Below are 115343 nucleotides of genomic sequence, written 5' to 3' on the forward strand. Positions count from 1 at the left end.
AGTCTGGGTCTCACTTTACCCTTATTCGTTAGTTATTATCCATACAAAAATTCAACGGAAATGATAGGTTAAGGGATGATAGTTTGTTTAGATAGTTGAGTACGCCAACCTCGATGAATGAATTAGGGTTATCTCTTGCTCGACGGTTAAAAACACTTTACAGATATGGCTGACACGCCGCATACTCTGGGTAATTTCAAGTTATCCATAATCGTCTTATGATCCAGTCTGCTCTGTTTGCATTGTTTATCGCTCTGGTCAGTTTTCCAAACTGGCTTGATTTAAATGCTATTCAAGAGAAACCACTAGCAGCCCCTACCTTGATTCATCAACATGTGGCTAGCGAACAAGCGCATCCAGAACAATATTCACTCGCCATAGTCGTACGCAGTGAACCCAATCGCACAACACCCATTCGCTTAATCTCTGATGATAATGACGATATCGCGCTAAAGAAAGACACTCCCTTTTATCTTGCCCTTGCGCTGAGTGTCGCGGCGATCATATTGTGGTTTTACTTTAGTCAATCCACGCTGTTTTTTATCCGCAAAGCGCTGCAATTTTCTAATCTCTATTCACGTTTTGCCCACGCTTAACTTTTTTCAATCAAACCACTCGTTATTATTTTTTGATTGAGGAAAGATATTGTGAATACGCTATTGTCTATTTTTTCTGCCTTATGGCATCAAGATCTGATTGCATTACAGCACATCGATCTTTCGTTATTGTATCTCTGCATCGGGTTACTGATTTTTGTTGAGAGTGCTTTCCTGCCTGCTGCGCCTCTACCGTGTGATAGCATCGTTATCTTGTGTGGTAGCCTTGCTGCTGTAGGCATTTTGAATTTATACGCCGTGATTGGCGTGCTGATCATCGCAGGATGGTTAGGAGGAGCAATGGCATTTTACCAAGGTCATCAATTAAAAGAATGGCGTATGGTGGCTTCTTGGTTAGAGAAAGTTCCTGCTAAACAATGGGATACAACGGATCGTTTAATTCATAAATACGGCCTGCTGGCAATGTTTATGGCGCGTTTTTTACCCGTGGTGCGCTCTTTATTGCCGATGGTCATGGGACTGAGAAATGCGATATCTCCAACGCGTTTTTTACTGGTCACCCCCTTAAGTGCCATTGCATGGGTTCTTTTTTTGGTCTTTTCAGGCTATGGCGTGTCATTACTGCCTGATAACTTATCGAAAATTGCCAATCATATTTTGATTCTCGCCCCGTTGATGACGTTATTGATTGGTGTCGTAAGCCTACTTATTGGTTGGTCTGTACGCCGACGCGCTCAGCAAAAAATATCGCCGATTCATCGCGAATCAAATTAATAAGCTTTCATTCTCTATTAGCAAAAAAGGCCATGTAAACACCGTTACTTGGCCTTTTTATTTTTTTCGTAACGTAAATGACAGAGACTAAATTTCCCGATAAACGCCCATCTCTATTAATCGATCTGAGGGAATATTTAATCGCTCAGAGGTTCGTAATGCGTGCTTACTTAATAGAATAAATAGCCTAGCTTTAAAGTCATGCCATAAACCGATTTTTTGCGCTTGAATATGCTCAGCGGAGAGGAAAAAAATCGTTTCATTCGGATGGAGAAATAGCCCTTTTAAACCACAAGAGTGCATTACTTGGTCGATCTCTAGGGTTTCTTGATATCCAGTATGAATGATCACTTGCCAAAAGGTATCCGACAGTTGGGTTATCTCCGCTCGACGGCAGGGATGAACATAAGGCTGAGAGTCATTTTGAAAGGTCATCAACACATTACGCTCATGCAATACCTTATTGTATTTTAAGTTGTGGATCAGTGACCGAGGCACATGATCACTCGAACGAGAAAAATACACCGCAGTACGTTGAGTACGTTGAAAGGTTTCCCCTTCAAGTGACGAGATCATTGCGGGTAACGATAAATCACTCCCCGATTGTTCCAATAAACGCCGCTTCTGTTGCTGCCAAATGTACATAATAAGGAATACACCACCACCAAGCACGATTGGCAGCCAACCACCATGACTAAATTTCGTCGATGTTGATATCAGTAAGCCGAGATCCAAGGTAATAAAGACAGCGCCCATGGTCATCACATAACGTAATCGCCACTGCCAGTAGTAACGAGCGACAATTAGTATTAATAATGAAGAGATGGTCATGATCGCGGTCACGGCAATACCATAAGCAGCCGCTAAATTTGTTGAGGATTTAAAGCTCGCCATCACCATCATTACGGATGTGAATAATAGTAAATTCGCGGCAGGCACATAAATTTGTCCTTGAGAATGCGCTGAAGTATGGGTGATTTTTAATGGTGGGAGATAACCATAGTTCATCGCTTGGCGAGTTAATGAGAAGATGCCGGAAATCACCGCTTGAGAAGCAATAATCGCCGCTAACGTCGCTAAAATGATCAATGGCCAGAGTAACGCATGGGGTACTAAGCCATAAAAGGTTTGTCTTTCTAGGCCTTGTGTTTGAAGTAAATACGCCCCCTGCCCAAAGTAGTTCAACAGTAAACTAGGTAAAACGATAGTAAACCAAGCCCATCGAATGGGCTTAATGCCAATATGGCCCATATCAGCGTATAGCGCTTCGACACCCGTGACTGACAGTACAACAACACCCAAGATAATAAGAGTACCGATACCGTGAGTAGCTATAAAATGCCAAGCATAATAAGGATTCACTGCGGCTAAAACCTGTGGCTGCTTGACGATAGCCATCAACCCTAAAATACCCAACGTGATAAACCAGAGCAGCATAATTGGCGCAAAGAAACGGCCTATCCGCTCAGTTCCTAAAACTTGAATAGCAAATAATACGCAAATGATCACCAATGCAGCGGGTAAAACATAAGGGGCTAAACTGGCCTTAGCTACAGCGATCCCTTCAACCGCAGAAAGCACCGACATTGCTGGTGTAATTACCGCTTCACCGAAGAAGAATCCTGCCGCTAATAAGCCTAATAGTAGAACAACCGGTTTCATTGCATGTGGGCAATGCGCTTTAGCAATGCTTGCTAAGGTTAAGATACCGCCTTCACCATTTTGATCGGCTTGGGTAATGAACAATAAATATTTTACCGACACGATAATAATAAAAGCCCAAAAGACTAAGGAGAGTATGCCAAAAACATTTGTTGAATTAATAGCAAGGGGATGGTGACTAAAAAACACTTCTTTCAATGCATATAAAGGGCTAGTTCCAATATCACCATAAACAATACCGACAGCCAATAGAGCAAGCGAAGACGTACTTTTTTGTGATGGTTTCATTTTCCTATTGCGCTTTGAGCGCATCCTATCTGAATAGAGATCCTCCATACTAATCAGATGGATTTAAAGAAAATGTATAAAACACGATAAGAGATATATAGAAAATATAAAATTTCAGCGCCAAAGAGCATTCTGTTGCAATCAATACTCAATAAGTCAGATATCTCATGATTACTCAAGCTTCCTAAGCCAGCATAGTATCAATCGCTGAATGTAATATGAACATAGAGATAGCTCAACACTATCTCCAAAAAATGGTTAAGGCGCAGGAACTCGCACCCAACCCTGCATTAAAATTCGTGCACTGCGACTCATCACCGCTTTAGTGATTTGCCAAACGGGCTGTGTCTGTCCTTCGATAATCATTCCTTCTATCGTCGCGCCGACCGTTAAGGTACCAGAAGGATGACCAAAAGTGACTTGACTTCGTTGACCACCTCCCGCGGCTTGGTTGACGAGCGTGCCAGGAACGCAAGCCGCCGCGGCAATCGCAACGGCAGCGGTTCCCATCATCGCATGGTGTAATTTCCCCATTGATAGAGCGCGCACCAGGAGATCAACTTCAGCACTCTTAATCTGCTTTCCACTAGCGGTGAGATAGGCTTTCGATGGCGCTACAAAAGCAATTTTAGGCGTATGTTGACGCGCTTTAGCTTGTTCTAAATGCTCAATCAAACCCATTTTTAACGCGCCATAAGCACGGATCATTTCTAACTTAGCGAGCATTTCAAGATCGGCGTTGACCACCTCTTGCCCTTCATCGCCTTGATAACCCAGTCGGTGAGCATCAAGAAAAATGGTCGGAATCCCTGCATTAATCAACGTCACTTCAATATCACCAAGACCGGGGATAGATAAGCAGTCACGTAGATTCCCAGTCGGAAATATTGCGCCTTGCCCCTCAGCTGGATCAACAAACTCAACCTGAATTTCAGCCGCAGGAAAAGCAACACCATCGAGCTGAAAATCACCGATTTCTTGAACTTGACCGTTGACGATTGGTACGTGAATGATCAGCGTTTTTTGAATGTTGGTTTGCCATACTTTTACCGCCACCACACCCTGTTCAGGGATACGAGCAGGGGCAATCAACCCAGCCTCTATCGCAAAAGGACCGACCGCAGCGGAAAGGTTACCGCAATTACCACTCCAATCAATCTGTGGTTGATCGATGGTAACTTGACCAAATAAATAATCAACATCGTGATCCGCTTGCTGACTTTTTGAAATCAATGCCACTTTACTGGTACTGGAACTTCCGCCCCCCATACCATCGATCTGCTTGCCATAGGCATCAGGGCTACCGATAACCCTCAACAATAATCTATCGCGATACTCGCCGGATGATTGTGCATCAATAGGAAGATCGGAGAGCTTAAAAAACACGCCGTTACTGGTGCCACCTCTTAAATAGGTAGCGGGAATTTTTATTTGCCGCGCTGAACCAACGGTACTATCCGAGGCAATAGAGATCTTAGAATTAATATCACTCATCGGGGCTACTCTTTCACTAAAAATTGCTGAGCAAAACGGGGCAATACGCCGCCTGCTTGATAGACATCAACTTCATCTTCCGTTTCAAGGCGACAAATCACCGGAATCGAAAAAGAAGACTCATCTCGGCGAGTGATGGTCAACGTAAGTGTGGCATTTGGCTGGATCACTCCGCGGACATCAAATAACTCGCTGCCGTCTAAATCAAGGGTTAAACGGTTCATCCCTGTCATAAATTGCAGCGGCAATACCCCCATACCGACTAAATTGGTGCGATGGATGCGCTCAAAGCCTTCGGCAACGATCGCCTCAACGCCAGCTAAACGTACTCCTTTCGCCGCCCAATCACGAGATGAACCTTGGCCATAATCGGCACCAGCAATAATGATTAACGGTTGTTGACGTTCTAGATAGGTTTCTATCGCTTCCCATAGTCGAGTAACTCGCCCTTCAGGTTCAATCCGCGCTAATGATCCTTGTACCACTTGACCGTTCTCTCTGACCATTTCATTCAATAGTTTGGGGTTAGCAAGCGTGGCGCGTTGCGCTGTTAAATGATCGCCACGATGAGTCGCATAAGAGTTAAAGTCCGCTTCGGGAACACCCATACTGGCTAAGTACTCTCCAGCGGCACTGCTCGCTAAAATCGCATTCGAGGGAGAAAGGTGATCAGTCGTGACATTGTCACCTAAAATCGCTAACGGACGCATGCCAGTTAAACTCGGCTTGCCAGCCAGCGCACCTTGCCAATAAGGAGGGCGTCGGATGTAAGTACTGTGAGGACGCCAATCATAAAGCGGTGACGCTTGCTGAGTCGGATCCTGTAGCTGAAACATTTGAATATACACTTGCTGAAATTGCTGCGGCTTAACGCAGCTCTCGACCACGGCATCAATCTCTTCATCACTCGGCCAGATATCCGCTAAGTAAATAGGTCTCCCCTGACTGTCCACACCAAGTGCATCTCGCTCAATATCAAAACGAATACTGCCAGCAATCGCGTAAGCGACAACCAGCGGTGGTGACGCTAAAAAAGCGTGTTTGGCATGAGGATGAATTCGTCCATCAAAGTTACGATTACCAGATAATACTGCGGTGGTATAGAGATCACGGGCAAGAATTTCTCGCTCAATGGCCGGATCCAACGCACCACTCATTCCATTACAGGTTGTACAAGCGTAGCCAACAATCCCAAAGCCTAGCGTTTCAAGCTCGGTTAATAAGTTGGCTTCTTCCAAATACAGTTTGGCCACTTTAGAGCCGGGCGCAAACGAGCTTTTCACCCAAGGCTGACGTATCAAGCCACGCTGATTGGCTTTTTTAGCAAGTAATCCCGCCGCGACCAAATTGCGCGGATTACTGGTGTTGGTACATGAGGTGATCGCTGCGATGATCACCGCCCCATCAGGTAAGCCGAATTGAGTACTCTCTTGTCTTAGCGTATGGGCGATACCGCGTTCAACCAATTGTGAGGTAGGTAAACAGCGATGGGGTTGAGAAGGCCCAGCCATGGTGCGTTCGACTTGAGAGAGATCAAAGGTTAAGACTCTTTCATACTGCACCTCGAGTAACGCATCAGCCCATAAGCCAGTCTGTTTCGCGTATTGCTCAACTAACGCGATTTGATCTGGCTCGCGGCCCGTGAGCTGAAGATAACGTAGAGTTTGCTGATCAATATAGAACAAACCCGCGCTAGCACCATATTCTGGTGTCATGTTGGCGATGGTGGCGCGATCGCCAATCGTCAGTTGATGAGCGCCTTCACCAAAAAATTCTAAATAGGCTGAGACCACTCGCTGCGTACGCAAAAATTCGGTTAATGCTAATACAATATCGGTCGCGGTAATTCCAGCTTGGCGCTGGCCGATAAGCTTTACCCCGACAATATCCGGTAAACGCATCATCGATGGTCGGCCGAGCATGACGGTTTCCGCTTCTAAGCCGCCAACACCAATCGCAATAACCCCAAGAGCATTAATATGAGGGGTATGGCTATCGGTCCCCACACAAGTATCAGGGAAGGCCACTCCTTGCTTCAACTGGATGACTGGCGACATTTTTTCTAAATTGATTTGATGCATAATGCCATTACCAGCGGGGATCACGCTGACATTTTTAAACGCGTGTTTGCACCATTCAATGAAATGAAAACGATCTTCATTGCGCCGGTCTTCAATCGCACGATTTTTTGCTAAAGCATCGGCGTCAAAACCAGCGTGCTCGACCGCTAACGAATGATCAACAATCAATTGCGTTTCGACGATGGGGTTGACTTGCGCTGGATCGCCGCCTTGCTCCGCAATCGCATCACGTAGTCCCGCTAAATCAACCAAAGCGGTTTGACCTAAAATATCATGGCACACTACACGTGCGGGATACCAAGGAAAATCCTGATCTCGTTTACGCTCAATCAGTTGTGTTAATGCTGACATAAGCTGTTCACTAGGACAACAGCGCACCAGATTTTCAGCCAGTATCCGCGAGGTATAAGGTAGGCTCTGATACGCATCAGGTTTGATGGCGTTAATCGCTGCGCGAGCGTCAAAGTAATCAATCTCGGTTCCGGGTAAGGTTTGTCTAAAACGACTCTTCATGCTCTTCTCTTGATCCTCAATAATCCACCACGTTGAGTGACAGCGTCACGATTAGCCACGCTGATCTATCGGAACCCAATCTTGAGGATCGGGCCCAATATAGTCCGCGCTTGGACGAATAATTCGATTATTAGCCCGCTGCTCAAACACATGTGCAGCCCACCCAGTTAAACGGCTCAGCACAAAAATCGGGGTAAAGAGTTTGGTCGGAATACCCATAAAGTGATAGGCCGAAGCGTGGAAAAAATCGGCATTACAAAATAAGTTTTTTTCGCGCTGCATTACGGCTTCAACTCGTTCAGAAACCGCATAAAGATGGCTATCGCCTACCTGCTCGGATAAGCGCTTAGACCACTGTTTGATCAAGGCGTTACGTGGATCGCATTCACGGTAAATCGCATGCCCAAAGCCCATGATGGTCTGCTTCTCTGCCAGCATACGCAGCAGATGTTGCTCGGCTTCCTCTGCCGTCGTCCACGGCTCTATCATCGCCATTGCTGCTTCATTAGCTCCACCGTGTAATGGCCCTCGTAATGAACCAATCGCGGCAGTAATACAAGAATGCAGATCAGACAAGGTCGATGCGCACACGCGAGCGGTAAAAGTTGACGCATTAAACTCATGCTCAGCGTATAGAATTAATGAACAATGCATAACTTGTTTAAACAGTACACTCGGTGCACGATCACTAAGCATTGCCAAAAAATAGCCACCGATAGAGTCTTCACCATGTTGCTGGGTATCAACCCTGACTCCGTGATGACTAAAACGATACCAATAAGCAATAATGGCAGGAAATAGAGCTAACATTCGCTCGGCACTGGCTAACTGCTGAGCAAACTCTTGCTCAGGTTCGATATTGCCCAGCATCGAACAGCCAGTGCGTAAGACATCCATCGGATGAGCCGTTGCGGGGATCCGCTCTAAGACCTCGGTAAGCGCGGGAGGCAAGCTTCGGAGATCCATCAAACGCGCTTTAAAGCTGTCTAACTCACGCTGAGTCGGTAAGTGCCCAATCAATAATAAGTGCGCCACTTCTTCAAATTGGGCATGGTTGGCTAAATCGGTAATGTCATAACCGCGGTAGGTCAAACCAGTACCGGTTTTACCCACCGTACACAGCGCCGTACTGCCAGCACTTTGACCACGTAATCCTGAGGATGAGGGACAAGACATAATGATGAACTCCTTTTCGCATTAAGTTTTGTTGATTCAAAGTTGGAGGTTAAAGCGGCAATCCTCTTGTCGCGATAAACCACCGCGCTGTACTTATCATTCCAGCATAGAAAAGTTTAAGATTTGCCTTTCGAAAATAGCGTATCCAGCGTTTGCTCATAGGCGTGATAATCGAGATAGTGGTAAAGATCCTGACGAGTTTGCATCGCGTCTAATAACGCCTGTTGATGCTCGTTGTTCAATAGGTGGCGGTAAACCGTTTCTGCAGCGTAGTTCATGGCCCGAAACGCACTGAGAGGATACAAGGCCATGGCAACACTAGCCTGTGCCAATTGCGCTTTGCTATACAGTGGGGTTTGGCCGAACTCAGTCATATTAGCAAGAATCGGTACGTTTTTTCCGGTTGCCGATTGTAATGCCAAAGCGAGCTGTTGATATTGTTCCAATTCCGTCATCGCTTCGGGAAACAACATATCGGCCCCCGCCTCAACATAAGCAATCGCTCTTTCAATGGCTTTGTCCATGCCTTCGTTGGCCAGTGCATCAGTACGCGCCATGATCACAAAATCACTATCATGACGAGCATCGACCGCAGCTTTGAGTCGGTCAACCATCTCTTGTTGGCTAACAATGGCTTTATTTGGACGATGGCCGCAACGTTTTTGAGCCACTTGATCTTCCAAATGAACCGCCGCCGCCCCTGCTTTTTCCATTAGCTTTATCGTCCGAGCAATCGAAAACGCGCCGCCAAATCCGGTATCAATATCCACTAACAAGGGTAAATCACAAGCATTCGTGATCCTTTCGACATCAATCAGTACGTCATTTAATGCCGTAATGCCAAGATCCGGCAATCCATAGGATGCATTCGCGACGCCTGCACCGGATAGATAAATAGCCTGATGGCCGATCTGTTTAGCCATCATCGCACAATAAGCATTAATCGTACCGACAATGGGTAAAGGTTGCTGCTGGTGAAGGGCAAGCTTAAATTTAGCTCCCGGACTGATGCTCATAAACACTCCTTAGTATGATTATCGAGCTTAATTTGCTGTTCAATTAAGCGCCGGCTATAAGCAATATGTCTACGCATCAACATCTCCGCCAACTCTTCATCACGGTGACGTATCGCCTGCAGAATAAATTTATGCTCTTCAAGGGCGGCAATCGGTCGAGAATGAGAACGAGGCGATTGATATCGATACATACGCAGCAAATGGTAAAGCTCATCGCACAGCAAACGAATCAATTGTGGGTTACGACTGGCTAGAATGATTCGATAGTGAAAGTCAAAATCACCATATTGATGAAAATAGCCCGCCCCATCGACTTGTTCAATATGACGAGAATGCGTGATGAGTAATTGCTCTAAGCTAGACAATTCGTCTTCGGTAATATGACGCGCCGCTAAACGAGCCGCCATTCCTTCCAACGCTTCTCTTACGCCGTACAAATCCACCAGCTTTTCTTGACAAAGCTTAATGACTCTAGCCCCAACATGAGGAATACGCTCAATCAACCCTAAGCCTTCAATCCGCATCAGCGCTTCACGTAAAGGCCCTCGACTGACCTGAAAATGTTTAGCTAACTCAGGCTCAGAAATTTTACTTCCCGGAGCAATGTCGCCAGAGACAATCGCCTCTATCAAAAACTCGGTTAAACTTTCCGATTTAGTATGTTCTTTTTCGTTATCTGTGTGTTTATTCACTTGGCTCTTCTACCTCGCATCAGTCATTACGCTGAGCTCATCAAGCTGATGAGTGGTTAATACGAACAACCTCGACTTGCTGATACCGCTTACCATAAACAACCAATTGTCGACAATCAAGCAAAGCGGCGACAATTTAGACTAAGGTCGCACAAAAAACCATCGCAACAACAATCAAAAAACCTGATAGAAACCCCGTTAATTATAGAAAAAATTAAATGTTAGTGATTGTGGCGTTGTATTATCGAATCATCTCAACAAATATTGTCGACAATCAATAAGTCCACTCAAAGATAAACCCACGATTTCTTAGATAAAAAACAGGCAAAATACAGAAAATAATTGGCATATGCTAATTACTGACGCACAATATCCACTTCTCACTCTTCTCTCACTACAATAGGAATATTGATATGATCTATGCCATACCCAGCCAAGGTCAAAAACTCAGTAGCCATTTTTCCAAAGCATCCGAATTTTTATTGATTCACTCTGTGACCGAGCAGCAAAGGGTTGTTGTCACTGGACCTCATGACCCAGCTCAACGCTGCGCTCAAAAAGCGGCGCTGCTTGAGCTGTTACGGCAACATAAAGTCGAGGCTGTAATCGTAAAAAATATCGGTCAGGCGATGCTATCGACACTATTTAAGCTAGGTATCAAAGTCTTCGCCTATCCAGCTCGCCGCTCATTGGCTCAGCTTACCCTTACTGAACTTCAGGAAATCACCGATCTGGCTTACGCTCGTCCTTCGATTCATAAACACCAGAAACCCTGCCAAACAAAGCAAGGTTGTCATTCTTCGCAAGCAAGGACTAAACTCAACCCAACAACGTTAAAAAAGTTACAGCGTATTTTTACGATTCACCGCTAACCCATACGAAACACAAAAGGAGTCATAAACATGGTGTACTTGATCGCTTTTGGCGTTTTTCTATTGATGGTGCTCTTAATGAGCATTGGCGTAATGGCTCGGCGAAAACCGATTCAGGGTAGTTGTGGCGGTCTGGCAAAGGTTGAGATTGATAAAGTCTGTAACTGTAAGACACCGTGTCAAGATCACACTAAATCGACTCAAACCGACGAGCTGAAATAGCAAAAATAGTAGAAATAGCGAACTCAGCGTGAGCTAATCATCACGCTGAGTTGAGGTTAAATTTAGCGAACGCGAGTTAGCACCACGTTTTGATCCAACTCTTGATGCCATTGCGTGTAATCCAACCCTTTGTCAAAAATAAATTCTGTCACTAGTTGTCTAACACAGGCGATCAACGCTTCTGCACTCCATGGTTTATCAAAATAACGGTTGATGCCTGCGGTGTTTATCGCATTAATCGTATCAGAGTGGGTCGCTTGTCCCGTGAGTAAGACCTTTTTCGTACCGATAAAACGAGGATCTTGTGTGATCTCGCTGAGTAGTTCAATACCCGTTTTTCCTGGCATCACATGATCGGAAATAATCAGAGCAATAAACTCACCTTCAGCGTCTAATTCGTCCATCAGTTGCAATACTTCATCTGCTGATTCACAATCTTCTATCTGTAACCAACTCGCTAACGGTTGCAAGTCTTGCAACACCGCACTGAGCACTTCCCTTTGGTCATCGACACAAATAATATTAAGCTTCTCCATATCCATCCTCGACTGGTAGTTTTATCCTGAAAATCGTTTTCTCATGATTGCTTTTGACAACCGTAGTTCCGCCATAACTGGTCACAATGCGCTTAACAATCGCCAACCCTAACCCAAGACCAAACGATAATCCCTCTTTTTTGGTGGTAAAACTGGGCTGAAATATTCTCCGCCGTGTGGCTTCATCGATTTCTGGCCCATTGTTAGCAATAGTGATCAAAATGCGTTGTTTATCATATCGAGTATGGATATCTATTTCTGGATGCTCTGTTTGGAGCATAGCATCACAAGCATTTTTAATGATATTCACCCATACTTGTACCCATTCGGTCTGCGATCCCTTTAAGATTGGTAAGACTCCGGGACGCATCCGCACCGAGACTCGACGTAAATCACTTTGCAATAATGCTAACGCCCGATTTAGCGTGTCATTCAGATCCAACTGCTCATCAAAATGGATCTCGCTACGCCCCAATTGTTTGACCGATTTCACGATCCCAACCACATGTTTCGAGGCAACACGTAAATCGTGTAAATCACGCCCCATTTGCCAATAGCGAATCGCTAAATGTGGATTGGCCAGCCAATGAGCGGACAGTGTCTCCTCCGGTACTGCCCGAGCTAATTCACGAGCGAGATTTTTCGGCAATTGATAGCGCTGCGCAAAGTGTGCGCCACGTTCGCGCGCTTCACTCGACGACACTTTTTGCCCATACAACAAACCAAAATCAAAAAACTGACTGGCTTCGGGATGCACTTCATGCAACAGCTCAATAAATAAGCTTTCTAACCGTTCTGTTTTACTGCTTACTACGCCAATTGCGTTATTTAATTCATGAGAAATACCAGCGGCTAACTGACCTAAGGTCGTCATCTGTTCCGCCATATGTAACCGCTCAAGCGCTTTTTCTTTGGCGACCGCTTCTTGCATCGCGCGTCGTTGACGACGCGAAAGCTCGGCAACAATCACTGGCATAAACTGGGTACTCAGCGGACCAAACTGCTGTGGCTCAATCACTGGCGTATGTCGGTCAATCCAACCGAGCTCAACATCGGTTTGCGCAATCACCGTGGAAGACGCTATCCAATGACCAGAAAAAAAACTGTGTACACCGATAAAAGCACCCGCTGAGGCCGAAAAAATCGGAATGGCTTTTCCCTCTTTTTCTCTAAATTGACCGAGTAGCTCACCCGATTTTACGTAATAGAGGCGATCGTTATAGCCATTTTGCTTAAGAATTATCGAGCCACTGGGTAAACAGATGCAGCGCTGAGCATGAGTAAAATAACGCTCAACTAATACCTGCATCTGCGGATCCATGTTTTCCAGCATCATTAATTAACCAATGTGTCCAATAAAGTGTAAAAACCAAATCATCACAAAACTCATCAACACACCAACAATACCTAGGATAACGCCAACTCGTGCCATTTGATGACTTTGTACATGACCGGTCGCATGAGCGAGAGCATTAGGCGGAGTACTGATCGGCAGTGACATCCCTAGCGAAGCTGCAAAAGTAACGACGAGAATTAGAGTTAACTCACCGCCCAATGGCGTCAGTGAGACCATAGAAGTACCCAATGCCGCCATAATTGGCATCAATAAGTTTGCTGTCGCGGTGTGCGACATAAAATTCGCCATCAATAAACATAAGAACGCCGCACCAAATAACACGACATAAGGCGAGTAATGATCAAAAGGAATGCTATTAACGACTAATTCCGCTAATCCTGTTTTATCAAGCGCTAAACCCAGTGCGATACCACCAGAGACTAACCACAACACATCCCAGGAGATTTTTTTCAAATCTTCTTTATTGATGATCCCTGTCACCGAGAACACCGCAACCGGAATTAACGCCACGGTATAAGAGTCCATGCCATGCGTCGATCCCATTAACCATAATAAAATGGTCAGTGCGAAGGTGACATAAACCACCATCGCTTTCGGTGTTTTAAGAAATTTACCTTTAATACTTAATTCAATGGTTTTTTGTTCTGCTCGATACATAAATCCAATCAGCACCCAAGCCAGCGCCATTAATACGATCACAAAAGGCACACCAAATGCCATCCATTCACCAAAGGTAATAAGGTTATCGCCAACTAAGTATTTAAGAGCAATGGCATTGGGTGGCGTGCCTATCGGTGTACCGATACCGCCAATATTAGCCGCCACAGGAATAGACAGCGCAAAAGCAATTCGGCCCGGATCCTTCGGGCCAAAAACGGCGATAACCGGCGTTAAAATCGAGAGCATCATGGCTGTGGTTGCGGTATTGGACATAAACATTGAGAAAATACCAGTGATCAACATCAAACCTAACATGACAAATTTAGGATTTTGACCGAAAGGCTTGAGTAATACCCTTGCCAAGTTGACGTCCAAACGGTACTTAGTCGCCGCCATCGCTAAGAAAAACCCGCCGAGAAACAACATAATGATCGGACTAGCAAAAGTCGCCATGATGTCACTATGTTTTAATAGCCCACCAAATTCCGCAAGATGCTGGTTACTTTTAAATAACCACAAGCCTTTATCCGATAACATCAGTAGTTCTAAAACGATGATCACCACTGAAGTGGCATAAATCGGGATCGGTTCAAATACCCATAATAAGGCCGCTAACAGGAAAATAGCAATCACTCGCTGCTGGATAATGGTCAGCCCCTCAAAAGGAAAAGCAGAGAGGGGTAAAAGGAGGATCAATAAGGGAATCGCTAACGGGATAATGTACTTAATATAGGGGCGTATCATAGTTACTCTTCCTGAGACAATGTGCATAAAAACCACGAATAATGGCCAGATCGCTTATCCACGACCCGTTGATAACTATTGTTAGTTAATAACTCTTGTAAGTTAATAACTATTACAAATAGTTACAGTTCGAAGCCAGCATGAATTATGCCTATACCTGAAAGAAATACTTAGGGGTAGATCAACGAATATCTATTAGTTTCAATCACTAGCGCGGAAAATCAGTAAAACCTCGCCTTGATCTCATCTTCTAGGGAAAATTTTTTTAATCACCGCCTCTCCTTTTGGTGATTTATTGACTATTTTTATAACTAGCAACACAGGTAATAAAAATAGTGATAAAATACACAATTAATTGAACCAAAGTCACAAATTATGGATATCTAACAAATCATCGTTGGATAATAAGTGCACAAGGGAGTTGTGTTTGGTGCCAATCCAATCCACCCAATGTAAGGTAGCTTATTCATGTTTTTAAAAAATATGTCGATTAGCAAAAAATTAGCCAGCGGATTTGGGCTCATTGCTCTTATCAACATTTTATTTGCTTGGTTTTTACATACGGAACACCGTGAGATTAAAAATCAACTCATTAACTTTACCGAAGACACCTTCCCCGCTTTTGAAGCGGTCGATAATATTGGTGATAAACTATCCTATTGGCGTCGCACTCAATTTGCTTCATTACTTTCTAGCGATCGCAGCGATATCACCAATCGACTCAATCAAAGTCGTCAACTGCAACAGGAAATCGATGCAGAATTAAAAAAATACGGGCAAGATATTTGGCCAGGTGAAGAAGAACGCATCTTCAATCAACTGATGCGTCATTGGCAAAGCTATAATCAGACCATGGTTGAATTCAATCAGGCATTAGCTGCCAACGAGCAGATTAAAGCTTTGGAAATTTTAAACCGTTCTAATCAAGACTTTCGTCAAATTGAAACCGATATAGAAAAGCTATCTAAAATTCTTAGCCAAGCGATGGATGGCAATAAAGACTACATCCTTAAAGCCGTCAATCGGATTGATGTGAGTTCGAGTATCATCAACATCGCGATCTTAGTTATTATGGCGCTGGTCACCTACTTTATAACGCAGATCATTTGCGGGCCATTAAAGTTAGTGGTCGCACAATCGAATGCCATTGCTAAAGGTGATTTATCACAAAAACTCAATCGACAAGCGATTGGCAATGACGAGCTCGGTGAGTTGGCCGATGCCTCGATGATTATGCAAGACAATCTTCGCCAATTAATAGAAGAGACCATTTCAGCAGTGACCCAACTGAGTAGCGCAGTAGAAGAGATGTCACAAATTTCCTTTCAAGCAGCTCAAGGCATGCAAGAGCAGCAAGATCAAATCACACAAGTCGCGACGGCGATGAATCAGATGAAGGCTGCCGTTGCCGATGTTGCCAACAATACCGAAAGCTCGGCGCATGAAATTGATTCAACCAATAAACAAGTGCAAGAAGGCGCACGCGATAATAAATTGATGGTTAATGCGATTGGTCAGGTCGCAGAAATCATTACTCAAACGGGTCAAACGGTTTCTGAGCTTGAACAACAATCTAATCAAATCAATATGATTGTCGATGTTATTCGTGGTATTGCCGATCAAACCAACTTACTTGCACTCAATGCTGCCATTGAAGCGGCTCGCGCTGGCGAATCTGGTCGAGGCTTTGCTGTGGTGGCCGATGAGGTTAGAACCCTTGCCGGACGCACACAAGATTCAACGGGTGAAATTACCTCTATTATTGAAAAACTGCAAAACATGGCGAAACAGGCTAAGGAAGGTACCGATCGCTCGTGTGCAAGTATTGATAACTGTGTTGAACAAGGTAACCATTCACAACAACTCATGCACTCTATCGAGCAATCCATTGCTCAAGTGGCCGATATGGGGGCGCAAATTGCCAGCGCTTGTAGCCAACAAGATTCCGTTGCCGATGAATTAACGCGTAATATTGAAAATATTCACCATGCTTCTCAAGAGGTGGCTCAAGGTGCTAATCAAACCGCACAAGCGTGTACCGAATTGGCGCAACTGTCCGTATCATTACAAAACTCGATGATGCGTTTCAAACTTCAATAAAATACGCTATTCTAACAATCGTTTAGAATACTCTATAAAACGTCTACTCTCTAAACAGATGGTAGGCGTTTATGTTATTGGGCTGTCATTTTATACTCACGGATTTCCCTACCGTTGGTTTTTCAAACGCCCATCACAGATTAAACGTCTATTCTAATACCTTATCAAAACAACCTGAGATTCTCGCTATACTGATGTTCATATGAAGTTAAGCGAAATTCGATTTTTAAATTTCATGCCCCGATTTGGAGACATTATGCATTTTAAAGCTACGCTACTTTCTATCGCTTTGGCGAGCGCCCTACCTTCCTTTCTCAGCCATTCTGCTCCATTAGCGCTTGATGCCACCGTCCCTTCCGCAGAGCAAATCGCTCAATCCAATGCTTGGCTTGAAATCAATTTAGGTCAATTTAAAACCAACATTGAACGGTTTAAATCACACATTAACCCAAGCAGTAAAATTTGTGCAGTGATGAAGGCTGATGCTTATGGCAATGGCATCCGTGGTTTAATGCCAACGATCATCGAACAAGGTATTCCTTGTGTCGCCATCACCAGTAATGCTGAAGCACGTGCAGTACGCGAAAGTGGCTTTCAAGGTCAACTGATGCGTGTTCGATCTGCAACCATTAACGAAATTGCCGCTGTCGCCGAGCTGAATATTGAAGAGTTGATCGGCACCAAACAACAAGCGATGGATCTTGCTCAATTAGGTCAACGTTTAGGTTCACCTATCAAAGCGCATTTAGCGTTAAATGATGGTGGTATGGGCCGTAATGGCGTTGATATGAGCCATGAAAAAGGGAAACAGGAAGCACTCAGTATTACTCAGCAAAAAGGCTTACAAATTGTTGGGATCATGACACATTTCCCCAATTATAATCCCGATGATATTCGTGCAAAATTAGCGACCTTTAACCAACATGCCAATTGGCTGGTTGAGCAAGGCCCATTGAAACGCGAAGAGGTTCAATTTCACGTTGCTAACTCATATACGGCGCTTAATGTACCCGAAGCTCAATTAGACATGGTTCGCCCTGGTGGCGTGCTGTATGGTGATTTACCAACCAATCCAGAATACCTTCCTATTGTCTCATTCAAAACTCGCATCGCATCACTGCATCACCTACCAAAAGGCAAGACAGTAGGATATGACAGTACTCATATCACGGACAGCGACACCGTATTGGCCAATTTACCGGTTGGTTATTCCGATGGCTATCCGCGAAAAATGGGCAATAAAGCGCAAGTACTGATCAATGGTCAGTGGGCAAACGTGGTTGGCGTTACCTCAATGAACACCACTATGGTTGATGTATCAACAATTAAAGGCGTTCAATCTGGACAAGAAGTTGTACTGTTCGGTGCTCAAGGCAAAAAACAAATCAGTGTCGATGATATTGAAACGCATAGCGATCTCATCTTCCCTGAGCTTTACACCATATGGGGCACGGCTAATCCGCGTTTTTACGTTAAGTAGTAGAGTTAAACCTACTCGTCTACTTGTCAGGCTATTGAGTCTTTGAGGGGATGATCCTCTTCTAAATTCACTCCGCCATCAGTCCCCTTATCTCTATCGATAAGGGGACGATTACGCTCAGCGACTATGATAGAACTTGCCTACGAATATTGTTTAGACGTTTGTAGCAAAAGAAAATTCATATCCTGTTACCATTGCCATTTGTTTTATTTCAGGCAGAATAATCCATCTTTAGGTTGACCTTGATCGCCTCACGCTATTTCAGTGAATTCCAGTAATTACGGCTTATCTGTCGAAAATATCGCTGGAAACCTTTTAGATTGCCCACTTCAAGTAAAAGAGTATATGACCCAGAAATCACCCATTCTTTTTGCGGTAGGTTGCCTACTGATCGCCATGATGGCTATACAATCAGGCTCCTCAATTGCTAAACAACTGTTTCCCCTCGTCGGTCCCGGTGGAACGGTTGCCCTGCGCGTGAGTATCTCAGCTTGCATTTTATTGATCATTTTCCGCCCGTGGCGATTATCGTTAAGCCTTACACAGTGGCGATCGATGATCATCTACGGTACAAGTTTAGGCGGAATGCAGATCTTATTTTACTTTGCCATCGAACGTATTCCATTAGGGATTGGTGTGGCTTTAGAATTTACCGGCCCACTACTTCTCGCACTATTTTCTTCAAAACGTAAGCTTGATTTGCTTTGGGTTGCTTTAGCAATATCGGGGATGGCGTTATTACTGCCCGATATGCGAGGAGTCGATGCCCTTGATCCAATTGGTGTTGCGCTAGCATTGGCTGCTGGCGGCTGCTGGGCTGGATATATTTGGTTTGGGCAGCGAGCAGGTACGGTTGGTTCTGGTGGAATGACCGTGGCCATCGGTATGACCGTAGCGGCGCTGTTTATTTTTCCGATTGGCGCTTATAGCGCATCATCCACGATCTTTACTTGGTCAATATTGCCAATGGCAATCACCGTAGCGATTCTCTCCAGTGCATTGCCTTATAGTTTGGAAATGATGGCGTTAAGCCGCTTATCTACCCAACATTTTAGTGTATTAATGAGTCTAGAACCCGCCGTCGCGGCCATGGCAGGATTGATGATTTTAGATGAAAGGCTAGCGTTATCACAGTGGTTCGCTATCGCTTTGATCATCAGCGCGTCAATGGGTAGTACTTTAAGTGCGCAGCGCAGAAAGATAGTGACGCAGTAACTTTTTAAGAGAGGGACAGAGTGATTGTATTGCTTTTGCTAGTACAACCACTCTTTTTATCGTCAGAAAGAACTCAACTTGAAGCTACAAACGCTGACCAATTTTCACAGAGCCATTCGTTTGAAACCATAATGCTTGTGCGCGACGGCGACCAATTAAGATTGGACCATCATCATAGAATAAAAAGTTCTTCCAATGGCTTTTAAACACCGACCATTTGGTTTCAATGACATTGTATTTCTCATAGCAAAAATAAACCGTCACATCATCTTGCCAATCAATGTGTTCCAGTATCGCTACTGGTAAAGCAGGATCATCACTTTCCCATGCTTCCATCCATGAGATGTCTTGCTGCCAACTGGCGGCTTTTTTGGGCCAGTCTTGCGAACTAAAACGTTCAGCATCTGGACTTTGTGCACTGATGTTTTCTTTCCAAAACTGAGCTGAGCGTGAGGGGCTCATCGGTTTTATCTGTGCTTGATCACCCTCGGGGACGGGCATTGATTGATGCGTGAAAATCCATTTTCTTGAATACTGTTCCAAAGGCAAATACGACATGAGATGTCCTTAGACGTTAAACCAGCATGGTACTGGCGATAAATAAAGTGAGAATAGCGACATAAACGGCGGATAACATATGATCCTATCCGCTGATTGAAACATTGGCTTGCCAATTTGGATTGATCAACGAAACCAATACATGATCTTGCCATTGGCCATTAATCAATAAGTAATCTTTGGCTAATCCTTCTCGACTAAAGCCAACTCGCTCTAGAACGGCTGCACTTCGATGATTGCTTGGCATATAAGCGGCCATAATACGATGTATATTCTGTTGCTTAAACAAATATTCACAGGCCATATGAAGTGCCCGAGTCATGATATAACGCCCTTGTGCCGACTCGGCTAACGAGTAGCCAACATGACAAGCATAAAAAGGAAAACGCGTGACGTTACTGAACGAAATGGTGCCAACAATCTGTTGGCTATTAACATCAATGATTAAGCAATAATATCCGAGAGCTAAACGATGCAACTCTTCCAGTTTAATTAATCTCTGCTGCCAACCAGTAACCTCAAAAAAAGCCGCTTCGCGTTGAGGCTCCCACGGTTTTAAATAATCATGATTAGTCACAAAATAATCAGCCAGTCCTTCAGCATCCTCTAATTGAGCAGTGCGTACAGTAATCTCACCATCACTGATCAACATTATCGTTCTTGTTTTAGTCATTAACGCTTCCTGATCCCATAATCACGTAGCTTATTGGCTATTGAGGTATGTGATACATTCAAACGCTTAGCAAGTTTTCGACTGGATGGAAACGACTGGTAGAGTTTATCTAGAATTTGTGATTCATAGTCTTTCATAATGTCGTCAAGCGAGCCATCGAGGTTAACCGTAGACAACCCTAAACCACCGCTATCGACCGCTGGCAAATGGAAATAATCGGCCTGTAATTGATCACCATCCATTTCGGTTAAGGCGCGTAGCACCATATTATCTAACTGACGAATATTACCCGGCCACGGGTATTGCATTAACTGGTCGACTAAAGCTTCTGCGTACTCCGGCTTCGCCATGCCTAATTTATGGGAGTGCTTGGTAACAAAAAGATCCAAAAGCGGCTGGATATCACTTGGTCGTTCACGCAGTGCTGGAATACGCAAGGTTAATACATTCAGTCGATAGAAGAGATCTTCTCGGAACGAACCTGAATCGGCTAATTCGGCCAAATTATGGCGCGTAGAAGCAATCACTCGAACATCGATATGTATTTCATGCTCTTCACCGACTCGGCGAAAGGTACCGTCTTGTAAAAAACGCAATAATTTGATCTGTAGATGCGGGCTCATTTCGCCAATTTCATCTAAAAAGACCGTGCCACCGTTCGCTTGTTCAAAAATCCCTTTATGCCCTTGTTGATGATTAAAAGATCCCGGAGCATGTCCAAAAAGCTCCGTTTCTGCTACATCATCTGGCATAGAGGCGCAACTTAACACTAAAAAGGAAGCAGTAGAGCGGTGAGAGCGATGATGACAAGCTCGGGCAAGCATCTCTTTTCCGGTGCCTGTTTCACCTTCAATTAATAACGGCTGATCGAGCATAGCTAATTTTTTAGCATGATTAATCAAAGCTTTATGACGATTGGAAACACCGACAAAATGCTCAAAGCCTAATGCATTATGGATAGATAATCGGTCGTGTCCCTGTACCGTCGTAACCTTGGAACGCAAAATCATCATCGAGCTAGCCAAACTGGCTTCATGGGGCGAGTTGCCAATATAAACAGGCATGACTTCCATAGTATAATCTAGGCCGTCAATCACAACATCTTCACGAATCGGCGCTTTACTGCCATCAACCCAACGAGAAAAATTAAACAATGGCAACAATTGAGATATTTGGCTACCAATCACTTCTTGACTAGGTTTATTCAATAGCGCGAGAGCACTTTGGTTCGCCATATCAACAAAGCCTTTTAGATCAATCGCTAATACAGCATCAGGGAGGTTATTGAGCAAGGAAATCAATTCAGTATTATGACGCTCCATCGGCATAAACTGAATTTTACGAACATCTTTGACGCCAGAAATACGGCGAATTTCCGCCATTAACTCACTAAAAGTATCAAAATCAATATCTGGGCAATTGAGATAAATAATGCCTATCACATCAATCTCGATACCTCGTAAATCGATTTTTTTTGAAGCGAGGATTTCAAGAAGCTCTCGGGTTAAGCCGAGTCTATCTTCACAAATGACTTCTAGACGCACTGAATGTTATCCTAAGCAGAAAGTGTCACGAAAAGTTGACAGTAGTTTCTATCAAGCCTTGCACAGCGTCAAGTCATTCTCGTTAAATACTTCGAGTTGCTCCTACAAACTCCGACTATATTCTTCCTACTTGAAGCGACAGTGGTGTTGACGACGTTAATCGGATTATTGACTGACCAAAGCAGTAATTTTTGCCACGATTTGTTTACGTATTGCACTCAACTTAACCACTCGATTCTTTTGCCACGGTAATGGCCTAAGTAGCGCAATGGCTTTTAGGCCTAAACGAGCGGTTAACAAACCAACACCAAGCCCTTGCCCTGCCCGAGCAGACAGTTTCTTAGTCAGATCCATCGATAACAAATCCATACTGGCATCAATCGCCAACTCACTCGCTCCTGCCACGGCCATATTAACCAATACGGCTTTAAACAGCTGTAAACGAGACCAGTAACCAAGCTCAATGCCATAGACATCCGCTAAACGATCAATCATCGTAAAATTACGCCAAGCGATCAATAACATATCCACCAAGGCTAAAGGACTGATCGCCACCAATACGGCAGCTTCAGTGGCGTAGCGTGAGACGATTTGAGTGGCCTGTGTATCTTGTTCATTGACCACCATCGCATCGTACAATTCAATAATTTCAGCATCGCTGTGACTATTATCAATACTCTTCAACCAGCGTTGATAAGTGCTGCTATGCAAATTAGTGTGACTTTTATTGGCTAGCATCGTACAAAAAGCTTGTCCTTGCCCTAGCCCATCTTGCTGAATCAATTGTTCAGCTTGCTCTTGGATGGAAAAATGCTGACGTAAACGGCGCAATGTCCACAACTCTTGCACTAAGCGCCCAATACCCAAACTCGCTAAAAGCGTCAACAAAATAACCCAAGCCAGATCAAGCCAGTTAGCCGCTTGGAACGCGGTATAAATGCTCTCTATTGCTTGCCAACCGAGTAAGGTAGAAAAAACCACCAATAAACTGACGATCAACCATTTTTTCTTCCGCTTTGGGCGAATGACTTTTTCAAGCTGAGCCTCTAATTTAGTTTCTGGCTCCGTACTCGCTTCAGTAATAAACTTCTGCGGATCACTGAATGTCTTTGACTCGGTTAAAGTTTGTTCCGTTTCAGTTTGCTTAAGTGGTTGATGGAATATTTGCTGATCTTTTAACTCTGTCATGTCAATTTATCCCCAATCAAGATATCTAACGCTTTATCCATCCGAATGTGCTGACAAGGTTGATCGTCGAGACTCGGCATAGGACGAAAAGCAATAAACTTAAACTGATGCTGCTGCCAATAGTCAGGATGAGGCAGCTTTTTAGGGACATCTCCGGGGTATAGAGTGATCGGTTGTCCTTGTATATCCACCCCTTGAATAGCCGCAATTTTTTGATGATGATTCTCAACATAACCCGATTGAGTCGCTCGAATCGACGCAAGGCTGATGCAACGCATTTCAATATTTTCGTAAGCGGCATGTTGCCAAGCCGGATGAATCATCTGCTGCAGCAATGACACCATATTCGGATGCTGATCGGGCGTTACATGATCAGCTTTGGTTGCCGCAAAAAGTACTTTATCAATCTTAGGCGCCAATAAGCGACGGAGTAACCCAGTTCGGCCATAACGAAAGCTGTGCATAATCTGTTCTAGTGCACAACGCATATCCAAAAATGCTTCATGACCAGCATTTAACGGCGATAGGCAATCAACCAATACAATCTGTCGATCAAAGGTGGCAAAATGTTGTTTATAAAACACTTTAACTACCTTATTTTGATACTCTTGATAACGAGCGAGTAGCAGGCTCAACATTGAATTTTTCGTAGGTTTCTTCTCAGGATCAACCACACGACAAGGGAAAAACTGCAATACCGGCGCTCCGACGAGTTCTCCCGGTAATACAAAACGTCCTGGTTGAACCCAATGTAACCCTTGCTCTTTACATTGATGAAGGTAATCGGTATAGAGCGCGGCAACATCGGCTAATCGTGCTTCATTGGCTTCCTGATCGAGATTAAGCTTATCCAATGCATTTAACCAAGGTTTCGCTAATTCTGCCCGTTGACCATGTAGCGCATTAAATTGCTGAGTAGACCAAGTATAAAAATCCATACTCAGTAATGGCAAATCCAACAACCATTCACCAGGGTAATCAATAATATCCAGATACAGTGTTGCTGTACTACCCAGTAGTTTTTTACTGCGTTTGTGTGGTCGATATTTAATCGCTAAACGAATTTCACTGACATCACGGGTGGGTACTGGCCAGTCAGGCGGATCAGCATGGAGTTGCTCCATGGCTTGGTCATAACTGAAACGAGGCACCATAAGATTACTTTGTGGGATACGCTTGGCACCAATAATCCGTTTATCTCGCGCCGCTGCCAACAAAGGTAACTGATCATGCGTGGCCGTATGCAGCAGTTGATTCACTAACGAACTAATGAACGCGGTTTTACCTGCTCGCGATAAACCGGTGACAGCTAGACGAACATGGGCGTCTAAACCTCGGTGCAGAAGTGCACTCACCTCTTGACTGATTCGCTGCATAGCTCGTGGGTATCCTCAGTAAATGTTGCCATTTTAGGTCAAGATAATTAATCGTCTTCAATCAGTTTGTAAATAACAAATAAGCTTATTTGTAGCAAAACAAACAGAACACAACTAGTAATAACATATTTACTGTAAAAAATAGAAAGACCATGAAAAATCAGGTCATAACTTAATAACGCGGCTAATACGATAGCAACGACGATTTGTAGCAATCGAATAAAACGTGGCATGGTTTCTCCTCTGAAATTCTATTAACAATGCTGGTTATCGGTTCTTTCTCATCCTGAACTACTTGGTTAAATCGCACTAATAGTCTGTTTGTCAATGGCGATTGTTCCTCGATAGTCACAATAAGATATGTATAGACCAGATAAAGAAAAGGTGTAGCGTTATGCTACACCTAATAGTCACTTAAGCTCAATTTGCTTACACATTTATTTAGCTCTGCTGAGTGGCTTCAGCGATTTTGACGCGCCATGTATCCGGACCAATCTGATGGGCGTTGGCTCCGGTCGAATCAACGGCGACCGTCACTGGCATATCTTCCACTTCAAACTCATAGATAGCTTCCATACCGAGATCTTCAAAAGCGACAACGCGCGCTTTCTTAATCGCTTTAGCAACAAGATACGCCGCACCGCCTACCGCCATTAAATAAACCGCTTTATTCTTCTTAATGGATTCAACGGTCGCAGAGCCGCGTTCGGCTTTACCTATCATGCCCATCACACCCACCTCTTCAAGCATCATATCGGTAAATTTATCCATGCGAGTTGACGTTGTCGGTCCCGCTGGCCCTACGACTTCATCGCCCACCGCATCAACAGGGCCAACGTAGTAGATAAACTTATCCCTTAAATCAACGCCCTCAGGAAGTTTCTCTCCGTTTTGAAGCATGGTTTGTAGGCGTTTATGCGCCGCATCACGTCCAGTTAAAATTTTACCCGACAGCAATACGGTTTCACCGGTTTTCCATTGCTGAGTCTCTTCACGGGTCACCGTATCTAAATTCACTCGGCGTGTATTCGCGCCCGCTTGCCAAGTAATTTGTGGCCAATCTTCAAGCTTAGGTGGTGTTAGCTCTGCAGGACCGCTACCATCTAATGTAAAATGCACATGACGAGTTGCCGCGCAGTTAGGAATCAAGCACACTGGCTTAGAAGCCGCGTGGGTTGGTGCCGATTTAATTTTCACATCCACCACGGTGGTTAAACCGCCTAGACCCTGCGCGCCAATACCAAGTTTATTGACTCGATTAAAGATATCCAAACGTAGCTCTTCTTCAGCATTTTGTGGGCCACGAGCAATCAGCTCTTGAATATCAATGTGCTCCATTAAAGACTCTTTAGCCAGTACTGCAGCTTTTTCTGCCGTACCACCAATACCAATGCCGAGCATGCCCGGAGGGCACCAACCAGCTCCCATGGTCGGTAGCGTTTTCTCCACCCACTCTGCAATATCATCAGAAGGGTTAAGCATCGCCATTTTGGTTTTATTTTCACTACCGCCGCCTTTGGCAGCAATTTGTATTTCTACTTTATCGCCCGGCACCATATTAATGTGTACCACCGCTGGAGTATTGTCCTTAGTGTTAATCCGCTTACCGGCGGGATCCATCAGTACAGAAGCTCGTAAAGGGTTATCTGGGTTGGTGTAAGCTTGACGAACGCCCTCATCAACCATCTGCTGTACAGTCATATCGGTTGAGTCCCATTGGACTGCCATACCGATGTTAACAAAGCAAGTCACGATGCCTGTATCTTGACAAATGGGACGATGCCCCTCTGCTGACATACGTGAGTTAATTAAGATTTGCGCAATCGCATCTTTAGCGGCTTGGCTCTCTTCACGATGGTAGGCTTGTTCTAGCGCTTGGACAAAATCAAGGGGATGATAGTAAGAGATGTATTGTAATGCGTCAGCGACACTGCTGATCACATCTTGTTGGCGAATTACCGTCATTGCATGCCTCATTATAGTTATATGTTCATAATCTGAAACCGAAAGCACAAGGTAAAGTCAGTAAAGCCTAAGGGCAACAAACGACTGAATTAAGCGCTTACGTCAAGAAACAGCTTTCTTTCAGGCTTTTATGATACTCTTGCTTTCCTTTATGTGCTACGCAGTGAAGTGACCCATTGTCACAAATTACACAAATGAATGTTAAAGAAAAAAAATTTATTCAAGTGCAGCCCATCGCTTATCAAAAAGATCTCGCTCAGCAGCTTTTTAGTCGTGTAGAGCAACTTCCTTGGGCAATGATGCTTCGTTCCGCCTCGACTCAGCATATCGATAGCCGCTTTGATATTGTGGTCGCTAATCCGATAGCTACCCTAGTGACGATTGGTAATGATACCACAATCCAACAACCCAGTGGTGTGACATTGTCACAAAAAGATCCTTTTGCATTACTGGCTGAACTACAAGCGCACCATTTACCAGCAGCGGTTTATCAAAGTGAGTTGCCTTTTGTTGGCGGTGCGCTGGGCTATTTCGGCTATGATTTAGGCCGTCGAATAGAGTCATTAGCTGAGCAAGCGCAGCACGATATTGCCATGCCGGATATGGCGATTGGGCTTTATGAGTGGGCATTGATCGTCGATCATCAACAACAAACTGCTTGCTGGGCTGGCATCAATATTGAGCAAGCTCAGGCTTGGTTTGCCTCGTTCGAACCTCTCTCTCAGCCACCATTTCAGCTCACCAGTGCTTGGTCATCGAACATGACCGCCCAACAATATCATCAAAAATTTAACCAAATCGAAGCGTACTTACTCTCCGGCGATTGCTATCAAATTAATCTAGCGCAACGTTTTAGCGCGGATTATCAAGGCAGTGAATGGCTTGCCTATCAGCGGTTAGAACAAAGCAATCTCGCTCCCTTCTCTGCTTTTATTCGCTTGGAACAAGGCGCGATTCTCAGTGTCTCTCCTGAACGTTTTTTACAAGTGAATCAACGAGTCATTGAAACCAAACCAATTAAAGGTACTCGACCACGTCATCAAGATCCCCGACACGATAAAGCACAAGCTAATGAACTCGCGCAAGCCGCCAAAGATCAAGCTGAGAATTTAATGATTGTCGATCTGCTGCGTAATGATATTGGCCGAGTCGCTAAACCTGGCAGTGTTCACGTACCTAAGCTCTTTGAAATCGAGAGTTTTCCTGCAGTACACCATTTGGTCAGCACCATTCGTGCCCAGCTTGATGAGCAATATCAAGTCACTGACTTACTGCGCGCAAGCTTTCCCGGAGGATCGATTACTGGCGCACCGAAAGTCAGGGCGATGCAGATCATTGAAGAATTGGAACCACATCGGCGCAGTGCTTATTGCGGTTCAATTGGTTATATCAGTCGTCATGGTAAAATGGACACCAGTATAACCATCCGGACCTTGGTTACCCATCAGCAGAAGATTTACGCTTGGGCTGGTGGCGGTATCGTCGCCGATAGCCAATGGCAAGCTGAATATCAAGAAACGTTAGATAAACTCAGCCGGATCCTGCCAATTCTTGAACAATAGGCTAAATTTATAAAATAAATACTCAAATAGCTTGGCGCTGCAGTTAATCTGCTGGTCGATGATCGCCGTTCAACACAGATAAAGCAGCCCACTTTGCGTAGCTTCGAGTAGCAAAGCTAATCAACATGACGTAAGTTAATCGATCTGAGCGCATGACTCCGTCGCGCGCTTTTTATCGCAGGAGAACGAGGCATGATCAGTAAACAACAACTGATGCAAGATTTTTTACTCAAAACCCCCGTTGGTTACCATGCCCAGTCACTCAACCGCGCAGCTCATTTGCAGTCAGCCTCATTAAGAAAGGCCTCCGTGTTAGTCGGCTTTGTCGAACGACCACAAGGCCTCAGTGTTGTTTTAACCAAACGCGCCGCCCATCTTAAGCACCATCCAGGACAAATTAGCTTCCCAGGCGGAAAATATGAAGCCAGTGATGGTACTCTTTATCAAACGGCCAAAAGAGAAGCGCACGAAGAGATCGGATTAGAAGCTAAATACATTAAGATCCTCGGCCAGTTACCAGAACTGGTGACGATCAGTCAGTTTGCGGTAACTCCAGTGATTGCATTCATTGATCCCCGTTATGAAATGTCCATTGATACTAACGAAGTCGAAGAAGTCTTCGAGGTTCCAGCCGCTTATCTTTTCGATCAAAAACATTTACTCAGTAATACCTTTTTAATAAAAAACTCCCTGCATAAAGTCTTCGCCTTACCATATAAACATCATTTTATATGGGGTATGACTGCACAAATCATCCAAGCACTGCAAAAACACATTAATAGTGATAGATAACCTTTGAAATGATTAATTTACGTACACATTTTGTCATCTATCCATTATTTCAACCACCAAAGCAATCGTTTGCTTTACGTTGTTATCATAAAATGACACCTTCAAATAACCTTAACCAACCCAACCATTAACAATTTCCACATGTGGCACAGTTTTTTCGTGATCAATCAGGGGTTTTTGACATATCATTCAATAGGCGCAGACAATTCATGATTTAGATCTATTTTTTATTGTAAAAAAACCTGCAAAATTGCGCCCGACTTATTTCCTGTTCCCAAAATGAGTAAATTAAACATGAATACAACCACAACGGTTACATCAGCGACACAATCCACTGGCAAGTGGACCTATAAAGATTTTGTATGGTCGCTTTCCCTTTTCGGTACCGCCGTCGGTGCTGGCGTTCTTTTTCTACCCATCAAAGCCGGTGCGGGTGGTTTTTGGCCGCTGGTCATTCTTGCACTGATTGCAGCACCAATGACTTGGTTTGCTCATAAAGGACTGGCTCGTTTCGTTCTTTCTGCGAGTAAAACTGACTCTGACATCACCGATACCGTCGAAGAACACTTTGGTAAAACTGGCGCCAACCTTATCACTTTTGCTTACTTTTTCGCCATCTACCCTATCGTTCTTATCTACGGAGTCGGGATTACGAATACCGTCGACTCTTTCCTTGTGCACCAATTTGGTATGGAATCCATTCCTCGCTGGTTACTCTCTGGCGCGCTAATTTCATTAATGACTGCTGGTGTTGTTTTTGGTAAAGAATTAATGCTTAAAGCGACCTCAGCGATGGTTTATCCTCTGGTATTTATTCTATTGGCTTTGTCTGTGTTCCTTATCCCGGATTGGAACACTTCAATGATCGAAACCTCTCCAGATTGGTCAACCGTTCCAGTGATTGTCTGGTTAGCCATTCCTATCATCGTGTTCTCTTTTAACCACAGTCCAATCATCAGCCAATTTACCAAATCACAACGTCAAGAGCACGGTGAGCATGCGGTCGTGAAAACCGATATGATCACTGCTGGTGCAGCAATGATGTTAATGGGATTTGTGATGTTTTTCGTCTTCTCTGTGGTACTGTCTTTAACACCAGAACAGTTAACTATGGCGCAAGAGCAAAACATCAGTGTGCTTTCATACATAGCCAATGTGCATGAATCACCACTGATTTCTTATCTTGGTCCTATCGTGGCACTTGCAGCAATCACTTCAAGCTACTTTGGTCACTTCTTAGGTGCTCATGAAGGTTTAGTCGGTTTAGTTAAATCACGCAGTCAAATGTCTGTGGGTAAAATCGATAAAATCTCGCTCCTGTTTATCGTCCTTACTACTTGGATTGTCGCTATTGTTAACCCTAGTATCTTGGGTATGATTGAAACTATGGGTGCACCAATGATTGCTGCTATCCTATTCATTTTACCTGTTTTTGCGATGCAAAAAGTACCAGCAATGGCGAAGTATAAAACAACACTACCAGTACAAATATTCACAGTTATTTGTGGTTTTGCCGCGATTAGTTCTGTAATCTACGGCGCTCTTTAATCTCTGCATCAGCGTATGAGTGAAAAGATACCTGAAGCTTGAAGAATAGCGTGATCAACCACGCGGTAACATCAAGCTAGTCAGGTAAAATATAACAATAAAAAGCCTCCCTTAATCAAGGGGGGCTTACTTTTGAGGCAATCAATATGATTAGTGTATTTGATATCTATAAAATTGGTGTCGGACCGTCAAGCTCACACACGGTTGGCCCAATGAAAGCGGGTAAACAATTTATTGATGATTTACGAGCAATGGGAAAATTGCGCGACATCACTAAAATTACCGTGGATGTTTATGGATCATTATCACTGACAGGGAAAGGTCACCACACAGATATCGCCATCATTATGGGCTTAGCGGGTAATACTCCAGAAAAAGTCGATATCGATGCGATTCCAAGTTTTATTACTCGCGTTACTGAAACGGAGCGCCTTCCTGTTGGCATGCACTGCCATACCGTTGATTTTCCTCGTGAAGGTGGCATGAACTTCCATAAAAGCAATTTGTCATTGCATGAAAATGGTATGCAAATTCACGCTTGGATTGATGACAGTCCTGTCTACTCAAAGACCTACTACTCTATTGGTGGCGGCTTTATTGTCGATGAAGAAAACTTTGGTAAAGAGATTGAATCTCCAGTCCAAGTTCCCTATCCATTCACGAGTGCCGAACAACTTCTTGCTCAGTGCCAAGAGCACGGCCTTTCTATTAGTACTCTAGTGATGGCCAATGAAAAAACTCTTCATTCAGACGAAGAAGTTCGTACTTATTTCGCTAATATCTGGCGCACCATGCGTGAATGTATGGAACGTGGTCTGAATACTGAAGGCATTTTACCGGGGCCTTTGCGTGTTCCCCGCCGTGCCGCTGCACTTCGCCAACAACTGCTAACTTCTGAAAAAACGACTAATGATCCGATGGCCGTTGTCGATTGGGTTAATATGTATGCTTTTGCGGTTAACGAAGAAAACGCAGCAGGCGGTCGCGTGGTAACCGCACCCACCAATGGTGCTTGTGGCATTATTCCTGCGGTCTTAGCCTACTATGACAAATTTATCCAAACCGTAACCGAGAAAGACTACATTCGTTACTTTGCTACCTCAGGTGCGATTGGTGGTTTGTACAAGCGTAATGCTTCTATCTCAGGAGCTGAAGTCGGTTGCCAAGGCGAAGTCGGGGTAGCATGCTCAATGGCCGCTGCGGGTTTAGCAGAGCTACTCGGGGGCAGTCCTGAGCAAGTGTGTATGGCTGCAGAGATTGCTATGGAGCATAATCTAGGTCTTACCTGCGACCCAGTTGCAGGACAAGTGCAAGTACCTTGTATCGAACGTAACGGGATTGCCGCCGTGAAAGCAATTAACTCCACTCGTATGGCGATGCGTCGTTCATCGGCTCCCCGTGTCTCTTTAGACAAAGTGATCGAAACAATGCTTGAAACAGGTAAAGATATGAATGCTAAATATCGCGAAACCTCCCAAGGTGGATTAGCGGTTAAAGTGATCTGTTAATCTTCCTCAACGATTGATCTTCCCAAGCCTGATACTTCATCAGGCTTTTTATTTTCCCTTTCTCCACCTTTACTTAGCTTTACTTAGCTTTACCTAACCGCCGCTTGTTTTATCTCCAGATAACGTTATAAATGGTGATAATCATTCTCTTTTATATGCTGGTTCATTTTTACCATGTCATTCTCTATTACTAAAAAAACGACGCTTACGTTTTTGATCGTCATTCTTATTCTTATCGCAGTGGGTTATATCTTGTATCCCCAAAAAAATGCGACAACCTACGTTACCGACACCGTTCAGCGCGGCAACATCGAAGAAACCGTCCTTGCTACCGGCATGCTACAAGCCTCAAAACTGGTGGCGGTTGGTGCGCAAGTATCAGGTCAAATTGAGACACTAGCGGTCAATTTAGGGGACACTATTCGACAAGGTGATTTAGTGGCTCAAATCGATAATTTGGCCCAACAGAATAAACTCAAAGAAGCCCAAGCATCATTGAACAGTTTAAATGCCCAATACCAAGCCAAACAGGCATTGATTCGTCAAGCTCAAGCTGAGTTTAACCGACAAAAAGCCATGCTGGCAGAAAACGCTAGCTCACAAGCGGATTACGAAGCTGCTCAGGCATCACTGGCTGTGCATATTGCAGAACTGAAACAACTAGCAGCACAGCAAGAACAAGCAAAAATTAGTGTTGATAGCGCCAACCTCGATCTCAATTACACCACCATCCGAGCGCCGATGGATGGGACGGTGGTTTACAGTGCCGTTGAAGAAGGTCAAACCGTTAATGCCAATCAAACCACCCCGACAATTATTGAACTAGCAGTACTCGATACCATGACTGTAAAAGCTCAAATATCCGAAGCCGACATCATTAAAGTCACTCCGGGACTGCCCATCTATTTCACTATTCTAGGTCAACCGAATAAACGTTACTCCAGTACATTGCGTGCTATTGAACCCGGCCCAACATTAATGACTGGTAATGACAGTAATCTTTCAATCAGTAATGATGAGGCCATTTACTATCATGGTTTGTTTGATGTGGATAACCCAGATGGACTATTGCGCATCGGTATGACAGCTCAAGTCACCATTGTTTTACACCGCTCAGAAAATGCACTATTGATCCCCGCTCAAGTGCTGATCAAACAACCAGGACCAAAACCTCGCTATCAAGTTCCTGTATTAGAAAATGATCAAGCTGTATTTCGTGATGTCAAAATCGGCCTCAATAATAAAGTCAATGTAGAAATTCTTGAGGGACTTAATGAAGGCGACACACTGATTTTAGGCATGCCAAATACACTCAATAACAACACGAGCCGTCGTATGAGTCCACCAGGGATGCGTTTCTAATGTCAGAGGTTTTATTAAACATAGTCAATGTTTCTCGCCACTTTACTTCTGGCGATGAAACGCTCACTGTCTTAAAAGAGATCGATCTAACTATCGAACGAGGTGAAATGGTTGCCATAGTTGGCGCTTCTGGTTCAGGTAAATCGACTTTAATGAATATCTTAGGTTGCTTAGATACCCCAAGTTGTGGTGAATATTGGGTGAATGGACAAAACACCTCACAACTGAATTCTGATCAACTGGCTGAGCTACGCCGTGAATATTTCGGGTTTATCTTTCAACGCTACCACCTATTAGGGGATTTAGACGCCTTAGGAAATGTCGAAATCCCAGCTATTTATGCTGGTTACGATAAACAGACTCGCCATGAACGAGCACGCAAACTGCTTGAACGATTAGGACTAGCCGAACGACTGGATCATAAGCCCAACCAACTAAGCGGCGGTCAGCAACAACGTGTTTCTGTGGCTCGAGCCCTCGTTAATGGCGGCGATGTCATTCTTGCCGATGAGCCGACGGGCGCACTGGACAGTAAAAGTGGTTCAGAAATGATGCAACTGCTGCAAGAGCTTCATAGCCTTGGGCACACCATCATTATCGTCACCCACGATATGCATGTAGCTCAGTATGCAGACCGCATTATAGAGATCAAAGATGGTGAAATTCTCAGTGATCGTATCAACCACTCGACCAGTGACACGGCACTTCAGCCACATGCCCTTGCCCATCATACTCCGCTACTCAAAACCTCAACTGTCGGTCGTAACAAAAGGTGGCTCGACAATTGTTGGGAAGCGTTAAAAATGGCACTGTTAGCGATGTCAAACCATCGATTAAGAACCTTCTTGACTATGCTCGGCATCATCATTGGGATTGCTTCAGTGGTTTCCGTGGTGGCTCTCGGTAATGGCTCACAAAAGTCGATTTTAGAAAGTATTGCCGCCATGGGCACCAATACGATTGATATTATGCCCGGATCTGGCTTTGGCGATCGGCGTTCAGGGCGAATTCGAACGTTAACCGCAGAAGATGCCCAAGCGCTGCAATCACTGCCGTTTATTGATAGCGTCACCCCTACCGTCAATAGTTCCGCGACCATCAAATTTAGTAATCAATCGGTCACCGCTTCCATACAAGGAGTTGGGCCTGATTTTTTCCGAGTCCGTGGCTATGAACTCGCCAAAGGGCAATATTGGGATCAAACCAGTGTGGATAACTTGGCCCAAGAAGCTGTCATCGATCACAATACATTAACAGCTCTTTTTGCTGATGAGAATCCCATCGGTAAAGTCATTTTTGCAGGTAAGCTCCCCATCCGAATTATTGGCGTGACTGCGGCGAAAGAGAGTGCATTTGGCAATAACGACGCTCTCAATATATGGGTTCCTTACAGTACGATTAATGCACGAATGATGCGTCAAAGCCATCTTAATCGAATCACTGTACGTCTTGATGACAACATTCCTAGTGATGCGGCAGAGCAAGCGATTGTCTCTTTATTAACCATGCGTCATGGTACTAAAGATTTCTTTACGATTAATACCGACACCATTCAACAAAATATTCAAAAAACAACCGCAACCATGACCTTACTCATCTCCGCCATCGCCGTTATTTCATTAATTGTCGGGGGGATTGGCGTAATGAATATTATGCTGGTTTCGGTCACCGAACGTACCCGAGAAATCGGCGTACGTATGGCTGTTGGTGCAAGGCAGAACGATATTTTGCGTCAGTTTCTTATCGAAGCGGTACTTGTTTGTTTGTGTGGTGGGATCATCGGAATTGCCCTCGCCTTTTTAATCGGCGTCGGTTTTTCCTCATTCGGTAGTAGTTTTACCTTGATCTATTCTACCGCCTCAATCGTCTCTGCCTTTTTATGCTCAACATTAATCGGTGTTCTATTTGGCTATCTTCCTGCGAAAAATGCCGCTCAGCTAAATCCGATTGATGCGCTTGCCCGGGAGTAAACATGTTACCTGCAACTCAATATTCCAGCTTAGCTTTATCCATGTTGCTACTGCTTGGTTGTTCCGCTCACTATGATCTTGTAGAGCCTTCTGTTTTTATTGCGAATGACTGGCATTCGCCTCAACAAGAAACCAATACGGTGTGGGAAAGCCAGTGGTGGAAAAACTTTCAAGATCCTAATCTTGATTTGTTAGTTGAGCGCGTCCTGTCCACCAACCACGACCTTGCATTAGCGACACTCACTTTAAAACAAGCTCGTTTGAATGCCAATCTAGACAGAGATCAAAGAGTTCCCGATCTCGCCGCTGGGATATCCGGCAGCCGTTCAAAAGATCTCAACCATGGCGACATGTCTAACAACTATCAGGCTAAAATTAGCGTCAGTTATGAAGTGGATTTATGGGGCAAGCTTTCAGCGACGATTGATGAAAGTCAATGGAAAGCCCTCGCGACGCAACAAGAGCGAGAAGCAACCGCACAAAGTTTAGTGGCAACTACCGCCCAACTCTATTGGCAAATAGGCTATTTAAAACAACGAATTCGTTTAAGTCAGCAAGATATTGATAACGCCATCCAAAACTTTAATCTTGCTCAAAGTCAATATACTCATGGCGCAACCTCACGCTTGACCGTATTAGAAACCAAACGGTCACTGGCTGGATTGGAAGCTGCACACCGCGATTACCAGCAACAATATCGACAAGCCAGTAATGCCTTAGCTATTTTGTTTGAGCAAGATCCAGATCAAGCCGCTATTGAAATTGATCAACAACCCGCTCAAGCCTTGCCTGCTATATCTGCAGGCATACCCGCAGAAGTTTTGGCACGTAGACCCGATGTCAAACAAGCCTTGTATCAACTTCAAGCTTTTCTGGCTGCCAAGGAAAGCACTCGCCGCAGTTATTTCCCTGCGCTCACTCTGACTGGAGCATTAGGTGGATCATCGACGGAACTAAAAAAACTATTGAGCGATCCTATCGGCACTTTAGGCGCTGACTTAACTTTGCCATTTTTAAATTGGAATGAAATGCAGCTAAAGCGAGATATCGCACAAGTGCAGTATGAATCGGCCATCATCAACTACCGTAAAACCTTGTATGCCGCTTTTCAGGATGTCGATAATGCCTTATCCGCCCGAGAAAATTATCAGTACCAAGCTGAAAAATTAGTTCAGCAATGGCAAAGCGCCGCTGAAGCAATGCGTATCTATCAAAGCCAATATCAGCATGGGGCTATAGAAATTAAGACGCTACTAGATGCCCAAGAAAACGAGCGTAATGCACGGGCCGCTTTACTGGAAAACGACTATCATCAACGAGTAACCCTAAGCACCCTTTATCGAAGCCTAGGGGGACAGATGATCCTTACAGACGAAGAGAGTTAGACCCTTTAGCCAAGCTAACAGCATAGCTTGGCTAAAAATCACCCAGTATAGACACACCCGGCGGTGCAGGTCTCTTTAATTTCAACCTTGCTGAGTAACGGTAAGCTTGGTTTAAGTTGTTGCCAAATCCATTTTGCTAACACTTCGCTGGTTGGGTTTTCTAATCCTTCAATATCATTTAAATAATAATGATCCAAACGATCATAAATCGGTTGAAACGCCGCCTTGATCTCTGCAAAATCAATCAGCCAACCAGTATGAGCATCGACTTCTCCAGCGACATAAAGACGAACTAAAAAAGAGTGCCCATGTAAACGACCACATTTATGTCCTTCAGGCACATGAGGTAAATGGTGGGCAGCTTCAAACATGAACTCTTTATAAATTTCGGTTTTCATCGTACAACTCAGGCTTAAAAAAAGAGCCGTCATACTACGGAATCTTGTCAACTGAAACAAGCCAAATCAAGTAACCTCGGCAACCGAAAACCCGCAACTCATCTTTCTAAACCACTTGCTCGTATGATGAATAAGCCTCGCTTTTACGATCAGAAGAGCGCATTTATTCCATCAATTTAGCCTTTCGAATAAGAAATCAACAATCAGAGCATATTAAAGGTTGATGCGGACAAATTGACAGGTAATATGTGCCATTGAATTTGTAGAATTTTAGCCAACCTAATGTTTCGCTTTTTTCCTTCAACTTGTTTGAATACGGTAACCGTATCTGTCTAAAAAACGCTAACGACTCACACGTTATCGTAACTTCAAGTCGTTCTAGGAAGCAGTCAGCACTTTGGGTTGAGTTTTTACCTCAATGGAGACGATATTAACCATGACTTACGCGCCTGTAAAAGACGTATTAAGCGGCAAGCTTGCAGTAAACAGTGAAGTTACTGTTCGTGGCTGGATCCGTACACGTCGCGATTCCAAAGCTGGAATCTCTTTCCTTGCCTTATATGACGGCTCTTGTTTCGACCCGATTCAGGCCGTGGTCCCGAATTCACTCAATAATTATCAAGATGAAGTTTTGAAACTCACCACCGGATGTTCTGTAGAAATTACAGGCACCGTTGTTGAATCCCCAGCCAGCGGTCAAGATTTCGAACTCGCTGCCACTGGCCTTAAAGTTGTCGGTTGGGTTGAAGATGCAGAAACCTATCCAATGGCCAAAACACGTCATTCTATTGAGTATTTACGTGAAGTCGCTCACCTTCGTCCACGTACTAACGTGATTGGTGCAGTCGCTCGTGTTCGTAACTGCTTGTCTCAAGCGATCCACCGTTTTTATCATGAACAAGGTTATTTCTGGGTTTCTGCCCCACTGATCACGGCATCCGATGCTGAAGGTGCTGGTGAAATGTTCCGTGTATCAACCTTAGATTTAACCAACCTACCGCATAAAGACAACGGCGATATTGACTTTAACGAAGACTTCTTCGGCAAAGAGACCTTTCTCACCGTTTCGGGTCAGTTAAACGCTGAAGCTTACGCTTGTGCACTGAGCAAGGTTTATACTTTTGGCCCGACCTTCCGTGCAGAAAACTCTAATACTAGTCGCCATTTAGCTGAGTTTTGGATGGTTGAACCTGAGGTTGCCTTTGCCGATTTAAACGATGTAGCTAAGTTAGCTGAAGACATGCTCAAGTACGTGTTTAATGCCGTACTGACTGAACGTCGTGACGACCTTGAATTCTTTGCTTCTCGCATCGATAAAGACGCGATTACTCGTTTAGAACAGTTCGTTCAATCAGATTTTGCACAAGTTGACTATACCGATGCGATTCAAATTCTACTTGATTCTGGTCGCAAGTTTGAATTTGATGTGGAATGGGGTATCGATCTGTCTTCAGAGCATGAGCGTTATCTTGCTGAAGAGCACTTCAAAGCACCAGTGATCGTTAAAAACTATCCAAAAGACATCAAAGCGTTTTATATGCGTCTTAACGAAGACGGTAAAACCGTTGCCGCTATGGACGTATTAGCACCAGGAATTGGTGAAATCATCGGCGGTTCACAGCGTGAAGAACGTTTAGATGTATTGGATGCGCGCATGATTGAAATGGGCATCGATCCGGAGCACATGAGCTGGTACCGTGATTTACGCCGCTATGGCACCGTTCCTCATGCAGGATTTGGTCTAGGCTTTGAGCGTTTGGTCTCTTATGTGACAGGCATGGGTAATGTCCGTGATGTGATCCCATTCCCACGTACCCCACGTAGCGCCAACTTCTAAATTTACTTTTCATAAAAAACCTTCGCTTCGCGGAGGTTTTTTTTAATTTTCCGTTGCGTGATGGTTGTCACTTTTCAATCAGAAAGGTATAAATACTGACAATCAATCTTCTCTTTGCAAACGACTTGGCGTTATCGGTACGCGAATAGCATCAATGCAAGGCCAAGTACGAAGCGTATCACCTTAACTTTACATGGATGGACATTATGTTTGAAAAAGTTGTCGCAGCACCTGCTGACCCTATTCTTGGTTTAACTGAGGAGTTTAAAAATGATCCTCGTACAGACAAAATCAATTTAGGCGTAGGTATTTATAAAAACGAAGCCGGTGAAACGCCAGTCTTGGCGACCGTCAAAAAAGCCGAAGCTGCGCTGCTTGAATCGGAGAAAACCAAATCTTATTTAACCATTGAAGGCACTGCTGAATATGGCCTAGCGGTACAGAAATTATTGTTTGGTGAGCAAGCCGACATCATGAATGCTCAACGTGCTAAAACCGCTCAAGCGCCTGGTGGTACAGGTGCGCTTCGCGTGGCGGGTGAGTTTATTAAACGTCAACTCGGTGATGTCAAAGTCTGGATCAGTAACCCAACATGGGCTAACCATCATGGTGTATTTGGTGCCGCGGGACTTGAAACAACAGAGTACACTTATTACAACGCCGAGAAAAAAGATAAAGATTTCCCAGCGATGCTCGCCGATCTTGAGCAAGCATCCACAGGTGATGTGGTTTTGCTGCACGGCTGCTGCCATAATCCGACGGGAATTGATCCAACGTTAGAAGAGTGGGAAATCTTAGCTAAATTGGTGGCAGAAAAAGGCTTACTCCCTCTGTTTGATTTTGCTTACCAAGGCTTTGCTAAAGGGGTCGAAGAAGATGCCGCTGGGTTACGGATTTTTGCTCAATACAATCCAGAAATTTTAGTCGCTTCTTCATTTTCAAAAAATTTCGGCTTGTATAACGAGCGCGTCGGTGCGTTTACCTTAGTCGCCGCCTCAGCCGAGGTAGCCAATACGGCGTTCTCACAAGTCAAAGCGATTATTCGCTCTATTTATTCGAATCCACCCGCTCATGGTGCTGCTGTCGTCACATACATACTGCAAAACCCTGCCCTACGCGCAGAATGGGAAGCAGAAGTTGCCGAGATGCGTGAACGAATTCAAGAGATGCGCGAACTGTTCGTTACTCGTTTACAAGAAATTGGCGTTAATGCAGATTTTAGCTTTATCGAACGACAAAATGGCATGTTCTCTTTCTCCGGCTTAAATAAGCAACAGGTGCAACGATTGAAAGAAGAGTTTGGTATTTATATTGTCGGATCTGGCCGGATAAGCGTTGCAGGCATGACGAAAAATAACATGTCTCCTCTATGTGAAGGGATTAAAGTCGTTTTATAAATGGCTTATCTACCGACAGGTTGAGCAAACACAGCGATGAATACAAAGCCAAGCAGAAACAACCTCTGCTTGGCTTTTTTAATTGATATCGACATATAAAGTTAATAATGAATTCGCATCGTTATGCCAACTTCATTGATATTTTGCAATTCACCATCTCGATAAGTAACAAGCCCTCCTAACGACAAGCGCTTACTCAACCGATAATCGGTTCTAAATGTAAACACGTATTCATCTTGCCAGTGGTTATAATTTGCTTCGGCAAATAAACTTGCCTCCCAGTTGGGGCGTATCAGATAACGTAGCCCAATATCCGCACCAAAAACAGAGCGAGTTTCATTATCGACGGTATAATCACTGCTGATCCTTAACATCCCCACTCGGGCATGACTAACCAGATCAAGCTTGTCGATTATTGGCCAATGATAGCCAACCCCAAATCGTAAACGGTACTGTTCGATCGTCTCGTCATTAGGATGATAAAAGCGAGCACTATAATCAGAGATCAACAATACGCGTCGCTCGGCCAGTTGATGGCTCACTCCTATCGATAGTGCTGTCGTATTATCACTTCTTCCAGCAGCGTATAAACCACTCATGGTCCCTGACGTCAGCTCTGCGCTAAAAAAATCATACTTCAACCGCTGATCTATGTGAGAATTTTCAGCGTGTGCTAGCGGAAAAACAGCCATCGCTATCATCAATATACTGGTTTTATTCATCGCTCTACCTATCTTCTTTATCTGCTCTTAGAATAACGGATAATCGCGAAGAAAAGAGTAGGCGCTACCTCAAATCTGCGCTGAACCACAAAATCGTGTAGACTAAGTGATTAATTAAATGAAATAGGTGCAGATATTGCCGACCTCAAGAGATGAGTATCTCACTCATTTCAAACATATTGTGATACCCAGATAATCCCGATTAAGGATGATTTGGGCCAAAGGAGTCCCTTGATGGAAGCAGAATTAATCGATATTAAAAACTTTCTTGCTCAATACCCACCTTTTAATGAGCTTCCTGAGTCAGTGCTTGATGAAGCCGTTCACCAAATAGAAATTGCTTATTACCGCCAAAATACGCCGATCATTCATGCTGGCGATCATATTCAAGATTTATATATTGTTCGTAGTGGTGTAGTAGAAATTTATCGTCGCAAAGGGGAATTATATAATCGATTATCAGAAGGCGGCTTATTTGGGCAAATGGGGCTGTTGACTAATAATAAAGTGCTTTTTCCGGTTACCGCCATTGAAGACACGCTGATTTATTGTATGCCCGAAGCCATGTTTCAAAAGTTATACGATGAATACGATACTTTTGCTGATTATGTTGAAGTACAAGATAATGCGCGTCTACGACAGACGGTATCCAATACTCAAGATCAAAATGATTTAACCACCTCTAAAGTCAAACATTTACTCACTCGCGAAGCCCCTTTCGTCTACAACGATGCCAGTATCCAACAAGCCGCTATAAAAATGTCGGAAGAGAACGTCTCTTCACTGCTGATCATCGACCCTAACATCCTGCAAGATGATGAAAATGATAGCAGCCCTGTCGTCGGTATTCTTACAGATCGCGATCTTTGTCGAAGGGTGATTGCCACCGGATTGGATTACCAACATGCAGTGACTGAAATCATGACCAGCGAAGTGATTTCGTTGGATCATAACGCTTATGTCTATGAAGCGATGCTGTTTATGCTGCGTTACAACGTCCATCACCTACCCGTGCTAAAGGAAAACAATCCGATTGGTATTGTCGGCATGACCGATATTGTTCGTCATGAATCGCATAACTCACTGTTATTAGTCAGTACAATTTTTCATCAAAATAGTATTGAAGATTTGGCGAATTTAGCCAAACAAGTTAAACCCGCTTTTGTCCGTCTCGTTAATGAAGACGCTAACTCGCATATGGTCGGTACCGCCATGTCAACGATTGGTCGTAGTTTCAAGCAACGATTATTAGAGCTGGCTGAAGAGAAGTTTGGTCCTCCTCCCGTCCCCTACTGCTTTTTAGCACTGGGTTCTATGGGACGAGATGAACAGCTGATTGTCACCGATCAAGATAACGCTCTACTGCTTGATGATAGTTATGATGAAGGATTGCACGGTCAATATTTTGCAGACTTAGCTCAGTTTGTTTGTGATGGGCTCGATCAGTGCGGTTACACCTATTGTACAGGCGAGATTATGGCAACCAACCCAATGTGGCGTATGACTCGTCAACAATGGGAAACCTGTTTTGCCGATTGGATTGATAATCCTAATCCGAAAGCTTTGCTGAATGCCTCTATCTTCTTTGACTTAGATGGAGTTTATGGCCGATTGAAATGGGCAGAGCAATTGAATGGATTTATTGTCCGCCGCGCTAGACGGAATAACCGCTTTTTAGCTTGTTTGGCTCGTAATGCTTTAAACCGAACCCCACCACTTGGTTTTTTCAAAAACTTCGTCATGGAAAAAGATGGTCGCCACAATAATTCGATCAATCTAAAACGTCGTGGTACCGCACCACTGGCAGATTTAATTCGCGTTCATGCTCTGGCAGTCGGCTCTCGGGCAAAAAACTCGTTCGAACGACTCGATGATATTATCGATGCGGGCATCTTACCCAAAGGACGAGGGCAAGATCTACGCGATGCGTTAGAGTTTATTTCAATGGTACGCATTCGCCATCAAGCTCTGGATGTGGAAAATAATAATGAACCCGATAACAACATTGAACCAGAAAACCTCTCTGAATTTGAACGACGTAATTTAAAAGATGCCTTTCAAATTTTGAGTAACGGCCAAAATTTCCTTAAATATCGTTATCAAGCGAGCAGCAATTTTAAATAAGGTGAGCATGAAAGGACTATTTCAAGCGCCAAGTATCGATTGGCCTTATAAATATCGAGCGAAACAAAAGCTTGCCCAATCCCCTTTGCTGCAACGTTTTTATCAAGCTGAACTGGCTGATGGCAATTCGGCTTTGGGTGAGATTGAGTTTGTCGCGATGGATTTTGAAACCACTGGGCTTGATGCAAATAAAGATGAAATTATTACCATCGGCTTAGTACCCTTCACTTTACAGCGAGTCTATCTTAAGCGAGCGCAGCACTGGATCGTTCGCCCTCGACAAAAACTGGACGAAGGTTCGGTGATCATTCATGGCATCACGCACAGCGATATTATACACGCCCCCGATTTAAGTGAGGTAATTGAAGCCTTATTAACCGCACTGGAAGGGAAAGTCATCGTCGCCCATTATCATAAGATCGAACGTGAATTTTTGGATCAAGCTTTTAAACGACGAATAAACGAAGGTATTGAATTTCCGATTATCGATACCATGCAACTTGAAGCGGAGATTCAAAAGCGCCTCACCGCAGGAATTTGGAATAAGCTACGTGGTAAAAAACCGCAATCACTGCGTTTAGGGCAAGCCCGACAACGCTATGGTTTACCGGCTTATAATCCTCATCACGCTCTGACAGATGCGATTGCCACAGCAGAACTGATGCAGGCGCAAATCGCACACCATTATTCACCAGATGATCGGCTTAAACGATTTTGGTTATAGCTTCTGACTGAAGTTGTCATCACTCGTATCAAGGATCAACATAGGGAGCTTTCGCTCCCTATGATTTATCACAAACTATCAAGAATAACTTAAATTTATTAGCTCATCTCTTATCAATTAGAGCTTATAACTTAAAGCGACGGATCTCTTGGTCGAGCTGATAAGAGAGCTGTGATAGCTCCGCAGCTTGAGCGGCTGCATCATGAGCTTCTTGGGCAAGATCATTAGACACATCGCGAATACCGACCGTATTACGCGTGATCTCAGAGGTGACTGACGCCTGTTCCTCGGCAGCCGAAGCAATCTGGGTCGCCATATCACTGATCCGCTCAACTGCATGATGGATTTGCATCAAGCTCGCTGCCGCAGAGTGTGCATCATCAACACTCGTATCGGCTAGCATCCGACTATCATTCATGATTCCAACGGCTTTACCCGTCGTGCCTTGTAGCATTTCAATCATGGTTTGAATTTCTTTCGTTGACGCATGTGTACGTTGGCTCAGTACGCGCACTTCATCGGCAACCACCGCAAAACCGCGACCTTGTTCACCTGCACGAGCCGCTTCAATCGCCGCATTCAATGCCAATAGATTGGTCTGCTCAGCAATCCCTTGAATGGTTGAAAGAATGGTACTGATCTGATTGCCATGCTCTTCCAGCTCTTGAATAACACCTGTTGCTACCTGCACTTCTTTCGCTAAAGACAGAATAGAGTTCTGTGTTTGCGATACTTGCTTAGAGCCATCGACACAAGCGGTTACCGCCTCGGATGAGTTTTGCGCAGTATGTTCAGAGTTATTAGCAATCTCCTGAGTCGCCGCTGCCATTTCATTGATTGCTGTCGCAACCATATTAATTTCATCTTGCTGCATACGGATACGGGCACTGCGCTCTTCAGCATGAGCTGCCGTCATATGCGATTGTGATGACAGTGATGCTGAGACTTCGCTCAATTTACTGACCATGGTATGCATATTACCGACGAAAATATTGAAATTTTTCGCCAGTTGTCCCACTTCATCGTCACTACGTGGCTCTAAGCGTTGCGTTAAATCACCGTCTCCGGTTGCGATTTCTTCTAATGCTTTAGAGACACGTAATAAATCTCTGAATAAAAAGCTGACTAACCAAGAGACAATCAACACCACGACCAAGGTGATAAAAATCGCGGTGATCAATAAGCCTGTGAGCAATTGAGTATGCGCTGCAAATTCGGTATTTTTATCCATCTGCACAGCAAATACCCATGGCGTATCCGCGACTCTATCAAAGTAAAATAGGCTCTCTTGGCCGTTATGGTTCAATGTCATTAGCTGACGACTATTAGCGGCTTGCTGAATAGCATTCATGGTAAGCGCGCTATCAAGCGAACTGACTGGCTTTAAAAGCAATCGTTTGTCTGGATGTGCCAGAAAATAGCCGTCTTGGGTATCAATCAACATCGCGTAGGCATTATCACCCGCGTCGATACTCAACACATCACTGATTAATTGATCAATCAGTACATCTGCACCAACCACACCACGTAGCTGACCATTGTGACGAATAGGTTCAGCAATGGTCACTAATAAAGCATTAGTGATCGCATCTTGATAAGCCGTAGTGATAATTTGTTTACCCGCATTCGCGGCATCACGATACCAAAGACGAGTACGAGGGTCATAATCAGCTCGGTTACGCTCTGGATGGGAGCGATACATTTCACCGTTAACAGTACCAAAGAAAATATCGTCAAACCCGCCGGCTTTACGCGCCTGTTGTAAAAAAGGCACCACATCAGGTTGCACGGTATAGTCATTAAATGCCGTAGAGATATCTTTTCGGATCGAAATCCAATCAGAAATACCTTTCGATGCCGTTTCAGAAATAGCTTGTGCACGGGCAAGCACGCCACGGCTTGTTTGTTGTTTGAGTTGATCGGCAGACAACCAAGTCAATGCGGCCGCCATCACGACGACCGCTGACAGGCTAGTGCCAATAAGCTTTTGTTTTAGGGTTAATTTCATAGTGAATTATCGCTGATAAAAGGAACAGTTGGGCGGCAAATAATAGCGAGGTTTATAAGCGTTTGCACGCATTATGTAAAAATAAACACCGTTGCAATAACTGTTTGCTTTTAATCACATTACCGTCAAATTAGTGACAAATGTCATCATTCCAACCATTTTATTCTCTGTCAGAAATGGATGAGCAAAAATGGCTAACGCCACCACGACTTTCAATAGCAAGGATATAACTCTACTTTTCAATTATCCTCAACTAAGGTATGGTCCGACCTAATTGGTCCATTGTTTGTTGTAGGTAAAAGATTGTGGAAAAACACGAAGAAGTGTTGGTTGCGATTCGTCAAATTATCCGAGCCATAGATTTGCATTCAAAAAAATTAAGCAAGTATGCTGGGCTGACGGGTCCGCAATTAATTTTGATGCGTTCAATTGAAGAATTAGGTGAAGTCACGATTCGTCAATTGTCCAAGCACACCAACATGAGTCAAGCTACCGCAACGACTATTCTAGACCGTCTAGAACGAAATCAATATGTACAACGCGTCAGAAGTAGTACTGATAAACGTAAAGTTCACGCTCATTTAACAGACACTGGACGAGAACTATTAGCTCGCGCGCCCCAACCGCTACAAGACAGTTTTGTGCAACAGTTTCAGCATTTAGCCGATTGGGAGCAAAGTTTATTACTCTCATCAGTTCAGCGTTTATCTGCCATGATGAATGCAGAAAAAATGGATGTCGCACCGATGTTGGAAATCGGCAGCATCACTAAGATCGAGTAAATTTGATAAGCCATATCACTCTACAACTGCCACCTGAATAACAAGAGCAGTTGTAGAGTCATTGGTCATTTACAACGCTTTATAAATAACCTTGTTACCCGCTTGGGACTCTCTGGCAACTAATTCAACTTCAAGTAGTTTCTTTAATGCCCCCGTCGCCCAAGACGCGGCTTTACTCTCTTCTTGTCCAGCCGCTAAACCAATCGCCTTAGGATTAATGCCCTCTGCATTCGCCACAACAATATCAAATACTTGTTGCTGTTTAGGGGTTAACACGATATCTGCACGTATCGTTGATGAAACGGGTTCACTTGATGGTTGTGCCGTTTGCTTGGCAACGACAGAATTAACGGCTACAGGCTTGGCTGTTTTTGGTGCTGAGGTAATGTTTGCTACCATCGCTATGATGCGCTTTTGCAGTTTTGCCTGCACTTTACGCTTATGAGCAAGTCTCATCGAGTATCTCTCCATTTCACTGCACAAGATGCAGTGGTGAAAATTTGAAGCGCGTTTTATAGCAAAATTCATCGACCTTTTGTAGGGTATCGCTCAAGTTCACCTAACAAAAGCAAGATTTACCCGATAAGCGGCTAGAATTTAAACAGCACATCATTATTTGCTGTTTACGGTTTCAGTGATGCGCAGTGATCACCATCGATGAATATTGAGTATTAATCATAGAGCCTTTGCATGCGAGGTCGGTATGCCAACAATCCACTTATCTAATTATCAATTCGATCGACATTCACTCTACGCCAAAATCGGTTTGTTGTTCGTGTTATTGATCATTATTGCTTTGATTCGCTTATCGAACAGTTGGCAACAGGCATTAGTGGCGATAATGTGTGTATTGATTTTATGTGCAGCGGGCTATTGGTTAGCACGTAAAAGTTGGGTAGGTTTCACTCTCACCGCCAGTCACTTACAACAACATTTTTACTATGGTGGGTGGGTAGTGAAATGGCAAAATATCAATCAAATTGGAATATGTACCTATCAACAAGAGGGATGGCATCAACCGCTGCCATGGATAGGTATTCGTTTAAAAAATTACGGACCTTTTTTAGACGGTATCTGCCCAAGAATTGCTCGAGAAATGTTATTTAACCAACGAGCCTTACTGTATTTAGGCATGAAGCAGCATGATAAAAGCCTACTTTTTGAAGACATCGTATTAGATTCAACACCCTATACCGATCCACAAGGTAAAATATACACAGGCTTAATGGCAATGCTCGCTAACCGAATGCACCATCAACGTAATTTTTATGGTTTTGATGTTTTTATCTCGGAGAATGATCTTGACCGTTCGGCTGATGAATTTGTTGGTCTGGCTCGACGCTATCTCGCCGCAGCCAAACCCGAATAAGATGAGATTGTCTTAGGAGCCAAAGTACAATAGGCTCCTTGTTATCACAAAAATACACCCTAACATCGATGACAACTAGTAAAGTGGCATTTCATCAGCCACAAAAGGATTACTCGCTCGTTCACGACCAAACGTTGAGGTCGGTCCATGGCCGGGAATAAACGTTACTTGATTACCCAAGGGCCAAAGTTTGTTTTTAATAGAATCAATCAACGTATTGAAATCACCCTGTGGAAAATCAGTTCGTCCAATACTGCCATTGAAAAGCACATCACCAACAAATGCTAAACTGGCTTCTTCGCTGAATAAAACCACATGACCAGGAGTGTGGCCGGGGGTATGCAAGACGGCAAGCGTCTGGTTACCAAACGTGACGGTATCACCTTCCTCGAGCCATTGATGGGGTTCAAAGGCTTCGGTCAGCGGAAAACCAAACATTTGACTCTGCCCTTCTAAGCCTTGTAACCAAAAATTATCGGCTTTATGAGGACCAATAATTTCTACCCCGCCCAACAGAGCAGCAAGAGGCTCGGTACCCCCAACATGATCCAAATGACCATGAGTCAAAACCAGTTTAACCACTTGGACGCCTAGTTGATCAATCAATATTTTTAATTGTTTTACATCTCCACCGGGATCAATAACAATGCCTTGCATGGTGTCATCACACCATACAATTGAACAGTTTTGCGCAAACGGAGTAACGGGGACAATTTGATACTTCAAAGACATGAGAGAACCTGAACAAACAGCAAAAAATTATCATCAACTATGACATTCTCATTCGGCTTTGACAAGTCGTGCTCAAGACTCAAACAACTGGATACGGCGTACAAGTAAGTATCGCAGCGTTCATAAAAATCCTCATTATTGAGTAACCCGTTTATCAAGACGATAAATATCGTCTCTGAAATGCAATTGTCCTGCGTCATACCACGCCGTTTGATAAATAATTTGTACTGGTATGCGCTGTCTTAATGGAATGGCTTGATTCACAGGGCTACTTTGCGGAGCAAATTGTTGAGAGTCTAACCCCTGTTTGGTTAACAATACATTGGCAAATTGATCGGCATGTTCAACCCGAATACAACCCGAGCTAAATGCTCTCGAGTCACGCTCAAATAAATATTTACTTGGGGTATCATGCAAAAAGATCGCTCGTCGATTTGGGGTATTGAATTTATATAATCCCAGCGCATTGTGATAGCCCGCTCTTTGACGCATCCGATAAGGAAATGCCTCTAATGAAATATTCTCCCAATCTATCGATGTCGGTTCTAGAGTCTGTGTCGCTCCCCAACGCGGTAGAATCTCTAGGTTTTGACGATCTAAATAACGCAGATCTCGCTTCGCCATAGGTAGAATGTCTTCGACCATGATTTTATAAGGAACATTCCAAGTGGGATTAACAATTAAAGAATCTAAACGTGTCGTCATGACTGGCGTTGGCCGAGAAATGCGTCCCACCACCACTTTTGATTGAAAAACGTTTTCTCCCGCATGCCAATACTTCAATTCAAAGCTTGGTACATTAACCACTATCGATGTATTACTGGCTGGCCACAGACGCATTCGCTCAGCATTCAAAGCAATTAAGCCTAAACGCTCTTCAACGGAGACATTTAGCCATTTTAAGGTCTGCGGACCAATCACACCGTCAGCGGTTAGTCCATGTAACTGCTGAAAATGCTTTATGGGTTCGATTAATGAATTATCGTACCAAGAAACATCGTCACGAATCACGGTAACATCAATATTGACCAGAGCTAAACGTTGAATCAAGCTAGAACGATCTTCCAATCTATCGCCTGGGCGTTTCAAACCGACTTGTCGATAAATCGGTAATGGTGCCGTTTTAAGTGCCGACAAAAAACTATAAGCATAAACCAATTGATGATAAGCAGGATCTTGTGGGGCATGTTGCAAAACTAAATCAGCCATCGCAGGCGTACCCGCAGCGACCGACAGTGCTAATAATGAAGAGCTGCTCGGCAAAGGTAATACATGATTTAATTTACCGTTAAAAAACCAATCCATCCCTTGTTGAGCGGCTAATTGAGCGTAGCTAAGATAGCCGATGACTGTGTCTGTCGCTAACACATCATATTGAACCCATGCCTGTTGTTCACTCAAGGCTCGTAATTGCTTATAGCGTTTTGAAAATAATGGGCTAATGTTCGCTTGATGAATCAGTGCAAGTTGCTGCTCAAAATAGACTCGACTCAACTCATCTCGCCAAATTAATTGATGCTGATTACGCTGGTAGAGTTTCTCGACTTGCTGAGGATAATATAGTGCATACTCACTTTGTCCCTTGAGATCAGAAGGTTGAACCACTGACGCATGAGCAAAAAGTGGCAAACTAATCCAAAGCAAAACAATGGCCATCAATGAGTAACGCTTCATATTTTCGATGTCCCCTTGGCTAACCAATAACGTAGGTTAATTTAGAATTGGTGAGCGTAGACGATACCTAGCACTAAACCGTCCAGCCGATGTTTGATTAAGTATGGCAAATATTCTCCGCTTTACCCACTCTTTATCGACATTGAGCTCAACTTCCTAAACCAATCGTGATCGGCTGTTCTTGGCTAAGATTGGCGTTATCTTGTAGTGCCAACGCAAGAAAAGTCCACCATCTATAAACAACAAAACTCATCACTTCAAATGAAGAAATGATGAGTTATGGACAAAAACTTTAGTGATCTGGGCTAAAGGTGTTTACACAGATTCATCAGATGAAAGAGAATACGCTGAAAGTTCAATCGCTTATATAGAAAAAGCATCACGATTTATAACTTTAAATGATGTTTGCCGCGTGAGACTTTCGCTTTTAAATAATCTTCATTACCATGTTTAATATGTGCAGCCGTATTAACCACACTGACAATCTCAATCCCGTGCTCTTGTAACTCTCTTATTTTTTTCGGGTTATTCGTTACTAAACGAATTTTAGTCACTCCGAGTGCTTTTAGCATTTGCGCTGCTTCAGTAAAATCGCGCAAATCATCACCAAAACCAAGATGATTATTGGCTTGATACGTATCCATACCTTGGCTTTGTAAGCGATAGGCATCAATCTTGTTATATAAGCCAATACCTCGGCCTTCCTGGCGTAAATAGAGAATAATACCGCCATGCTCGCCCATCTTAGTGATGGTCTCTTCGAGCTGCTCCCCGCAATCACACCGTGATGAATGAAAAACATCTCCGGTTAAACACTCAGAGTGCATTCTGACTAATGGAATAGATTGTGTTTTATCTGCCGCTTGAAAGATAACGGCTACGTGTTCTTTATCCGACTGTAAACCTCGGAATGAAAGAATCTCAGCATCAATATTACTTTTCAAGCCAACTTTGAAGTCGACTCTGGCTCTCACTTCCGCCATATCTTTACTCACTTGAATTCGTTCTGGCTGCACGCTAGTTATGGTATGCATAAGGTTACTCTTATCTGGTGATTTTTACTATGGAGACTAATACCCCATTTTTCAACGAAAAGATCACAATAAGTCCAAATTGTTATATTATAACAATTTGTTGAGATCGCAACAAAAGAGTGAAGTGCTTACATGGCGAGGCTTATGGTCAACATAGCAGCATACAGAGTCAGCGAGCTTATCCAGACTCTACTACGTCAATCAGCGGAAAAAGCATCAGCAATTAAGTGGTAAGAAAAAATGAGCAGAGAAAGAATAGCTAAATGATAAAACAGGGAAATGATGCTCTGTTCAATTAAAAAATAATTGATAGTATCAGGCGCAATGAATTCGTCAGTGTCACCGTTTTTGAATTAATGGCTTTGCGAGCGTTTCCAAACCGCTAATTCAACCCAAATTTGCTCTAGCTGTTTTAATTCTTCTTCAGTTAACAACGATAATGTTGTGGTTTGCTGAGGTAATGCATAAGACTGAAGCGCGCTAATTTGCGCATAAAAATCTTTTTTTAATTGCGAGATTATGGCGTAGTCCACTGCGAATGTCCTATGGTGATTTGATCATAATTTACTCTAAAAATAATATCACTTCCTGTTAATATCTAGCAAGGATATTTTAAAATTACAATAATAATCACACTATTTATTGTATATAAGCCAATAGCAGTTCTTAATCTTTAGATGACCAAGAGACTTTTTATATAAAAAAAATAATCATCAAGTTTCATTGTAAAGTGAAATCATGATGCAAAAAATTGATCCGTGAATTATATCTAACCGCTTTCGTGATCATATTTTGATCTTAATGTCTTGTACTTGTTTAAGCATAAAAAAGACCGAGCATTACGTCTCGGTCTTTTATTCGTTGTATTCACCACTTCTTATTATTAGTAGCGGTGTCGGTATAACAACTTATTCTGTAGGATCCGTATTGCTGTCCGTTGAATCAGTCTCGATCGTCGTTGAGGTTGACTCCACCGATGGCTGAGCTTCAGAAGAAACGTCATCATCTTGTGGCAAATCCGCCTCATCAAGCTCTTCAATACGCTGCAGGCCAACCACTTTCTCACCTTCTGAAGTGCGGATCAGCGTAACACCTTGGGTATTACGGCCAACTTGACTCACTTCAGCAACGCGAGTACGAACCAAGGTAGCCGCATTGGTGATCATCATGAATTCATCGCCTTCATCGGCTTGCACGGCTCCGACAACTTTACCATTGCGTTCCGAAACTTTGATCGAAACAACACCTTGTGTTGCACGGCTCTTCGCTGGATATTCAGAAAGCAGAGTTCGTTTACCGTAACCATTTTCAGTCACGGTTAAGATGTCACCATCGGTTTTTGGCACAATTAAAGACACAACTTGATCGCCTTCAACCAGCTTCATACCACGAACACCAGATGCAGTACGTCCCATAGGACGAACACCACCTTTAACGTTACCTTCATCATCAATGATCGGTTTCTCGTTAAAACGAACCACCTTACCTGATTTTGAGAACAACATGATATCGCTTTCACCGTCGGTAATTTCAACACCAATCAATGAGTCGTCATCACGCAGGTTAACAGCGATCAAACCATTAGCGCGAACATTAGAGAATTGATCTAATGACGTCTTCTTAACCGTACCATCACCGGTCGCCATAAAGATAAATTTATCTTCACTGAATTCCGTTACTGGTAGGATAGCAGTAATACGCTCGTTTTCTTCAAGTGGTAGCAAGTTAACAATCGGTTTACCACGTGCGGTACGGCTAGCCAATGGTAATTGATAGACTTTCAGACGGTAGGTCTTACCACGAGTTGAGAAACATAAGATATTATCGTGCGTATTGGCTACCAATAAACGCTCAATATAATCTTCATCTTTCATTCGAGTCGCGCTCTTACCTTTACCACCACGGCGCTGTGCTTCGTAATCCGTTAATAACTGATACTTCACATAGCCTTCATGTGACAAAGTAACAACAACATCTTCACGAGCGATTAGCTCTTCCATATCGATGTCATGGCTAGCTGCTGTAATTTCGGTACGGCGTGCATCACCAAAGTTATCGCGAGCCATTTCTAACTCTTCACGGATCACTTCCATCAAGCGTTCTGTATTCGATAAAATATGGATTAGCTCAGCAATTTCATCCAATAATGCTTTGTATTCATCGAGGATTTTGCCGTGCTCTAAACCAGTTAATCGGTGTAGACGCAAGTCAAGAATCGCCTGAGCTTGCTGCTCAGTTAAGAAATACTGACCATCACGAATACCGTATTGTGGCTCTAACCACTCCGGACGCGCGGCATCAGTACCAGCGCGTTCAAGCATAGCCGCAACATGGCCTAAATCCCAACCACGAGAAATTAAGCCAATTTTAGCTTCTGCTGGTGTTGGAGCTTTACGAATAAGATCAATAATCTCATCGATATTAGCCAACGCGAGTGATAAACCTTCAAGAATATGGGCTCTTTCACGCGCTTTACGTAATTCAAAAATGGTCCGGCGAGTGACAACTTCACGGCGGTGGTTAACAAAACATTCCAACATCTCTTTTAAGTTGAATAGTTTTGGTTGACCGTTATCAAGCGCCACCATGTTAATACCGAATGTCGTTTGCAATTGAGTATTGGCATAAAGATTATTTAATACCACTTCTGCCACAGCATCACGACGGCACTCAATCACAATACGCATACCGTCTTTATCAGACTCATCACGTAATGCGCTAATGCCTTCGACTTTTTTCTCTTTTACTAAATCGGCAATTTTCTCAATCAAACGCGCTTTATTCACTTGATAAGGAATTTCACTGACGATGATTGTCTCTTTACCGTTTTTCTCAGTTTCAATTTCCGCTTTTGAACGCATGTAGACTTTGCCGCGCCCTGTTTTGTAGGCGTCAATAATGCCTTTGCGACCGCTGATCAAAGCAGCAGTTGGGAAATCGGGACCAGGGATGTGCTCCATCAGCTCATCGATAGTAATATCTTCATTACTAATGTAAGCCAAACAGCCATTGATGACTTCAGTCAAGTTATGCGGCGGGATATTGGTTGCCATACCAACCGCAATACCAGACGAACCATTGACTAATAAGTTAGGAATTTTAGTCGGCATTACTGCCGGAATTTGCTCTGTACCATCATAGTTAGGTACAAAATCAACCGTTTCTTTATCTAAATCAGCCAAAAGCTCGTGAGCAATTTTCGACATCCGAACTTCGGTATATCGCATTGCTGCCGCTGAGTCACCGTCAATCGAACCAAAGTTACCTTGGCCATCGACCAACATATAACGCAGAGAAAAAGGCTGCGCCATACGTACAATCGTATCGTAAACCGCACTATCACCATGAGGGTGATATTTACCGATAACGTCCCCTACCACACGAGCCGATTTTTTGTAGGGTTTATTCCAATCGTTACCCAAAACACTCATCGCGAACAACACGCGACGATGCACTGGTTTTAGACCATCACGCACATCTGGAAGAGCACGACCAACGATGACAGACATCGCATAGTCTAAGTATGAACTTCGTAGCTCATCTTCAATGTTTACGGGTGTGATCTCTTTAGCTAGATCGCTCATAGAGCCATTATCCCTCTATAGTTTGATCGGATTATTCAAACCACACTCAGTTTTGCTCGGCAACGAGCCTTGGTTTAACTGTTTTGTTGGTCGAATAATATTGATACTTATAAGGTTGAAAAATATAACACAAGTTGGCCCACTTCGGCATCACTTTCCCTGCCCTTTTATCAGGTTGTGACCGTGGTTAAGTATCAACTGCCGAGAAATCACACATTCCTCTCATATCCGACTGATAAGTGATTACTTTTCCATCAAGTATATCTGGATCCGAGATAACGGCTGGTGTGGATGATTCATAGGGTTATAATGGTCACTTATTGGTGTGGGAAACATAGGCAATCAGAAGTATGACCAAAGCACAAAATGTCGATCCAAATGAAATCCAAAAATTTGCCGATATGGCATCACGTTGGTGGGATTTAAACGGCGAATTTAAGCCATTACATCAAATTAATCCGCTGCGTCTTAACTACGTGTTGGCTAACGCTAATGGTTTATTTGGAAAGACGGTATTAGATGTCGGCTGTGGTGGGGGGATCTTAGCTGAGAGTATGGCTCGAGAAGGAGCGCATGTAACTGGCCTTGATATGGGCAAAGAACCATTGGAAGTTGCTCGTTTACACGCACTTGAAACGGGGACAACGTTGACTTATCTACAAAGTACCGTCGAAGATCACGCCCAACAATATCCTCACCATTATGATGTGGTGACCTGTATGGAAATGCTCGAACACGTACCTGATCCTCTCTCAGTAGTCAAAGCTTGTGCTCGTTTGGTGAAACCCGGCGGCCATGTGTTTTTCTCTACCTTAAACCGCAATATAAAATCTTACCTATTTGCAATTGTTGGTGCGGAACAACTGCTTAAGATTGTACCGAAAGGAACCCACGACCACAGCAAATTTATTCGTCCTTCCGAGCTGTTACGTATGATCGATCAAACCGCGTTACAAGAACAAGGCATAACCGGTTTGCATTATAACCCACTCAATGACAGTTATCGTTTAGGGAAGAATGTGGATGTGAATTACATCATTCATACCAAACTACTCTAAAATAACCGCTCTATCTTTGACACCATGACCAGTACATTTATCGTGTCAATCGGTGCTTGACGAGACCTTAGTAAACCTTTGACTCGGGTCTCAATCTTTACTGAAAAAATTACTGAAAGATCAAGTCATTTTTTTTTAAGCTTGGTTAGTAAAAAAGCAATCTGTAAAGGCAGATTTTTTACCATTAAATCTACCCTTTGATTGTCGGTAAGTAGCTACTAACTGAATTTTTTTATTTCTCAGGTTATCCACAATATGTGCAAGTTCTGTAACTTGCATTAATGATTAGATAGCACTATCTTGTAACCCGAACACTGATACACCCCTATATATAGTGTTTCTCACCACTGGCTGTAGGGCGATTTTTATCACAAAGCCAACGTTTGATTTACAATAATTACACCAAAACACGGCTTTTATCAGTTTTGTTAGGGAAATAAAGCAGAATGAACCAACAACTTACTGTCACCAAGCGTGATGGACGCAAAGAAAATATCGATTTAGATAAAATTCATCGCGTAATCGAATGGGCCGCCGAAGGTCTGGATAATGTCTCCGTTTCACAAGTAGAACTGCGCGCTCACATCCAGTTTTATGATGGGATCACCACCTCTGATATCCATGAAACAATCATCAAATCTTCCGCTGATTTGATTTCTGAAGAGACGCCAGATTACCAGTATCTTGCCGCTAGGCTCGCGGTATTCCATCTACGTAAAAAAGCCTATGGTCAATATGAGCCACCTGCGCTCTATGATCACGTCTCTGCAATGGTCGCAAAAGGTAAGTATGATAGCCACTTACTTGAAGATTATAGCGCCGAAGAATTTGCACAAATGGATACGTTTATCGACCATCGACGTGATTTAGATTTTTCTTACGCTGCCGTCAAACAGTTGGAAGGCAAATACTTCGTACAAAACCGAGTCACTGGACAAATTTACGAAAGTGCACAGTTTTTGTACCTTCTCGTTGCCGCTTGTTTATTCGCCAAATATCCCAAAGCCACACGTCTTGATTTTGTGAAACGTTTTTACGATGCGACGTCGACCTTTAAAATTTCACTCCCAACACCGATCATGTCCGGTGTGCGTACTCCAACTCGCCAATTCAGCTCATGTGTATTGATTGAATGTGGTGATAGCCTCGACTCGATAAATGCGACGGCAAGTTCGATTGTCCGTTACGTATCACAACGGGCGGGGATCGGTATTAATGCTGGACGCATTCGCGCATTAGGTTCTGAAATTCGTGGTGGTGAAGCCTTCCATACGGGTTGTATTCCATTTTATAAATACTTCCAAACGGCAGTGAAGTGCTGTTCACAAGGTGGCGTTCGTGGTGGTGCAGCAACGGTATTTTATCCTTTGTGGCATGGTGAAGCCGAATCCTTATTGGTTCTGAAAAATAACCGTGGGGTCGAGGAAAACCGTGTTCGTCATATGGACTATGGCGTTCAGCTTAATAAACTGATGTACAAACGTTTAGTGGAAGGTGGCAATATTACGCTCTTCTCACCGTCTGATGTACCTGGGCTATACGATGCTTTCTTCCAAGATCAAGAGGAATTTGAGCGTCTGTACGTTAGCTATGAAAATGATCCTAGTATCAAAAAACGTACCGTGAAAGCATTAGAAATCTTCTCACTACTCATGCAAGAACGAGCATCAACTGGTCGTATCTACATACAAAACGTTGATCACTGTAATACTCACAGTCCATTTGATGCCAGTGTTGCCCCTGTGCGCCAATCGAATCTTTGTTTAGAGATTGCACTACCGACCAAACCTCTGACGAATGTAGAAGACGATAGCGGTGAGATCGCGCTCTGTACGTTGTCAGCTTTTAACCTCGGCGCAATAGAAAAACTGGATGATTTCGAAGAGCTAGCTGAATTAGTGGTACGTGCATTGGATGCCCTGTTGGATTATCAAGATTATCCACTGCCGGCAGCTCGCAAGTCGACCATGAACCGTCGTACATTAGGGGTGGGCGTGATTAACTACGCTTACTACTTGGCAAAACATGGCGTGAAATATTCAGATGGCAGTGCGAATGGTTTAACGCATCGTACCTTTGAAGCAATGCAATATTATTTGCTCAAGGCTTCAGTATTGTTAGCGAAAGAGCAAGGCCGCTGCCCTGCCTTCAACGAGACCAACTACGCTAAAGGTCTGCTACCAATTGATACGTACAAAAAAGATCTTGATACGTTATGTGATGAACCATTGCATTACGATTGGGATGGTTTGCGCAATGAGATCATGGAGTTTGGCTTACGTAACTCAACCCTGACAGCTTTAATGCCATCTGAAACATCATCGCAAATCTCCAACGCGACCAATGGTATTGAGCCACCACGCGGGTATGTCTCGGTTAAAGCATCTAAAGATGGCATTCTTAAACAAGTCGTTCCTGAGTTTACCAAGCTTAAAGAAAATTATGAGTTGTTATGGAATATTGGTTCTAATGATGGTTATCTGCACTTAGTTGGTATCATGCAAAAATTCGTTGACCAAGCGATTTCTGCCAATACTAACTATGACCCGAGTAAATATGCATCTGGCAAGGTTCCGATGAAAAAATTGCTCCAAGATCTGCTCACTGCGTATAAGTATGGCGTGAAAACTCTTTACTACCATAACACGCGTGATGGCGCTAAAGATGATCAAAAAGATGCCGTACAATCACAAGACGATGATTGCGCTGGCGGCGGATGCAAAATCTAAACAACTTTTTGGCATGTTATTTCACTGATAATTTGTATGCCTCTTACACCGTAAGAGGCTAAACGGATGAAACCATTATGGCTTACAGCACTTTTACTCAGAAAAAAAATGACCAATTAAAAGAACCTATGTTTCTTGGTCAACCAGTCAACGTTGCTCGTTATGACCAGCAAAAATATGAAATTTTCGAAAAACTGATCGAAAAACAATTAAGTTTTTTCTGGCGACCAGAAGAAGTCGATGTATCCAGCGACCGAATCGACTACGGTAAATTACCCGATCACGAAAAACATATTTTTATCTCTAATTTAAAATATCAAACTCTGCTCGATTCTATTCAAGGACGCAGCCCAAACGTTGCTCTCCTTCCGTTAGTTTCATTACCTGAGCTTGAAACATGGATTGAAACGTGGTCATTTTCTGAAACGATTCACTCTCGCTCTTACACGCACATCATCCGTAATATCATCAATGATCCTGCGGTTGTATTTGATGATATTGTTGAAAATGAGCATATCCTTAAACGCGCAAAAGACATCGCCCATTACTACGATGACTTAATCCAAGCGACCAATGACTATCATCGTTTTGGTGAAGGCAAACACCAGCTTAATGGTGAAACCATTAACGTTAGCCTGATTGATCTAAAGAAAAAGCTTTATCTCTGCTTGATGTCGGTTAACGCGTTAGAAGCGATTCGTTTTTATGTTAGTTTTGCCTGTTCATTTGCGTTTGCCGAACGTGAGCTGATGGAAGGGAATGCGAAAATCATTAAATTGATTGCTCGTGATGAAGCCTTACACCTGACCGGTACACAGCATATGATTAATCTGCTGCGTAACGGATTGGATGATTTCACCTTCTTGCAAATCGCTGAAGAATGTAAGCAGCAATGTTTTGATTTGTTCAAAGAAGCCGCTGAACAAGAAAAAGAGTGGGCAGCGTATTTGTTTAAAGATGGTTCAATGATTGGTTTAAACCGCGATATATTATGCCAATATGTTGAATACATTACTAATATCCGCATGCAAGCTGTTGGTTTAGAACCCGCTTATCCAAAAGCAACCAGTAATCCGATCCCTTGGATTAATGCGTGGCTATCTTCTGATAATGTTCAAGTAGCGCCACAAGAAGCGGAGATAAGCTCCTACTTAGTCGGTCAAATTGACAATGAAGTTAATGCTGATGACTTTGAGGATTTCCAACTGTAATGGCCAGTATCAAAATCAACAATACCTTAACCATTGAGTCTAATTCTTCTAATACGCTGCTAGAAAGCATGGAACAAGCGAGGTTAGAGCCTGAATATAACTGCCGAGACGGGCACTGTGGCGCGTGCCGCTGTACCCTCGTTTCTGGTGAAGTGGAATATGTTGGTTTTGCGATGGCTTATACGCAAGGTAATGAAATTCTACCTTGTATCTGCAAAGCAAAAAGCGCACTTGAGCTGGTTGGGGTGAATTATCGCCCAAAAGCCAAGCGCGCTTAATTTCTCTTGCTTATCCTAAGCCAGCAAGCGTTATGCGCTGGCTTTAATACCAAATAACAACCGATCAACGGTACTTCCTGATACGGTTTTTTGCGCAATCTCCCTTCCCCCATCATCAAATAGAGACAATTGATAACCATAGTGATCAGGTGAGCAATCCTCTCTATTCGGCTCTTCTATCGGGGTATGCAGCCAAAGTGAAACCACATCTTGATGTTGGTGAATTAACGCCTCACCTAAGATCACTTTTTGACTTGCGACTTTATACCAAACGAGAATTTTAGATTGATGGAACATACCAGCCTCCTGCCGAAATGAATCGAGCGAGTTGTTAGTCTACAGACAAATTCACTCGTTGGGTCGATCATTTTTTCAGCAAAATAGGCAAGGACCAGTAAATCAAACGGTTACTATTTAGACTAATTAAGCATACTGCGGCTTATCTAAAACATCTCTAGTAATAAGTTGGCAAATCACAGCCTTATCTGATCGAAAAGATCATTTATTGAGCATGCTGGCTGGTAAATGCAGCTCTTTCAGGTTCGTGACGCTGCTATAGTGAGCAAATATCGGCTTCGCCGACAAATAGCGGCGTAGCATATCCCCCGCAATGGTTGCGATCAGCTGTTTTTGATCGTCAGCAGAATAAGTACGATTAAATGTCAATTGTTGAGCCCACTCCCCATGAGGAGTCGATAAAGCCACACAAAACGTATCGTCTTGCAGGGGGCCACTCACTAACGCCAGATCTGTAGCACACTTTTCTTTTGTCGCTCCCGCCAACGCAAATACCGCAGCAAGAGGCTCTTGTTCACTTAATCCAGCTTCTGCTCCATGGCTCAATATCCAACTGTGGCCACTTAAGCGAGCAATCTGTTCATCACTGAGTAACCAATAGGAAAGCCATCCTTTAGTTGCTTGCTCAGCTATCGATAATGACAGTTTTTTATCTCTTAGCAGATGACCAATATGCGTAAGCATCGGTTCATCAACACTCACCACATAAGCTTCAATATGTGAATGAATCAGTTGTAATACTCTAACGCGGGTTGCTAAATCATTCGCTGGACCAAAAAGTTTAATTTCAATAAATGGCAGATACGAGCGATAGCCAAGTTGATAGCCTTGTGGAAGTTGTAACTTTTCAAGCTTATCGGAAAGCCCAGACTCCGAGCTACCAAAAGTATACAGTTTGCTGCACTCGAAACCAATGTGTTGCGGAAATTGCTGTTTTAAGTCAGGCAAAATCTTTTGTTGCACCATTAACTTAAATTCGCTTGGCACTCCGGGAGTAAAGTAAAACCAACAATCATTGATAGACAATTTAAATCCACAAGCGGTACCAATTGGATTATCAATCAGAATCGCTTTCTCTGGCAGCATCGCCTGTTTAAGATTACTGTCTGGCATAGTTTTTTTACGCTGAGCAAAAAAACGTTGTAATACTTCAACCCATTCTGGAAATAGGACTAAGCTTTGTTCTGCGGCTTGCGCTGCTGCCGCTGCACTGAGATCATCGCTGGTTGGACCTAACCCACCATTCACAATAACGATCTGATTATTGAAGCTCAGCATCAATAACTCTTCGACTAAAGCAGACTGGCTATCCCCTACCGTCGAACGCTTAGTGAGACTAAAACCATTTTCAAAAAATAGCTGTGATAACCAAGCTGCATTGGTATCGACGATGTCACCATGCAATACCTCTTCTCCAGTACTTAACATTGCTATCTTGAGCATAGTTTGACCTTATTTGAGTACTTATTTTTCATTATGGCTATCAGTATAACCAACCGATAGCATTAGATATACTTGGTTAGATGCTTTAATCCGAACCAAGCTATACTTGAACGCTGAAAATGCACGCAAATCATTAGTCGTTCGATGAATAAACCTATTGATCATTTTCATCACGAGCATTTTCATGGATAATTACCTTTTTATACCCATTGAGTGTGTTGAGCGAGCTGAAAACTTAACCGCTTTACCCTATCAACAATTAGTTATTTAATGATTGGAGCGTTTTGTGCCTAAAAAATATAGTCTTGCATTGCTATTATCTTGCACTTCTTATGCCAATGCGGCGTACTATCAAATGCCCCAACATATAGAGTTATCTTATAATGTCGACTGTCTACAAGTCGTTTGTCATCAGCCAGAAGCCGTAGTTCCTTCGCAACTCACTTTTGTTACACCATTACAGCAACAACCGACACTCAAAGCTGAAGATCCTTCTTTGCCTCGTTATTTAACGATTTCAGATACTCGAGACTGGGCATATTTAAGAGGTCAAACATACACCATATTAGGACTCAGCGTTGCGACGGTAGGATTGATGACTCTGCTTCCTGAATCAATCACTAAATGGGATGAAGAGGATCGTAATCTGAGTGGTTTAGGCCGAAAGTGGAAAGACAATGTCACTTCTGGGCCAACATGGGATCGCGATGAGCATTTTCTGAATTATATTATGCACCCTTATTTTGGTGGTGTTTACTACACCGCAGCAAGACATGCTGGATTTAATGAATTTGAGTCTTTTCTGTATTCGGCCACGATGTCGAGCTTCTTTTGGGAATATGGCGTTGAAGCCTTTGCTGAAGTGCCCTCTTGGCAAGATCTGTTTATTACCCCCTTCTTTGGAGCCGTGGTCGGCGAACTGATGTTTGAAAAAGAGCAAGATATTGTCGCCAATGGTGGTGAAGTATTTGGCTCTCAACGTTTAGGTAGCGTCAGCCTCTTCCTATTAAATCCTGTAGGGCATATTCACAGCTGGGTTAGCGATGCTTGGGGAGGTAGCGCTGAAGTGACTTTCCAAAGTACACCTTGGTTTGGCGACAGCAATGCCGCTAAATTTGCTCTCGATTCCGGTGCGAAATACGACCGTCAGTTCTATGGTGTTGATTTTAAAATTTCTTTTTAAGGTAATGTTCCGGGTGATTTTTTCGCTAAAGGCCACCTGACCGAATAACTGTGCAGTAATAAATAGAATTATCAGACCTTGATCGATGTCCTTTTTGCAAATATTGACCCACCTCAATTTTTATTCATCAGAACCTCCTACACTAATCATAAGCGCTCAGGCTATGCTAGGAGGTCATAATGAACAGTACTTTTATCGTAAACTTTGTTGGCACAGCCACCGCCGCAACGATCAAACAATTAGCGGCGATCACTCATGAAAATGAAGGTAAATGGTTAATCAGTAAAGTTAACTTTATTGACAATCAAGTTGCTGCAGTAATTAAAATTGAAGTACCGCAAAACAACGCGGACATAGTGAAATCCGCCTTTCAGTCTCACTCTGAATTGCTGGTACAAATTATTGATTGTGAAGCACAAACAAACCAAGAAGAGCAAATTTATCATGTCCGCTTAGATGCGAATGATCGGTTTGGGATCGTCAATGAAATCACCCATTTACTTGATGGGCAAGGGATCAATATTCTTGATATGGATTGTCAGCGAGTGTTTTTAGCAACCGGCGGTGGCGTGAGCTCAAGCCTATTTAGTTCAACCATGGCTATCCGCTTACCGGCCGAAATTAGAATTGAAGATGTCATCAAAGAGCTGGAAGCACTCAGTGAAGATACTCGGGTAATGTTAGAATCTTAAAAATCACACAGAGAATAGAGGGAGGCCAGAAGCCTCCCTACTTTTTCAATGCTCATTTTTAGTACTAAGTAATCAGCGATTAAACCGACCACTGAGATAAAGAACGTTTAAAGTCTTGATAACCAAACTCATTTAACTTAATGATTTGTCCATCACGACGCTCGCAATACACTGATGGCATTTTTAGGCCATTAAACCAGTTCAGCTTCACCATGGTATAACCGGCGCTATCCATAATATGCAACTTTTGACCTATCTGTAATGGCTCAGCAAACTTGGCAACACAGAACTGATCACCAGCAAGACAAGAGCAAGAACCAATCACATACTCATGTTCACCCTGTTCATTGGCTTCAAGCACCGATGCTGGTTCGCGATAAATCAAAGTATCAAGACGATGCGCTTCTGTCGCCGAATCAACAATCGCGGTTTGCATCTCATTATCCACGATATCAACCACGGTAACGACTAAATCGGTCGTTTGGGTAATGATCGCTTCGCCCGGTTCAAGGTATAACTGCACCTTGTGCTTATCAGCAAACGCTTTCAGCGCATCGGCGAGTTTATCCACATCATAGCCCGGCCAAGTAAAGAATACGCCACCACCAAGACTTACCCAGTCGAGTTTATCAAGATAAGCACCAAACTTTTCAGAAATAGCATCAAGCAACGCAATAAATGCGTCTACATCCTTGTTCTCACAGTTCATGTGGAACATCACACCATTGATAGTGTCGAAAACGCTGCTATCTAGCTTATCAAACTGCACACCGAGACGAGAAAATTTACGAGCAGGGTTGGCTAAGTCTTGCCCCGCATAACTCACTCCCGGATTCAACCGTAAACCTAGCGATGCCTTACCTTCTACCAAGTGGCGATAAGCGGCCAGCTGAGATTGAGAGTTAAAGATCATCTTATCGCAAATATCAGCGACTTCTTTTACATCCTGCTCACTGTAACCAACACTGTAAGCGTGTGTTTCACCGCCAAACTTCTCATAACCTAGCTTGACTTCAAATGGCCCTGAGCTGGTAGTGCCGTCAAGATAAGGCTTAATAATGTCAAACACGCCCCAAGTCGAGAAGCATTTCAATGCCAGCACTAATTTAACCCCTGAGCGCTCTTTTAAACGCTTAGCGATTTCCAAATTAGCGATCAACTTCGCTTCATCGATCATGAAGTAAGGGGTGTTTAATTCACTCTTTTGCATTTGATTTTATTCCTGTTCATATCCAATGGCTTAAACCGCTGGAAATATCCTAAAAAGGAAAAAACAGCCGCTACCGAGTAGCCGCTGTTTTAAACACACTGTATGTTTATATCTCTGAACTGAGCATCGTGTTATCCAGTCTTGGAACTGGGTGATTTACCCAATAATCCCAAAAACTATCGTGCCAATTACTTGAGAATTTTAATCTCTGGTTGACCCGGTTCTAGCTCTATCACATCCCAATCCAAACCAATCGATGGCATGGTTTCTAAGAACGGATCTGGGTTTAGCTGCTCCATATTGAACACACCAGCTTGTGCCCACTCACCACGGAAAAACTGTAGCGCAGCGGTAATCGCAGGTACACCCGTCGTGTAAGCAATCGCTTGATGCTCAACATCCTTGTAAGCCACTTGGTGATCAGCGTTATTATAGATAAAGACACTGCGCTCTTTGCCGTCTTTTCTACCTTGCACCCAAGTACCAATACAAGTTAATCCCGTGTAGCCCGGTGCGAGTGACGTTGGATCGGGTAACATGGCTTTCAATACTTGCAGTGGTTTCACTACGGTTCCATCATGCAAAGTTAATGGCTCTGGGTTCAATAAACCAATATCTTTCATTACGTTAAAGTAATTCAGATAACGATCGCCGAAGCCCATCCAGAATTCTATGCGCTTAGCTGGAATAAATTCTTGTAGCGAACGGATCTCATCATGAGACATTGAATAGACTTTAAAGTTACCACAGTTAGGGAAATCGAACTCCAACATACGGGTATGACAAGGAACGCTTTTCCACTGGCCGTCTTCCCAATAGAAAGAATCACCCTGAATTTCCAGTAAGTTAGTTTCCGGATCAAAGTTAGTCGCGAATTTTTTACCGTGATCGCCTGCGTTAATATCTAACACGTCGATGGTATCAATTTCATCGAATAAATGTTTAGCAGCATAAGCCGCAAACACACTAACCACACCTGGATCAAAACCAGCACTCAAAATACCGGTAATGCCTGCTTGTTTAAACTTATCACGAAACGCCCATTGTGGATCGTAAGCTTCTGGTACTTGCTGCCCTTCGGTGCATAAGTCAACAGCCACTGAAGTATCCAAATAAGAGACCTTCGCTTGGTAGCAAGCTTCCATAATTGTGACGTTAACCCAAGGAGGACCAGCGTTAATAACTAAATCTGGCTTCACCTCATTGATTAAGGCGACCAAAGCTGCAACATCATCAGCATCCACTGCGCGAGCTTCTAGCTTCTTAGTCGAATCTTTAAGGTTATTTTTACCTTTAATGGATTCAATGATCTTCTCACACTTCCCGATAGAACGAGAAGCAATGGTAATATCACCCAGTACGTCATTGTTTTGTGCTGCTTTATGAGCAACTACCCAACCAACACCGCCCGCACCAATCTGTAGAATTGACATAGTATCCGTTACCTTTATTTCGCTAGCTCAACCGCTAGAGTTTCAATTTTAGCCAGTAAAGATTCAAAATCTGAAATCTTTAAGCATGGGTTCAAGATTGTGAATTTCAAAGCCGTTTTGCCATCCACTATGGTTTCGCCAAGTACAGCGACACCGCGTACCAAGGCCTGCAGACGAACGGTTTTATTCAGTTCATCTAAATCAGACGCTTGTGTGTTTACCGCGCGGAATAACACGGTAGATAAACAAGGTTCAGCTAACAGTTCAAAAGCGTCATGCTGACGAACTAACTGAGCCACTTGTTGAGTTTGCTCAAGTAAATGATCATACATGGCACCCATTTGCTGTGGTCCCACGTTTTGCATGGTCATAAATACTTTTAAAGCATCAAAACGCTTGGTTGTTGCTATCGATTTGTCGACCAAATTCGGTAAAGTATCATGTTCACGGTTTAAATAATCCGCATGATGAAGCAGATACTTAAAGTTATGCTTGTCTTTCAGTAGCAAAGCACCACAGCTAATGGTTTGGAAAAACAGCTTATGGAAATCGACACTAATAGAGTGAGCGCGTTCGATACCACTTAAACGCTGTTTATGGCTGCTCAAAATCAGCGCACCGCCATAAGCACTATCAACATGCAGCCACATATCATGTTGTTGAGCTGCATCAGCAATCGCCACTAAATCATCAATCGCACCATGATCAGTTGTGCCAGCGGTGCCGACAATAGCAAAAGGTATTAAACCTTCCGCTTTCGCTTGATTAATCACAGTGTCTAGCTGCGTGACGTTCATCGTACCATTCGGCAGTGCATCCACAGCAAGAATAGCTTTTTCGCCAAGACCCATCCAAGAAGCGGACTTTTGCACCGTGAAATGTGATTTTTTCGAACACACAATCCGCAGCTTATCGGCATAGTCAGGTAGGCCAAGCTTTTGAATTGAATGGCCACTTAATTTATCGGCAATCCAATCACGAGCTAACATCAAGCCCATTTGGTTGCTTTGCGTACCGCCACTGGTGAAAATACCGTCCGCTTGAGCGCCTAACTGGTATTTTTCACACATCCAATCAACGACTTTCTGCTCAACAAATGTTGCCGCCGAGGACTGATCCCAAGAATCCATTGATTGATTGAGTGACGCGATGATCGCCTCAGCCACCACCGATGGCATTAACGGCGGAGTATGCAAGTGAGCAATACAGTCTGGATGTTGAACAATGATCGAGTTTTTAGCGATCAGCTCTGCGGTGTCCGAAATAACATCGCGCAAAGAGGCATTTTTATTATCCAGATCAACCGCGTTAATCGCATTTTCAAGCAGTTTTGGCTCTAAACCTGAATAAGGTGCATTAACTTGCTCAAACACCGCTTTCATTGCCGCTGTGGTGTGATTCATTACTTGAGCAAATTCTTGACTACCTAAATGTCCAGTATGGATAAAGTGCTTTTTCCACTGGTCATTCGCAGCTTCAGGATCTTTCAAGCAACCACCAGCCGCCAAAATCGCCTCTTCTAGGACTCGCAGAGCAAAATCAATTTGCTCGAAAGAGATGATCAACGGTGGCAAGAAGCGAATGACCGAACCATCACGTCCACCTTTCTCAACAATTAATCCGCGTTCTAATGCCGCACGTTGAATGGCTAAAGTTAATTGTGGTGCCGATTTAGGCTCACCAAATTTGTTCAGCTCACCACTTGGGTCTTGAATCTCTAAGCCCAGCATGAGGCCTTTACCACGCACTTCGGCAATGCAATTCACACGGCGTTGAATATTTTCCAATCCCATACGTAGGTATTGGCCAGCAATATTGGCATGTTCAACCAAATTATCGCGGGCAATAATTTCTAATGCTTTAGCACCGGAAATCATCGCTAATTGGTTGCCACGGAAAGTACCCGTATGTTCACCTGGACGCCATGTATCGTGCTGTTTATTGATGACCAAAATCGACATGGGTAAACCACCACCAATCGCTTTTGATAAACAAAGTACATCAGGAATAATGCCTGATTCTTCAAACGCGAAGTGATAACCCGATTTACCTACGCCACACTGAATCTCATCAAAAATCAGTAAAATACCATGTTCATCACAGATACGGCGCAATTCACGTAGCCAAAACGCTGGCGCAGGGATAACCCCACCTTCGCCTTGTACTGGCTCCACAATGATCGCAGCGGGTTTCATGATCCCAGCTTCATCGTCATTTAATAGTCGCTCGATGTAACGAATACTGGCTTTGGCACCTTCATCACCACCGAGACCAAACGGACAACGTAAACTGTATGGGAAAGGCATAAAATGCACATCGGACATTAAACCAGTACGACGTGCTTTGGTATTGAGATTACCCATCATGCCCATCGTACCATTGGTCATGCCGTGGTAAGCGCCACGAAACGCAAACATGGTATTGCGGCCAGTCGTTTGCTTAGCCAATTTAATCGCGGCTTCGACGGCATCTGCACCAGAAGGACCACAAAATTGAATAACACATTGTTCAGCAAGTTCCGCCGGTAAAAATCCTTTCACTGTTTTAATAAAATGGGTTTTTGCCGTAGTCGCTATATCCAAGGTTTGATAAGGCAAGCCAGAGTCTAGCTGGTCTTTCAACGCTTGATTGATTTCAGGATGGTTATAACCTAACGCAAGGGTTCCTGCGCCAGCTAAACAATCGAGGAAAAGCTGTCCACGAGTATCTTCCACTAAACAGCCAAAAGCTTGTTTAATCGCAATCGGTAAGCGACGTGGATAAGAACGTACTGCAGATTCATGTTCGGCTTGATCAAGCAACACTTGATCAGGCGTCAGATCATAAAGACCATCTAGTATAGGTACTTGGTTGGAAAAACAGGTTGCGATAGTGTTATCGACTTCAAAGGCTGTACTCATCTTCGTCCCCTTGAAATGGTTAAAATTCTGTCCATTGTTCATCGTCGTACGAGGAAAAATGACAAATAGCAAAATTTCCGATGCTGTCGTAAGACACATTCGGAATACGGACCATTAACGTAAATGGCAAATCACTAAAACAGAGAATCAAGGTTCGGTTATGCTACTGTCTTGATAAACAGGGCATAGAGGAAGCACAAAGCTGATGATTAATGTGTGTAAGTTAAGTGAGTTCAATGTTGGGTTTCCCATTCACATGCTGTTTCCACAGCAAGAGTATCCCGTCTATCAGCAAAAGGCTTACTGATACCTACCCTACGTGGTGCCGCAATCAGCTTGAATGTTCACCACGCGTATCCCCCAGAAAACACAGTCCGAGATTGAGGCGGACGGTAACATAAAATTGACCGCGTTCGCAATGGTTTTTATTCCATTATTCCGCCAAATAGTCACAACATAGTGGATACAATCGAGTTATGGGTTATAAAAAAACCTCTAACGCATCATCAGTACGCTAGAGGTTGATTATTAAGAGGAATAAAGAATGGACGGAATCCGTTACTCTTGACGTTTATCGTCTTTGTCTTGCTCTGCAGACACGGTTTCTTTGATAGGTAAATGACGACTGGCCAGTTCGTGAGTTTCAAGATCGTAACGCTCTTTAATTACGTCCTTCACAACCCCATCCCACTGTGGTACGCCAACAAAATAACTCGCGCGAGCTAAAACATGAGCAGCAATCGGTGCCGTCAAGATAACAAATACCACTACAGCGAGGGCTCGGACCACAAAGGCCATGTCTCCCCAGTTAACCACAGCAAACGCAACCACCATCAAGCCAACACCCAATGCCCCAGCTTTAGTCGTTGCATGCATACGAGTCAATAAATCGGGCATACGGTTAATACCGATCCCTGCAAGCAACATTAAAAATGAGCCGGTAAGAATGAGTATCGCAATAATTAAATCAGTCATCGTCTCTGTGTCCTCGTTTTTCTAAATAACGGGAAAAACCGACTGCAGCCATAAACGACGTTAAGGCCAGTACAATCGCTACATCAATAAAATAAGGTTGTTGATAGCGAATGCTATAAAGCACGACTAAACCTACCGTTAAGGAAGTCATTAACTCTAAAGCCACCACCCGATCAGGCAAGGACGGGCCTTTTAATAAACGTACCGTTGCCAAAACCAAACTAATAGCTAGCATGGCAAAGCAAAGGGTATAAACAATATTCAACATAGTCTGTTACCCCAGTAAATCAATCACACGAGCTTCAAGACGCTTGAACTCTTCAATCTGACGAGCTTCATTCTCGAAGTACATTAAATGGACATACAGCACGCTTCTATCAGTAGCCACATCCAATGCCAAAGATCCCGGTGTTACGGTAATTAATGTCGCAAACATGGTGATCGCTCCTTCGTCTCGCAAATCGAGAGGAATCGCAATCACGGCTGGTTTCATTAAATGCGTTGGCGTTAATACATCATAAGCCACTCGCCCATTAGCCTTAATTAAGTCCCAAATGAAAAACAGTCCAAAACTGATCACTTTCGGTAATTTTTTAAAATAGGCTTTAAAAGTGGGGCTATCTCGTAGCAAATAAGCCAAAATCACATAACTCATTAGCATTCCAGCAAATAAGTTAGAGATGGTATAGGTACCCGATAAAATGAGCCATACCAAGGCAAGCAGCATATTCCATCCAAAGGCTTTCATGACTGACCTCCAAGTACCGCATCAATATAAACTTGTGGATTCATCACCTGCTCAGCGGTAGCATTCATCAGCTGAATGAACCATTCTGCACATAAACCGATGGTCACACTCATTAACACCATAAGGATGATTGGAACATACATACAAAAACGTTCGCTATCGCTCATCGGTGAATTCGTTTGCGCATCATCAGGCAACGTCTTCCAAAAAGCCTCTGCCCAAATTTTAATCATTGAATAAAGTGTTAGAAGGCCAACCGCTAATGCAGAACCTACCGCAATCCAATGGTTAATGCCAATCCCTCCAGTTATCACCACATATTTAGCAATAAAACCAGAGAATGGTGGAAGCCCAGCTAACGATGCCGCGCTGATAGCAAACAAGAAAGCTAATAAAGGCGCACTACGGTACAACCCACCTAGCTTATCCAGTTGATAACTACCATGACGACGATACATCACACCACTGATCAAAAATAAATTGGTTTTCACGATCATATGATGGACAACGTACAAAATACCACCTGCGATAGCTAACGGTGTGAATAACGCTAAACCCAACAGCATATAGCCAATCTGACTCACACTGTGAAAAGCGAGGATACGTCGAACCTCAAATTGCGCCGCCGCTCCTAACACACCAACCACCATGGAGAAGATCCCCATCCATAACAAAATCGTCTGGTGAGTAAATTCCACCTCGGAGATAAAAATTAAGCTAAAAACACGATAGAGCGAATAGACACCGACTTTAGTTAATAAGCCAGCAAAAATCGCAGAAATCGCTACTGGTGGTGTGTGATAAGACGCTGGCAACCAGAAAAACAATGGAAACGCTGCCGCTTTAATCCCGAACGCCACCAAAAAGAGCAGCGAGATTAACGTAACAATCTGTGGGTTCTCTGAAGCCGCTAGCTTCTGCGCCAAATCGGCCATATTTAATGTACCCGCATAAGCGTACAACAAACCGATAGCCGATAAAAATAACGCAGATGACAATAAGTTTAAGGTTACATACTTCAGTGCCCCTTCCATTTGAGCTCGCTCACCACCAAGGATCAACAAACCAAATGAAGCAACCAGCATGATCTCGAACCAAACATAGAGGTTAAAAATATCGCCAGTTAAGAAAGCCCCGATAACCCCCGCTAACATCAAATGCAATAGAGGATAAAAACCAAACGCTTCGTGCTCTTCGCTCATCGTTGCCAAGGCATAGATGGAAACGCATAACGCAACAAAAGCAGAAGAGGTCACCAGCGTCACCGCCAGTAAATCGGCGACCATGGAGATACCAAACGGTGCTTGCCATCCCCCCAAATACGTGACTTGAATTCCATTGACGTAAACGTCATGGAATAAAATCAACGTAGCAATCAACAGTGTGGAGTTGGAAAGCACACTAACCCAACGTTGCAGCTTTCGATGACGCCAAATGACCATCGATAATGCCGCTGCAAACATAGGAATAAGAATAGGCATTAATAACATCATAATTGAGTATCTGTCGTCTTCATTTTGTTCATGTCATCCGCACCAATAACTTTATAGGCACGATGTATCAGTACTACAGCAAAAGCCAGTACGCCAAAACTGATCACAATTGCCGTTAAGATCAAAGCTTGTGGCAGTGGATCGGCAATGTCAGCAAACGGAACCGTCATCCCCGTGGGGATCAACGGAGGAGCTCCCCGTACTAATCCACCGCCAGTAAAAATCAGTAAATTAGCGGCGTTAGATAAAATCATTAAACCAATAACGAGCTTAACAATACTGCGACGTAACATCATAAATAGTGCCGCTGCATAAAGGCCACCAATGACGAAAGCAAATAAAGTGGTCATATGAATTAATCCTCCACTTCAGCAAGGGTCAGTAATAACGTCGTCACCATACCAATCACGACCAGATAAACCCCAATATCAAATAACAATGGCGTACTCAGTTTCAATTCACCGACACCTGGTAGATAAACCGTCCACCAGACGCTGGTTAAAAATTCACTGCCAGACAGAATCACACCAATCACGCCACTAAACATAGCAATCATTAGTCCAACGCCCATCAGTTGTGAACTATCGACACCGATTAGACGTCGAGTCTGGACTGGAGTAAAAGCAAACAGATGCAAAGCAAAAGCACTGGATGCAACGAGACCAGCGATAAATCCCCCACCGGGTTCATTATGCCCACGCAGCAATAAAAAGATCGAAAACAGCAACAGCATGGGTAATAGAAACCGTGCCGCGACTTGTAGAATTAACGCGCTATCCGTTTTCATGGTTTATTTTTCTCCAACTTGATCATCGCCGTTACCCCTATGGCAGCTAAGGCAAGGACAAACAGTTCACCCAAGGTATCTAGCGCTCGGAAATCAACCAGTATCACGTTAACAATATTGCGTCCTTTTGCGATCACATAACTGTTTTCAATTAGGTAATCACTTATCCTATCGGGTTCGGCAAATTGAGTCACGGTCATCACCAACAATGTCATCATGCCGCCAAAGACGATCGCGACAAGCGCATCACGCCAACGTACATCTGAACTTGATAAACGTTGAAAACGCGGCAATTTGAACAATACAAAGACCAACATGATGACCGTTAGCGTTTCAATCAGTATCTGAGTGATCGCCAAATCAGGCGCACTAAAGAAGACGTAGATCAACGCCATACTAAAACCTAATGCACCAATCGCTGCAACGGCACCTAAACGTTGTGAAGTGATACAGGCATAACTGACCACCGCAATAATAATGCCCGAGATCAGAATTTCATAAATCTCCACCCCAGAAAAATCTAACGTCCCGTACCAACCAACGCGCGTAGCAATGGTGTAGCCAACTAATACAATGGTGGTAATAAAGATGGTTAAAATGTAATTGGAGAGATAACCATTTTGCACACGTCCCGTTAACCACTTAGAAAAAATAACCAACCCTTGCATAAAGAGTTCGTAGCCTTTTTCTGGGCCATAGTTAAGTAAAGGCTTAGCTAAACTGGCTGTAGGCGCTAAACGGCTCCAGCGTTTAAAGAGTAAATAGCCCCCTGCTAATGCGACGGCACTGAGCAATAAAGGCAAATTAAATCCATGCCATAATGCGAGAGAAATAGGGTCAATCACCTGCCCTGAGACTGCCGAGGCCGCAACCGTAATAAGTGGTGATACCAGTGAGGGAATCAAACCAAAGATTAAGCCCAAACTGGCGAGGAGTGAAAAACCGACCCGCATGGCAAAAGGAGCTTCATGAGCCTCTTTAGGGGTTGTGATCACTGGTCCCCAAAACGGTTTAATCGCCACTAATCCAGCACAAGCCGCTAAACAGATAGAAGAGACTACCCCCACAAACAGTAGTGCGCTTTGCCATGGACTGGTTAGTAATCCTTCTAACATCGCTTCTTTAGCAATAAAACCGAAAACCGGTGGAATACCCGCTAAAGCTAACGCCGCCAGCGACATAAAAATCGCCGTCTGTGGCATGCTGCGCCGTAAACCACTCAACTGACGAATGTCTTTGGTTCCTGTCTCATGGTCAACCGTACCTGCGGCCATAAACAAAGCGCCCTTGTACAGTGCATGGGCCAATAAAAACACCATGGCGGCAATTAACGCCGCTTCCGTACCAATCCCGATTAACAAGGTTAAGGTGCCTAAAGAAGCAACCGTGGTATAAGCTAAAATACGTTTGAGATCGGTACTCGTTACCGCCATCACAGAGCCAACTAACATCGTCAATCCACCGACGCTAACAAGCAACATCATCCATGTACTGTCTCCGGCCATGACGGGCTGTAAACGAGCCATCAAATAGATACCAGCTTTTACCATCGTTGCGGAATGCAAAAACGAGCTTACAGGTGTAGGAGCCGCCATAGCGTTTGGTAACCAAAAATGAAACGGCACTTGGGCAGATTTCGTGAATGCGCCCGCCAGCACCAGTAACATCATCGGTAGAAATAGGCTATGTTGCTGGATTTCCGCCCCTTGACGGACAATTTGATCCAACTGATAAGTACCAGCAATCTGACCGAGTAGTATCACTCCCGCCATTAATGCAAGGCCACCGCCCACGGTAACAAATAGCCCTTGTAGTGCAGATTTACGTGATTTCTCTTGATCATGATGAAAACCAATCAACATATATGACGTGATGCTGGTTAGTTCCCAGAAAACAAACATCGCCATAATGTTATTAGCTAACACGACACCAAGCATCGCCCCCATGAATGCACAAAGATACATCACCAGTTTACGTTGATCCGCGTGACCTGACAGGTAACTACCCGCGTAAACGACGACTAAAGTACCGATACCGCTGATCAGTAACGCGAATAATAAACTCAGCCCATCAAGCCGAATATCCAGTGAAATGCCTAATGACGGAATCCAATCGTAATAGAATAATAAACTATGCCCAGCCGTGACCTGTGGGACAAAGCCTAAGAAATACACAAACAGTAAAGCAGGAAGCAACGCAACCCACCATACTGCACGATCACCTAATTGGCGGTACAGCCAAGGTACAAAAAAAGCAACAATAAAACCTGACATTAATGCTAATAGCATCTAATGACCTCCAAACGTCGAAATCCTGCTGTAGACAACAAGGGTTCGTTTCCCTAATGCAAGTGATTAAATGACAACCACACTAAAAATAAAGCTGAACGGCGATGGCGAACAGCATTATGTATTCCCCTACAAGGTTAATACTTTAATATAAATAACTTACATGAAGAGTAGCTTACTCTCCCTAAAACAAGAAAGCATAAAAACAAAGTTTTATGCTTTCTGAGTGTATATTGACCGTTTCAAACGGTTTTTATGTCAATCATCAAGTGCAGACACAAAGCAAAATAGAGCCGATGAATCGAGACCGATCAGCGGCTAGAGCTAACGTTACTGCTCTCACCGATAACTACGATTGAATCATCAACAAGCCCTAGTATCTCCTTAAATAAGGCTCGAATACCATAGGATAGCAATCTCTTGAAACATTAAGTCACTATCCAATCACACTATGTTTAATCCATCGATTAGACTGGCAAAAAGCTCAGTGATTAGTACTTCGCTTTTATCTCCTCAATCAAAATAGGCTCATCAAGCAATACTTTTTTCGGAAGCGTAGCACGTAACATAATATACCCAGCCAGTGCCGCCGCCGTTGAGCCAATCAAGATACCTAAACGGGCATAATTATCCAAAATAAGATGAGCGTGACCGAACGCTAACGATGAGATAAAGATCGACATCGTAAAGCCAATACCACATAACACCGAGACAGCAAAAATATGGCGAGTATCAATGCCTTCGGGTAACTTTGTCATCCCTAATTTGACGGAGATCCAGCTAAAGGTAAAGATGCCCAGCGGTTTACCGACGAAAAGCCCTAACGCCACACCAACAGGCAGCGTTGATGTTAATCCCGCTAACGATATTCCTTCTAGCGAAATCCCCGCATTTACAAAAGCAAACAATGGCAAAATAGCGAACGTTGACCATGGATGTAATCGATGTTCCAAGTGCTTTAATGGTGATGAAGATCCGGCTTGTTTACCCCGTAAAGGAATCGCAAAACCAATCATTACCCCAGCAAGAGTCGCATGAATACCCGATTGTAGAACGGCGAACCATAATATCGCACCCAGTATCAAGTATGGCGGCAATGAGGTGACGTTGTAACGATTAAGCAAGTATAAACCTCCCGCCGTCAGTAGGCCCAATCCTAATGCTAAACTCGACAATTCGCTGGTATAGAACAGGGCAATGATAATAATCACCCCTAAGTCATCAATAATCGCTAACGCTAATAAAAAAGCTTTCAAGCTGACAGGCACTCGATTACCCAGTAACGCCATGATCCCCAAAGCAAAAGCAATATCAGTTGCCGCGGGAATCGCCCAACCTTGGCTTGCAGTAGGATCGGCAGAGTTAAACCAAGTATAAACCAGAGCTGGAGCTAACATTCCTCCTAGAGCAGCAATGGCTGGGAATAAAGCCTGCTCTTTTGATTTTAGCGATCCTTCAATTAATTCGCGTTTTACTTCCAGGCCAATTAATAAAAAGAAAATCGCCATGAGCCCATCATTGACCCAATGAGAGAGAGACATACCGAAGACATAAGCATGCAAAGCATGCTGATAAAGCTCATTAACAGGTGAATTGGCGATCAACATAGCCGCAATCGCAGCCATAACTAATAACACTCCACCCACGGCTTCTGTTTTAAAGAAACTACGAATCATGCGTATCATGGGGATATCGTCCTTTGTGATGATAAGAATCAACGATGAAATGCACCTAGTGACACTAAACCAACTAAATCAGGTACAAGAAGATAAGATTGAGTCTACCCACTCACTGCTCGGTTGAAAAATCGCTTCTAGTGAAATTAAACATCGAAAAATCCGATCTATAAAGACAAAAGTAACGTAATTTCCGTTGTTAATTCATTCATAAAGAGTGTAATAAAATATGTTTGATAAGAAATAATCCATTAGCCATAAAGTAAAAACACTTATTTATCATGAAATTGAAATAACAGAATTAACATAAAACCAAGAATTTCCGAATATCGTAAAAGTCAAGGCGCCATGAAATGAACAGATAGCCTTATAGCGACCAATACAAGGCAAAACTAGAGGATGGAGAAAGAACTAGACGACTGGCTAACCAAAGGATGACACTCTGGGCATGAAATAACTCATCAAGCTGTCAATAACAACGCCCCACTGATAACCAAGCTAATATCCGGTTAACTGCATAAATCCACGAGCCGAATGTGAGCCTTGAGAATGGATAGCGCCTTGCCAATAAGGCTGAGTAAAATCCAACCAAAGATTCGCGTTCAGTGGGCTCACGGTGATATCAATATTTTCTTGATCAATCACAACCTGCCACTGTAAAGGTAACGTTTTTCCATTAGCAAGCTTACGTGAAGGAAGTGGTATCATCTTGATCTCTTGTTCGGTTAAATGAGTCACTTTTCCTTCTTTCGTCGCCAAGGTGCCATAAATGTGAGGTCTTTGATTCGGATAACGATGTCGAGTGATACTTAAGGTACGCTGCGGATCAAGATACAGTACAAACCAGTCTAAACCTTGTTGCTCTTGGTCTATTATCCGGCTCCCCCACTCTTTACTGATCCAAGCCTGACCACGAACAGCGATCGGTTGTGTATTCGGTGTTAAGCGTAATGTCCCTTGAATAGACACAAATGGAGCATACACCGAGTAAGAAGCGAGTGCTGAATCATGATTCTGTCGGCGCTGATACCCTTGTTGACCCGGTAGAATATAAGGGCCTTTCGGTGCCATATGCATGGATAACTCGAAGGTATCGGTTGCAATATCTAACTGACTCGGTAATGGTCCAGCACTGAGTGATCGCCAGTGCCAATTATCGATCCACATACGGAATGGCGGAGTCGTTACATCAGCTTGACCAATACCTCCACGAGCAATACGCTGCTCCTTCCAAACTTGATAAGCATTAGCCACCGCAACGTGCGATAAAAATAGCTGTGAATTTTGCCACCCTACTCCTTGCTCAGAATCGTTCGCCAACTTAAAGAAATTCCATACTATCCCGTACTCTTGTCCCTGTTCATCTTGTACATTAGCGAAAACATGCCACCATTCATGTTGATACTGGGGATGCAAAGCGAAATCTTGTGGCAAACGCACGGGATTATCGGCAGAGGGAAAAGCAAAAGCCTGTTGCTCATCGATGAAATGAGTCACCGATGACAAACGGTCAGTCGATGAGGTCAAAAAATGACTGACAAGGAATCCAATCAATGAACCAAGTGCGACCAAAACAGCCACTATCAGCCATCGCTTGTGATTCATAGTATTACTCATAATGCGTCTCTTAATGATTTAATCGCAGACTGACGAACCAAACGCATCACGGGAAGCGCTCCAGAAATAATCAACGCCAACATCGATAACATAGCCGTTTTTGCATAAGCTGCTGGCATCATTTGCAGTTCAATACTCCATCCAAATGAGTAACGGATCACCACATCAATCACTAAGGTTGCCAATGCTAAACCGAGCGGTAAAGCGATCAACAACGCTATTATTCCAAACACCAATAGCTGTAATGCACCAATCACCACTAATTCTTTTCCGGATACGCCTAAACAACGCAGAAGGGAGATATGCCGCAGACGGGAAACTTCGCCCGCTAAGGTTGCAAAGAAAATCCCGCACACCGCAATAAACAGCGTAATACTACTCAAACTATCGGCAATGGCAAAAGTACGATCAAACACCTTCATGGCTTGATGATGAATAGAGCTGTTATCAAACACACGTTCAGAATTAAGACGAAAGACATTGTTTAAACGCTTTAGTAATGCCTCGCCTTCCGTCGCCTTTTCAGAGTGTAGCGTCACCGCCAAAGAGACGTTGCCACTGCTCATGAAACCGTGCAACCAACTTTGGTGAGACATCATGACTTGATGGTAAGGATTACCATAATCGTAATACACGCCGACCACTAGCCAATGTTGCCCTAAAGGCATCGATAAATCGAGATAATCACCCGGCCGAATGCCAAGCCGTAACGCCATCGATTCACTGATCATTACACTGCGAGATTGATGAAGAAGATACCAATAATCCGGAACCCCTACTTTAATCGTTAATGATTGCCGCTCTCCCTCAGAAGCACCTGTACTAACAATTTGCAGCATGCCTTTATCACTCGCGAGATCTTTTTCCCAACGATGCCACACCTCTTGCACTTCCGGTTGCTGAGTTAACCACTGTGTCATTCGTACCGCAGCACTATTAGTTGGATAGAGATAAATGTCTGCAGCTAATCGCTGATTCAACCACTTATCCGTGGTATCTCTAAAACTACCCACCATGGTTTCTACACCAATATTCGCCGTCATCGCTAGCATGAACGCCATCGTCGCCACCCCTCGATAACTCATACTCGCTGCTGCATCAGCAAAAAACCAGCGTGCTTTTACTCCCCGTAAAGTATAAGAAAAGCTGATAAATAGTTTCCAAATAAAATAAGGCGTTAACAACGCGGCACTCAATAGCATTAAAGTGATGATCACAAACCCAGAGGTTTGACTTTTCGGCGCCTGATAAATCGCAATCGCTGAAACAAGCAAGCCACAAGCAACGAATCCTTGCAAAGTAAATTCTGCACCAGCAAAACGAACCATGGATAAACGCGTGGTTAAACGGATAGGTTGAGACTTGAGCAAACGAATTAACGGCCAAGCACAAGACGCTAAAGCGGCGCAAGTCGCCATCAATAAACTATAGCTACTCCAGCGCCAGTCCCACCCAACAGAAAGACCAACATTCGCGTCATACAGATTGCTTAAGCTAGCAGACACTGAAGGTAATAATTGATTAGCCAGTACCAAACCTAAGACATTACCACAAGCCCAACTGATTAAAATCAAACCAAACAATTCAATCGATAATGCTTGTGCTAATTGCCAGCCCGATACTCCCGTTTGCCTTAAGGTGCCAACAAGTGGTTGACGTTGAATCAATGATAATGACATGGCTTGATAAAAAATAAACATACCGACGATAAAAGAGAGCATCCCTAACGCCGTTAAATTCATATGAAAAGCTCGTGTTAGTGACTCTAACTCACTGCGCGTTGTACGTACCAACGCCATGCCATTAGGTAAACTATCGGTTAATGCCTGCAATTTCTCTTTCGGCATATCACCGCATGCAATCACCGATAAACCGGAACTTTGGCGGATGCTGCGCACCAATGACAAGTCAGCAACGACTCGTGTGCCATTAATCAAGCCATTAGTATCAATTAATAGCGGACCAAGCAAACTACCATCCTGTAATGGAATGTAGTCTCCATTGCTCCAACCTTGTAACGTTGCAAAACCATCGCTGACTAAAATCGGATGTGGTGGTTTAAATAAGGCTAACGTACTAATTTCATTGAATGGTTGACGATTATTAAGAGGTAACATCGCCACCGGATCAATCCCTAAAAGGGTGAATTCTGTCCCGGTTGCTGTGGTTAAGCGATAATGGTCGATAGGTACACATTGATGAAAGCCTTCCCGACGTAACTGAACATAAAAGCCTTGAGGAATTTTGTTAGCAATGTGTTTAGGACGAATGCGATAAGGCAGAGGATGAGTAAACAGCTTTTCACCATGCTGATAACTTTGTTTTGCATGATGATTAATAGCAGTAACGCCAACTAATAGAGAAACGCTGAGTGTTAATCCCAGCCAAACGAGGAATATTTGTAACGGATAGCGCCGATAATGCCCAAGTAACGCTTTAACTACGGGCAATAACATGCAACCTTCCTCCTTGTAGGCGAATGCAACCTTCCATGTGCTGCGCTACTTTTTCACTGTGAGTGACCAACAATAAGGTACATTTTAACTGTCGAGTTAATGAGGTCAGTAAACGCATCACCGCTTCAGCATTGCGTTCATCAAGGCTACCGGTTGGCTCGTCCGCTAAAAGAATTTTTGGTTCCATATACAAAGCACGAGCAATGGCTGCACGTTGCTGTTGCCCACCCGACACCTCTTCAGGATAACGCCCCAATAATGGCATTAAATCTAATGATGAGAGAATTTGTCTTAGCAACTCTTGATCTTCGGGTAGCCCTTTGAGCTGACGACAGAAGCGAATATTGTCGGCGACATTTAAGGTCGGCAACAGATTAAACTGTTGGAAAATGTGACCAATATTATTACGACGAAAAGCGGTACGTTTATGCTCCGATGTACTATGCATAGCAAATCCGGGAAACCAAATCTCTCCCGAGTCGACACTATCTAAACCAGCGATCAAATTAAGCAAGGTGCTTTTTCCAGAGCCACTCTCACCCATTAATGCCAACTGATCTCCTTGATTTAACGTCAACTCTGCACCTTGTAACACAGGGTGGAACTCATCACCATCCACAAAACCCTTGCTCAGGTCTATCAGCTGTAACATTAAACCGCTCACACCGTTGCTTAAAATAGGATTGAGAATCTACACTAAATCCCTTCAGGTAGGAAGTATTTTGGCTATAGATCACATAATATGAATACAATTGCATCAACTTGTTGTTATGTGTCTAGTTTCCGATCAAATTTCGCATCCATTTTTTACTGATCATTCGCCATAATGACCCTGCCCATTTAATCACTTCCTCAACTAGAAATAATAAATAAATCCATTCAGGTTTGACGTTAAAATAAATAGCGGCAATCGCCGCGAGAGGAATCCCAATAATCCACTGCGCCACCACATCTTGGCCAAGGCAAAATTTGACGTCACCACCAGCACGAAGCACCCCCACAATCACCGTCATCGGAACGGAGCGCAAGACAATACCAAGGCTTAAAATAACAATGAATTTTTCTGCCAACAGACGAGTTTCTTCGGTCAAGGCACTAAAAGCATTTAAGACAGGGATCTGCACAATAAATAAGACCATCGCCACCAGTATACCTGACAGTAAACTGAGCACCGTGACGCCAATCGCTTGATAATAGACCGCATCATATTGCTTCGCGCCCAACTGGTTACCAATAAGTACCGCGGCTGCATTGGACATTCCAATCAAAAAACTCAAAGAGATAGATTCGACAGGCGTCATGACCGATAAAGCAGCCAGACCTTGCACTCCACTTTGACCCATGATGGCGTGATAAACAAATAACCCTCCGGCCCATGCCAAAAAGTTAAACGTTGTTGGTAGTGATAGACGCAAAAATCGTTCAATGGTCTGCCAAACCATGACCGCTTTTACATCACGTAATCCAAAAGCTAATAGATGATTTTTCCAATATAGGTAACCATACAAACAGCCAACTTCAAGAAAACCGCTGAGTAAGGTTGCTATCGCTGCCCCTTGAATACCGAGAGCGGGAAAACCTAATTTACCGAAAATCAGTACCCAGTTCAAAAATACGTTGGCCAAAATACCAATACCACTGAAAAAGGTACTAATGCCAGGCTTATGCATCGCACGTAGGCCAACGGCCATGCTACTGACACAGGCAACCGCTAACATGCTAAAAGAGGTAATAATCAGATATTGACTGCCCAACTGGTTAACCAAATCCGAATCAGTGGTCAATGCCATAATTTGCTGTGGGAAAAACAAAAATAAACCCACCGTCAATACCGCAAACAGCATCGAAACCAACCAAGTCAAAGCCGTACTTTCTCTCACTCCTTGTTTATTCGCCGCCCCCCAATACTGAGCAGTTAACAGCGCACCTCCTGTCGTGACTCCCACGAGCATAATCGTGGTCACAAACGTCGCTCTTGCTGCTACACCAACCGCCGCTATTTCTGCTTCACCCAGTTGCCCCAGCATCAACACATCCACTAAGCCACGGCTTGAAAACATGATGCTTTGCAAAGTAATAGGTAAAGCAATCGCTATCAGGCGACGAAGAAAGTCACCTTTGGTGTAATATATCACTTGTGAAACAACGGACAACGGAGCACCTCAATGGCAAACATGGATCAAAAAAGGCAAACTCAGTCGTATCAATCACCATCATGGCTCACCGTCTGAGTAAGCACAATGCACCAAGTGGTATCGCTACAACGTCGAGTAAGAAAGGTTTAGCAATATGGTCGAGGATTATACGCTCAAGCCTTAACCTATCCAAAGGAATAAAAATGAAAAAAGTATTAGTATTAGGTGCTTCAGGTTATGTCGGCTCCCAACTTATCCCTTTATTGCTGGCACAAGGTTATCAGGTCACTGCGGCGGCTCGGCAGGTCGATTATTTTACTGACCGTACTCCTAAGCACGACAATTTAACCATTATTTATCTTGATTTAGCCGACCCACAACAAACTTGCCACTGGGTCAAACAAGCAGATTTAGTCTATTTTTTGGTGCACGGCATGGCTCAAGACGACGATTTCATTAACTACGAATTATCGCTGGCCACGAATATGCGCGATGCTTTACAACAGAGCCAAGTAAAACACGTCATTTATCTTAGTGCCTTGCAACCCCTATCCGGCCATTCTGACCATTTAGCCGCTCGACAAAAAACCGGCGAAATTTTACGGCAAAGTCACGTCCCCATTACCGAATTAAGAGCAGGAGTCATTATTGGCCCGGGATCGGCGGCTTTCGAGATCATGCGTGATTTTGTTTATAACTTACCCATTCTGATCACACCACGATGGGTTGATTCAAAAGCCAATCCGATTGCGTTAAGCAATCTTAATCATTATCTGCTGGCTCTTGCTCAAGAAACGCCCACTCAGCATCAACAATTTGAAGCTGGTGGCCCCGATACCCTCACCTACCGCCAACAGTTTGAGATTATTTGTCAATTAGCCAATAAACCTTTTCGGCTTTGGTCTACCAGCTTACTCACTCCGAGAATGGCTTCATACTGGCTTGGTTTAGTCACCTCGGTGCCTTCAAGCATTGGACGAGCCCTATTAGATGGCCTTGCCCATGATTTTATTGCGAATAACGAGGCTATTGAGCAGCGCTATCCACAAACGATGATCCATTTCTACGATGCGGTGAAATCCACCATCGAACAAGAAGGCACTTTTGTACGCAGTAACGTCTGGGGATTTGATCCCGGCGCTATGCAGCGCTGGCAACCGGGATTTGGATTTTACCCGAAGCACACTGGCGCTACGATAACCACCGATGCCAGTTCAGAACAGTTATGGGCCGTGGTCAAAACCATGGGGCAGCGCCACCAAGGCTATTTTTTTGCTAATCCATTATGGCGAACCCGTGAATGGCTCGATGTATTCTTTGGTGGAGGAAAGCCGATTCGACGCCCCCCACAAGGAACCGAGTTGCAAGTCGGTGATTTTATTGATTCATGGAAGGTCATTCGCTGTCAACCGCCACGCTTTTTATCTTTATTGTTTGGCATGAAAGGACCTGGATTAGGCCGCTTAGAGTTTGCAATTAAAGATCTTGGTCAGCAACGTGAATTGACCATTACCGCTTGGTGGCATCCACAAGGTTTTCGCGGTCTTCTCTATTGGTTTGTCATGATGCCTGCGCATCTATTTATTTTTAAAGGCATGGTTCGTGCGATCGTTAAAAAAGCGACCAAATAAGCTCATGAGAACCACTCAGAAAATGACGAGTTATCAGCGTCACAATCACAGCGAAAACCCTCGACAGAGTGAGAAATTGAAACTATTTTACATTGATAAAATCAATGCCAACTAAAAAACAAATAACATAAGGATATCAATGTGAACGTCATATATCGATGGATAGGTATACTCTGTATTGGACTATTTTCCCTTCATGCCCCAGCGACATTAGCCAATAGTGGTTATACCGAAACTCGCTACCCATTAGTACTCGTCCATGGCATTTTCGGCTTTGATAGCATCGCCAAAATAGACTATTTCTACGGTATTCCCCATGCACTAAGCAAAGATGGCGCTACCGTATTTACCGCGCAAGTGGCTGCCGCTAACCGCTCAGAAGTACGAGGCGAGCAACTACTGGCGCAAGTTGAAACCATCTTAGCCTTGACTGGCAAAGAGAAAGTCAATCTTATTGGTCATAGCCAAGGCAGCCCAACCGCTCGCTATGTTGCCTCAGTTCGCCCGGATCTGGTTGCCTCTGTCACCAGTGTTGGTGGCGTTAATTGGGGTTCACGAGTTGCTGATATCGTGAGAAATACCGTGCCGGAAGACTCCATTTCTGAAGCCTTAGCGGTCAAAATAACCGATAGCTTTGTTGCGTTGATCAACTTACTCTCCGGTGGCAAAGGTTTAGAACAAGATGCCTTAGCCGCACTCGATACTTTAACCACCGAAGGCTCACTGGCTTTTAATCGCCATTATCCAGAGGGTGTACCAACAACCTATTGTGGACAGGGTGAAGCCGTCGCCAGTAATGGGGTCCACTATTTTTCTTGGACAGGCTCATCAGCGATCACTAATTTGCTGGATCCAACTGACATCCCTATAGGTATTCTAAGCCTCGCTTTTGATGAGCCCAATGATGGCCTCGTCTCCGTCTGTAGTAGCCATCTTGGTCAAGTGATTGGTACTCACTATAAAATGAATCATCTCGATGAAGTTAATGGACTGTTAGGCATTCGCCATCTTTTTGAAATTTCACCTGTTACTCTTTATCGCCAACATGCCAATCGTTTACAACAACTTGGACTGTAGTCATGCGCTATAAACGAATGACCTTTATTTTATTACTCGGAGCACTGACAGTGACGCTGTCACTATCACTGTTCCGTGATAATAATAAACCCGCGGATAAACAACCACCGATGGTACTGAAAAGCGAAGTCGATCTTTCCTCCCCTCGCGATTTGCTGAATTATCTGGTGTCGGAGATGGAACAGGTTGATCTTAACTTATTACAACAGCAATTTACCGATTATATTGACGAAAACATCAGTATTGATGCGCCGCTATTTCATCAATTAACCGCCTACCAACAGGCTCTGGATAAGTTAAGCTTTTCATCATTAAACGGATTGGCCGCCGATTGGCAGCGTCTGCATGACAAAATCGTTCATCTACAAGATGTTCATTTTTCTAGCGAACAACAATCTTTATTTATAGAAGAAAACCGCATCCGTCAGCTTGCGATTGATAAGAAAAAACTGTTTGAAATCTATTCACAACAAAAAGCACAACGCTTATGGGATGAACAGATAAAACAACAACCGGACTACATTCAACGTAATGAACATAACCACCGTTTATTAACCGCAGTCCTTACACTGGACAAACAAGACCCACAAGATCACTATCTGGCTTTGAAGGAGTTAGTGGATGAAGAAACCATTCAGCGTCTTAATCACCTTGGCCAGTCAAGGCAGCAGTTTGAACAGCAATGGCAATATTATCTTGAGCAGAGGAAAACTATCGTTAAGCGCCTAGCTGATCACCCTGAGCAACAGCACGCCCAACTGGAAGAACTGCGGCGCAACTCATTCTCCGAACGAGATTTACGACGTGTAGAAAGTTTAGAACGAATCCACTTTAGTCAATAAAGTCGCAGTTGGTTGGTCTCAATGAACCGAGATAGAGCAGTGATTGGTATCAGATAATTAAAGCAGATTTTATGCTTTGCAAAGCGACGGCCTAGCCGTCGCTTTCGTTTAGGCTAAAAAGCGCACAATTAAGCCGCTTGAAATGAAAGGGGAATTTCCGCTAATTGTGTTCCCTGATTTCCCGGAAAAATCAGATATTCTCCGTGGTATTTAACATTCGATTTATAATCCGTACGTTTATGAACCATAAACCCTGCCGCAGAAGCTTTTTCAACAAATTCAGCATGAAAGCCACGCACAAACCAGCTCATCGGTTTAACCAGCATTTCACCGTCAAAACAGGCATCACATTGAACCGAACACAGCGCTAAAGAGTTCTGACCATCGGTAAAAATTTGTATTTTTCCACAGCCAACCAGCGGCTCAGAAGTCGAGACCTCCCAACCCGCTTGTTCCATCTCATCCAAAAAGGCTTCAATTTTCTTATCGGTCAAATCGTTATCAGCATGATCATTAAAGAACCGTGCATAAAACGCGGAAATACGTCGAAATTGGAGCAATAACCCCGACTGATTTCCCTTCGAACGTCCGGCTTTTTGCCAAGCGGTTAAGTCATCGCCAACACAACGTTGAAAACGTTGGCTTTTTAACGCCTTCGAGACCCAATGTACTAAAAAGTGGTTGTTTGCTACTGGCGCATCCGCTAATTTTCCTGCGGCATGTTCTTGTGCTAATTCTTGCAAAGCACTATTAACAACTTTCTGAATTTCTAAATGATAACTCGACACTATGCGTTTCTTCCCAACGTCCAATAAAAACCAGCCGACAAAACCGAGCATGCCGCCATCACTAAAATCATTGGCCAAGTGACATCACTTGGCATTGAGGCAACGACGGCACCAATCAATGAGCCAGTACCAAAACGCAATGTCCCCGCCAAAGAGGAAGCCGTACCCGCGATTCGAGGATACCCACTCAACAATAGCCCCATTGCATTACTACCAATGGTTGAAATAGTACCAATAAATAATACAACAAAAGGAACGGTTCCCCATAAACCCCAATCGAGAGTCCAGCCGACAAATAGACCGACACCGGCCAATAACTGAATGAACAAGCCAAAGCGTAACATGGCATGAGAACCAACGCGTCGTACAAATCGACCATTGATACTGGTCATCGCGATCATCGCAATAATATTGAGTGCAAACAGATAACCAAACTGGTTTGGAGTTACACCAAAAATATCAATATAAACAAAAGAGCCTGCTGTCAAAAAAGCAAACATCCCAGAGAATGAAAAAGCTCCCGCAAAAATCAGCCCCATAGCCTGCCCATTACGACACAGTTGGGCATAGTTTTTCATCGTGCTCATGAAACGCAATGGCTGACGATTTTCTACCGCGAGTGTCTCTGGCACTTTCCAAACAACCATCGCCATGACGACCACAGCAAACATTGCTAACACCCAGAAAATGGATCGCCAACCAAACCAAACGGCTAAATGTCCACCAATCAATGGGGCGACTAATGGCGCGAGTGTGACCACCAGAGTGACAAAAGACATCGCGCGAGCAAAATCTTCCCGATCAAACATATCGCGCACCACCGCCTGAATCACGACTGCAGCCGCCGCACCAGCAAACCCTTGAGCAGCACGAATATAAGTTAATGCTTCAATTCCATGCGTTGTGGCACTAAACACGGACGCAACCGCAAATAAAAATATCCCTAACAACATCACGGGGCGACGTCCATAGCTGTCCGCTAATGGACCGTGTAATAATTGCCCGATGGCAAAACCCGCCGTATAAGCCGTTAACGTTAATTGTACTGAGCCAGCAGTCGTCCCTAAATCTCTAGCGATAGCGGGCATCGCAGGCAAATACATGTCGATAGCAAGCGGGGTTAATGCGCCGATAGCACCCAGCACAATAAACAGCAAGAAGCCAAGGCTAGTAGCATCATATTTAGCAGGGGCATTATTGGAAGTCATAAGTCTCCGTTCGTTTTATCAATAAATAGGATTGAATCCTTGTCAATAAGGTTTCTGTATCCACCCTATTGACGTTGCTGATCTGCAGCATATGTCTACACTCAGCAAAATAGAAGGTCTCGAGTACACGTTTGCTCATCAGAAATGCAGAGCAGAAAAGTGGTTCAGTTCCAGACAGAAGCGATTTCGGACTCGGTCAAATAGCGAAATTCTCCCGGTTCAAGAGAAGGATCTAATACAATATCCCCTACCCGTTCACGATGTAACCCGACCACCTTATTGCCTAGAGCAGCAAACATGCGTTTCACTTGATGGTATTTACCTTCGTGAATAGTCAATAAAACCTGTTTTGGATCAATCACTTCAAGCTGAGCAGGTCGAGTTAAAGCTCGCTCACCGCGTAACTCAATCCCCTTAGCAAACTGTTCAGTATACTCGTCGGTAATCGGATCCGCGAGCCAAACACGATAGGTTTTTTCACAATGGTGTTTAGGAGAAGTGACCCGATGTGACCATTGCCCATCATCGGTAATTAACACTAATCCCGTCGTATCAACATCTAGCCTGCCGGCAAAATGCAAATCACGTTGATTGGCTTCATCGAGTAACACAAAGGCCGTTTGATTGAAGCTATCTTCATGAGAGCATACATAACCTTGTGGTTTATGCAGCATAATATAACGAGGGCCACTTAACGTCAGCGCTCGGCCTTGCCACTCCACTTGCGACAATTCCGTGACTTGACATGAACCACTTTTACGAACGATACCATCGACCGTTACATCGCCACTTTTTAAAAGTTGAGTCGACTCTTTACGTGTGGTGCCGAGCGCATCACACAAAAATTTATCTAAACGCATGAATACCTCATCTGCTTGAAGTCAGGTATTATACAAGCCTCACTCAAAATAGTTGAACTATTTCACATAATTAATCCTTGCCTTTATGTATACCTTACGACCTTACCAAGCCGATTCCGTCAAAGCGGTCATCCATTATTTTCGCCAACACAGCACGCCTGCGGTGATTGTTCTGCCTACCGGTGCTGGGAAAAGCTTAGTGATTGCTGAATTAGCACGTTTAGCCAAAGGACGAGTATTGGTCCTTGCTCACGTTAAAGAACTGGTAGAACAAAACCACGCTAAATATGAAGGGTATGGACTGACTGGCGGAATATTTTCTGCTGGGCTGGGACGAAAAGAAAACGATCACTCTGTCGTTTTTGCATCCGTGCAATCTGTGGTACGAAATTTATCCGCTTTTCAACAGCAATATTCATTACTCGTCATTGATGAGTGCCATCGAGTACCCGATGATAAAGACAGTAGCTATCAAAAAGTGATCAGTCACCTATTAGCACTTAATCCTAATATGAAAGTACTCGGCCTAACGGCGACTCCTTATCGGCTGGGCATGGGATGGATCTACCAATACCACACTCGTGGTTTAGTACGCAGTGAAGAGACCCGTTTTTTCAAAGACTGCATCTTTGAGTTACCCATTCATTATTTATTGGATGAAGGGTTCTTGACGCCAGCAAGACTCATTGATGCGCCCATTCTTAGTTACGATTTTTCTCAGCTAAGCCCAACGAGTACAGGACGATATAAAGAATCTGAACTCGATCTGGTTATCGAGCAATCAAAGCGTGCGACACCGCAAATTGTTCAACAAATTATTCAGTTAGCGGAGAACAAGAAAGGCGTGATGATTTTTGCTGCAACCGTTCGTCACGCCCAAGAGATCCTCAGTTTACTGCCTGAACAACAATCCGCCTTAGTCATTGGCGATACTTCATCACAAGAGCGTGATCGAATCATCCACAGTTTCAAACAGCAAGAGATCCGATTCTTAGTCAACGTTTCAGTATTGACCACCGGCTTTGATGCCCCACATGTCGATTTAATTGCTATTTTAAGGCCCACCGAGTCGGTGAGCTTATACCAGCAAATCGTTGGTCGAGGTTTACGTCTCGCTCCGGGAAAAACCGAATGTTTGGTACTCGATTATGCAGGTAACCAGTACGACCTGTATCAGCCTGAAGTCGGCGACCCGAAACCCGACTCCAATAGTGAAATCATTACTATTCCTTGCCCTGCCTGTGGCTTTAATAATAACTTTTGGGGGAAACTGGACGCTAACGGTTTTCTTCTCGAGCACTATGGACGACGCTGCCAAGGCTATTTTGAAGATAAAGAGACCGCAGAGCGTGAACATTGTGGTTATCGTTTCCGAGCCAAATATTGTAACGAATGTGGCGCTGATAACGATATCGCGGCGCGAATTTGTCACGAATGCCAAGCGACTTTAGTGGATCCTGATAAAAAACTTAAAGAGGCATTAAACTTAAAAGATGCATTAGTATTTGAATGCCTCTCCATGACATTCAGCATTCATAAAGACAGCAAAGGAAAAAACCACCTTCGCGTTACTTACCTCGGTGAAAATAACGCTCAAGTGCACGAATTTTGGTCACTCACAACCCCAAAACAAAAAGCTATTTTCAAGCAGCGTTTTGTACGCCCTCATCTGGCCGATAAACATCGAGCCTTTGAAGCCGCATCGCCAAATAAAGTTGTCGATCATCAACACCGTTTTCGACCACCACAATTCGTCATCGCACGAAAAAACGGCCGATTTTGGACGCTAAGAGATAAAATTTTTGCTGATGAACTCAGCAATTAGTCACACAGGTGATTGTCGAGTATAACGCATCATTTTTATTGCTCATCCTAACGTAGAATGTTAGTATCCGCGCTCGTTTTGGGAATGATTATTTATCGCTAACAAAACGCTACGACAGCACAAGGTCGCATTGATGCTGTCACACTGATTATTTTTTTACTAATTTGAGAGTAAATACTATGAAATTCAATGCAGTAGTGCGTACTGAACTAGGTAAAGGTGCGAGCCGCCGCCTACGTCACGCTGGTCTATTTCCTGCTATCGTTTACGGTGGTGAAGCTGCGCCAGTATCTATCGCACTAAAACACGATGACGTCATCAACCAAATGGATAAGCCAGAGTTCTACGAAGCAATTACTCTAGTTATCGATGGTGCTGAAGTTAAAGTTAAGCCTCAAGACGTTCAGCGTCACGTGTTCAAGCCAAAAGTTGAGCACATGGACTTCATCCGTATCTAATTCCCTACCAAGGAATTAATTGGATAAAATCCACCCTTTTGCATAAATAAGATTTTTTGGCCTTACCATCCAAATCATCTAAAAAATTAGAAACCCCGATGCTACCAACATCGGGGTTTCGCCGTTTTAAATGCCATAAAAAGCTATTTTAACTATAAATTACATGCACTTATAATACCTAAGTAGTTTGTGGGTGTAATTAGGGTGGCATTAAGGTGGTATTATACTGTAAGTTTTTGAGGGATCATTTAAGACCGATTAAACACAAACTTCAATATCAAAGGCGTGAATAGTATCGCTAACTTTCTATTATCGTTCTAATTACGGAAACCTAATTGAATCCCAATATGTCGTAAGTTTAGATTTTGAGGTTGCGCTTCAATTAACTTATTCAAGACATCTTTATCCACCCCCTGAACCAAGCTTGTGTTTGGTGTATCAAATACACCTATACCTTGATAGTATTTTAACTTTTCTTTCGCCCCAAGCTTTTCTAACTGTGATCTGAAATCAACAGTTTTCTGAGAGTGGCAAGCGTAAAAATTGGTTTGGTAAACGTACAAAGCGACCTGCTTTTGAGTTTCAAGATCAAGTTCATCAAACCAAGATGTAGTCACAAAGTCTGCCTCGTTACCAAGCTCTAGGTCAGTACAATGGTTGTAGACTGATTCCCAGTCTTGGCTTAGCTGCTGAACTGATGAATTGCACCCAAACAAAAATATAACCAATAAAACTATGAAATATTTATAACGCTGAATCACTGACACATCTCCAAAATTCTTGCGCCTTACCAGACGCAATCAGTACCGAGCGTTTTCTAAGCTACCTGTGCGGCAGTGAACCTATTGCTGACTCACCCGCACGAGTGCAAACATTTCTAAGCTGCCTGTGCGGCAGTGAACATTGGCGACTCTTTCCACGTCACCCCCACCATTTTCTAAGCTGCCTGTGCGGCAGTGAACCATATCACCGTATAAGCCATGCTCAGCTAGCATTTCTAAGCTGCCTGTGCGGCAGTGAACTTGCTATGCCGTCATACATACCCGCCTCGGTATTTCTAAGCTGCCTGTGCGGCAGTGAACAATGCAGCAAAACCCCCTGCCAATCCTTTCAATTTCTAAGCTGCCTGTGCGGCAGTGAACATTGCTGATCGCCACTGTCAATCTTTCACTAATTTCTAAGCTGCCTGTGCGGCAGTGAACTGAGTGTCTAGCGGGTAGCTGCTTGCAGCGTAGTTTCTAAGCTGCCTGTGCGGCAGTGAACATAGGGCGTATTCTTCAGCGAAGTTGTCTACCTTTCTAAGCTGCCTGTGCGGCAGTGAACGTTCATATTGCGCGGATATGGTTTCAAGAGTTTTTCTAAGCTGCCTGTGCGGCAGTGAACAATAATTAATAAATTCAGACAAAGGGCGATAATTTCTAAGCTGCCTGTGCGGCAGTGAACAAAGGGCTTTTTCTCGCTTAAAACCAACGTCATTTCTAAGCTGCCTGTGCGGCAGTGAACATACCGTTTGTGGGAGCGCTGTTTTCCGTTGTTTTCTAAGCTGCCTGTGCGGCAGTGAACTGTAAGTCCGACTCTCAGGATCGTAGTTAGAATTTCTAAGCTGCCTGTGCGGCAGTGAACATTCTTTACGGCTTTGCATCGCTCATAAATCATTTCTAAGCTGCCTGTGCGGCAGTGAACAATGCCAATTTTATCTGCATGCTTGGCAGTCTTTTCTAAGCTGCCTGTGCGGCAGTGAACTTATAATAAAATGACTCAGTGTGATTCTTTACTTTCTAAGCTGCCTGTGCGGCAGTGAACAGTTGTTAGCAACAAGGACGCCAGCGGAGGCGTTTCTAAGCTGCCTGTGCGGCAGTGAACTTCAGGGTTACAACGGCTCTATGCAAATGCTATTTCTAAGCTGCCTGTGCGGCAGTGAACGTAAATAACGAGTTAATTTTACCGACAGGACATTTCTAAGCTGCCTGTGCGGCAGTGAACATGGTGGTGATGGTTCCGGTGGTAACTCTGGCTTTCTAAGCTGCCTGTGCGGCAGTGAACTTACAGTTGATCATCTTCAACTTTCACGAATGTTTCTAAGCTGCCTGTGCGGCAGTGAACAATAGAATAAATCAATAAAAATAAGTTACAACAGTCAGTTAGGATAAAAATCATCTTTTTACCTTGTCAAAAACCACCATCTGTAACTTATTGTATTTAAAGCTTATTTTTAAAGAGCAAAAATAAAGGGTAAAAACTACCCTTTTTCGTTCAATTTAAAAGTGCGGCACGGTAGCCAATGCTGATTGTCCATTCGCTTTGCTACTTAAACCATAGCAATCGAAGCTCCCATCTTGAGATGTGCTTTGCGGCTGCATCTCAATAAACAGCGGAAACTTGCTGTTTTTTTCTGGTGAGCGTTGCTTGGTTTGCTGGCTATGCAAGTAAATAAACGGCAAAGAGCACAAGGCTGTCGGCTTGCTTTGTTGCAAATCCGCTAGACATTCCACCAGTGGTTTACCGGATTTTGCTGCCCATAGTTCGGCTTTTTGCTGCATATCCCGCTCTATTCGTTCGGGCGATTTCACCTGCTTGCGTACAAAGCTGACGTAAGTTACCTCGCTTGGTACGGGTTTGATGCCTTTGATGTGCACATAGTCTTCTAGCCGAGTTAGCCAGCGGTGGATAGCCAACTTTTCCAATGTCGCTTGCTCTTTTGCAAAAAGGCGCAACTTACTGCCAAGCGGAAATTTCGCTTGGCGATAATCAGGAAAACCGACCGCAACCAGAGATTGATTGCTACCCACTTTGTGCTCCACTAAAGCAATGTGCACTTGTTGAAAGACGTTTTGCCACAGGAAGCCTACTGCAATGTCGGCATCTGGTAATAAAGTGATCTCTTGGTAGTAGTTCATCACCGCCACCTATTTGTCACTTTCGCCAAAAACTCCACCACGCACTAATACAGCCATGACGTAATGTTCATCTTCTTCACGGGGCAAACTTTCACCGCGCGCCCACTTATCGAAGAAGGTATAAAAATCCTGCTTGTCTTTCGGGGTACGGAACGCCTTTCCTAAATTAGTGACAGCGCCATAGGGTTCAATCGCAATGGCTCCTGCACTTTGCTCTTCAGATGCGTAATCTGGGTACCAAGTATCAATGGAACGCAGTGCGTTACCAATTTTTTGTGAATGCATCGCAGCATGCTCATTAACCGCATACAGGATTTTACTTTTCTTGGTTTTGCTGTTGCCCTTATCGAGCACTAACTCTTCACTGGGGTACACTTCTTGCGCTTTACCGACTTTGGCATAGCAATCAATTTGCAGCATCAAATGTTCAGACTCGCTGGCTAAAGCTTTGGCAATACGTTCTGCCAAGCTATTAATATGCTGATCATTATGATCAAAATGACGTGTACTAAATTGTTTGGCATCAAAAGTCCAAGTTTGCTCCGCTCCTTTGTTAAGCGCCTTGACTTGCACTTCAATGTCTTCTGCACCAACTCGGTTGCGCCATAGAAAACGGGCATTGGCAAGGTTGCTGGCGTAGCGTTTCGCCAACTCAAAACAGCCATATTGGGTAATGTACTTTGAAACCGCAGTGCTGTAGCTCTGTTTGAATAGCGCATTGTTACATGCCGAAGGTTGTGCAAGCCCGCCTAATACTTTGAGTGTGAAGTGCAACTTCAAAGTATCGTGATCCTGCCCCAACGCACAGGCATCCACTCGCTGTAAGTTTGCTTTTTCAACTTCCGCATTCAGCTTAGCGGGATCATTTTTTACCGCCGCCTTTAAACGATTAGAAATCGTGCCACGTACCGATTTTTCTTGCAGCGCTAATGGGGTGGCTTGCGCTTTGGTTTCCCACTGGCATCCAAAAAGGTAGCCATCGGATGGAACTAATTTTTTTTCAAATGCCAGAACTGAAGCTGTGTCGTTATTTTTAGCCATGAGAAATTTCCTTATTGATGTTCGTTGATAGGGTTAACTTGCTGACAAAGGTAGAGATCGTTTTCTAACTCAGTGTGGTATTGCCAAAGGATGTCATCGAGATGTTTGATTTTGTGTGCCATGACAAATTCGCCTAGCGTGACCACACTTTCGGCAAAGCGGTGCGGCACTGATGGATCGCGCTGATTTTTTGCTTCACCTAATGGCGAGAGACCCTGAAAACCAGTGGCAATCGGCACAATCCAGCCACTCGTCTTGCGTTGGCTATGCCAAACAACACTTTGCTCTTCAAGCTGTTCACAATGGTGGTGCACGGTGAGGTAACCCAGCAGCGCATCTATTGCGTCATCACCTTGCTGCATGGCGTCAATCATTAAATCGCGGCGTTCGATCAGCACATAACCTGGCATTAATTGGCGTAGGACTTGAGCGGTATCCTGTTCCGTAATCACAGATTTAACCGAGGGTTTCCCAACGGAAAGAACGTCGCCTCCTGCCACTTTCATCGTCGCGATCACCGCTTGCAACTGCTGCGTAAACTCTGACTGCTGAAGTTCTTCGTCATTTCCACTCCACTCAATGACGAGGGACACCTCTAAGTGACAGCGTGCTTCCTCAATAAATGCCGAGCGTGAACCATCCTTATCGAGTGGATTAGCTGTACCGATAATGGAATAAACATAGTCACCTTCGCCTTTATGAGTCTGTACATCACAACGGTGGCTCACCACCGCAGCACTATGCAGCATGAGATCGGATAAACCTGCTTGGCTAAGCTTGCGCTCTAAGGCATGTACAAAACCTAGCCATGCCGTCATGGCAGGAAAGCCAATAGTAAAGGGGCTTGAAAGTGCATTGGCGTTGTGAATTTTAAGATGCGGTAAGATCAATACGTTCATCGCAAGTTCTCCTTATTGCTGGCAACCACCTTTTCTATCGCCAGCAGCTCGTGGTCAGCCAATGTGACGGGACTGGCGATCACTTTGCTGCGGCTGTAATGGTTGATTAAGCCACGGGCAATGTGGCGAATGATTTTATCGAGCCACTCATCCTCTTGCTGACGCTGCTCAGCAAACTCTGGATAGAACCAGATTTTTTGCTCCAAAGGCAACACACTCGATAATTCACCGGAATAGTCTTCAAGAAACAGGCGCACTTGCCACATTTTTTCAATCACCAAATCAACGTATTGCTGAATGCGATAGTCACGCCCATCGCGGAGATTGACGTTGTTGTAGTCGGTTTGAAAGAGTCGATGCAGCGATTCAAGTACCTCTTTGGCTTGCCAAGCGGTAAAACACTCTTTGAAAAAATCCGTTTTCGGTAAACGAATATCACGAGGTGTTAACTCCGGTGGCATAGAGGCCAGCAAATGTGCTTTACCTGCGTTTTGGTTATTGAGCACGCTGATATTTTGCGGTTTTGTTCCACCAAACCCAATCGTGGTTAGGCCAAAGATCTCTTGGTAACCCGCAGGGTGAAAGTGATTCGTTTTTTTGCACTCTCTTGCCTCTTTTACCGAATCACCAAATCGAAGTGCATCAAGACGTTTACGTAATTCAAACAGATGACCGGAATGAGTTAATAACGACAGTAAATGATATTCCCCATCGGCTATCGGGAAATAGACTTGCTTAATCTTCGAGCTAGAAACAGACGCCTGATCGCTATCGACCATTTTTAAAAAGCCATCGCGTAGCGCCTGATATTCACAACTTGGTATATCAAGCAATTGCCTTGCTAACTCACTTTCTTGCTCAATATGCACCAATAAAGAACGTTGGTCGCTCATCTCTAAGCTGAGAAACTTGTATACATCTAATGCCGCTGCGTTACCGAGTGCATCTGGCTCAACGCTCACATTACCAGAGCGCAGAAAACCATCTATCCTTGGTTTGTTCTTGGCAATAATGGACGATACGTAACCATTTTTGTTTTTCCGCGCACTCGGATGACTAAAGGTACAAGGATGTGAAGCCACTGAAATTTGCCCCGCCCTTTTGGCCGCATCAGGCAACCAATTGTCTAATAGAAAGTTTTGCTCACACTCCTGTTGTTTTTCCAAGACTTCTGCATCAGACATCGCTGCACTGATATTCTTCTTTAGCCATGCTTCTTTACGTTCCGCAAAAAAGGCGGCTATTGCTGGATCTATCACTTGACATCTCCCTTTTTGATTAAATTTCGCTCAGTTTATATCTGCCACAAAACAATATCAACCATTATATAATTATTTAATTTTAAGTTTTAAAAATCCTTTGAAAGAGTTCAACTCCTGCTGTAGCCTCTTCCTCGACTGCAAAAATGCAGCTTAGAAAATTATCTAATTGTTTAAGACGTTCACTACCATGCAGGTAGCTAAAGGCTGGATTTTTCCAGCCTTTATTTTTAGCAAGTTCTGACCAACCCCAGTTGGTCGTTGTAGCTGTATTGCTGATTACCTTCACGGTAGATAAAACTGATTTCACCATACCGTACTGACTGCTCAGCGCTAGCGCTGTATAAACTGATTAACTCGCTATAATCACGTTGCAGCCAAAGCTTCTGTTGCTGCATTGGTGGAAGCGGCAGGTGTTTAATATTTAACACTTCATCGATTGAAGGCATCCCCTCTTCACGCAAACAAAACTCAATGCTGCGCTCTTTTTTAACTAAGTAGATTTGCACTGTCGGTTCACTTTTACGAAAGCGCTTGAAGTATTGTGGCAGTGCAGTAAGCCACCAGTAGCCGTGAATATGACCGTGCAGATGCTCATACCAACATGACTGCGGCGAGCGACTGCGACGATTACGGTTGTATCTATCCTGACGACTAGTATTGGCTTGCTGTGGTTTGCCAATTTGATCGGTGCCAAGGGTTTTCGCGGTGGCAAAGTGCTCTAAATCCGCTAAGTTGTTGCGCGGTTCTAGCACTGCTCGCTTTTGAATACGGACAATGGCATTAACCGCTTGCAGCAGCGACTTTTCATCCACCAACTCAGATAAGTCATGAGTGGCGAGCTGGGTGGCGCTGTCTGTTTCATAACCGGGATAATTAAATACTCGCTCAGCGCCGCCCCTGAAGCCTTTGACGTTGTATTGCAACAAGCCAATATTGGGCTCCTGAATCTCGCCATCGCGATGTCTGCGCACTCGACCTGCCATTTGAATAATCGAACGAAAAGATGAGGGTTCAATTACCGCCCAGTCAAAATCATGGTCACGCCCCACTTCTTCAACTGGGGTGGCAACCAGAATAAAAATCAGGTTTTTCGCTTGGCAAGTCGTTAGGTGATCACGAATAACGGGATGGGCAAACGCTTCGGGTAATTCTCCCGGTTTCTCTTTACGTTTGAGTACCTCATCCAAATGCTTTTCTTGCTCATGGCGCAGCAACAGAACCTGCTGGCTGTGATAAGCCATGCAGCGCACTTCGGTATCGGAGGGCCAATCACAACTGAGTAGATATTGGGTTAATTCGACACAAGGTTGAATATTGGCAACCCGAACCACACCGAACGACACCCTGGTTTGGCTTTCTGGTTCTAACGTATTGTGGTGCTGGTGTTTAGCCAAAACAGCTTGTTTGACTATCTCGAAATACTGCTGCTCCAGCGGTTGATCATTTTGTTTAATGCATGGAATGATATCGCCCTTTCTCTTCGCGACCTGCTGTTTTAGCTTATCCACGCGTTTAGACACAAAACGTTGCTGGAAAGCCTCATAAGCAGCTAAATCAGCATCATCGCAGCCCACCATCTGAACATCAGCGCTAAATTCATCGACATAAACACAATTAACAGTGCTGATTCGATCACGGCTGGCAGCAAAGACTTTCCATCCTTGACGATAGGCATTGTATAAACCCAATGCTAAATCCGGCGGTATGGTGGCAGAGGAAATCATCACTTTGCGCCCCAGCATGGCTGCCAGATGCACTAATCGGCCAATCGCAATCAGATCATCACCGGTAAAGTCGTCAATTTCATCAATCACCAAGTCGGATGACATTAAACGTAAACAGGGCAGAATATAGCGCCCACCACGCTTGGTTTCGGTCGCGGCCATGATGTGATCGATGGTGCACACCAATACTGGGGCATACAGTAATTGACGATCTTTTTGTTTGGTTAAAACAGTTGTGAGCTCTTCTTCAGGCAGCACACCTTGCCAATCCAGAACATCGTTTTCATCTTGAAGACTCTCCAAAGACTCAGAACCGGCATCCGCTTGTTCAGGTTCAATGTCGTCTTTTTCAACCGCCTTACCCGATTGATGTAACTCTGAAATGGCTTTAGAGCCAATCAGCACAGCTAAATCGCTCTCTTGCAGTTTGAGTCTTTCTTTGTATTCGTCTCCGGTTTGCAAAGTGAGTGTGCGCAAACCAAGTGCCAAGATAAATCGTAGGCTTTCACCCTCTACAGATAACGCCTGCATAATTTTGGCGTTGGCGATGGTTTTGCCACAGCCGGTACTGGCCATGTTCACCACAAAATAGCCTTGGCTTTTGTCTTCCGTGTGTTCACGCCACTCATTGATTTTGCGTACCGCTTTGTCTTGCCAACGGAATGCTTTAGGCGTGCTGGCCTTAGGTGCAAGCTCGCCAAGCTCGGTGGCTTTGAGCGGTTCGGTTTCAAAAAACGGCAGTAACTTCACTGTGTTCACTGCGACTTTAGCGACATTCACTAAGTGCTCATCTAGCTTTTGTTTAGGCGCTTTGGTGCTGGGATCGGTGTTGGCGTACAGATCTATCGAGGTTTTCCATTGATGATTATTAGGCTGTGAAGAGTAATAGTGGTCACCTAGCATCAGGCACAACCGAGCATGGTGTAGAATCCCTCGCCAACTACCATCATTGATTGCCTGATCGAGTAAAGGCAGATGATGCAATAGATCCTTGGCACGACGTTTAAGTTCGGCAAGCCAAATCGAGGAATTGGAGAGCAGACCTAGCGGAAATTCAAAACATTTCGGCAGCAGCGCGTTGTACTCATCAAAGCGGTTTTCATAACCCCATGCAGGGGTAATTCTGGCGAGTAAATCCGCCAACGACGAGTTATCAACTTCTCGTTGTCTATCACACAAGTCTTTCTCTTTGGGTAGAGGCAGGCGGTGATGAGAAACGATCAGCCAAGTAATTAACGCTGCTGCTGTCGGTAATTCAGCAAGCGCTTTCTCTTTTTGTAACACGTTGGTGTTAAAGCAAGTTTCATCAATACCTTGATTGATAAGAGTAGCCAACCACGCCTCATCTTGAGATTGGTGTATTGGATTAGCGACAAATTGATGGAATAGAAGACAAGATACCCACTCATGACGTAGCGGGTCACCTTTATGTTTGGTTTTAATTTCTGGATTTAACTTTTCCTGAAAAAGTACAGATGCTTTACCCCAATCGTGCAGCAAAGCGGCCATGCCGGTTATCGCTTTAATCAGGGGTAAATATTTCCAATCGTTTTCAAATTCACTGTTCAACAGGTCTTTCTCTGTACTGTTTACTGGCACATATCCTTCTGCATTAAATTTCTTCTTGTTACCCACCACCCACAACAACTGACTGCGCGAGCGAGAGCGGATCCAGTGGCAACTGACTGCGGTACTGCGACTGGCGGTTTGGCCTAGCATTTTTTTCACCGTGAGCAGCCCTTCTTCGGTGATGAGGGTTTGCCAAGTGTTATCACCAATGCGGTTGACGAAAGCATCCAGTACGCGGCGGGTTTTCTTGAGGGCGTTTTTCTCACACTGAGAGACAAAAGTGACCATCATAAAACGCGACCCTCACTCTCTTCTTCCTCTTTGCCTTGCAGTGCAACGTGTTTCACGGTGTCAAACATGAAGTCGAGCGCTTTGTGTTCAATGAAAGATTGTAGAATTTGCTGGCGAAACTCTTGCTCGGTAGCGTTTTCTTTGGCGCAAACAAACGCCCACGGCAGCACAATCGCATCTTTGATTAAGTCGGCGACATCAAACACCAAAGCGCCACGGCGGGTTTTGCCATGCATGACGGCAAAACCGTGCGGAATACCCAACACCCACAAGCAGCTTGCCGCAAGGCCATAGGCTAAGTAGTTACCGTGATTCAAAAAGTCATTGGCTTTATCGGTGGATTTTTTGTCTGGCTGATGCTGGCGAGTAAAGCTATCTTTGCCAGTGTTATTGGCAGCGTACTTGTATAAGGCTTTGGTCAACTGCGCTTCGGTGAGCAATAAGTCGGATTGTTTGCTCGCGGCTTCAGTACGCTGATGGAAGGTTTCCAACGATTGCTTTATCACTTCATCTTGCAGATTAAATTTCTCAAGGGTTAATTCTCGGTCTGATCGCCAAACGCGCTGTAAGTAATCAATCCGCGCGTTTTGAAATTGTTTGGCGGCGGCCAAGCGTTTTTGATCATCAAACCAGAATGAGAGCCAACCTTGTAAGTATTCTGTCGGGCGATACTCGCTCTGCGGCGTAAACCATTCCACCTCGCAAGCCATGTGCAGTGGCGTACCGCCGCCACCACAAAACCCGACCAATACACCAGCCTGTGAGAGCATGCGCATAGCGGCTTGAGTAATGGAGGTGCCGTTTCCGAGCATCAAAACGGTAGTATTCGCAATCGGAATATTGAAGTAGAGATTTTCTTTATCAGCTTCCGTTGTATAGAGACTAGACAAATGAACAAAACCAGAGGCTAGGGATCAGGTTGGATTTTGGCGGATCAAATGGGAGTTTTAATATCGGCCAATGTGGGATATAGTGAGATAAAACGAACGGAGGATGTAACTATGGCTGGCGCGAAAAATTTCGTTTTATCTTTATCCAGTGAGCAGCGAGAGCAGCTTGATAATCGTATCAGACAATACGCCTATGGTAGAAGTAGTGATATAGCCGAATGGCTTCAAGAAATGGGCATAAAGACCAGTAGAACTGCCGTGGCGAGGTATGAGAAGGTTTTAAAGGAAAAGGATGGCATTATGGATGCTGCTGGTTCGCTTAGCGCAACAGTGAAATCGGTAGTCCCCGGTGGCGAGCTTGCTGCGTTGTTTCAAGAGCTAGGCGAAATTGAATATCGACGAGCTGAGTTGTTAGGCCAAATTCGGGATCTTATGGAATAAACCAAGGGCGTACTTAGCGCCCTTTTCTTTTTGAACAAGATAATGTGTAAAATGAGCAATCCTCTTTAAATCATGGCTTTTAGACTACTAAAGTGAGCACTTGGCTTGCTTTGGCAAGTTGGCTTTAAACCTCGTTTAAACGTTTAAATTTAGTCGCCGATATCTTTGGCGATGTGAACCACTTGGCCTACTACTTCAAATTGATGCTGTTCATGCTTTGGAATGTCTAAAGCGCTATAGAAACCATTATCGCTGATTAGTCGCCATGTTCCAAGCATGCTTTGATAGCGCTTAACAAACAGCTCCTCGCCATTCCTGAATATGTAGATGTGTCCATCCTGCGGCTTGTTCCGTCCCATGTGAACAACCAGGGTGTCGTTGTTGTGTATGGTTGGCTCCATGCTGTCGCCTTTCGCCCATACTATCGCTAAGTCCTTCTCGCTGAATCCTCGGTATGTCAGCCACTTACGTCTAAATGCTAAAAAACGAGTCGGCTTTAATTCGTCTGGGTTCAGTGAACCATATCCCGCAGATACCTGAATTCTATAGCCGGGTATCAATGCAAACTCTTCAGTGAAGTCCTTGTACAGTTCATAGTTTATCAGTGGCTTCGCAGGCTCTTGAATCTCGTTAGTGCTGCTTCCCACTAGGCTGCGCTGCGTCTCTTCTGGTAGCAGGCTTATATGGTACTCAAGGGCTTTCGTTCCTCTTCTCTTTCTGCATAGGTGCTCTTTCCCTACCGCTAAATCCTTCAAATGGTCGCGCGTCCATCTATCGGATGATGGGAATTTTCCGTGTCCAGCCACCTCGGATGCAGTAAACCATAACATCCGTTGATCTAGCTCACAAACGGATGACTTATCCGTTTCGTTGTTTACTGCATCCTTTTCGCTTAACCCTTTGTTTTCAATGTTCTTATTCATGCTTTCGCCTAATTTAAATCAAAAGACAAACGGATGATGGTAAAAATAATTCATCCGTTTCTATTGACCGATTCATCCGTTTGATCAAATATATAGTTACTAAGCGGAGCAACGCTAAGGAGTAACCAAAGTGAATAATCAAACAGTCTCGCAGAATTTTGGAAAAGATGGAAGTGATTGGCACCGAGCCGACATCGTCGCTGCTCTTAAAAAGCGCGGATTGTCCGTTCGTCAATTATCAAGGGACGCAGGGCTTGGCGAAAACACGCTGGCTAATGCGCTGCGCTCGCCATGGCCGAAGGGTGAAAAAATCATTGCTGATGCGATTGATATGACCCCTGAACAGTTGTGGCCTAGTCGCTACCGCTCACTCAGAAACGCAAGCTAAGAGGTCATAATTATGTGGCTAATTGCACGTGAATTAGTAGGCGTTAACGGCGTCCCAAGTTCCGATAGAAATATTCGAGAGCTATTGAAAAAACTCGCCAGCGAGCAACCAGAAAAAGCTCGCAAGCGTCAAGGCAGTAAAGCAACTGAATACCACATTAGCTTGCTGCCCACCGTAACCCAAGCCGCCCTCTATAAAAAAGAAGGCAAGGTAAAGGTTGGCGATCAAACCATTGAGCTACCGAAAAAAGAGCAACACAAGCCTAGCTATTGCCGCGAAGCACTGTGGGCAAAGTGGAACAAAACCAATAACGGCGCAAAAGCTAAAGCGCGTCAGGCATTGCGTGTTGTTCAAGCTGTGCTTGCCTTGCGCGTTAATGGCGTCAGCAGAATGGAGGCTTACCACTCAGTATGCAATGAGTATGGCATTCCTCTTTCTACCCTGCGTCGTCACTGCGCAAAAGTGAAAGGGATTGAAGAGTGTGACTGGGCTCCTGCTTTATTGCCCAAGCACTTTGAAGTCGCGCAAATCAAAAAATCGAATCAGTTTGCTTTTATCACGCCAGCGGCGTGGGAGTTCTTCAAGTCGGACTACCTAAGTCTAGAACAACCCGCCATGTCAGTCAGTTACGAACGTCTTAAAGACGCTGCCACGCAGCACGGCTGGACTGTACCGAGCCTGAAAAGTTTAAGCAGACGATTAGAGCATGAAGTGCCCGTCCAGCAGCGCATCCTATTGCGTGAAGGTGAGCACGCCCTGCACCAAATGTTCCCGCCGCAAGAGCGGACAGTAGAAGGTTTGCATGCCCTTGAGTGGATTAACGGTGACGGCTATCAACACAACGTGTTTGTTCGTTGGTTCAACGGCGAAGTTATTCGCCCTAAAACATGGTTTTGGCAAGACGTTTACAGCCGAAAAATTGTCGGGTGGCGCTGCGACATTAGTGAAAACACCGACAGCATACGTTTGTCACTCATGGACGTGTGCGAAAAATACGGACATCCGAAAGAGATCACGCTCGATAACACTCGCGCCGCAGCAAACAAGTGGATGACGGGTGGCGTGCCAAATCGTTACCGCTTCAAAGTGAAGCCCGATGATCCACTTGGCATCATCCCGATGCTTGGCATCAAGCTGCACTGGTCAAGCGTCATTCTTGGCAAAGGCCACGGGCAAGCTAAGCCCATCGAGCGCGCTTTTGGTGTTGGCGGCTTAGAAGAATACATCGACAAGCATCCATTGTGTCGCGGCGCTTATACAGGCCCAAACCCAATGGCAAAGCCCGACAACTATGGAGAGAGAGCCGTCCCAGTTGAGGACTTTCTGCAAGCGATAGCGAAAGGCGTCGAAATGTATAACGCCAAAGCCAATCGCAATACCGAAGTGTGCCGAGGCTTTATGAGTTTTGATGAAGCGTTTAACGCCAGTTATGCCAACGCGCCAATTCGCAAAGCAACAAAAGAGCAACTGCAAATGATGATGCTGCAAGCAGAAGCGTGTCGCGTCTCACGCCACGGCACCATCACGCTTGATGCTGGCGGCAGCTTACAAGGCCGTAAAAACCGCTACTTCAGTGATGTGATGATGAACTACATCGGACAAAAACTGGTCGCGCGTTTTGACCCACTCAAGCTGCATGAATCAGTGGAGATTTACACACTAAACGGCATTCACCTCGGCACCGCTGAGTGTCAAGAGAAAGTCGGGTTCGGCGACACGCAAGCCGCTCGTGAGCATAAGCGCAAGCGTACACAATTCACCAAAGCACATAAAGCGGCAGCAGAGGCGCAAGTTAGCATGAATGCCCTTGAAACCGCAGCAATGATGAAGCCGCTTGAAGATGAGTTTATCCCTGAGACCAAAGTGGTCGAAGCGTGGCGTCCCATTGCCATTGGTAACACCGCCGCCGCTGCAAGGCCAATGGAAAGCTCAGAAGCCGAAGATGATTTAGAAGCCGCTTACCAAGCCAGCGTTGCCTCGCTGATGGAACAGCGCAAGAAAAACCGCCTTTAAACCCTTTTTAAAAGAGGACTAAACATGGAAAACGTCGTCGCTCTATCACGAGCAGAAGCAAAGCAAACGGATGTATTAGCTCAAATTAACTCAGTGCTGGAATCTAAAGTTATTACCGCTGCGCAGTTGGCTAAAGAGATCAGCTTATCACCCGCCGCCTTAAGCCAAGTTCTCAAAGGTAAATATGCGGCTGACCCCATTGCGATCATCAATAAGCTTGAGAAGTGGCTGAACCTACGTCAAGAGCGTATCGCTACGCCGAACGTGAACCCCGGCTTTGTAATGACAGAGACCGCGAAGTTAATCACGTCTGATCTCACTTATGCACAAGTCACTGAATCTATCGTGGTTATCTTTGGTGCGTCAGGTGTCGGTAAGTCAGAGACGTTGCGCGAATACAAGCGCCGCAACAATAACGTCTGGATGATAACGGCCAGCCCAAGTCGTTCCAGCCTAACCGAGTGCTTGTATGAGATTGCGCTCGAACTGGGTTTAGATGATGCACCGCGCCGCAAAGGCCCGCTATCTCGCGTTATTCGTCAGCGTTTAGATAAAAGCGAAGGCTTAGTGATTATTGATGAAGCCGATCACCTTGACTATCCCACGCTAGAAGAGCTGCGGATATTACAAGAAGAAACCGGAATAGGCATGGCGTTCGTTGGTAACAACAAGGTCTACACACAACTTACGGGTGGCCGTCGTAATGAAGATTTCGCTCGTCTTTTCTCTCGTATCGCCAAAAAGCGTGGCTTGCACAAAACCCGCCAAGCGGATGTGCGTTCTATCGCTAACGCATGGCAAATCATGACTGAAAAAGAAATGGGTTTAATGCTGCAAATCAGTGAGCGCCCCGGTGGCCTGCGTTTGCTAACCAAAACCCTAAAGCTGTCAGCAATGTACGCACAAGGCAAAACGATCACAGAAGCGCTTTTACGCAAAGCGTTTGCTGAATTAGACGCGAATGAGTGAGGTGTGAAATGAACACTCTCCCTCTTAACCAAGCTTATCGAGCAGACTTTGAACAAGTTGTTGGATTACTCAAAGCCGCTCAAGAACGTGGGCTTTCGGAGCAAGAAAGCCAATTGCTTAACCAGAAAATAGCGGCTTGCCGCGCACACGAAAGGAGTCAGTCATGAGCGGATTTAAGTACGAGTACCAAGGCGTACGCGGTTTAAAGTCAATCAGCAAACTCGTTGGCATTAATTACAACACGCTTTTTCACCGCATACACAGCGGTTTGACGCTCGAAGAAGCGATAGCCGCAGGGCCTCGCAAGTCGTACCCCAAAGTAAGGAAAGAAACAGGGGCGCGTAAAAAAGCACAGCAACGCGCAGGCGAAGTGTTGGTCGGTTTACGCAAGCCCGATCAAATGGACTCTAACTGGGCGCTAGCCCTTGGCATGAGGTTGTAACCATGAATAAACACGCCCAAATGATGGTCGCTGTTGGCCGCTTAAACCATCACCACTGCTTAGTGCTGCGCACCAATACTGCGCCAGCAATACCAGTGATTGAGATAGACAGCCCTTATTCAGCCCTCGCTGAAAAAGCGATTGAAGTCATGGAGCGCCGCAACGGCCAGTTAAGCAAAGCTTATGTCGCTCGCTTCTCTGGCTGCTTAGTACGCTGGCTTGAGGGGAAGACAGCATGAAGAAAGCGAAAGTGATCATCACTATCAAAGACGCTGGGAACGGAAAACTTGAATTCCAATGCCAGTGTCAAAACGGCCAATCATCGACGCTCAATGACTTGGCCCAGTACATCGCGGAAGCGTTACCTCGTTCCGTTCATTCAGCCGCCCTTGGCTTTTACAAAACAAAAGGATCTAACAATGCAGTCCACTAACCAAACCCAAATTCCAGAAGGCTGGAAGCTAGACCGCAAAGGCCGATTGGTTCAAGAAAGTAATATCGACGCTTATGACATCGAGATGGATGCATTTGTGATGAAGCACATCAGCAAAGCGCTGGAAATCCAAGCCATGATGCGCGAATTCAAAAAAGAAGTTTATGCAGACTGTTATGCCTTCATGGAGCTGATTGCTGAAAAATATGACACCAAAATTGGCGGAAGCAAAGGCGGCGTTTCCTTTACCTCATTCGATGGGAAAAAGCAGATTCGTATTTGCGTTCAAGATCGTATCGTTCTTGGCCCAGAGCTTAAGGTTGCAGAGCTGCTATTGAAAGAAGTAGCAACTGAATGGGTTAGGGATTCAAGGCGTGAGGTGAAGCCGTTTATCGATGAGGCGTTTGAGACCGATAAAGAAGGCTCGATTAGCGTTAGCAAAATCCTCAGATTTAGAAGCAAGTATAAAACCTTGTCTGATGACGAACGCTGGATTCGGGCGATGGAGGCTATCGGTGATTCTATTCAGGTCGTTGGCTCAAAAACCTATCTAAATTTCAAAGAGCGTAACGGGGAAGATAAGTACCTCAATATTCCTCTCGATATCGCCAAGCTGTAACGAGGTGGGCCATGGAAGTACCAACGCGTTACGGAAAACTCAAAGTGACTTTGCATGCACAGCATCGCTGGCAGCAAAGGACTGGGCGCAGCGTGTGGGAATTGATTGGGGCGGTGCTTAAGGCGCGCCGCCCAACCAAAAACCAACTGCGAAGAATCATGCGTCGGGAAATAGGCTGGCAACCCAAAAGAATTTTGGAATGTGATAGCGCCTACTTTCTCGTTAAGAACAAACACATCGTCACGGTGTATGACAAACGAAGTGAGCAAAACGATGACTGAAAACGCTGACTATAAAGAAGCCGCTGAAGCCGCAGCAGAGGCCGAGCGAAATAACCGCTGGAAAGCTGCCGCTGCGCTTTGGATGAATGCTTATTTTCAAGCACGTAAAGACTTAAACGCAAACTGGGCGAATAGCCGCTCAGAGTATTGCATTAAACGTTACAAGGAGGCCCGTCATGCATGAGTTACAACGCTCGTTTACTACGCCCCACAGCTACCGCGCATTAGAGCGTGAAATCGAAATGGCTGAGACGCTAATAGAGCACGATGGTACAGCTTTCCCTGATAGCACGTTTGAAGATGGCTACATCGCTGCGCTTAAGTTCGTGATGTGCCATGAAGGTTCTAACGTCCGTGAAGAGTACGAAGCTTTGATGAGTGAACAACATGGCGAAGCGAGTTAACCCACTTATCGCTTACATCATGGCCCACCTTTGCGCGAAGTGTACGCAAGAACAAGCCGAAGCGTGGGCCGATGAACACTGTGGCGATTGGCGAAACACACCAACCCCGCGAGTGAAACGAATCGAAATAACCAGTAATGAAAAGGAATGGGAAGAATGAGTAAGCAAATCAGCAAAGAGTTATGGCAAAAAATTGAAGAGGAAATGGCTAGCGGATGGGTTGGCGTTAAATTCGGCTATAAGGGCCACGAGATTAGCGTTCACCGTGTTAATGAGTCTGAGTCAAAGACCTGTTTGCAGGTTTATATCGATGGTGTCATCAAGAGTGAATGGATTTCTTTTTCTGCTGAGAATCACGTTAGCGATAAAGCGCCAGAGGTTCTTACCGATGTTTGGTGCCAAAAAAGCAAGTCAATTTATTCGCCATCAACGAAGGCCAAGATAATCAAGGCTTATGGCAAGCGAGCAGTAAAAAAAGCGTATCCGGATTTAGATGACAAGAAGATTTACTACGTCCCGCACTTCTCTAAAGCCTCGGTACTTTGTCGTCAGTACAAGAAGCTGGAAAGTCTAGAGCTCATCGATGCCTACTTTCTTAAGAACGAAGAGTGATGAAGCGAAACAAGCAAGGTTCGCCTTGCTTGTCTGCCTAGCGTGGTTGCTAGGCACTGATGAGCAGCCAAGGGAGTTTTTATTATGTTCGGTGAATACACGCCGCTAATGAAAGCAGGGTTATTAAAGCGCCGCCTGTTAACAGGCAAAGCGTTTATTGATCCCGAACTCGGCTTGCAAAAGCGCTGCCCCTGTTGTGATGAGTTCTGGCCGCAAGATACGCTCTTTTGGTCGCCGTCATCACGTGAGCCAGACGGCCTGCAAACATGGTGCAAAGCGTGTCAGTTAGATTATAAACAAAGCCGCAAGTCGGCTTAGGGGGTTATATGTGCGATTATAACGGTTATGAGTTTGGTGCCCATTATCCTGATTCTTGTTGTGTTGATGGCTATCTTTGGGACTTGGATAGCGGTGGTTTTGATGATGGAGGTGCATATTTGGACAACGGTGGATATATGCCATGCCCACAATGCAACGTAAAGGTCTGGGTGAATTACCATGCTGACGATTTTCAAAATGATGGTTATGGTTCTCTTGAGCATCCTTTAACGAAAAAAATGGTCAAGAACGTAATGGCTACAATGCCGTCAAACAAAAGAAGAATGGCTATGCGCTATTGGCGCAAAGGGAGAAGAGAAGCAATCAGAGAAGCAAAACTAGAGGGTTAACCTATGTCCAAACTTCTTAAGCTCGTTCAAATCGGTAAGCGTGAATTGCAAATGAGCGATGAAACCTACCGCAACTTGCTTCAAGACATCACAGGCCAGCGCAGTTCGCGCGGCCTGAATGATTTCAAGCTGAGCAAAATCGTTGATCGCATGAAGCAAATGGGCTTTGTGCCCATTAGCAAAGTCAACCAAAAGCCAAAGCCTCGCCGTGTTCGCGCCTCAGAAGCCGAGAAAATTCGCGCTATCTGGATAACCATGAACAAGCAAGGCTTTCTCCGCAACGGCAGCGACCAAGCGCTTGATGCTTATGTAAAGCGCATGACTAGTAAAATTAATGGGCTTGGCGTTGAGCAGCTTTCGTGGCTCAACTCAGACCAAGCCTACTACGTGTTAGAGGCGCTCAAGCGTTGGCACTACCGGTTAATGAAAGACGCGATACTTGCAGCGGGTGGTCGCATTCCGTCGAATGATCAATGCACAGGCCCAGCGGGTTATGATAAATTGGCTGCATATTATGTCGAATTAATAGGAAAGATTAAAAATGGCAATACTCATTAAGAAAATAGACGCTGATTCCGCAGCCGAGGCCGCTGGACTAAAAGAAAATGACATCATATTGACTGCTGACGGAAAAGAAGTTTCGGAAGGCTGGAAGGTGTCAAAGCTACTAAAAGACAATGGCAATGCAACGCTAGTCTGCGTTAGGGGTGGAAATCAATTCACGACTCAGGTAAGTGGTCAGTCATTAGGTGTGGACTTTATCTATGGCGAGTACGAACATCCAGTTCCAGAAGGCTTTAAGCCTGCCAGCCTAAAGCCATTGGCATTCAAAACCCGCTATGCTCTTGGCCGTGACATGACTTTTATTTTTTCATTCTTAGGATGGATTTCTGTGTTAGGTGGAATCGCGATATTAGCGATGAAGGGGGTAGATTTTGCGTGGCCTTCAATCACGCTAGTTTTCTCTGGTGTCGCTATCGTTCAAATCGCACAAATAGGCAAGGCGCTAATTGATACAGCTGATCACACTAGAGAAACAATGAACTTTGTTTCTCGCAAGTTTTTTTAATGGTGAATTGAAATGAATAGCAAAGTTTATGCTTTGATTGCTGTCGCGCTCATAGTTATGTTTTCTGGAGCTTGGATTTCAGCCCCAGAGTACAAGAAAGATTCTATAAGAGGCGTCTTTGATTCAAGTTCTGAAAGAGCTTGTTTCAACGAAGTCAAAAAGAGGCTTAACGATCCCGAAACGGCATACCTCATAAAAAATCAATATTTGAGGGACAGTAACAAAAAAAACAGGCCCAATGTATATAACGAAAAAAAGGTTCAGATTGAGGTAAGGGCCAAAAATGGTTTTGGTGCTTACATTCAAGAACGATTTGAATGTGTTTCGGCGGATGGTGTTGTGAGATACAAATAAGGCGAAAATGTGAGCAGCGTCATTGTATTGTCGCGCAGACATTGCTAATGTGAAGACTCCTGTTGCAGAGCTTCTCTGCCCTAAGCCCTCAGAAATGAGGGCTTTTGTATTTTTGGCGTTAACATGCCTCAGCGCTTACCTCTGATTTATACTCTTAACACTTCGCTTGCGAGGTGTTTTTTGTATTCGGAGGGGATGATGAAAGAACACGACGATAACTTAGATTTATTTGGCTTTGATAATGTTGATTTAAATGACGTTGAAAGCGTGATTGAAGATGATGTAAAAAGCCCTGATGCGTTGCGTCAAATCTACGCGCTATTTAAGCAAGAGCTTGATCAAGAGTCTGCGCTGCGCTTGCTCTCTTCCTTTTGCAAGCACTTTGGCGGCTTTCCGGTTTACGTTCCTAAAGGTCGTAAGCTTGACTCAGAGCTAAAAAAGATTCAAATTTGGCACGATTTCAAAGGCAACAATGTCGAAGAGTTAGCAAGAAAATACAGCGTTTCTGTGTTTCACGTTTATCATGTGCTCAAGCAAATGCGCAAAGCTGAACACGACAAGAGACAGCCAAAGCTTTTCTAATTCATCTTAATTTATCCTCTCCCACCACAAAAAGCACAATCAGTTCAATTAAGATGAATTATTGAAACTGGTTGTGCTATGAAAACTCTCACTCTACATCGAAATTACTTCCCTCACGGTACTTACTCTCGCCTGTGTGATGAAAATGGTAATCCTTTTCTGGTCACTGTAGAGCGAGCGTGGAAGAATAACCAAGCCAGCATTTCATGCGTGCCAGAAGGCATTTATGACCTTGTTCCTCACACCAGCCCTAAGTTTGGATCTTGCTATGCGCTTGTCGCACCAGAGCTAGGCGTTACCATCTATGGCCCTTCACTTCGCACTCATATTCTGTTTCATGTTGCCAATAAAGCCTCTCAATTAGAAGGTTGTGTCGCCCCAGGATTAACGTTTGGCGTCCTTGATGACGAGTGGGCTGTTCATAACTCAAGAGACGCGTTTGATAAGTTCATGGCTTATTTGGGCGGAGAGAAAGCCCGCCTAGTCATTAAGCGGGCCTAAACGCTATGGGTCGTAATTGGGATTATTCACACCAAAAAGGGCGCGAGATGCGCCTTGCTGCTGAAAAAGAAAGCTATGAAACCAGCGGGCTTTCTTCAGTCGTTCCTTTCCAAGCGCCATTTTTCTCGCACGATGCCACGCTACAAAGCTTTTTCAATAAAGGTTGGAATAGTGTCACAGCATGCGAGGTTCGATTGCACCTAGGCATTGATAAGCCTGAATCTGGTGCTGATCTTCTTTCAAAAATTCGGAGATTTAAACAATGTCACTTTCAATCTCAGCCATCGCAGCGTTAGCGCTGAGCGTTGGCCCCTCGGCTATTCGTGGCCTCTCTTCTTTGTTTGGTGAGAGTAAAACGGCCGAGCAATTAGCTGGCATCGTTGAAGCTGCCGAGTCTGCGTTCCCGCCAGAGCGTGAATTTGCTCGCTTAGATTACGTGCACGAAAAGCTTTCTATGCTGAGCCCCGATCAGCTCATTGAGCTTGAAAAAATTCAGCTACAACTAGAGCAAGAAGTTACACGCCGTCAAGAGCTTAGCTTGCAAGATAAGCAAGCTGCACATGAGCAAACGCAAAAGACAATTCGAGAAGGCGATAAAGCGCTGGATGAAAAGATTCGTCGTCTACGTCCAGCTCAGAGCTGGATTAGCTTCTGGGCTGGTTATCTTTACGCGCTGATCGCGGAAATTGCTTTATCTCAAGGTATCGGTTCAGGGACTGATATTTTTCTACTGCTCACGCTGTGGAGCTATGCGTTTGCGTACTTTGGCTTACGCACGATTGATGGCTTTGCACCTTACTCCAAATCGAGCGGTGATAAAGCAACAGGGGCACTGAAAGAGGTTGCGACTGGCGTCGCCACGGGTGTGATTGGAAACTTGATCAAGGGGCGACTAAAAAAATCATGACCTGCCAATTCGATAAAGCCCAAGAAGTAGAGCAAGAGTTTCGTGATCGCGCCTTAGCTGCGCAGTTAGCAAAGCCGATGGAGCAACCCGATGAAGATGATGAGGGTAATCGATACTGCTTAAGTTGCGGCGTTGAAATACCCCCAGAGCGATTAGAGGCCCAGCCCACCGCTGTTCGTTGCGTCAGTTGTCAGACTAGGAAGGAGTCCGCCAGTGGAATGGTTTCTTAAATACTTTTCTATCGCGTGGACGGTCATTACCACCTTAGTCATGATCGGCTTGGCGTTACTTTCTAAAACCTACGCCAAGCGAGAAGACTTAGCGAGCGTGGAGAAGAAAGTGGACGATCTGAAAGCGCAAGTCGATAGCATGCCGACCCAAGAAAAAGTGACCGAGCTGCTTGTTGAGTTAGCCAACACGCGCGGTGAGATGAAAGAGCTTCGCGCTCAGATCCAGCCCGTCGAGCACTTAGCAAGGCTCCTTTTAGAACAACGTTTAAAAGATGATAAATAGAGGTTTACATGTCATTTAAAGAGCTGTTAACGCAAGACCAGCGCCTTGTTATTTTGCGCTCTCTGCATGAGATGCATGGCTATGAAGCGAATGAGTCA

The 115343-nt window shown here is 44.2% G+C and carries 109 protein-coding genes, 1 other RNA gene, 1 pseudogene and 1 CRISPR repeat array (1 of these 112 running past the window's edge); of the genes and pseudogenes, 58 read left to right on the forward strand and 53 right to left on the reverse strand.

Annotated features, from left to right (window positions below):
* The first annotated feature begins 218 nt into the window (after window positions 1–218).
* Together BSR11_RS05140 and BSR11_RS05145 are read left to right on the forward strand one after the other, a co-directional pair.
* Complete coding sequence (locus BSR11_RS05140) at window positions 219–596, forward strand: hypothetical protein (RefSeq protein WP_072669397.1); 378 nt, start codon at window positions 219–221, stop codon at window positions 594–596.
* 51 nt (window positions 597–647) lie between these two features.
* On the forward strand, window positions 648–1331 hold the full coding sequence (locus BSR11_RS05145) for a DedA family protein (RefSeq protein ID WP_181397497.1): 684 nt from the start codon (window positions 648–650) through the stop codon (window positions 1329–1331).
* An 87-nt stretch (window positions 1332–1418) separates the two neighbouring features.
* On the opposite strand, the gene BSR11_RS05150 is transcribed toward BSR11_RS05145, so the two are convergent.
* The 6 genes from BSR11_RS05150 to BSR11_RS05175 all read right to left on the reverse strand — a co-directional run bounded on the left by BSR11_RS05150 (window position 1419) and on the right by BSR11_RS05175 (window position 10253).
* Window positions 1419–3281 carry a potassium transporter Kup gene (locus BSR11_RS05150; protein ID WP_072669399.1) on the reverse strand — a complete coding sequence of 621 codons (1863 nt, stop codon included), beginning with the start codon at window positions 3279–3281 and terminating at the stop codon, window positions 1419–1421.
* Window positions 3282–3539: 258 nt separating this feature from the next.
* Window positions 3540–4775: a 2-methylaconitate cis-trans isomerase PrpF gene (gene prpF / locus BSR11_RS05155; protein WP_072669400.1), complete on the reverse strand. Its 1236-nt coding sequence runs from the start codon at window positions 4773–4775 to the stop codon at window positions 3540–3542.
* 5 nt (window positions 4776–4780) lie between these two features.
* Window positions 4781–7369, reverse strand: coding sequence for a Fe/S-dependent 2-methylisocitrate dehydratase AcnD (gene acnD, locus BSR11_RS05160; RefSeq protein WP_072669401.1), 2589 nt, complete (start codon window positions 7367–7369; stop codon window positions 4781–4783).
* Between the two features lie 51 nt (window positions 7370–7420).
* A complete protein-coding gene (gene prpC, locus BSR11_RS05165) occupies window positions 7421–8545 on the reverse strand; it encodes a bifunctional 2-methylcitrate synthase/citrate synthase (RefSeq protein ID WP_072669402.1) in 1125 nt (374 codons plus the stop codon).
* A 116-nt stretch (window positions 8546–8661) separates the two neighbouring features.
* Window positions 8662–9561: a methylisocitrate lyase gene (gene prpB / locus BSR11_RS05170; protein WP_072669403.1), complete on the reverse strand. Its 900-nt coding sequence runs from the start codon at window positions 9559–9561 to the stop codon at window positions 8662–8664.
* A complete protein-coding gene (locus tag BSR11_RS05175) occupies window positions 9558–10253 on the reverse strand; it encodes a GntR family transcriptional regulator (RefSeq protein WP_072669404.1) in 696 nt (231 codons plus the stop codon). The genes prpB and BSR11_RS05175 overlap by 4 nt, the downstream gene beginning before the upstream one ends.
* A gap of 413 nt (window positions 10254–10666) precedes the next feature.
* Between BSR11_RS05175 and BSR11_RS05180 the strand changes: the two genes are divergently transcribed.
* Window positions 10667–11125: a NifB/NifX family molybdenum-iron cluster-binding protein gene (locus BSR11_RS05180; protein WP_072669405.1), complete on the forward strand. Its 459-nt coding sequence runs from the start codon at window positions 10667–10669 to the stop codon at window positions 11123–11125.
* Between the two features lie 30 nt (window positions 11126–11155).
* Complete coding sequence (gene nqrM, locus BSR11_RS05185; RefSeq protein ID WP_004395325.1) at window positions 11156–11347, forward strand: (Na+)-NQR maturation NqrM; 192 nt, start codon at window positions 11156–11158, stop codon at window positions 11345–11347.
* A gap of 62 nt (window positions 11348–11409) precedes the next feature.
* Here the strand turns inward: nqrM and BSR11_RS05190 are convergent, their stop codons facing one another.
* From BSR11_RS05190 to BSR11_RS05200, 3 genes are read right to left on the reverse strand one after another with little or no spacing between them, the layout of a single operon-like run.
* Window positions 11410–11883 carry a response regulator gene (locus BSR11_RS05190; RefSeq protein WP_004395326.1) on the reverse strand — a complete coding sequence of 158 codons (474 nt, stop codon included), beginning with the start codon at window positions 11881–11883 and terminating at the stop codon, window positions 11410–11412.
* Window positions 11870–13192 (reverse strand): ATP-binding protein, encoded by a 1323-nt coding sequence (locus BSR11_RS05195; protein ID WP_110166987.1) that lies wholly within the window; start codon window positions 13190–13192, stop codon window positions 11870–11872. Before BSR11_RS05195 ends, BSR11_RS05190 begins: the two co-directional genes overlap by 14 nt.
* A gap of 30 nt (window positions 13193–13222) precedes the next feature.
* Window positions 13223–14641 (reverse strand): SLC13 family permease, encoded by a 1419-nt coding sequence (locus BSR11_RS05200; RefSeq protein WP_208604775.1) that lies wholly within the window; start codon window positions 14639–14641, stop codon window positions 13223–13225.
* A gap of 471 nt (window positions 14642–15112) precedes the next feature.
* Here BSR11_RS05200 and BSR11_RS05205 point away from each other — a divergent pair, with 471 nt between their 5' ends.
* The 3 genes from BSR11_RS05205 to BSR11_RS05215 all read left to right on the forward strand — a co-directional run bounded on the left by BSR11_RS05205 (window position 15113) and on the right by BSR11_RS05215 (window position 19439).
* The gene (locus BSR11_RS05205; protein WP_072669408.1) at window positions 15113–16744 is read left to right on the forward strand and encodes a methyl-accepting chemotaxis protein; all 1632 of its coding nucleotides are present in this window, start codon (window positions 15113–15115) and stop codon (window positions 16742–16744) included.
* A gap of 256 nt (window positions 16745–17000) precedes the next feature.
* Window positions 17001–18224, forward strand: a complete 1224-nt coding sequence (gene alr / locus BSR11_RS05210) for an alanine racemase (RefSeq protein WP_072669409.1) — start codon at window positions 17001–17003, stop codon at window positions 18222–18224.
* Window positions 18225–18569: 345 nt separating this feature from the next.
* The gene (locus tag BSR11_RS05215; RefSeq protein ID WP_072669410.1) at window positions 18570–19439 is read left to right on the forward strand and encodes an EamA family transporter; all 870 of its coding nucleotides are present in this window, start codon (window positions 18570–18572) and stop codon (window positions 19437–19439) included.
* Between the two features lie 84 nt (window positions 19440–19523).
* On the opposite strand, the gene BSR11_RS05220 is transcribed toward BSR11_RS05215, so the two are convergent.
* The 7 genes from BSR11_RS05220 to BSR11_RS05250 all read right to left on the reverse strand — a co-directional run bounded on the left by BSR11_RS05220 (window position 19524) and on the right by BSR11_RS05250 (window position 26743).
* Window positions 19524–19997, reverse strand: coding sequence for a DUF2947 domain-containing protein (locus tag BSR11_RS05220; RefSeq protein ID WP_072669411.1), 474 nt, complete (start codon window positions 19995–19997; stop codon window positions 19524–19526).
* Between the two features lie 85 nt (window positions 19998–20082).
* Window positions 20083–20670, reverse strand: coding sequence for a ribosomal protein S5-alanine N-acetyltransferase (gene rimJ / locus BSR11_RS05225; protein ID WP_072669412.1), 588 nt, complete (start codon window positions 20668–20670; stop codon window positions 20083–20085).
* Complete coding sequence (tyrR, locus tag BSR11_RS05230) at window positions 20670–22214, reverse strand: transcriptional regulator TyrR (RefSeq protein ID WP_072669413.1); 1545 nt, start codon at window positions 22212–22214, stop codon at window positions 20670–20672. Before tyrR ends, rimJ begins: the two co-directional genes overlap by 1 nt.
* Before the next feature lie 165 nt (window positions 22215–22379).
* Window positions 22380–23402 carry a YcjF family protein gene (locus BSR11_RS05235; RefSeq protein WP_072669414.1) on the reverse strand — a complete coding sequence of 341 codons (1023 nt, stop codon included), beginning with the start codon at window positions 23400–23402 and terminating at the stop codon, window positions 22380–22382.
* The gene (locus tag BSR11_RS05240) at window positions 23399–24778 is read right to left on the reverse strand and encodes a YcjX family GTP-binding protein (protein WP_072669415.1); all 1380 of its coding nucleotides are present in this window, start codon (window positions 24776–24778) and stop codon (window positions 23399–23401) included. Before BSR11_RS05240 ends, BSR11_RS05235 begins: the two co-directional genes overlap by 4 nt.
* Before the next feature lie 47 nt (window positions 24779–24825).
* Window positions 24826–25011 (reverse strand): hypothetical protein, encoded by a 186-nt coding sequence (locus BSR11_RS05245; RefSeq protein WP_040904331.1) that lies wholly within the window; start codon window positions 25009–25011, stop codon window positions 24826–24828.
* 208 nt (window positions 25012–25219) lie between these two features.
* The gene (locus BSR11_RS05250) at window positions 25220–26743 is read right to left on the reverse strand and encodes a fumarate hydratase (RefSeq protein ID WP_072669416.1); all 1524 of its coding nucleotides are present in this window, start codon (window positions 26741–26743) and stop codon (window positions 25220–25222) included.
* A gap of 194 nt (window positions 26744–26937) precedes the next feature.
* Here BSR11_RS05250 and pabB point away from each other — a divergent pair, with 194 nt between their 5' ends.
* The 7 genes from pabB to BSR11_RS05285 all read left to right on the forward strand — a co-directional run bounded on the left by pabB (window position 26938) and on the right by BSR11_RS05285 (window position 36870).
* Complete coding sequence (gene pabB / locus BSR11_RS05255) at window positions 26938–28305, forward strand: aminodeoxychorismate synthase component 1 (RefSeq protein ID WP_072669417.1); 1368 nt, start codon at window positions 26938–26940, stop codon at window positions 28303–28305.
* A gap of 192 nt (window positions 28306–28497) precedes the next feature.
* Window positions 28498–29097 (forward strand): CoA pyrophosphatase, encoded by a 600-nt coding sequence (locus BSR11_RS05260; protein WP_040904333.1) that lies wholly within the window; start codon window positions 28498–28500, stop codon window positions 29095–29097.
* A gap of 294 nt (window positions 29098–29391) precedes the next feature.
* Window positions 29392–30645, forward strand: coding sequence for an aromatic amino acid transport family protein (locus BSR11_RS05265; RefSeq protein ID WP_072669418.1), 1254 nt, complete (start codon window positions 29392–29394; stop codon window positions 30643–30645).
* Window positions 30646–30791: 146 nt separating this feature from the next.
* Window positions 30792–32153 carry an L-serine ammonia-lyase gene (locus tag BSR11_RS05270; RefSeq protein ID WP_072669419.1) on the forward strand — a complete coding sequence of 454 codons (1362 nt, stop codon included), beginning with the start codon at window positions 30792–30794 and terminating at the stop codon, window positions 32151–32153.
* A 174-nt stretch (window positions 32154–32327) separates the two neighbouring features.
* Complete coding sequence (locus BSR11_RS05275) at window positions 32328–33515, forward strand: efflux RND transporter periplasmic adaptor subunit (protein WP_072669420.1); 1188 nt, start codon at window positions 32328–32330, stop codon at window positions 33513–33515.
* Window positions 33515–35485 carry a MacB family efflux pump subunit gene (locus tag BSR11_RS05280; protein WP_072669421.1) on the forward strand — a complete coding sequence of 657 codons (1971 nt, stop codon included), beginning with the start codon at window positions 33515–33517 and terminating at the stop codon, window positions 35483–35485. Before BSR11_RS05275 ends, BSR11_RS05280 begins: the two co-directional genes overlap by 1 nt.
* 2 nt (window positions 35486–35487) lie before the next feature.
* A complete protein-coding gene (locus tag BSR11_RS05285) occupies window positions 35488–36870 on the forward strand; it encodes an efflux transporter outer membrane subunit (RefSeq protein ID WP_072669422.1) in 1383 nt (460 codons plus the stop codon).
* A 38-nt stretch (window positions 36871–36908) separates the two neighbouring features.
* Here BSR11_RS05285 and queD read toward each other — a convergent pair whose 3' ends face one another.
* The gene (gene queD / locus BSR11_RS05290) at window positions 36909–37268 is read right to left on the reverse strand and encodes a 6-carboxytetrahydropterin synthase QueD (protein ID WP_004395344.1); all 360 of its coding nucleotides are present in this window, start codon (window positions 37266–37268) and stop codon (window positions 36909–36911) included.
* Between the two features lie 436 nt (window positions 37269–37704).
* Here queD and asnS point away from each other — a divergent pair, with 436 nt between their 5' ends.
* Together asnS and BSR11_RS05300 are read left to right on the forward strand one after the other, a co-directional pair.
* A complete protein-coding gene (asnS, locus tag BSR11_RS05295) occupies window positions 37705–39105 on the forward strand; it encodes an asparagine--tRNA ligase (protein WP_072670034.1) in 1401 nt (466 codons plus the stop codon).
* A 206-nt stretch (window positions 39106–39311) separates the two neighbouring features.
* Window positions 39312–40502, forward strand: coding sequence for an amino acid aminotransferase (locus BSR11_RS05300; protein ID WP_139299806.1), 1191 nt, complete (start codon window positions 39312–39314; stop codon window positions 40500–40502).
* Between the two features lie 101 nt (window positions 40503–40603).
* Here BSR11_RS05300 and BSR11_RS05305 read toward each other — a convergent pair whose 3' ends face one another.
* Window positions 40604–41224: an Ail and OmpX gene (locus tag BSR11_RS05305; protein ID WP_072669424.1), complete on the reverse strand. Its 621-nt coding sequence runs from the start codon at window positions 41222–41224 to the stop codon at window positions 40604–40606.
* A gap of 234 nt (window positions 41225–41458) precedes the next feature.
* Here BSR11_RS05305 and BSR11_RS05310 point away from each other — a divergent pair, with 234 nt between their 5' ends.
* Window positions 41459–43348: a DUF294 nucleotidyltransferase-like domain-containing protein gene (locus BSR11_RS05310; protein WP_072669425.1), complete on the forward strand. Its 1890-nt coding sequence runs from the start codon at window positions 41459–41461 to the stop codon at window positions 43346–43348.
* 7 nt (window positions 43349–43355) lie between these two features.
* Entirely contained in the window at window positions 43356–44072 is a 717-nt protein-coding gene (locus BSR11_RS05315; RefSeq protein ID WP_072669426.1) for a 3'-5' exonuclease, read from the forward strand.
* A 124-nt stretch (window positions 44073–44196) separates the two neighbouring features.
* Here BSR11_RS05315 and BSR11_RS05320 read toward each other — a convergent pair whose 3' ends face one another.
* Window positions 44197–46080 (reverse strand): methyl-accepting chemotaxis protein, encoded by a 1884-nt coding sequence (locus BSR11_RS05320; protein ID WP_072669427.1) that lies wholly within the window; start codon window positions 46078–46080, stop codon window positions 44197–44199.
* Window positions 46081–46385: 305 nt separating this feature from the next.
* Between BSR11_RS05320 and BSR11_RS05325 the strand changes: the two genes are divergently transcribed.
* Window positions 46386–46862 carry a MarR family winged helix-turn-helix transcriptional regulator gene (locus BSR11_RS05325; RefSeq protein WP_072669428.1) on the forward strand — a complete coding sequence of 159 codons (477 nt, stop codon included), beginning with the start codon at window positions 46386–46388 and terminating at the stop codon, window positions 46860–46862.
* A 69-nt stretch (window positions 46863–46931) separates the two neighbouring features.
* Here BSR11_RS05325 and BSR11_RS05330 read toward each other — a convergent pair whose 3' ends face one another.
* The gene (locus BSR11_RS05330; RefSeq protein WP_072669429.1) at window positions 46932–47318 is read right to left on the reverse strand and encodes a MarR family transcriptional regulator; all 387 of its coding nucleotides are present in this window, start codon (window positions 47316–47318) and stop codon (window positions 46932–46934) included.
* 247 nt (window positions 47319–47565) lie between these two features.
* On the opposite strand from BSR11_RS05330, the gene BSR11_RS05335 reads away from it, so the two are divergent.
* Window positions 47566–48231 (forward strand): DUF2982 domain-containing protein, encoded by a 666-nt coding sequence (locus BSR11_RS05335; protein ID WP_072669430.1) that lies wholly within the window; start codon window positions 47566–47568, stop codon window positions 48229–48231.
* 75 nt (window positions 48232–48306) lie between these two features.
* On the opposite strand, the gene BSR11_RS05340 is transcribed toward BSR11_RS05335, so the two are convergent.
* From BSR11_RS05340 to gyrA, 5 genes are all read right to left on the reverse strand, one after another.
* Window positions 48307–48963, reverse strand: coding sequence for an MBL fold metallo-hydrolase (locus BSR11_RS05340; protein WP_072669431.1), 657 nt, complete (start codon window positions 48961–48963; stop codon window positions 48307–48309).
* Between the two features lie 135 nt (window positions 48964–49098).
* The gene (locus BSR11_RS05345; RefSeq protein WP_072669432.1) at window positions 49099–50637 is read right to left on the reverse strand and encodes a L,D-transpeptidase family protein; all 1539 of its coding nucleotides are present in this window, start codon (window positions 50635–50637) and stop codon (window positions 49099–49101) included.
* Between the two features lie 386 nt (window positions 50638–51023).
* Window positions 51024–51671 carry a GTP cyclohydrolase II gene (locus BSR11_RS05350; RefSeq protein ID WP_072669433.1) on the reverse strand — a complete coding sequence of 216 codons (648 nt, stop codon included), beginning with the start codon at window positions 51669–51671 and terminating at the stop codon, window positions 51024–51026.
* A gap of 353 nt (window positions 51672–52024) precedes the next feature.
* Window positions 52025–52204: a hypothetical protein gene (locus tag BSR11_RS05355; RefSeq protein ID WP_072669434.1), complete on the reverse strand. Its 180-nt coding sequence runs from the start codon at window positions 52202–52204 to the stop codon at window positions 52025–52027.
* Window positions 52205–52579: 375 nt separating this feature from the next.
* Complete coding sequence (gene gyrA / locus BSR11_RS05360; RefSeq protein WP_072669435.1) at window positions 52580–55255, reverse strand: DNA topoisomerase (ATP-hydrolyzing) subunit A; 2676 nt, start codon at window positions 55253–55255, stop codon at window positions 52580–52582.
* 350 nt (window positions 55256–55605) lie between these two features.
* Between gyrA and ubiG the strand changes: the two genes are divergently transcribed.
* From ubiG to yfaE, 4 genes are all read left to right on the forward strand, one after another.
* Window positions 55606–56313 (forward strand): bifunctional 2-polyprenyl-6-hydroxyphenol methylase/3-demethylubiquinol 3-O-methyltransferase UbiG, encoded by a 708-nt coding sequence (ubiG, locus tag BSR11_RS05365; protein WP_072669436.1) that lies wholly within the window; start codon window positions 55606–55608, stop codon window positions 56311–56313.
* A gap of 446 nt (window positions 56314–56759) precedes the next feature.
* On the forward strand, window positions 56760–59042 hold the full coding sequence (nrdA, locus tag BSR11_RS05370) for a class 1a ribonucleoside-diphosphate reductase subunit alpha (RefSeq protein WP_072669437.1): 2283 nt from the start codon (window positions 56760–56762) through the stop codon (window positions 59040–59042).
* Between the two features lie 77 nt (window positions 59043–59119).
* The gene (gene nrdB, locus BSR11_RS05375; RefSeq protein WP_072669438.1) at window positions 59120–60253 is read left to right on the forward strand and encodes a class Ia ribonucleoside-diphosphate reductase subunit beta; all 1134 of its coding nucleotides are present in this window, start codon (window positions 59120–59122) and stop codon (window positions 60251–60253) included.
* The gene (gene yfaE / locus BSR11_RS05380) at window positions 60253–60531 is read left to right on the forward strand and encodes a class I ribonucleotide reductase maintenance protein YfaE (protein ID WP_072669439.1); all 279 of its coding nucleotides are present in this window, start codon (window positions 60253–60255) and stop codon (window positions 60529–60531) included. The genes nrdB and yfaE overlap by 1 nt, the downstream gene beginning before the upstream one ends.
* A gap of 30 nt (window positions 60532–60561) precedes the next feature.
* On the opposite strand, the gene BSR11_RS05385 is transcribed toward yfaE, so the two are convergent.
* A complete protein-coding gene (locus BSR11_RS05385; RefSeq protein ID WP_072669440.1) occupies window positions 60562–60828 on the reverse strand; it encodes a 30S ribosomal protein S6 modification protein in 267 nt (88 codons plus the stop codon).
* Window positions 60829–61029: 201 nt separating this feature from the next.
* Window positions 61030–62271, reverse strand: a complete 1242-nt coding sequence (locus BSR11_RS05390; RefSeq protein WP_072669441.1) for a CinA family nicotinamide mononucleotide deamidase-related protein — start codon at window positions 62269–62271, stop codon at window positions 61030–61032.
* 286 nt (window positions 62272–62557) lie between these two features.
* Here BSR11_RS05390 and BSR11_RS05395 point away from each other — a divergent pair, with 286 nt between their 5' ends.
* Both BSR11_RS05395 and BSR11_RS05400 read left to right on the forward strand, forming a co-directional pair.
* A complete protein-coding gene (locus BSR11_RS05395; protein WP_072669442.1) occupies window positions 62558–63454 on the forward strand; it encodes a DUF3943 domain-containing protein in 897 nt (298 codons plus the stop codon).
* A 179-nt stretch (window positions 63455–63633) separates the two neighbouring features.
* Window positions 63634–64146 (forward strand): glycine cleavage system transcriptional repressor, encoded by a 513-nt coding sequence (locus BSR11_RS05400; RefSeq protein ID WP_004395364.1) that lies wholly within the window; start codon window positions 63634–63636, stop codon window positions 64144–64146.
* 79 nt (window positions 64147–64225) lie between these two features.
* Here the strand turns inward: BSR11_RS05400 and nspC are convergent, their stop codons facing one another.
* The 15 genes from nspC to BSR11_RS05475 form a co-directional block, all read right to left on the reverse strand.
* A complete protein-coding gene (gene nspC, locus BSR11_RS05405; protein ID WP_072669443.1) occupies window positions 64226–65356 on the reverse strand; it encodes a carboxynorspermidine decarboxylase in 1131 nt (376 codons plus the stop codon).
* A 188-nt stretch (window positions 65357–65544) separates the two neighbouring features.
* A complete protein-coding gene (locus BSR11_RS05410; protein WP_072669444.1) occupies window positions 65545–66789 on the reverse strand; it encodes a carboxynorspermidine synthase in 1245 nt (414 codons plus the stop codon).
* A 14-nt stretch (window positions 66790–66803) separates the two neighbouring features.
* Window positions 66804–69689 (reverse strand): pyridoxal phosphate-dependent class III aminotransferase, encoded by a 2886-nt coding sequence (locus BSR11_RS05415; protein ID WP_072669445.1) that lies wholly within the window; start codon window positions 69687–69689, stop codon window positions 66804–66806.
* A gap of 558 nt (window positions 69690–70247) precedes the next feature.
* Complete coding sequence (gene mnhG / locus BSR11_RS05420; protein WP_072669446.1) at window positions 70248–70664, reverse strand: monovalent cation/H(+) antiporter subunit G; 417 nt, start codon at window positions 70662–70664, stop codon at window positions 70248–70250.
* The gene (locus tag BSR11_RS05425; protein WP_072669447.1) at window positions 70657–70932 is read right to left on the reverse strand and encodes an MrpF/PhaF family protein; all 276 of its coding nucleotides are present in this window, start codon (window positions 70930–70932) and stop codon (window positions 70657–70659) included. Before BSR11_RS05425 ends, mnhG begins: the two co-directional genes overlap by 8 nt.
* A gap of 6 nt (window positions 70933–70938) precedes the next feature.
* Window positions 70939–71412, reverse strand: a complete 474-nt coding sequence (locus BSR11_RS05430; RefSeq protein ID WP_040904346.1) for a Na+/H+ antiporter subunit E — start codon at window positions 71410–71412, stop codon at window positions 70939–70941.
* Window positions 71409–72905 (reverse strand): Na+/H+ antiporter subunit D, encoded by a 1497-nt coding sequence (locus tag BSR11_RS05435; RefSeq protein WP_072669448.1) that lies wholly within the window; start codon window positions 72903–72905, stop codon window positions 71409–71411. Before BSR11_RS05435 ends, BSR11_RS05430 begins: the two co-directional genes overlap by 4 nt.
* Window positions 72902–73255 carry a Na+/H+ antiporter subunit C gene (locus BSR11_RS05440; RefSeq protein ID WP_072669449.1) on the reverse strand — a complete coding sequence of 118 codons (354 nt, stop codon included), beginning with the start codon at window positions 73253–73255 and terminating at the stop codon, window positions 72902–72904. Before BSR11_RS05440 ends, BSR11_RS05435 begins: the two co-directional genes overlap by 4 nt.
* Before the next feature lie 5 nt (window positions 73256–73260).
* Window positions 73261–73692, reverse strand: a complete 432-nt coding sequence (locus BSR11_RS05445) for a Na+/H+ antiporter subunit B (protein ID WP_040904350.1) — start codon at window positions 73690–73692, stop codon at window positions 73261–73263.
* Window positions 73689–75980 carry a putative monovalent cation/H+ antiporter subunit A gene (locus BSR11_RS05450; protein WP_072669450.1) on the reverse strand — a complete coding sequence of 764 codons (2292 nt, stop codon included), beginning with the start codon at window positions 75978–75980 and terminating at the stop codon, window positions 73689–73691. Before BSR11_RS05450 ends, BSR11_RS05445 begins: the two co-directional genes overlap by 4 nt.
* Before the next feature lie 491 nt (window positions 75981–76471).
* On the reverse strand, window positions 76472–77665 hold the full coding sequence (nhaA, locus tag BSR11_RS05455) for a Na+/H+ antiporter NhaA (RefSeq protein WP_072669451.1): 1194 nt from the start codon (window positions 77663–77665) through the stop codon (window positions 76472–76474).
* Between the two features lie 489 nt (window positions 77666–78154).
* Entirely contained in the window at window positions 78155–79261 is a 1107-nt protein-coding gene (locus tag BSR11_RS05460) for a lipocalin-like domain-containing protein (RefSeq protein WP_240004042.1), read from the reverse strand.
* Between the two features lie 8 nt (window positions 79262–79269).
* On the reverse strand, window positions 79270–81729 hold the full coding sequence (locus BSR11_RS05465) for an ABC transporter permease (protein ID WP_072669453.1): 2460 nt from the start codon (window positions 81727–81729) through the stop codon (window positions 79270–79272).
* Window positions 81710–82381 (reverse strand): ABC transporter ATP-binding protein, encoded by a 672-nt coding sequence (locus tag BSR11_RS05470; RefSeq protein ID WP_072669454.1) that lies wholly within the window; start codon window positions 82379–82381, stop codon window positions 81710–81712. Before BSR11_RS05470 ends, BSR11_RS05465 begins: the two co-directional genes overlap by 20 nt.
* 124 nt (window positions 82382–82505) lie before the next feature.
* Window positions 82506–83882: an MATE family efflux transporter gene (locus BSR11_RS05475; RefSeq protein WP_072669455.1), complete on the reverse strand. Its 1377-nt coding sequence runs from the start codon at window positions 83880–83882 to the stop codon at window positions 82506–82508.
* A gap of 185 nt (window positions 83883–84067) precedes the next feature.
* Here BSR11_RS05475 and BSR11_RS05480 point away from each other — a divergent pair, with 185 nt between their 5' ends.
* The 3 genes from BSR11_RS05480 to BSR11_RS05490 all read left to right on the forward strand — a co-directional run bounded on the left by BSR11_RS05480 (window position 84068) and on the right by BSR11_RS05490 (window position 87414).
* Window positions 84068–85495 (forward strand): DUF2867 domain-containing protein, encoded by a 1428-nt coding sequence (locus BSR11_RS05480; protein WP_072669456.1) that lies wholly within the window; start codon window positions 84068–84070, stop codon window positions 85493–85495.
* Between the two features lie 162 nt (window positions 85496–85657).
* On the forward strand, window positions 85658–86572 hold the full coding sequence (locus tag BSR11_RS05485) for a lipase family alpha/beta hydrolase (protein ID WP_167363654.1): 915 nt from the start codon (window positions 85658–85660) through the stop codon (window positions 86570–86572).
* A 2-nt stretch (window positions 86573–86574) separates the two neighbouring features.
* The gene (locus BSR11_RS05490; RefSeq protein ID WP_072669457.1) at window positions 86575–87414 is read left to right on the forward strand and encodes a lipase secretion chaperone; all 840 of its coding nucleotides are present in this window, start codon (window positions 86575–86577) and stop codon (window positions 87412–87414) included.
* Between the two features lie 128 nt (window positions 87415–87542).
* Here BSR11_RS05490 and BSR11_RS05495 read toward each other — a convergent pair whose 3' ends face one another.
* From BSR11_RS05495 to rsuA, 3 genes are all read right to left on the reverse strand, one after another.
* Window positions 87543–88202 carry a DUF2913 family protein gene (locus tag BSR11_RS05495; protein WP_072669458.1) on the reverse strand — a complete coding sequence of 220 codons (660 nt, stop codon included), beginning with the start codon at window positions 88200–88202 and terminating at the stop codon, window positions 87543–87545.
* Window positions 88202–89410, reverse strand: a complete 1209-nt coding sequence (locus tag BSR11_RS05500; protein WP_072669459.1) for a Bcr/CflA family multidrug efflux MFS transporter — start codon at window positions 89408–89410, stop codon at window positions 88202–88204. The genes BSR11_RS05495 and BSR11_RS05500 overlap by 1 nt, the downstream gene beginning before the upstream one ends.
* Window positions 89411–89574: 164 nt before the next feature.
* Complete coding sequence (gene rsuA / locus BSR11_RS05505; protein ID WP_072669460.1) at window positions 89575–90270, reverse strand: 16S rRNA pseudouridine(516) synthase RsuA; 696 nt, start codon at window positions 90268–90270, stop codon at window positions 89575–89577.
* 85 nt (window positions 90271–90355) lie between these two features.
* On the opposite strand from rsuA, the gene radD reads away from it, so the two are divergent.
* The gene (radD, locus tag BSR11_RS05510) at window positions 90356–92095 is read left to right on the forward strand and encodes a DNA repair helicase RadD (protein WP_072669461.1); all 1740 of its coding nucleotides are present in this window, start codon (window positions 90356–90358) and stop codon (window positions 92093–92095) included.
* Between the two features lie 179 nt (window positions 92096–92274).
* The gene (rplY, locus tag BSR11_RS05515) at window positions 92275–92553 is read left to right on the forward strand and encodes a 50S ribosomal protein L25 (protein WP_072669462.1); all 279 of its coding nucleotides are present in this window, start codon (window positions 92275–92277) and stop codon (window positions 92551–92553) included.
* A 317-nt stretch (window positions 92554–92870) separates the two neighbouring features.
* On the opposite strand, the gene BSR11_RS05520 is transcribed toward rplY, so the two are convergent.
* From BSR11_RS05520 to cas1f, 7 genes and pseudogenes are all read right to left on the reverse strand, one after another.
* The gene (locus BSR11_RS05520) at window positions 92871–93314 is read right to left on the reverse strand and encodes a hypothetical protein (RefSeq protein ID WP_072669463.1); all 444 of its coding nucleotides are present in this window, start codon (window positions 93312–93314) and stop codon (window positions 92871–92873) included.
* Window positions 93315–93367: 53 nt separating this feature from the next.
* A CRISPR array of direct repeats spans window positions 93368–94656; the repeat unit is 28 nt; unit sequence TTTCTAAGCTGCCTGTGCGGCAGTGAAC.
* A 155-nt stretch (window positions 94657–94811) separates the two neighbouring features.
* A complete protein-coding gene (gene cas6f, locus BSR11_RS05525) occupies window positions 94812–95450 on the reverse strand; it encodes a type I-F CRISPR-associated endoribonuclease Cas6/Csy4 (RefSeq protein ID WP_072670036.1) in 639 nt (212 codons plus the stop codon).
* Between the two features lie 9 nt (window positions 95451–95459).
* The gene (gene csy3, locus BSR11_RS05530; RefSeq protein WP_072669464.1) at window positions 95460–96491 is read right to left on the reverse strand and encodes a type I-F CRISPR-associated protein Csy3; all 1032 of its coding nucleotides are present in this window, start codon (window positions 96489–96491) and stop codon (window positions 95460–95462) included.
* A gap of 11 nt (window positions 96492–96502) precedes the next feature.
* The gene (gene csy2 / locus BSR11_RS05535; protein WP_072669465.1) at window positions 96503–97390 is read right to left on the reverse strand and encodes a type I-F CRISPR-associated protein Csy2; all 888 of its coding nucleotides are present in this window, start codon (window positions 97388–97390) and stop codon (window positions 96503–96505) included.
* A complete protein-coding gene (csy1, locus tag BSR11_RS05540) occupies window positions 97387–98649 on the reverse strand; it encodes a type I-F CRISPR-associated protein Csy1 (protein WP_072669466.1) in 1263 nt (420 codons plus the stop codon). Before csy1 ends, csy2 begins: the two co-directional genes overlap by 4 nt.
* A 230-nt stretch (window positions 98650–98879) precedes the next feature.
* Window positions 98880–102236, reverse strand: a complete 3357-nt coding sequence (gene cas3f / locus BSR11_RS05545) for a type I-F CRISPR-associated helicase Cas3f (protein WP_072669467.1) — start codon at window positions 102234–102236, stop codon at window positions 98880–98882.
* Window positions 102233–103117, reverse strand: a pseudogene (cas1f, locus tag BSR11_RS05550) (type I-F CRISPR-associated endonuclease Cas1f); the annotation flags it as partial. The pseudogene cas1f and the gene cas3f, both read right to left, overlap by 4 nt.
* Window positions 103118–103237: 120 nt before the next feature.
* On the opposite strand from cas1f, the gene BSR11_RS05555 reads away from it, so the two are divergent.
* Entirely contained in the window at window positions 103238–103567 is a 330-nt protein-coding gene (locus tag BSR11_RS05555; protein WP_072670037.1) for a hypothetical protein, read from the forward strand.
* A gap of 149 nt (window positions 103568–103716) precedes the next feature.
* Here the strand turns inward: BSR11_RS05555 and BSR11_RS17450 are convergent, their stop codons facing one another.
* Window positions 103717–104490, reverse strand: coding sequence for a S24 family peptidase (locus BSR11_RS17450; protein WP_240004044.1), 774 nt, complete (start codon window positions 104488–104490; stop codon window positions 103717–103719).
* Window positions 104491–104620: 130 nt separating this feature from the next.
* On the opposite strand from BSR11_RS17450, the gene BSR11_RS05565 reads away from it, so the two are divergent.
* From BSR11_RS05565 to BSR11_RS05680, 26 genes are all read left to right on the forward strand, one after another.
* A complete protein-coding gene (locus BSR11_RS05565) occupies window positions 104621–104878 on the forward strand; it encodes a helix-turn-helix domain-containing protein (protein WP_072669468.1) in 258 nt (85 codons plus the stop codon).
* Window positions 104879–104890: 12 nt separating this feature from the next.
* Complete coding sequence (locus BSR11_RS05570) at window positions 104891–106891, forward strand: transposase domain-containing protein (protein WP_072669469.1); 2001 nt, start codon at window positions 104891–104893, stop codon at window positions 106889–106891.
* Window positions 106892–106915: 24 nt separating this feature from the next.
* Window positions 106916–107860 (forward strand): AAA family ATPase, encoded by a 945-nt coding sequence (locus BSR11_RS05575; RefSeq protein WP_072669470.1) that lies wholly within the window; start codon window positions 106916–106918, stop codon window positions 107858–107860.
* Window positions 107861–107868: 8 nt separating this feature from the next.
* Window positions 107869–108027: a hypothetical protein gene (locus BSR11_RS17260; RefSeq protein WP_167363647.1), complete on the forward strand. Its 159-nt coding sequence runs from the start codon at window positions 107869–107871 to the stop codon at window positions 108025–108027.
* Entirely contained in the window at window positions 108024–108302 is a 279-nt protein-coding gene (locus BSR11_RS05580) for a hypothetical protein (protein ID WP_072669471.1), read from the forward strand. The genes BSR11_RS17260 and BSR11_RS05580 overlap by 4 nt, the downstream gene beginning before the upstream one ends.
* A 2-nt stretch (window positions 108303–108304) precedes the next feature.
* A complete protein-coding gene (locus BSR11_RS05585; RefSeq protein ID WP_072669472.1) occupies window positions 108305–108541 on the forward strand; it encodes a Kil protein family in 237 nt (78 codons plus the stop codon).
* Entirely contained in the window at window positions 108538–108735 is a 198-nt protein-coding gene (locus BSR11_RS05590) for a hypothetical protein (protein WP_072669473.1), read from the forward strand. The genes BSR11_RS05585 and BSR11_RS05590 overlap by 4 nt, the downstream gene beginning before the upstream one ends.
* A complete protein-coding gene (locus BSR11_RS05595; protein WP_072669474.1) occupies window positions 108722–109354 on the forward strand; it encodes a DUF3164 family protein in 633 nt (210 codons plus the stop codon). Before BSR11_RS05590 ends, BSR11_RS05595 begins: the two co-directional genes overlap by 14 nt.
* Window positions 109355–109365: 11 nt before the next feature.
* Entirely contained in the window at window positions 109366–109635 is a 270-nt protein-coding gene (locus tag BSR11_RS05600) for a hypothetical protein (RefSeq protein ID WP_072669475.1), read from the forward strand.
* Window positions 109628–109819: an ANR family transcriptional regulator gene (locus BSR11_RS05605; RefSeq protein WP_072669476.1), complete on the forward strand. Its 192-nt coding sequence runs from the start codon at window positions 109628–109630 to the stop codon at window positions 109817–109819. Before BSR11_RS05600 ends, BSR11_RS05605 begins: the two co-directional genes overlap by 8 nt.
* Window positions 109812–110039 (forward strand): hypothetical protein, encoded by a 228-nt coding sequence (locus BSR11_RS05610; RefSeq protein ID WP_072669477.1) that lies wholly within the window; start codon window positions 109812–109814, stop codon window positions 110037–110039. The genes BSR11_RS05605 and BSR11_RS05610 overlap by 8 nt, the downstream gene beginning before the upstream one ends.
* Window positions 110023–110199: a hypothetical protein gene (locus BSR11_RS17265; protein ID WP_167363648.1), complete on the forward strand. Its 177-nt coding sequence runs from the start codon at window positions 110023–110025 to the stop codon at window positions 110197–110199. Before BSR11_RS05610 ends, BSR11_RS17265 begins: the two co-directional genes overlap by 17 nt.
* Window positions 110196–110651, forward strand: a complete 456-nt coding sequence (locus BSR11_RS05615) for a hypothetical protein (protein ID WP_139299809.1) — start codon at window positions 110196–110198, stop codon at window positions 110649–110651. Before BSR11_RS17265 ends, BSR11_RS05615 begins: the two co-directional genes overlap by 4 nt.
* 2 nt (window positions 110652–110653) lie before the next feature.
* Window positions 110654–110724, forward strand: an RNA gene (locus tag BSR11_RS05620) — hammerhead ribozyme type II.
* An 11-nt stretch (window positions 110725–110735) separates the two neighbouring features.
* Window positions 110736–110969, forward strand: a complete 234-nt coding sequence (locus BSR11_RS05625; protein ID WP_072669479.1) for a hypothetical protein — start codon at window positions 110736–110738, stop codon at window positions 110967–110969.
* 8 nt (window positions 110970–110977) lie between these two features.
* The gene (locus BSR11_RS05630) at window positions 110978–111319 is read left to right on the forward strand and encodes a hypothetical protein (RefSeq protein ID WP_072669480.1); all 342 of its coding nucleotides are present in this window, start codon (window positions 110978–110980) and stop codon (window positions 111317–111319) included.
* A 3-nt stretch (window positions 111320–111322) separates the two neighbouring features.
* On the forward strand, window positions 111323–111877 hold the full coding sequence (locus BSR11_RS05635) for a gp16 family protein (RefSeq protein WP_072669481.1): 555 nt from the start codon (window positions 111323–111325) through the stop codon (window positions 111875–111877).
* Window positions 111861–112388 carry a PDZ domain-containing protein gene (locus BSR11_RS05640; RefSeq protein ID WP_072669482.1) on the forward strand — a complete coding sequence of 176 codons (528 nt, stop codon included), beginning with the start codon at window positions 111861–111863 and terminating at the stop codon, window positions 112386–112388. Before BSR11_RS05635 ends, BSR11_RS05640 begins: the two co-directional genes overlap by 17 nt.
* A gap of 12 nt (window positions 112389–112400) precedes the next feature.
* Entirely contained in the window at window positions 112401–112742 is a 342-nt protein-coding gene (locus tag BSR11_RS05645) for a hypothetical protein (RefSeq protein WP_072669483.1), read from the forward strand.
* A 195-nt stretch (window positions 112743–112937) separates the two neighbouring features.
* Window positions 112938–113324 carry a Mor transcription activator family protein gene (locus BSR11_RS05650; RefSeq protein ID WP_072669484.1) on the forward strand — a complete coding sequence of 129 codons (387 nt, stop codon included), beginning with the start codon at window positions 112938–112940 and terminating at the stop codon, window positions 113322–113324.
* 78 nt (window positions 113325–113402) lie between these two features.
* Window positions 113403–113825 carry a DUF5675 family protein gene (locus BSR11_RS05655; protein WP_072669485.1) on the forward strand — a complete coding sequence of 141 codons (423 nt, stop codon included), beginning with the start codon at window positions 113403–113405 and terminating at the stop codon, window positions 113823–113825.
* Window positions 113826–113830: 5 nt separating this feature from the next.
* On the forward strand, window positions 113831–114121 hold the full coding sequence (locus BSR11_RS05660; RefSeq protein ID WP_072669486.1) for a hypothetical protein: 291 nt from the start codon (window positions 113831–113833) through the stop codon (window positions 114119–114121).
* On the forward strand, window positions 114088–114732 hold the full coding sequence (locus tag BSR11_RS05665; protein WP_072669487.1) for a hypothetical protein: 645 nt from the start codon (window positions 114088–114090) through the stop codon (window positions 114730–114732). Before BSR11_RS05660 ends, BSR11_RS05665 begins: the two co-directional genes overlap by 34 nt.
* On the forward strand, window positions 114729–114962 hold the full coding sequence (locus BSR11_RS05670; protein WP_072669488.1) for a TraR/DksA family transcriptional regulator: 234 nt from the start codon (window positions 114729–114731) through the stop codon (window positions 114960–114962). Before BSR11_RS05665 ends, BSR11_RS05670 begins: the two co-directional genes overlap by 4 nt.
* Window positions 114946–115245, forward strand: a complete 300-nt coding sequence (locus BSR11_RS05675) for a DUF2730 family protein (RefSeq protein ID WP_072669489.1) — start codon at window positions 114946–114948, stop codon at window positions 115243–115245. The genes BSR11_RS05670 and BSR11_RS05675 overlap by 17 nt, the downstream gene beginning before the upstream one ends.
* Window positions 115246–115253: 8 nt before the next feature.
* Window positions 115254–115343, forward strand: the 5' portion of a protein-coding gene (locus BSR11_RS05680; RefSeq protein WP_072669490.1) for a VpaChn25_0724 family phage protein. Its footprint extends 201 nt past the window's final position; the window shows 90 of its 291 coding nt (coding positions 1–90); the start codon lies at window positions 115254–115256; its stop codon lies off the right edge, out of view.

Origin of the sequence: Vibrio injensis, from assembly GCF_001895205.1 — a bacterium.
Classification (GTDB): Bacteria; Pseudomonadota; Gammaproteobacteria; order Enterobacterales; family Vibrionaceae; genus Vibrio; species Vibrio injensis.

Excerpts from the sequence above, each read along its gene's own strand:
- BSR11_RS17265 (WP_167363648.1), top strand. The coding sequence starts at position 110,023 with ATGGCGAAGCGAGTTAACCCACTTATCGCTTACATCATGGCCCACCTT.
- BSR11_RS05465 (WP_072669453.1), bottom strand. The coding sequence starts at position 81,729 with ATGTTATTGCCCGTAGTTAAAGCGTTACTTGGGCATTATCGGCGCTAT.
- BSR11_RS05425 (WP_072669447.1), bottom strand. The coding sequence starts at position 70,932 with ATGTTGAATATTGTTTATACCCTTTGCTTTGCCATGCTAGCTATTAGT.
- BSR11_RS05345 (WP_072669432.1), bottom strand. The coding sequence starts at position 50,637 with ATGAAGCGTTACTCATTGATGGCCATTGTTTTGCTTTGGATTAGTTTG.
- prpB (WP_072669403.1), bottom strand. The coding sequence starts at position 9,561 with ATGAGCATCAGTCCGGGAGCTAAATTTAAGCTTGCCCTTCACCAGCAG.
- pabB (WP_072669417.1), top strand. The coding sequence starts at position 26,938 with ATGAATGTTAAAGAAAAAAAATTTATTCAAGTGCAGCCCATCGCTTAT.
- BSR11_RS05240 (WP_072669415.1), bottom strand. The coding sequence starts at position 24,778 with ATGCAGCGAATCAGTCAAGAGGTGAGTGCACTTCTGCACCGAGGTTTA.
- BSR11_RS05245 (WP_040904331.1), bottom strand. The coding sequence starts at position 25,011 with ATGCCACGTTTTATTCGATTGCTACAAATCGTCGTTGCTATCGTATTA.
- BSR11_RS05595 (WP_072669474.1), top strand. The coding sequence starts at position 108,722 with ATGCAGTCCACTAACCAAACCCAAATTCCAGAAGGCTGGAAGCTAGAC.
- BSR11_RS05260 (WP_040904333.1), top strand. The coding sequence starts at position 28,498 with ATGATCAGTAAACAACAACTGATGCAAGATTTTTTACTCAAAACCCCC.
- BSR11_RS05555 (WP_072670037.1), top strand. The coding sequence starts at position 103,238 with ATGGCTGGCGCGAAAAATTTCGTTTTATCTTTATCCAGTGAGCAGCGA.
- BSR11_RS05445 (WP_040904350.1), bottom strand. The coding sequence starts at position 73,692 with ATGAAAACGGATAGCGCGTTAATTCTACAAGTCGCGGCACGGTTTCTA.
- BSR11_RS05215 (WP_072669410.1), top strand. The coding sequence starts at position 18,570 with ATGACCCAGAAATCACCCATTCTTTTTGCGGTAGGTTGCCTACTGATC.
- BSR11_RS05590 (WP_072669473.1), top strand. The coding sequence starts at position 108,538 with ATGAAGAAAGCGAAAGTGATCATCACTATCAAAGACGCTGGGAACGGA.
- BSR11_RS05235 (WP_072669414.1), bottom strand. The coding sequence starts at position 23,402 with ATGACAGAGTTAAAAGATCAGCAAATATTCCATCAACCACTTAAGCAA.
- BSR11_RS05575 (WP_072669470.1), top strand. The coding sequence starts at position 106,916 with ATGGAAAACGTCGTCGCTCTATCACGAGCAGAAGCAAAGCAAACGGAT.
- BSR11_RS05195 (WP_110166987.1), bottom strand. The coding sequence starts at position 13,192 with ATGCAGGTATTAGTTGAGCGTTATTTTACTCATGCTCAGCGCTGCATC.
- rimJ (WP_072669412.1), bottom strand. The coding sequence starts at position 20,670 with ATGACTAAAACAAGAACGATAATGTTGATCAGTGATGGTGAGATTACT.
- BSR11_RS05330 (WP_072669429.1), bottom strand. The coding sequence starts at position 47,318 with ATGAGACTTGCTCATAAGCGTAAAGTGCAGGCAAAACTGCAAAAGCGC.
- BSR11_RS05570 (WP_072669469.1), top strand. The coding sequence starts at position 104,891 with ATGTGGCTAATTGCACGTGAATTAGTAGGCGTTAACGGCGTCCCAAGT.
- BSR11_RS05635 (WP_072669481.1), top strand. The coding sequence starts at position 111,323 with ATGTCCAAACTTCTTAAGCTCGTTCAAATCGGTAAGCGTGAATTGCAA.
- nhaA (WP_072669451.1), bottom strand. The coding sequence starts at position 77,665 with ATGATACGCATGATTCGTAGTTTCTTTAAAACAGAAGCCGTGGGTGGA.
- BSR11_RS05610 (WP_072669477.1), top strand. The coding sequence starts at position 109,812 with ATGCATGAGTTACAACGCTCGTTTACTACGCCCCACAGCTACCGCGCA.
- BSR11_RS05605 (WP_072669476.1), top strand. The coding sequence starts at position 109,628 with ATGACTGAAAACGCTGACTATAAAGAAGCCGCTGAAGCCGCAGCAGAG.
- queD (WP_004395344.1), bottom strand. The coding sequence starts at position 37,268 with ATGAAAACCGAAATTTATAAAGAGTTCATGTTTGAAGCTGCCCACCAT.
- BSR11_RS17260 (WP_167363647.1), top strand. The coding sequence starts at position 107,869 with ATGAACACTCTCCCTCTTAACCAAGCTTATCGAGCAGACTTTGAACAA.
- BSR11_RS05500 (WP_072669459.1), bottom strand. The coding sequence starts at position 89,410 with ATGACTTCCAATAATGCCCCTGCTAAATATGATGCTACTAGCCTTGGC.
- BSR11_RS05400 (WP_004395364.1), top strand. The coding sequence starts at position 63,634 with ATGAACAGTACTTTTATCGTAAACTTTGTTGGCACAGCCACCGCCGCA.
- BSR11_RS05190 (WP_004395326.1), bottom strand. The coding sequence starts at position 11,883 with ATGGAGAAGCTTAATATTATTTGTGTCGATGACCAAAGGGAAGTGCTC.
- nspC (WP_072669443.1), bottom strand. The coding sequence starts at position 65,356 with ATGCAAAAGAGTGAATTAAACACCCCTTACTTCATGATCGATGAAGCG.
- BSR11_RS05600 (WP_072669475.1), top strand. The coding sequence starts at position 109,366 with ATGGAAGTACCAACGCGTTACGGAAAACTCAAAGTGACTTTGCATGCA.
- BSR11_RS05280 (WP_072669421.1), top strand. The coding sequence starts at position 33,515 with ATGTCAGAGGTTTTATTAAACATAGTCAATGTTTCTCGCCACTTTACT.
- BSR11_RS05480 (WP_072669456.1), top strand. The coding sequence starts at position 84,068 with ATGAAAAAAGTATTAGTATTAGGTGCTTCAGGTTATGTCGGCTCCCAA.
- BSR11_RS05490 (WP_072669457.1), top strand. The coding sequence starts at position 86,575 with ATGCGCTATAAACGAATGACCTTTATTTTATTACTCGGAGCACTGACA.
- mnhG (WP_072669446.1), bottom strand. The coding sequence starts at position 70,664 with ATGACTGATTTAATTATTGCGATACTCATTCTTACCGGCTCATTTTTA.
- BSR11_RS05350 (WP_072669433.1), bottom strand. The coding sequence starts at position 51,671 with ATGCATACCATAACTAGCGTGCAGCCAGAACGAATTCAAGTGAGTAAA.
- BSR11_RS05390 (WP_072669441.1), bottom strand. The coding sequence starts at position 62,271 with ATGCTCAAGATAGCAATGTTAAGTACTGGAGAAGAGGTATTGCATGGT.
- cas6f (WP_072670036.1), bottom strand. The coding sequence starts at position 95,450 with ATGAACTACTACCAAGAGATCACTTTATTACCAGATGCCGACATTGCA.
- BSR11_RS05305 (WP_072669424.1), bottom strand. The coding sequence starts at position 41,224 with ATGAATAAAACCAGTATATTGATGATAGCGATGGCTGTTTTTCCGCTA.
- prpF (WP_072669400.1), bottom strand. The coding sequence starts at position 4,775 with ATGAGTGATATTAATTCTAAGATCTCTATTGCCTCGGATAGTACCGTT.
- BSR11_RS05615 (WP_139299809.1), top strand. The coding sequence starts at position 110,196 with ATGAGTAAGCAAATCAGCAAAGAGTTATGGCAAAAAATTGAAGAGGAA.
- BSR11_RS05655 (WP_072669485.1), top strand. The coding sequence starts at position 113,403 with ATGAAAACTCTCACTCTACATCGAAATTACTTCCCTCACGGTACTTAC.
- BSR11_RS05270 (WP_072669419.1), top strand. The coding sequence starts at position 30,792 with ATGATTAGTGTATTTGATATCTATAAAATTGGTGTCGGACCGTCAAGC.
- BSR11_RS05640 (WP_072669482.1), top strand. The coding sequence starts at position 111,861 with ATGGCAATACTCATTAAGAAAATAGACGCTGATTCCGCAGCCGAGGCC.
- asnS (WP_072670034.1), top strand. The coding sequence starts at position 37,705 with ATGACTTACGCGCCTGTAAAAGACGTATTAAGCGGCAAGCTTGCAGTA.
- rplY (WP_072669462.1), top strand. The coding sequence starts at position 92,275 with ATGAAATTCAATGCAGTAGTGCGTACTGAACTAGGTAAAGGTGCGAGC.
- BSR11_RS05650 (WP_072669484.1), top strand. The coding sequence starts at position 112,938 with ATGATGAAAGAACACGACGATAACTTAGATTTATTTGGCTTTGATAAT.
- BSR11_RS05435 (WP_072669448.1), bottom strand. The coding sequence starts at position 72,905 with ATGATGTTATTAATGCCTATTCTTATTCCTATGTTTGCAGCGGCATTA.
- BSR11_RS05430 (WP_040904346.1), bottom strand. The coding sequence starts at position 71,412 with ATGAAAGCCTTTGGATGGAATATGCTGCTTGCCTTGGTATGGCTCATT.
- BSR11_RS05140 (WP_072669397.1), top strand. The coding sequence starts at position 219 with ATGATCCAGTCTGCTCTGTTTGCATTGTTTATCGCTCTGGTCAGTTTT.
- BSR11_RS05275 (WP_072669420.1), top strand. The coding sequence starts at position 32,328 with ATGTCATTCTCTATTACTAAAAAAACGACGCTTACGTTTTTGATCGTC.
- BSR11_RS05660 (WP_072669486.1), top strand. The coding sequence starts at position 113,831 with ATGGGTCGTAATTGGGATTATTCACACCAAAAAGGGCGCGAGATGCGC.
- BSR11_RS05315 (WP_072669426.1), top strand. The coding sequence starts at position 43,356 with ATGAAAGGACTATTTCAAGCGCCAAGTATCGATTGGCCTTATAAATAT.
- BSR11_RS05645 (WP_072669483.1), top strand. The coding sequence starts at position 112,401 with ATGAATAGCAAAGTTTATGCTTTGATTGCTGTCGCGCTCATAGTTATG.
- BSR11_RS05670 (WP_072669488.1), top strand. The coding sequence starts at position 114,729 with ATGACCTGCCAATTCGATAAAGCCCAAGAAGTAGAGCAAGAGTTTCGT.
- BSR11_RS05205 (WP_072669408.1), top strand. The coding sequence starts at position 15,113 with ATGTTTTTAAAAAATATGTCGATTAGCAAAAAATTAGCCAGCGGATTT.
- BSR11_RS05180 (WP_072669405.1), top strand. The coding sequence starts at position 10,667 with ATGATCTATGCCATACCCAGCCAAGGTCAAAAACTCAGTAGCCATTTT.
- BSR11_RS05150 (WP_072669399.1), bottom strand. The coding sequence starts at position 3,281 with ATGAAACCATCACAAAAAAGTACGTCTTCGCTTGCTCTATTGGCTGTC.
- BSR11_RS05310 (WP_072669425.1), top strand. The coding sequence starts at position 41,459 with ATGGAAGCAGAATTAATCGATATTAAAAACTTTCTTGCTCAATACCCA.
- BSR11_RS05250 (WP_072669416.1), bottom strand. The coding sequence starts at position 26,743 with ATGACGGTAATTCGCCAACAAGATGTGATCAGCAGTGTCGCTGACGCA.
- BSR11_RS05385 (WP_072669440.1), bottom strand. The coding sequence starts at position 60,828 with ATGTTCCATCAATCTAAAATTCTCGTTTGGTATAAAGTCGCAAGTCAA.
- BSR11_RS05320 (WP_072669427.1), bottom strand. The coding sequence starts at position 46,080 with ATGAAATTAACCCTAAAACAAAAGCTTATTGGCACTAGCCTGTCAGCG.
- BSR11_RS05410 (WP_072669444.1), bottom strand. The coding sequence starts at position 66,789 with ATGTCAATTCTACAGATTGGTGCGGGCGGTGTTGGTTGGGTAGTTGCT.
- BSR11_RS05300 (WP_139299806.1), top strand. The coding sequence starts at position 39,312 with ATGTTTGAAAAAGTTGTCGCAGCACCTGCTGACCCTATTCTTGGTTTA.
- BSR11_RS05580 (WP_072669471.1), top strand. The coding sequence starts at position 108,024 with ATGAGCGGATTTAAGTACGAGTACCAAGGCGTACGCGGTTTAAAGTCA.
- acnD (WP_072669401.1), bottom strand. The coding sequence starts at position 7,369 with ATGAAGAGTCGTTTTAGACAAACCTTACCCGGAACCGAGATTGATTAC.
- nqrM (WP_004395325.1), top strand. The coding sequence starts at position 11,156 with ATGGTGTACTTGATCGCTTTTGGCGTTTTTCTATTGATGGTGCTCTTA.
- prpC (WP_072669402.1), bottom strand. The coding sequence starts at position 8,545 with ATGTCTTGTCCCTCATCCTCAGGATTACGTGGTCAAAGTGCTGGCAGT.
- BSR11_RS05220 (WP_072669411.1), bottom strand. The coding sequence starts at position 19,997 with ATGTCGTATTTGCCTTTGGAACAGTATTCAAGAAAATGGATTTTCACG.
- BSR11_RS05440 (WP_072669449.1), bottom strand. The coding sequence starts at position 73,255 with ATGACCACTTTATTTGCTTTCGTCATTGGTGGCCTTTATGCAGCGGCA.
- cas3f (WP_072669467.1), bottom strand. The coding sequence starts at position 102,236 with ATGATGGTCACTTTTGTCTCTCAGTGTGAGAAAAACGCCCTCAAGAAA.
- nrdA (WP_072669437.1), top strand. The coding sequence starts at position 56,760 with ATGAACCAACAACTTACTGTCACCAAGCGTGATGGACGCAAAGAAAAT.
- ubiG (WP_072669436.1), top strand. The coding sequence starts at position 55,606 with ATGACCAAAGCACAAAATGTCGATCCAAATGAAATCCAAAAATTTGCC.
- BSR11_RS05625 (WP_072669479.1), top strand. The coding sequence starts at position 110,736 with ATGTTCGGTGAATACACGCCGCTAATGAAAGCAGGGTTATTAAAGCGC.
- BSR11_RS05585 (WP_072669472.1), top strand. The coding sequence starts at position 108,305 with ATGAATAAACACGCCCAAATGATGGTCGCTGTTGGCCGCTTAAACCAT.
- BSR11_RS05415 (WP_072669445.1), bottom strand. The coding sequence starts at position 69,689 with ATGAGTACAGCCTTTGAAGTCGATAACACTATCGCAACCTGTTTTTCC.
- csy2 (WP_072669465.1), bottom strand. The coding sequence starts at position 97,390 with ATGAACGTATTGATCTTACCGCATCTTAAAATTCACAACGCCAATGCA.
- BSR11_RS17450 (WP_240004044.1), bottom strand. The coding sequence starts at position 104,490 with ATGAATAAGAACATTGAAAACAAAGGGTTAAGCGAAAAGGATGCAGTA.
- BSR11_RS05460 (WP_240004042.1), bottom strand. The coding sequence starts at position 79,261 with ATGAATCACAAGCGATGGCTGATAGTGGCTGTTTTGGTCGCACTTGGT.
- radD (WP_072669461.1), top strand. The coding sequence starts at position 90,356 with ATGTATACCTTACGACCTTACCAAGCCGATTCCGTCAAAGCGGTCATC.
- gyrA (WP_072669435.1), bottom strand. The coding sequence starts at position 55,255 with ATGAGCGATCTAGCTAAAGAGATCACACCCGTAAACATTGAAGATGAG.
- nrdB (WP_072669438.1), top strand. The coding sequence starts at position 59,120 with ATGGCTTACAGCACTTTTACTCAGAAAAAAAATGACCAATTAAAAGAA.
- BSR11_RS05470 (WP_072669454.1), bottom strand. The coding sequence starts at position 82,381 with ATGTTACAGCTGATAGACCTGAGCAAGGGTTTTGTGGATGGTGATGAG.
- BSR11_RS05285 (WP_072669422.1), top strand. The coding sequence starts at position 35,488 with ATGTTACCTGCAACTCAATATTCCAGCTTAGCTTTATCCATGTTGCTA.
- BSR11_RS05340 (WP_072669431.1), bottom strand. The coding sequence starts at position 48,963 with ATGTCTTTGAAGTATCAAATTGTCCCCGTTACTCCGTTTGCGCAAAAC.
- BSR11_RS05335 (WP_072669430.1), top strand. The coding sequence starts at position 47,566 with ATGCCAACAATCCACTTATCTAATTATCAATTCGATCGACATTCACTC.
- csy3 (WP_072669464.1), bottom strand. The coding sequence starts at position 96,491 with ATGGCTAAAAATAACGACACAGCTTCAGTTCTGGCATTTGAAAAAAAA.
- rsuA (WP_072669460.1), bottom strand. The coding sequence starts at position 90,270 with ATGCGTTTAGATAAATTTTTGTGTGATGCGCTCGGCACCACACGTAAA.
- BSR11_RS05450 (WP_072669450.1), bottom strand. The coding sequence starts at position 75,980 with ATGCTATTAGCATTAATGTCAGGTTTTATTGTTGCTTTTTTTGTACCT.
- alr (WP_072669409.1), top strand. The coding sequence starts at position 17,001 with ATGCATTTTAAAGCTACGCTACTTTCTATCGCTTTGGCGAGCGCCCTA.
- yfaE (WP_072669439.1), top strand. The coding sequence starts at position 60,253 with ATGGCCAGTATCAAAATCAACAATACCTTAACCATTGAGTCTAATTCT.
- BSR11_RS05665 (WP_072669487.1), top strand. The coding sequence starts at position 114,088 with ATGTCACTTTCAATCTCAGCCATCGCAGCGTTAGCGCTGAGCGTTGGC.
- BSR11_RS05630 (WP_072669480.1), top strand. The coding sequence starts at position 110,978 with ATGTGCGATTATAACGGTTATGAGTTTGGTGCCCATTATCCTGATTCT.
- BSR11_RS05265 (WP_072669418.1), top strand. The coding sequence starts at position 29,392 with ATGAATACAACCACAACGGTTACATCAGCGACACAATCCACTGGCAAG.